At 59.5% G+C, this 115343-nt stretch carries 99 protein-coding genes and 1 pseudogene (2 of these 100 cut by a window edge); 49 read left to right on the top strand and 51 right to left on the bottom strand.

Annotated features, from left to right (window positions below):
- The 4 genes from VGO04_RS28360 to fcl form a co-directional block, all read right to left on the bottom strand.
- A protein-coding gene (locus VGO04_RS28360; protein WP_327499307.1) for a glycosyltransferase family 1 protein crosses the window boundary here: on the bottom strand, nt 1-890 show its start. The gene continues 1339 nt to the left of window position 1, outside the view; only the first 890 of its 2229 coding nucleotides appear in the window; its start codon is at nt 888-890; its stop codon lies beyond the left edge, outside the window.
- Nucleotides 883-1815, bottom strand: a complete 933-nt coding sequence (locus tag VGO04_RS28355) for a GDP-mannose 4,6-dehydratase (RefSeq protein WP_327499466.1) — start codon at nt 1813-1815, stop codon at nt 883-885. The genes VGO04_RS28360 and VGO04_RS28355 overlap by 8 nt, the downstream gene beginning before the upstream one ends.
- 56 nt (nt 1816-1871) lie before the next feature.
- The gene (gmd, locus tag VGO04_RS28350) at nt 1872-2849 is read right to left on the bottom strand and encodes a GDP-mannose 4,6-dehydratase (RefSeq protein WP_327499306.1); all 978 of its coding nucleotides are present in this window, start codon (nt 2847-2849) and stop codon (nt 1872-1874) included.
- A gap of 65 nt (nt 2850-2914) precedes the next feature.
- Nucleotides 2915-3853, bottom strand: a complete 939-nt coding sequence (gene fcl / locus VGO04_RS28345; protein ID WP_327499305.1) for a GDP-L-fucose synthase — start codon at nt 3851-3853, stop codon at nt 2915-2917.
- 344 nt (nt 3854-4197) lie between these two features.
- Here fcl and VGO04_RS28340 point away from each other — a divergent pair, with 344 nt between their 5' ends.
- Nucleotides 4198-7386 (top strand): glycosyltransferase family 4 protein, encoded by a 3189-nt coding sequence (locus tag VGO04_RS28340; RefSeq protein ID WP_327499304.1) that lies wholly within the window; start codon nt 4198-4200, stop codon nt 7384-7386.
- 816 nt (nt 7387-8202) lie between these two features.
- Here VGO04_RS28340 and VGO04_RS28335 read toward each other — a convergent pair.
- The 3 genes and pseudogenes from VGO04_RS28335 to VGO04_RS28325 all read right to left on the bottom strand — a co-directional run.
- Nucleotides 8203-10473, bottom strand: coding sequence for a glycosyltransferase (locus VGO04_RS28335; protein ID WP_327499303.1), 2271 nt, complete (start codon nt 10471-10473; stop codon nt 8203-8205).
- Nucleotides 10474-10536: 63 nt separating this feature from the next.
- A complete protein-coding gene (locus VGO04_RS28330; RefSeq protein WP_414650620.1) occupies nt 10537-11937 on the bottom strand; it encodes a mannose-1-phosphate guanylyltransferase/mannose-6-phosphate isomerase in 1401 nt (466 codons plus the stop codon).
- 111 nt (nt 11938-12048) lie between these two features.
- Nucleotides 12049-13455, bottom strand: a pseudogene (locus VGO04_RS28325) (phosphomannomutase); the annotation flags it as partial.
- Between the two features lie 311 nt (nt 13456-13766).
- Between VGO04_RS28325 and VGO04_RS28320 the strand changes: the two are divergent.
- Nucleotides 13767-14360, top strand: a complete 594-nt coding sequence (locus VGO04_RS28320) for an NUDIX domain-containing protein (RefSeq protein ID WP_327499302.1) — start codon at nt 13767-13769, stop codon at nt 14358-14360.
- 144 nt (nt 14361-14504) lie between these two features.
- Here VGO04_RS28320 and rfbA read toward each other — a convergent pair whose 3' ends face one another.
- The 11 genes from rfbA to VGO04_RS28265 form a co-directional block, all read right to left on the bottom strand.
- On the bottom strand, nt 14505-15374 hold the full coding sequence (gene rfbA / locus VGO04_RS28315) for a glucose-1-phosphate thymidylyltransferase RfbA (protein ID WP_327499301.1): 870 nt from the start codon (nt 15372-15374) through the stop codon (nt 14505-14507).
- A 24-nt stretch (nt 15375-15398) separates the two neighbouring features.
- Nucleotides 15399-16283: a dTDP-4-dehydrorhamnose reductase gene (gene rfbD, locus VGO04_RS28310; protein ID WP_327499300.1), complete on the bottom strand. Its 885-nt coding sequence runs from the start codon at nt 16281-16283 to the stop codon at nt 15399-15401.
- Nucleotides 16280-17335: a dTDP-glucose 4,6-dehydratase gene (gene rfbB, locus VGO04_RS28305; RefSeq protein WP_327499299.1), complete on the bottom strand. Its 1056-nt coding sequence runs from the start codon at nt 17333-17335 to the stop codon at nt 16280-16282. The genes rfbD and rfbB overlap by 4 nt, the downstream gene beginning before the upstream one ends.
- Nucleotides 17336-17353: 18 nt before the next feature.
- Nucleotides 17354-17926, bottom strand: coding sequence for a dTDP-4-dehydrorhamnose 3,5-epimerase (rfbC, locus tag VGO04_RS28300; protein WP_327499298.1), 573 nt, complete (start codon nt 17924-17926; stop codon nt 17354-17356).
- Nucleotides 17927-17990: 64 nt separating this feature from the next.
- Nucleotides 17991-18992 (bottom strand): hypothetical protein, encoded by a 1002-nt coding sequence (locus VGO04_RS28295; protein WP_327499297.1) that lies wholly within the window; start codon nt 18990-18992, stop codon nt 17991-17993.
- A 92-nt stretch (nt 18993-19084) separates the two neighbouring features.
- Nucleotides 19085-21019 (bottom strand): glycosyltransferase family 2 protein, encoded by a 1935-nt coding sequence (locus VGO04_RS28290; RefSeq protein ID WP_327499296.1) that lies wholly within the window; start codon nt 21017-21019, stop codon nt 19085-19087.
- 153 nt (nt 21020-21172) lie between these two features.
- Nucleotides 21173-21985, bottom strand: a complete 813-nt coding sequence (locus VGO04_RS28285; RefSeq protein ID WP_327499295.1) for a sterol desaturase family protein — start codon at nt 21983-21985, stop codon at nt 21173-21175.
- A gap of 82 nt (nt 21986-22067) precedes the next feature.
- Nucleotides 22068-22865 (bottom strand): 3-methyl-2-oxobutanoate hydroxymethyltransferase, encoded by a 798-nt coding sequence (locus VGO04_RS28280; RefSeq protein WP_327499294.1) that lies wholly within the window; start codon nt 22863-22865, stop codon nt 22068-22070.
- 52 nt (nt 22866-22917) lie between these two features.
- Nucleotides 22918-24144, bottom strand: coding sequence for an NAD(P)/FAD-dependent oxidoreductase (locus VGO04_RS28275; protein ID WP_327499293.1), 1227 nt, complete (start codon nt 24142-24144; stop codon nt 22918-22920).
- 48 nt (nt 24145-24192) lie between these two features.
- Nucleotides 24193-24510: a MocE family 2Fe-2S type ferredoxin gene (locus VGO04_RS28270; protein WP_327499292.1), complete on the bottom strand. Its 318-nt coding sequence runs from the start codon at nt 24508-24510 to the stop codon at nt 24193-24195.
- A 30-nt stretch (nt 24511-24540) separates the two neighbouring features.
- Nucleotides 24541-25632 (bottom strand): fatty acid desaturase family protein, encoded by a 1092-nt coding sequence (locus VGO04_RS28265; RefSeq protein ID WP_327499291.1) that lies wholly within the window; start codon nt 25630-25632, stop codon nt 24541-24543.
- A gap of 159 nt (nt 25633-25791) precedes the next feature.
- On the opposite strand from VGO04_RS28265, the gene VGO04_RS28260 reads away from it, so the two are divergent.
- The 6 genes from VGO04_RS28260 (at nt 25792) to VGO04_RS28235 (ending at nt 32064) form a co-directional block, all read left to right on the top strand.
- Nucleotides 25792-26823 carry a LacI family DNA-binding transcriptional regulator gene (locus VGO04_RS28260; protein WP_327499290.1) on the top strand — a complete coding sequence of 344 codons (1032 nt, stop codon included), beginning with the start codon at nt 25792-25794 and terminating at the stop codon, nt 26821-26823.
- Between the two features lie 173 nt (nt 26824-26996).
- On the top strand, nt 26997-27809 hold the full coding sequence (locus tag VGO04_RS28255) for a TIM barrel protein (RefSeq protein ID WP_327499289.1): 813 nt from the start codon (nt 26997-26999) through the stop codon (nt 27807-27809).
- 233 nt (nt 27810-28042) lie between these two features.
- Nucleotides 28043-28972, top strand: coding sequence for a sugar ABC transporter substrate-binding protein (locus tag VGO04_RS28250; protein WP_327499288.1), 930 nt, complete (start codon nt 28043-28045; stop codon nt 28970-28972).
- A 164-nt stretch (nt 28973-29136) separates the two neighbouring features.
- A complete protein-coding gene (locus VGO04_RS28245) occupies nt 29137-30678 on the top strand; it encodes a sugar ABC transporter ATP-binding protein (protein ID WP_327499287.1) in 1542 nt (513 codons plus the stop codon).
- A 34-nt stretch (nt 30679-30712) separates the two neighbouring features.
- Nucleotides 30713-31738, top strand: coding sequence for an ABC transporter permease (locus VGO04_RS28240; RefSeq protein WP_327499286.1), 1026 nt, complete (start codon nt 30713-30715; stop codon nt 31736-31738).
- 203 nt (nt 31739-31941) lie between these two features.
- Nucleotides 31942-32064, top strand: coding sequence for a hypothetical protein (locus VGO04_RS28235; RefSeq protein ID WP_327499285.1), 123 nt, complete (start codon nt 31942-31944; stop codon nt 32062-32064).
- A gap of 116 nt (nt 32065-32180) precedes the next feature.
- Here VGO04_RS28235 and VGO04_RS28230 read toward each other — a convergent pair whose 3' ends face one another.
- Both VGO04_RS28230 and VGO04_RS28225 read right to left on the bottom strand, forming a co-directional pair.
- A complete protein-coding gene (locus VGO04_RS28230) occupies nt 32181-33560 on the bottom strand; it encodes a sensor histidine kinase (protein ID WP_327499284.1) in 1380 nt (459 codons plus the stop codon).
- Entirely contained in the window at nt 33557-34234 is a 678-nt protein-coding gene (locus VGO04_RS28225) for a response regulator transcription factor (protein WP_327499283.1), read from the bottom strand. The genes VGO04_RS28230 and VGO04_RS28225 overlap by 4 nt, the downstream gene beginning before the upstream one ends.
- Before the next feature lie 77 nt (nt 34235-34311).
- Here VGO04_RS28225 and VGO04_RS28220 point away from each other — a divergent pair, with 77 nt between their 5' ends.
- Nucleotides 34312-35379, top strand: a complete 1068-nt coding sequence (locus VGO04_RS28220; protein WP_327499282.1) for an ABC transporter substrate-binding protein — start codon at nt 34312-34314, stop codon at nt 35377-35379.
- A gap of 18 nt (nt 35380-35397) precedes the next feature.
- Here VGO04_RS28220 and VGO04_RS28215 read toward each other — a convergent pair whose 3' ends face one another.
- Nucleotides 35398-35847: a DUF1801 domain-containing protein gene (locus VGO04_RS28215; protein ID WP_327499281.1), complete on the bottom strand. Its 450-nt coding sequence runs from the start codon at nt 35845-35847 to the stop codon at nt 35398-35400.
- Nucleotides 35848-35901: 54 nt separating this feature from the next.
- On the bottom strand, nt 35902-36381 hold the full coding sequence (locus VGO04_RS28210; protein ID WP_327499280.1) for a DUF1801 domain-containing protein: 480 nt from the start codon (nt 36379-36381) through the stop codon (nt 35902-35904).
- A gap of 460 nt (nt 36382-36841) precedes the next feature.
- Between VGO04_RS28210 and VGO04_RS28205 the strand changes: the two genes are divergently transcribed.
- The 5 genes from VGO04_RS28205 (at nt 36842) to VGO04_RS28185 (ending at nt 40569) form a co-directional block, all read left to right on the top strand.
- Complete coding sequence (locus VGO04_RS28205) at nt 36842-37786, top strand: tripartite tricarboxylate transporter substrate binding protein (protein WP_327499279.1); 945 nt, start codon at nt 36842-36844, stop codon at nt 37784-37786.
- Entirely contained in the window at nt 37783-38274 is a 492-nt protein-coding gene (locus VGO04_RS28200) for a tripartite tricarboxylate transporter TctB family protein (RefSeq protein ID WP_327499278.1), read from the top strand. Before VGO04_RS28205 ends, VGO04_RS28200 begins: the two co-directional genes overlap by 4 nt.
- A gap of 14 nt (nt 38275-38288) precedes the next feature.
- On the top strand, nt 38289-39806 hold the full coding sequence (locus tag VGO04_RS28195) for a tripartite tricarboxylate transporter permease (protein WP_327499277.1): 1518 nt from the start codon (nt 38289-38291) through the stop codon (nt 39804-39806).
- Between the two features lie 158 nt (nt 39807-39964).
- Complete coding sequence (locus VGO04_RS28190; RefSeq protein WP_327499276.1) at nt 39965-40132, top strand: hypothetical protein; 168 nt, start codon at nt 39965-39967, stop codon at nt 40130-40132.
- Between the two features lie 269 nt (nt 40133-40401).
- The gene (locus VGO04_RS28185) at nt 40402-40569 is read left to right on the top strand and encodes a hypothetical protein (protein WP_327499275.1); all 168 of its coding nucleotides are present in this window, start codon (nt 40402-40404) and stop codon (nt 40567-40569) included.
- A 100-nt stretch (nt 40570-40669) separates the two neighbouring features.
- Here the strand turns inward: VGO04_RS28185 and VGO04_RS28180 are convergent, their stop codons facing one another.
- From VGO04_RS28180 to VGO04_RS28170, 3 genes are all read right to left on the bottom strand, one after another.
- Entirely contained in the window at nt 40670-40945 is a 276-nt protein-coding gene (locus VGO04_RS28180) for a hypothetical protein (protein ID WP_327499274.1), read from the bottom strand.
- Between the two features lie 135 nt (nt 40946-41080).
- Complete coding sequence (locus VGO04_RS28175; RefSeq protein ID WP_327499273.1) at nt 41081-42163, bottom strand: DUF475 domain-containing protein; 1083 nt, start codon at nt 42161-42163, stop codon at nt 41081-41083.
- A gap of 366 nt (nt 42164-42529) precedes the next feature.
- Nucleotides 42530-42979: an Rrf2 family transcriptional regulator gene (locus VGO04_RS28170; RefSeq protein ID WP_327499272.1), complete on the bottom strand. Its 450-nt coding sequence runs from the start codon at nt 42977-42979 to the stop codon at nt 42530-42532.
- 124 nt (nt 42980-43103) lie between these two features.
- Between VGO04_RS28170 and hmpA the strand changes: the two genes are divergently transcribed.
- The 4 genes from hmpA (at nt 43104) to VGO04_RS28150 (ending at nt 46929) form a co-directional block, all read left to right on the top strand.
- Nucleotides 43104-44318, top strand: a complete 1215-nt coding sequence (gene hmpA / locus VGO04_RS28165; RefSeq protein ID WP_327499271.1) for an NO-inducible flavohemoprotein — start codon at nt 43104-43106, stop codon at nt 44316-44318.
- A 315-nt stretch (nt 44319-44633) separates the two neighbouring features.
- Nucleotides 44634-45542: a DMT family transporter gene (locus tag VGO04_RS28160; RefSeq protein WP_327499270.1), complete on the top strand. Its 909-nt coding sequence runs from the start codon at nt 44634-44636 to the stop codon at nt 45540-45542.
- Between the two features lie 85 nt (nt 45543-45627).
- Complete coding sequence (locus VGO04_RS28155; RefSeq protein WP_327499269.1) at nt 45628-46023, top strand: VOC family protein; 396 nt, start codon at nt 45628-45630, stop codon at nt 46021-46023.
- A gap of 129 nt (nt 46024-46152) precedes the next feature.
- Nucleotides 46153-46929, top strand: a complete 777-nt coding sequence (locus VGO04_RS28150; RefSeq protein WP_327499268.1) for an ABC transporter substrate-binding protein — start codon at nt 46153-46155, stop codon at nt 46927-46929.
- Between the two features lie 68 nt (nt 46930-46997).
- Here the strand turns inward: VGO04_RS28150 and VGO04_RS28145 are convergent, their stop codons facing one another.
- The gene (locus VGO04_RS28145; protein ID WP_327499267.1) at nt 46998-48056 is read right to left on the bottom strand and encodes a GNAT family N-acetyltransferase; all 1059 of its coding nucleotides are present in this window, start codon (nt 48054-48056) and stop codon (nt 46998-47000) included.
- A gap of 337 nt (nt 48057-48393) precedes the next feature.
- Here VGO04_RS28145 and VGO04_RS28140 point away from each other — a divergent pair, with 337 nt between their 5' ends.
- Nucleotides 48394-49143 carry an SDR family oxidoreductase gene (locus VGO04_RS28140; protein WP_327499464.1) on the top strand — a complete coding sequence of 250 codons (750 nt, stop codon included), beginning with the start codon at nt 48394-48396 and terminating at the stop codon, nt 49141-49143.
- Nucleotides 49144-49164: 21 nt separating this feature from the next.
- Here VGO04_RS28140 and VGO04_RS28135 read toward each other — a convergent pair whose 3' ends face one another.
- Complete coding sequence (locus tag VGO04_RS28135; protein WP_327499266.1) at nt 49165-50028, bottom strand: LysR substrate-binding domain-containing protein; 864 nt, start codon at nt 50026-50028, stop codon at nt 49165-49167.
- Between the two features lie 109 nt (nt 50029-50137).
- Here VGO04_RS28135 and VGO04_RS28130 point away from each other — a divergent pair, with 109 nt between their 5' ends.
- Nucleotides 50138-50548, top strand: coding sequence for a 4-oxalocrotonate tautomerase family protein (locus VGO04_RS28130; protein WP_327499265.1), 411 nt, complete (start codon nt 50138-50140; stop codon nt 50546-50548).
- Between the two features lie 238 nt (nt 50549-50786).
- Here the strand turns inward: VGO04_RS28130 and VGO04_RS28125 are convergent, their stop codons facing one another.
- From VGO04_RS28125 to VGO04_RS28095, 7 genes are all read right to left on the bottom strand, one after another.
- The gene (locus tag VGO04_RS28125; protein WP_327499264.1) at nt 50787-51698 is read right to left on the bottom strand and encodes an NAD-dependent epimerase/dehydratase family protein; all 912 of its coding nucleotides are present in this window, start codon (nt 51696-51698) and stop codon (nt 50787-50789) included.
- A gap of 278 nt (nt 51699-51976) precedes the next feature.
- Nucleotides 51977-52828 carry an ATP-binding protein gene (locus tag VGO04_RS28120; protein ID WP_327499263.1) on the bottom strand — a complete coding sequence of 284 codons (852 nt, stop codon included), beginning with the start codon at nt 52826-52828 and terminating at the stop codon, nt 51977-51979.
- Nucleotides 52829-53106: 278 nt separating this feature from the next.
- Nucleotides 53107-54225 (bottom strand): glycosyltransferase, encoded by a 1119-nt coding sequence (locus VGO04_RS28115; RefSeq protein WP_327499262.1) that lies wholly within the window; start codon nt 54223-54225, stop codon nt 53107-53109.
- A 209-nt stretch (nt 54226-54434) separates the two neighbouring features.
- Nucleotides 54435-55667 carry a glycosyltransferase family 4 protein gene (locus VGO04_RS28110; RefSeq protein WP_327499261.1) on the bottom strand — a complete coding sequence of 411 codons (1233 nt, stop codon included), beginning with the start codon at nt 55665-55667 and terminating at the stop codon, nt 54435-54437.
- A 38-nt stretch (nt 55668-55705) separates the two neighbouring features.
- Complete coding sequence (locus tag VGO04_RS28105) at nt 55706-57910, bottom strand: polysaccharide biosynthesis protein (protein ID WP_414650612.1); 2205 nt, start codon at nt 57908-57910, stop codon at nt 55706-55708.
- Nucleotides 57911-58519: 609 nt separating this feature from the next.
- On the bottom strand, nt 58520-59842 hold the full coding sequence (locus VGO04_RS28100) for an HlyD family type I secretion periplasmic adaptor subunit (protein ID WP_327499260.1): 1323 nt from the start codon (nt 59840-59842) through the stop codon (nt 58520-58522).
- Nucleotides 59839-61617 (bottom strand): type I secretion system permease/ATPase, encoded by a 1779-nt coding sequence (locus VGO04_RS28095; RefSeq protein WP_327499259.1) that lies wholly within the window; start codon nt 61615-61617, stop codon nt 59839-59841. Before VGO04_RS28095 ends, VGO04_RS28100 begins: the two co-directional genes overlap by 4 nt.
- 251 nt (nt 61618-61868) lie before the next feature.
- On the opposite strand from VGO04_RS28095, the gene VGO04_RS28090 reads away from it, so the two are divergent.
- The gene (locus VGO04_RS28090) at nt 61869-63059 is read left to right on the top strand and encodes a calcium-binding protein (protein WP_327499258.1); all 1191 of its coding nucleotides are present in this window, start codon (nt 61869-61871) and stop codon (nt 63057-63059) included.
- Nucleotides 63060-63149: 90 nt separating this feature from the next.
- On the opposite strand, the gene VGO04_RS28085 is transcribed toward VGO04_RS28090, so the two are convergent.
- From VGO04_RS28085 to VGO04_RS28075, 3 genes are all read right to left on the bottom strand, one after another.
- Nucleotides 63150-63854 carry an HAD family hydrolase gene (locus VGO04_RS28085; protein WP_327499257.1) on the bottom strand — a complete coding sequence of 235 codons (705 nt, stop codon included), beginning with the start codon at nt 63852-63854 and terminating at the stop codon, nt 63150-63152.
- A 5-nt stretch (nt 63855-63859) separates the two neighbouring features.
- On the bottom strand, nt 63860-64831 hold the full coding sequence (locus VGO04_RS28080; protein ID WP_327499256.1) for an ATP-grasp domain-containing protein: 972 nt from the start codon (nt 64829-64831) through the stop codon (nt 63860-63862).
- A 93-nt stretch (nt 64832-64924) separates the two neighbouring features.
- Nucleotides 64925-65830, bottom strand: a complete 906-nt coding sequence (locus tag VGO04_RS28075; RefSeq protein WP_327499463.1) for a formyltransferase family protein — start codon at nt 65828-65830, stop codon at nt 64925-64927.
- A gap of 413 nt (nt 65831-66243) precedes the next feature.
- On the opposite strand from VGO04_RS28075, the gene VGO04_RS28070 reads away from it, so the two are divergent.
- The 3 genes from VGO04_RS28070 (at nt 66244) to VGO04_RS28060 (ending at nt 69635) form a co-directional block, all read left to right on the top strand.
- Nucleotides 66244-67329 carry a glycosyltransferase gene (locus VGO04_RS28070; protein ID WP_327499255.1) on the top strand — a complete coding sequence of 362 codons (1086 nt, stop codon included), beginning with the start codon at nt 66244-66246 and terminating at the stop codon, nt 67327-67329.
- Nucleotides 67330-67627: 298 nt separating this feature from the next.
- Entirely contained in the window at nt 67628-68416 is a 789-nt protein-coding gene (locus VGO04_RS28065; RefSeq protein WP_327499254.1) for a response regulator transcription factor, read from the top strand.
- 106 nt (nt 68417-68522) lie between these two features.
- On the top strand, nt 68523-69635 hold the full coding sequence (locus VGO04_RS28060) for a glycosyltransferase family 4 protein (RefSeq protein WP_327499253.1): 1113 nt from the start codon (nt 68523-68525) through the stop codon (nt 69633-69635).
- A gap of 45 nt (nt 69636-69680) precedes the next feature.
- On the opposite strand, the gene VGO04_RS28055 is transcribed toward VGO04_RS28060, so the two are convergent.
- Entirely contained in the window at nt 69681-71339 is a 1659-nt protein-coding gene (locus VGO04_RS28055) for a glycosyltransferase family 39 protein (protein WP_327499252.1), read from the bottom strand.
- Between the two features lie 404 nt (nt 71340-71743).
- Here VGO04_RS28055 and rfbF point away from each other — a divergent pair, with 404 nt between their 5' ends.
- The 10 genes from rfbF to VGO04_RS28005 all read left to right on the top strand — a co-directional run bounded on the left by rfbF (nt 71744) and on the right by VGO04_RS28005 (nt 82722).
- On the top strand, nt 71744-72568 hold the full coding sequence (gene rfbF / locus VGO04_RS28050) for a glucose-1-phosphate cytidylyltransferase (protein WP_327499251.1): 825 nt from the start codon (nt 71744-71746) through the stop codon (nt 72566-72568).
- A gap of 3 nt (nt 72569-72571) precedes the next feature.
- Complete coding sequence (gene rfbG, locus VGO04_RS28045) at nt 72572-73729, top strand: CDP-glucose 4,6-dehydratase (protein ID WP_327499250.1); 1158 nt, start codon at nt 72572-72574, stop codon at nt 73727-73729.
- The gene (locus tag VGO04_RS28040) at nt 73719-74957 is read left to right on the top strand and encodes a DegT/DnrJ/EryC1/StrS family aminotransferase (protein WP_327499249.1); all 1239 of its coding nucleotides are present in this window, start codon (nt 73719-73721) and stop codon (nt 74955-74957) included. Before rfbG ends, VGO04_RS28040 begins: the two co-directional genes overlap by 11 nt.
- 94 nt (nt 74958-75051) lie before the next feature.
- Nucleotides 75052-76029 (top strand): NAD(P)-dependent oxidoreductase, encoded by a 978-nt coding sequence (locus tag VGO04_RS28035; RefSeq protein WP_327499248.1) that lies wholly within the window; start codon nt 75052-75054, stop codon nt 76027-76029.
- A gap of 15 nt (nt 76030-76044) precedes the next feature.
- A complete protein-coding gene (locus VGO04_RS28030) occupies nt 76045-77058 on the top strand; it encodes a glycosyltransferase family 2 protein (protein WP_327499247.1) in 1014 nt (337 codons plus the stop codon).
- Nucleotides 77030-77458: a GtrA family protein gene (locus tag VGO04_RS28025; RefSeq protein WP_327499246.1), complete on the top strand. Its 429-nt coding sequence runs from the start codon at nt 77030-77032 to the stop codon at nt 77456-77458. Before VGO04_RS28030 ends, VGO04_RS28025 begins: the two co-directional genes overlap by 29 nt.
- Before the next feature lie 147 nt (nt 77459-77605).
- Nucleotides 77606-78505, top strand: coding sequence for a sulfate adenylyltransferase subunit CysD (cysD, locus tag VGO04_RS28020; RefSeq protein WP_327499245.1), 900 nt, complete (start codon nt 77606-77608; stop codon nt 78503-78505).
- Nucleotides 78505-80397 carry a sulfate adenylyltransferase subunit CysN gene (gene cysN, locus VGO04_RS28015; protein ID WP_327499244.1) on the top strand — a complete coding sequence of 631 codons (1893 nt, stop codon included), beginning with the start codon at nt 78505-78507 and terminating at the stop codon, nt 80395-80397. Before cysD ends, cysN begins: the two co-directional genes overlap by 1 nt.
- Nucleotides 80398-80443: 46 nt before the next feature.
- The gene (gene cysQ, locus VGO04_RS28010) at nt 80444-81253 is read left to right on the top strand and encodes a 3'(2'),5'-bisphosphate nucleotidase CysQ (protein ID WP_327499243.1); all 810 of its coding nucleotides are present in this window, start codon (nt 80444-80446) and stop codon (nt 81251-81253) included.
- A gap of 104 nt (nt 81254-81357) precedes the next feature.
- Nucleotides 81358-82722: an O-antigen ligase family protein gene (locus VGO04_RS28005; RefSeq protein WP_327499242.1), complete on the top strand. Its 1365-nt coding sequence runs from the start codon at nt 81358-81360 to the stop codon at nt 82720-82722.
- Here VGO04_RS28005 and VGO04_RS28000 read toward each other — a convergent pair.
- The 4 genes from VGO04_RS28000 to VGO04_RS27985 all read right to left on the bottom strand — a co-directional run bounded on the left by VGO04_RS28000 (nt 82688) and on the right by VGO04_RS27985 (nt 86764).
- The gene (locus VGO04_RS28000) at nt 82688-83278 is read right to left on the bottom strand and encodes a sugar transferase (RefSeq protein ID WP_327499241.1); all 591 of its coding nucleotides are present in this window, start codon (nt 83276-83278) and stop codon (nt 82688-82690) included. The genes VGO04_RS28005 and VGO04_RS28000 overlap by 35 nt on opposite strands.
- 79 nt (nt 83279-83357) lie before the next feature.
- A complete protein-coding gene (locus tag VGO04_RS27995; RefSeq protein WP_327499239.1) occupies nt 83358-84566 on the bottom strand; it encodes a DegT/DnrJ/EryC1/StrS aminotransferase family protein in 1209 nt (402 codons plus the stop codon).
- A 37-nt stretch (nt 84567-84603) separates the two neighbouring features.
- Nucleotides 84604-85287, bottom strand: a complete 684-nt coding sequence (locus VGO04_RS27990; protein ID WP_327499238.1) for a PIG-L deacetylase family protein — start codon at nt 85285-85287, stop codon at nt 84604-84606.
- Nucleotides 85288-85444: 157 nt separating this feature from the next.
- Nucleotides 85445-86764, bottom strand: coding sequence for a polysaccharide biosynthesis/export family protein (locus tag VGO04_RS27985; RefSeq protein WP_327499237.1), 1320 nt, complete (start codon nt 86762-86764; stop codon nt 85445-85447).
- 300 nt (nt 86765-87064) lie between these two features.
- Here VGO04_RS27985 and VGO04_RS27980 point away from each other — a divergent pair, with 300 nt between their 5' ends.
- Complete coding sequence (locus VGO04_RS27980) at nt 87065-88414, top strand: lipopolysaccharide biosynthesis protein (RefSeq protein WP_327499236.1); 1350 nt, start codon at nt 87065-87067, stop codon at nt 88412-88414.
- A 382-nt stretch (nt 88415-88796) separates the two neighbouring features.
- On the opposite strand, the gene VGO04_RS27975 is transcribed toward VGO04_RS27980, so the two are convergent.
- Entirely contained in the window at nt 88797-90977 is a 2181-nt protein-coding gene (locus tag VGO04_RS27975; RefSeq protein WP_327499235.1) for a GumC family protein, read from the bottom strand.
- Nucleotides 90978-91209: 232 nt separating this feature from the next.
- On the bottom strand, nt 91210-92652 hold the full coding sequence (locus VGO04_RS27970; RefSeq protein ID WP_327499234.1) for a hypothetical protein: 1443 nt from the start codon (nt 92650-92652) through the stop codon (nt 91210-91212).
- A gap of 285 nt (nt 92653-92937) precedes the next feature.
- Here VGO04_RS27970 and VGO04_RS27965 point away from each other — a divergent pair, with 285 nt between their 5' ends.
- Together VGO04_RS27965 and VGO04_RS27960 are read left to right on the top strand one after the other, a co-directional pair.
- Nucleotides 92938-94137 (top strand): glycosyltransferase family 4 protein, encoded by a 1200-nt coding sequence (locus VGO04_RS27965; RefSeq protein WP_327499233.1) that lies wholly within the window; start codon nt 92938-92940, stop codon nt 94135-94137.
- A gap of 39 nt (nt 94138-94176) precedes the next feature.
- Nucleotides 94177-95025, top strand: coding sequence for a sulfotransferase (locus tag VGO04_RS27960; protein ID WP_327499232.1), 849 nt, complete (start codon nt 94177-94179; stop codon nt 95023-95025).
- A gap of 3 nt (nt 95026-95028) precedes the next feature.
- Here VGO04_RS27960 and VGO04_RS27955 read toward each other — a convergent pair whose 3' ends face one another.
- Nucleotides 95029-96240, bottom strand: coding sequence for a TCR/Tet family MFS transporter (locus VGO04_RS27955; RefSeq protein ID WP_327499231.1), 1212 nt, complete (start codon nt 96238-96240; stop codon nt 95029-95031).
- A gap of 378 nt (nt 96241-96618) precedes the next feature.
- Nucleotides 96619-97260: a TetR/AcrR family transcriptional regulator gene (locus VGO04_RS27950; RefSeq protein ID WP_327499230.1), complete on the bottom strand. Its 642-nt coding sequence runs from the start codon at nt 97258-97260 to the stop codon at nt 96619-96621.
- Nucleotides 97261-97532: 272 nt separating this feature from the next.
- Here VGO04_RS27950 and VGO04_RS27945 point away from each other — a divergent pair, with 272 nt between their 5' ends.
- The 5 genes from VGO04_RS27945 to VGO04_RS27925 all read left to right on the top strand — a co-directional run bounded on the left by VGO04_RS27945 (nt 97533) and on the right by VGO04_RS27925 (nt 103319).
- Entirely contained in the window at nt 97533-98096 is a 564-nt protein-coding gene (locus VGO04_RS27945) for a TRAP transporter small permease (RefSeq protein ID WP_327499229.1), read from the top strand.
- 10 nt (nt 98097-98106) lie between these two features.
- Nucleotides 98107-99387: a TRAP transporter large permease subunit gene (locus VGO04_RS27940; RefSeq protein ID WP_327499228.1), complete on the top strand. Its 1281-nt coding sequence runs from the start codon at nt 98107-98109 to the stop codon at nt 99385-99387.
- A 71-nt stretch (nt 99388-99458) separates the two neighbouring features.
- Complete coding sequence (locus VGO04_RS27935; protein WP_327499227.1) at nt 99459-100475, top strand: TRAP transporter substrate-binding protein; 1017 nt, start codon at nt 99459-99461, stop codon at nt 100473-100475.
- 64 nt (nt 100476-100539) lie between these two features.
- Complete coding sequence (locus tag VGO04_RS27930) at nt 100540-101400, top strand: shikimate dehydrogenase (protein ID WP_327499226.1); 861 nt, start codon at nt 100540-100542, stop codon at nt 101398-101400.
- Between the two features lie 29 nt (nt 101401-101429).
- Nucleotides 101430-103319, top strand: coding sequence for a bifunctional sugar phosphate isomerase/epimerase/4-hydroxyphenylpyruvate dioxygenase family protein (locus VGO04_RS27925; RefSeq protein WP_327499225.1), 1890 nt, complete (start codon nt 101430-101432; stop codon nt 103317-103319).
- 98 nt (nt 103320-103417) lie between these two features.
- On the opposite strand, the gene VGO04_RS27920 is transcribed toward VGO04_RS27925, so the two are convergent.
- Entirely contained in the window at nt 103418-104248 is an 831-nt protein-coding gene (locus VGO04_RS27920) for an alpha/beta hydrolase (RefSeq protein ID WP_327499224.1), read from the bottom strand.
- Nucleotides 104249-104559: 311 nt separating this feature from the next.
- Here VGO04_RS27920 and VGO04_RS27915 point away from each other — a divergent pair, with 311 nt between their 5' ends.
- The 7 genes from VGO04_RS27915 to VGO04_RS27885 all read left to right on the top strand — a co-directional run bounded on the left by VGO04_RS27915 (nt 104560) and on the right by VGO04_RS27885 (nt 111620).
- Complete coding sequence (locus VGO04_RS27915; protein WP_327499223.1) at nt 104560-106179, top strand: benzoate-CoA ligase family protein; 1620 nt, start codon at nt 104560-104562, stop codon at nt 106177-106179.
- 4 nt (nt 106180-106183) lie between these two features.
- Complete coding sequence (gene kynA, locus VGO04_RS27910; protein WP_327499222.1) at nt 106184-107020, top strand: tryptophan 2,3-dioxygenase; 837 nt, start codon at nt 106184-106186, stop codon at nt 107018-107020.
- 42 nt (nt 107021-107062) lie between these two features.
- A complete protein-coding gene (locus tag VGO04_RS27905) occupies nt 107063-108202 on the top strand; it encodes an ABC transporter substrate-binding protein (protein ID WP_327499221.1) in 1140 nt (379 codons plus the stop codon).
- A gap of 93 nt (nt 108203-108295) precedes the next feature.
- The gene (locus VGO04_RS27900) at nt 108296-109216 is read left to right on the top strand and encodes a branched-chain amino acid ABC transporter permease (RefSeq protein WP_327499220.1); all 921 of its coding nucleotides are present in this window, start codon (nt 108296-108298) and stop codon (nt 109214-109216) included.
- 7 nt (nt 109217-109223) lie between these two features.
- A complete protein-coding gene (locus VGO04_RS27895) occupies nt 109224-110195 on the top strand; it encodes a branched-chain amino acid ABC transporter permease (protein ID WP_327499219.1) in 972 nt (323 codons plus the stop codon).
- Nucleotides 110188-110937 (top strand): ABC transporter ATP-binding protein, encoded by a 750-nt coding sequence (locus VGO04_RS27890; protein ID WP_327499218.1) that lies wholly within the window; start codon nt 110188-110190, stop codon nt 110935-110937. Before VGO04_RS27895 ends, VGO04_RS27890 begins: the two co-directional genes overlap by 8 nt.
- A complete protein-coding gene (locus VGO04_RS27885) occupies nt 110934-111620 on the top strand; it encodes an ABC transporter ATP-binding protein (RefSeq protein ID WP_327499217.1) in 687 nt (228 codons plus the stop codon). The genes VGO04_RS27890 and VGO04_RS27885 overlap by 4 nt, the downstream gene beginning before the upstream one ends.
- 8 nt (nt 111621-111628) lie before the next feature.
- Here the strand turns inward: VGO04_RS27885 and VGO04_RS27880 are convergent, their stop codons facing one another.
- From VGO04_RS27880 to VGO04_RS27865, 4 genes are all read right to left on the bottom strand, one after another.
- A complete protein-coding gene (locus VGO04_RS27880; protein ID WP_327499216.1) occupies nt 111629-112597 on the bottom strand; it encodes a threonine ammonia-lyase in 969 nt (322 codons plus the stop codon).
- Between the two features lie 141 nt (nt 112598-112738).
- Nucleotides 112739-113986, bottom strand: coding sequence for a kynureninase (gene kynU / locus VGO04_RS27875; RefSeq protein ID WP_327499215.1), 1248 nt, complete (start codon nt 113984-113986; stop codon nt 112739-112741).
- Nucleotides 113987-114001: 15 nt separating this feature from the next.
- Entirely contained in the window at nt 114002-114925 is a 924-nt protein-coding gene (locus VGO04_RS27870; RefSeq protein WP_327499214.1) for an ABC transporter permease, read from the bottom strand.
- A gap of 5 nt (nt 114926-114930) precedes the next feature.
- A protein-coding gene (locus VGO04_RS27865; RefSeq protein ID WP_327499213.1) for an ABC transporter ATP-binding protein crosses the window boundary here: on the bottom strand, nt 114931-115343 show its 3' portion. 367 nt of this gene lie beyond the right edge of the window; the window shows 413 of its 780 coding nt (coding positions 368-780); its start codon lies beyond the right edge, outside the window — the gene reads right to left on this strand; it ends in the stop codon at nt 114931-114933.

Genomic DNA, 115343 nt, shown 5'->3' with positions numbered 1-115343 from the left:
TCAGCTCGGTCGACCGCATATCCATATTCACGCATTCGTGCCGCTAGCTCGCCGCTAGAGAAAAGCGTCGGCAGACGCATGTGTTGCAAGTCCAAGAGACAACTCAAAACAACGACGTGCCTCGGGATGTAAGTAGGTCGTAGCGCATTCAGAAAATCAAAATAGCAATCGCACCACTGAAAATGATCTTCAAGCTCGGAATAACTTTCGGTGCCTGCTACTACAAAGTCTACATCCGGAAATTCCGAAACTAAGCTTTGATTGTGGCTTGCCACGAGCACGCGTACATTTGAGAACTCCGGGAGATATCGTAAGAATGCCAGCGCCAGTCGCCCCGCACCGCCGGCCCCTTTATGCGCTGGCAGAAGCCGAAAGAGATTGACAAGCAATCTCAACTTGCCGTCGTTGCTCAACCTCAGCGCCCGCTCTGCGATCGGGCGGCTCATTGCTACGTGCCATGCACTCTCGCTCATTCGTTCAAGCAGAACGCCTTGGGCTGAGAATGTAATCCGCCCGTTTTCAGTTGGGTCAAACCGAAGGCTGCGTACATCTTGCTCTATTTTTATGTATGCGGCATATTCGCCGCCGGCTTCCTCTTTAAAAGGAACATTTATTCGGTCGCGCTCATTGAATCCACGACCACTATCAAAATAGAGAGAAGCGTTAGTCAGTCGGCCAATGTGGCGCCCGCCCACCACACTTAACCGGTAGTGACCAGCCGGGATCCTCAGTCCAAAACGAGATTTCAGTGTGAATTGCGGGTCATCATCCGTTACGGCCCAAATATTTTTCTGGCGATCGATCTCCCTCAGGCCCCTTCGCGGCTTAAGCCCGAGTAAAATTCGCCTACCTTTAATCTCAAATCTAGGAATACTTATAATCTTAGCCATATCTATTTCGCCAACTTGTAAGCAATTCTTGCAACAATGCAGCTTTGGAGATCTTCGGCGACCATCCGATCAAAGAACGAAGTAGAGAATTATCTCCACAAGAACATGAAACGTCAGAAGGCCTCATCTTCTCTTTGTCGACAATGATCTCTACGCGCGCACTTGAAAGCTTCGTCATCTCAGCAAGATAATAGCGCACGGGATGAGCTTCTCCGGAGCTTATATTTACCACCGTTGAGCGCGATAACCTCGGCGAAGCCCGTAGCAACCCAACGTAAGCAGAAACCACGTCATCTACATGAAGAAAATCTCGCTTCGCTTCCAGGTTCCCGACCTGAAGTTGGGGCTCCCGCAAGCCCAGCTCTGCCTCTACAATCTGCGCGGCGAAGCTCGGCAATACAAATCTACGATCTTGGCCCGCACCCGAGTGATTGAAGGGCCTTGCTACGATGAGCTTGTTGTCAGTCGTCAGTACATCGTAAAGAACGCGCTCCGCAGCAAATTTTGACCAGGAATAGGGGTTCTGCGGCAGCGGCTGAATCGCCTCTGTCGTAGGGGCTTCAGTCAAGTTCGCGCCATAAACTTCGCCCGAGGACACAAACAAAACAGTAGCACTCGGCGCAAAACGCGCCACTGCCGAGCCGATAGACATCGTCCCAATTACATTGGTGCGCCAAGTTTGCTCCGCGTAGTTCTGCGCATTCGCCACTGACGCCTGAGCAGCAAGGTGCAACACGATATCGGGCTTTATGCTCGCAACGAGCATTCCTACAGCATCAAAATCAGTGACATCAGCAACGGCTGTTTCCCAGCCGTTGCTCATACCTAGGCCATTCCGACACAGTAGCACGCGATGTGACAGCGGAAACGCCTCGGTAAGCTTTCCGCACAATACGCGCCCAACAAATCCCGCGCCTCCCGTCATGAGTATGGTGGGATTAGAGCTATTAGTCATGCTGCCCGGGTCCGCTAGTTTTGACTTCAGCGGCGCGCCAAGCGCGTCAGGTCAGCCTCGACCATTTCCGCAATCAGCTCTTCCAAGCCAATGACTGGCTCCCACCCAAGCTTTGCCTTCGCCTTCGCCGGGTTACCAAGGAGTACATCGACTTCGGCCGGCCTGTAGAGCGCCGGATCGATCCGCAAATGATCCTCCATCGGCAAGCCCACGTGCTTGAACGCGATAGCGCACATATCTCTAACTGTTGTCGTTCGACCCGTTGCTACGACATAGTCATCCGCAGCATCCTGTTGCAACATCAACCACATGGCTCGGACGTAGTCCTTCGCATGCCCCCAGTCACGCTTGGCGTCAATGTTGCCGAGCGCCAGTTCATTCGCAAGGCCAAGCTTTATTCTCGCAACACCGTCAGTAACTTTTCGAGTCACAAACTCAACGCCACGCAGCGGGCTCTCGTGATTGAAGAGAATTCCCGATGAAGCGTGCAGGTTGAAGCTTTCGCGGTAGTTAACGGTTGCCCAATGCCCAAACAACTTGGCCACGGCATATGGTGAGCGAGGATAGAAAGGCGTCTGTTCGCTCTGCGCCGGCTCCTGAATCAATCCATACATCTCCGAGGAAGATGCTTGATAGAAGCGGGCTTCTGGCGCCGCTGTTCTCACGGCCTCCAAGACGTTTAAAACACCCAAGGCGGTTACTTGACCAGTCAAACTCGGCTGCGCCCAGGAGGTGGCAACAAAGGATTGCGCGGCCAGATTATAGACCTCATCTGGCTTGACATCCATCATCAAGCGAATGAGGGCGGCCGCATCAAGAAGGTTGCAATCGACCAGTTGGACTTGATCCGCTACCCCGAGCCACCTCAGCCTGTGGTCTGCGACGCCAGCATGAGACGACCTTCTAACCATCCCGTACACTTCATAACCCTTCTCTAGAAGGAGAGCGCTCAGGTAGGCGCCGTCTTGGCCGGTGACGCCAGTGATCAATGCTTTCTTTGACATGTTTACTCCAGAAAGAGCCGAACTATACGGCATTTATTTGATGAGCGAAGCGCGGTGGATATCCCTTACCGCGCAGCATTGTCCGTAGCGTGCTCGGTATACCAGTTGTACGAATCAAGAAGTCCGGCGCGAAGATCAATTTCCGGTCTCCAACCCAGAGCAGTGATCTTTGACGAATCCATCAACTTTCTAGGAGTACCGTCAGGCTTGGTGACATCGAATGTAAGCTCGCCCTGGTATCCGACAACCTCTTTTACAAGCTCAGCAAGCTCTCGGATGCTGACTTCGGAACCCGCTCCGCAGTTGATGTGCTCATATGCGTCGTAGTGCTCGTGGCAATACACAACGCCCTTCGCCAAGTCATCAACGTGGAGGAACTCACGGAGCGGGCGCCCGCTCCCCCACACAACGACCTGCTCAGCACCCGAATTCTTTGCTTCGTGAAATTTCCTGATCAGCGCGGGGATAACATGGCTGGTCTGCAGATCATAGTTATCACGCGGGCCATAAAGGTTACACGGCATAACCGAAATATAACGGCGACTATATTGCTTACGATATGCTTGGCAGAGCTTTATACCCGCTATTTTTGCGATCGCATACCATTCATTCGTCGGCTCAAGAGGCCCCGTCAGCAGCGCGCTTTCCGGAATGGGCTGAGGTGCGAACTTTGGGTAGATACAAGACGAACCCAGAAAAACCAATCGCTCGACATCCGCCAGGTGAGCCGCGTGGATAATGTTGGTTTCGATCGCTAAGTTGTCATAAATGAAATCAGCCGGGTAGCGATCATTTGCATATATACCGCCCACCTTAGCGGCCGCGAATATAATAGATGTCGGCTTATTTGCTTTCAACCAAGTCGTAACGGCTCCCTGATCGCGCAGGTCCAACTGTGCTCTGCCTACGGTCAGTACTTCCTGGCCTTGCTGCTGAAGCAGCCGCCTAATTGCTGAGCCTACCATTCCGTTGTGACCGGCAATCCATATCCTGCTATCTGTCATCCGCTCAACTCAAATTTGTTTAACGAAGCGTTTCGAGGCCCGTGTTATGCAAAGTCTTTCAATTTTGCAAGCGCAGAGCGCTTATCCACGCGAGTGTTTTGGCCCCGGATGCGCAATCCTACAACCAGAGATATAACTGAAAGCATTCGAGCGAACGCACACTTCGTGAACGAATGGTGTCGGCAAACGGTTGCGTTTAAGCCGGAAGAACACACGCCCAAAACTCAGGATTGGCCGCGCATCAGAAAGTCTCTATTTAAGAAGAATCGGCGATAAAGCACAAGCTGATATGACCGGTTCGTTGTGGCTCTCTTCGCATGAGGTTTTTATGGTGAGGACCCTCGGTGGCTAATGTGGTAGATTTCCTAACGTCCGCTCGCGCATACGATTTTTATGATCGTCAAGCGCTCGTCATTGCTGACTTTTTACGCCCTCCACCGAATACGCGGCGGGCCCTTTCCGGCGTACAGAATTCAATTGCAAAGCAGCTCCATAGCTGGACCGCAGCAGGGCTTCAGCGAGTTTTGGGACGTGCAAGCACGCTGGGGGTTTGGAGCGAGAACGAGCAAGTCAGCCTACCAGTACGGCGCGTGTATGAAATGGAAGGCCTGGATCCGTCTACTGCTGGCTGGGGACGGCTTTATAATCGCCAACCATGTGCGGCTGTCGTGGACCTATTACGCCCTTTCTTCGACCGAAAGCTCGTTGTCGGATTTGAACTCTCACCGTATCAAAAGGATCTTTGCACCACCCTTGATGTTCCATACATCTCGTATGCAATACATCCGTTTCGTTTTATGAAGGACTACGCCTTCATGATCGAGAGCAATTTCGCATCCGTGGAGCGTCTTCGCCCATTTCAATTAAATCCTGACGATATTGCATTTGCTGCACAAATGAAGGCCGCCGAGCTGGCAAATTTGTCATCGCGCCCCGAGTTAAAGCGCGAATCCGCCGTACTTTTTGGCCAGGTCGACGGGGACGCCGCTCTTCTGCATCAGAATGGTGGTTTCATTGCACTGCAGGACCATCCAAATGAACTACGATCGCTGGTTTCAAGATTTGAAACTGTGTACTTTAAGCCCCATCCGTACCAAGACAAGAACGCAGCTCGCGAACAGGTGCGTTTCCTGCAGCAATTCTCTAACATCGCCTATCTAAATTGTAATGCATATATGTTACTGGCCGCGCCCGAGATTGTTCAAGTTTCCGCGTTGACCTCAAGCGTATTGTCGGAGGCTGACGTATTTCAGAAACCGGCTATCGCGTTGTCCACAACTTGGAACGACAATTCGCGCCAACCCGCCTACAACTTGGCTGCCCTGTCTCCGCATTTCTGGCGGCATATACTCTTCGATGATAAATCAATTGCAAGTTCCCCCGTTCACCTGCTAGGTGACACATCCCTCAAAAAACTCCTAAACATTTCATGGGAGACGTTTGGAAGCAGCGGCATCCACACCAATTGCTCAACGGTTCCGATGAACAAAACCATTGTGTGTGGAGCAGGTGACGAAGCAGATGTCGTTTCATTTGGACCGTCATGGACGTCCCCCGCGCCCGACCACCGTTGGATGTCAGGTACGAGTGGCTTGCTGTCGTTTAAGGTTTTTGCCGGCGTCGAGGCTAGCTACCGCGTAGAACTATCCTTGGCCGCCATGGCATCTTCCGAAGCCCCGCTACGCTGTACGATCTCAACTGGTTCAGTGATCCTTGCGACCCGTGTCTTTGTGCGGCGAGATTGCGAACCAATATCGTTGGCGATCGCTTCCGACATGTGCTCCTCGATCGGCGAAGTGGTCCTCGACATCCGGTGCGACTGCGCCAATTCGCCAAAAATCATAGCCGGGATCGAAGATACTCGCTCTCTGTCGGTTGCGCTTCATTCAATGAGAGTGATCCCGCTTGAAAGCGGCGAGGTGATTACGATCGGACAGGAAATCGATATCGCCTGTCTTCCGGAACACTCTCCACTATTCCCACACGGATGGCATCTTCCCGAGCCTAACGGGAGGTGGTCCGCCGGACGGAAATCACAGATTTCGATCAAACTAGCTGATTCACCTGATGAAAACCTCGAAATTGTACTGGTTGGCCTCGAGGCTTTTTTAACTGACCTGCTTCCACAAAACACGTTATTTGTTTCTGTAAACGGTGTCAGAAGCGTGATTCACAAGTTTGATCAGAACGCCCCAAGTCCATCCGACATCACAATCCCACTACCGAAGCGGCTACTCGCCGATGGCCAACTTTCAGTCCATTTGGATCTCGACCTACTGGCCAGCCACTCACCTGCGCTTGCCGGTAGTTCTGCTGATGACCGTGATTTGGGTTTTAGATTCAGACGTTTGCGCCTTGACTCGCGGATACGTGCGGTGGCCACACATCCTTCTACTCACATTGCGAACCTTATCGGCCCCTTTAGTAGTCCGGCGTGCGCCGGAGCGATGTCGCGAAATGTCTTTGACGCCGCTCAAGCGGCGTTCGATGAAATCCAGCCCAATGCGAAGCATCTGCCAGCAGCCGGATTTCAAGTGGTAGATTTCGGCGGCTCACCGCGGGCGGTATTGGACACGGCATTTGACCCTAAGCAAACTGGCGGGTCCAACGTAAATATCTTCGTCGACAAACCGACTATAATAGACAATTTGCTTTCCCGCCACGGGAATGATTTCGTGAACAATCGATATAATATTGTGTATGGGGCGTTTGAACTTGAAAAAATGCCTGCGCACCTTACCAATACGCGATACTTCGATGAATACTGGGCAGCGTCGTCATTTACCGAGAGTTCTGCCAGAGCGCAGCTGGATGTTCCAGTGCATGCAGTCGCTATGCCAGTCAACGTCTATTTTCCACCTACCGTGAATCCGCGAGGGCATTTTCGCATTCCGGAACACACTTTTGCTTTCCTGTTTTGTTTTGAGATTGATTCCTCAATGGCCCGCAAGAATCCAGAAGCGGTGCTTCAAGCTTTCGCAGTTGCATTTCCGCGCGGGTCTGAACCCGTCTCTCTTGTCATCAAGACCACACTTGGGCGAGCCTCTCCCACCGAAATGGCGAGTTTCGACATCTTTAGATCCATTGCACGCCGTGACTCCCGCGTGGTTTTGATTGAGGAGACATTAGGGCGCGACGAAAACGCATCTCTATACATTAATTGCGACGCATATGTTTCATTGCATCGCGCCGAGGGTTTTGGCCTTAGCATCGCAGAAGCAATGGGCTACGGCAAACCGACTATCGCGACCGGCTATTCCGGCAACCTCGACTTTATGAACGATTCGAATTCCTGTTTGGTTGGATTTCAACTCACCGACATAGGTACGTGCGGCTACCCAGAACAAAGCAAGTGGGCCGAACCCGACGTAGAAGACGCTGCCCGACATATGCAGCGTGTTTTCGAAGATGAGCCGTACCGAACCTCGATTGCAGGTGCGGGCCAAACAACTATCCACGACGCGTACTCGCCCATTGAAGTTGGTCGAAAGCTAGTTAAGCGCATTTTAGAAATTTATGATGAAAAACGGTGAGTGGGGTGTTTCGCTACGCGGTTTTCCGGCACTACTTAGCAAAGACCACGAAAAGTGGCTTGTGCGCGTGAATCGAATGATGAATCATGGTTAGTTGACGGCATCGGTGCATCAACTCATTCGACGCAAATGCACACCCGGCGGATTTAGGATAGAACTTGAAAGAGAGACGATGGTGAACTGAGCAATCCGCCAGTTACCACGCCAGCGAATCCTAATCCTAACGCTCCGCGGTGGCCGTGATTTTCCAATCCGATTTAAGCACCTTTAGCGGTTGCTGTCATGAAGATCCAAACTGCTCACAACGGATTCGAGCGACCGGCTCCCGGAGAGTCAAGATTAGAGCCTGTGTCATGTTCACGATGATACGTTGATGAGCATACAACTCTGATCTCCCCGCGGCCGTTTTCTGCTGACTATACGCTGTGCCTGCCGTCGACTTCTGGCACCTGAACATGACCCTCAACGCCATAGCTACCCCCGTCCATCGCCCGCACGCTGAGGTGTCGGCCGTCAGTACCTTGGGTGCCAGGAAATACGCCCTGCCTTACTCGCCGAGGGATGAGCCATTGCAAAACCCGAAGACACGACAAAGGGCCATCACTTCCTGGTCTCCTGGTATCGCCAGACTACCGAACGCTGACGGTTCTCAATCTCGCTAGGATGCGGGAACGAATGCCTACAACTGGTTTAAGCGCCTGCGCTGGCCCAAGACGGAGGGCGAGCCTTATTGCTCCAAGTGCGGAACGCTGCGATGCCACGCGATGAGCCGCTACCGCTTCAAGTGCCTTTCTCCCGGCAAATTCACATGCACACCTAGCTGCTTTTCGAACTGCTTATGAGTGCTAGCCGCTGCCTAATTCTTTGCGCAATAGCGTCTCGCGACCGCAAACGGTGAGCATCTGCAATACCAGCCCAACTCTTTTCGTGTCGTTCCTGGCGCCCATAGAACACACCCTTCATCGCCTGGACGGCAGAGTCACTTTTAGGGTTTGCCCATAGTTGATTGTCTTCTACGAAGACATATTCGTCAGCTCTGACAGGGATCAGATCATAGTCTACCAGCCAGGTATTGTTTGGTGCACAAAGGTCCATGTTGCCTGAATACGCAGTAGCAATGACTGGAATTCCACTTGCCAACGCATCGAGTATATCGATACCCAATCCCTCCGCTCGATGGAGAGAAACCAGACAATCGCTAGAGCTGATCAAATCACGCTGCTGAGAAGGGCTGTAAGTCTCGTTTATAACCTCAATCCGGTCGTCCTCACCGCACCGCGCTTTCAGAGCCTCCCATGCTCGTCTTTGGTGAATGCTATGAACGTCGTTAGCATTCTGCGTCTTTACAATTAGACGAACCGCAATGTCGCTACTAAAAGCGGCCAGGAAGGCTTCTACAACTCCAAGCGCATTCTTGCGCTGAGGCCACGAATACGCGTCGAATGTGGTGAGAAATGTAAATTTGTCCGATCGCGTGCCGGCATCTACGCACACGTCGCCTAGAATTGACGCCGGGATCCCAATCGTTGTTACTTGCAGAACTTTGCCTTGGACGACTGAATTGATAAAAGTGGATGCTGACCATACTTCATCGACCAGCCTCAGCCCAAGCAGGTGCAGACTAGAAATTTTGCTTAATTCCCAATATGGGAACACAATATTATACGAATTCTTAAGAATATCGCCATTCTTAAGAAAGAATTCAGGTATTTGCTCAAGATTCAAGTGGATTATATTTATCGCTGACTTGCGCAAATCATAATTATAATCCCCTTCCACTGATGCACTTTGAATGCCTTCGTTATAGCATACAAAAGAGCAGTTTTTATCTACAATGCGAATAGCTTCCATAAGTCGACGACTACTCTCGCCGAGGCCTAACAGTTTATCGAACGGACCGATGAACTGGAGGCTGACGTCTGACTTATTCGCCAACAGTGTCTGCGAACTGGAAACCAGAGGAGCGATGGATTTTTCAACCTCCTGGCGTTGGTTGCTAGCCGCACGGCAGTATGGGAACAACTTAGCTTCAAGTCGCGATCGAGCCTCAGAGGGACATGTTGCTAATACATGTTCGATGTGCCGCCGAATGTAGGAATTCTGGCACCCATAGTGGCAGCACCACTCGTAGACTTGCCGTCGACCGAAAGGAAAGAGCATCGCAATTGGGTTCACCAAACGGTTGCGGAACGCAAGAATCGCCATGAAGTATGTCAGTGGAAACGATCTTCCGACGCCGTACCGGATAAATTCCTGCAGCACTTGGCTTTCGTTCGGCCGCGGAACGGACAGGTCAAGGTTCAGTTGGCGACCGCCTTCCGCACTCCACCAGTAATGTTTGTAAGCTTCTCTGAGCCCCCGATAGGATTTCCAAAGAAGAAGCCTGAGGTACATTGAGAAGGCAGGGGAGTCGAACTCCGACCGGGTGCTTTCGATCAAAGCCTTGACAAACTTCCTCTCCTCTTCGGATAGTGGAATAAACCGCGGATCGAGTTTGTATATATAGTCGTTGACATACCAATTATAGAACTCGACATCGCTTCCACTCAGGCCCTTTAGCCTTCTCAGGAACTCTGCGAAATCGGACGACTGCAAGCCACTTCGGCGTTCATCGCGGTAGACGTCACATTGCGACAACACGCCGACAGCCCATGAGGCGTCTGGCCGATCAGCCAAACACGGCGTATCCCCCGCACTTCGTATCAACCTATCTCGAAATCGCTTAAGGCGTAGCGCGCGGGTAGCCCCCGCTCCCTTCAAAGGACGCAGTTGACCGTCACGGGCGGCGAACCACGCGCCCCCCGCGGCGGGCAGAAATAGTTCTAAACTATAGATGCTGTCCGCAGTAACTCTTCCTAAAGGCACCTTGAACCCGTGCACGCCGTTGCCAAGGTTTCCCGCCTTTAGGTCGGGCCGAAAATAGGCACATGTCCACTGCCCACGATAAGCGCCATTAACAAATAGCTCAAAAACTACGCTACATGTCGGGTGCTTAGCATCAAAAAGCCAACCAAACATGTACCCGTCGGAAATAGTATCGACGTGACCGCGAAATCTGGTGCGCTTTGGTACCAGTGATTTTGCCATTCGGATGAACATACAAAAATCGTGAACGCCCTGCTACGGGAGAAGGGGATCCAACGCCTAGCATCATCCCCGACCAAACTCATCAGCGATGCGAACAATATCATCCTCACCGAGATAAGAACCTGTCTGCACCTCAATCATCTCCAACATAATTTTGCCAGGGTTCGCGAGACGGTGAACTTCACCCTGCGGAATGTAAACCGACTCGTTCTCGGACACCATTTGCACCTTATCCCCTACTGTCACTTCCGCAGTTCCTTTCACACACACCCAGTGCTCCGAACGGTGGTGGTGTTTTTGTAGCGAAAGCTGTTTACCAGGACTTACAAAAAGCCGTTTCACCTGGAAACGATCTCCGTTGAGCACCGACGTATAGCCGCCCCAAGGGCGGTATGAAGTTGGATGCATTTCCGTTAATACTGCCGTCGTCTTCGCCGAAGCGAGGTGTTTGACGATCTTGCCGACGTGCTGGCTGTCGTCGAGGCGGCCAACGTACACGGCGTCTTCACTTGCGATAACGGCAACACCCTCAAGACCGAGTACTGCCAAATGACTGGTATTGGACATGACAAGCGAGTTCGCGGTATTCATCACCGTCGCATTACCCAAGACGACGTTCCCGGACTCATCGCGATCACCGAGCTTCCAGACGGCATCCCAACTACCCAAATCGCTCCACGCTATAGTGGAAACCACGACCGCCGCATTCGCGGTTTTCTCCATAATGGCATAATCTACGGAAATATCCGGGCTTGCAGCGAACGCCTCCGCGTCTAGGCGGATAAAGTCAAGATCACTCGTAGCTAAAGAAAGTGCAGTGCGAGCGGCGTTTTCGACGTCCGGCGCGAACTTTGCCATTTCGCTAAGCATCTGGTTGGCCTGAAACACGAAAATACCGGAATTCCAGACGAAGCCGCCTTCGTCGAGCATCGACTGTGCATCCTGTCGCGCCGGCTTCTCGACGAAGCGTTTAACCTTGCAAGCATTCGTTGCAAGCTGCTCGCCGATCTCGATATACCCGTATCCCGTCGCCGGCTCCGTAGGTTTGATTCCGAACGTGACGAGTTTCCCAGAAAGAGCAGTTTGATGCGCAACCTCAATGGAATCGAAATACCCTTGATCTGCAACGATATCGTGGTCGGAGGCCAAGACCTGTAGGACAGTATTTTCTCCGTAGCGGTCCGATACGAGGGCGGCGGCAACGGCAACAGCGGCGGCCGTGTTGCGCGCCATCGGTTCCAGGAGGATCCCCCCAAGCTTGATACCAAGTTCTCTGGCTTGTTCTGCAGCGAGGAATCGAAAATCCTCATTTGTGATCACGAGCGGTGGCCCATAGATTTCCTGATCGGCTACACGCGCAAGTGTCGCCTGAAATAGGGTCCGATCGCCGACGAACTGAATGAACTGCTTCGGCGCACTTGCGCGGGAAAGCGGCCAAAGGCGAGTACCTTTACCGCCCGCCATGATAACTGGAATAATTTTTCCGGCCGAACTCAATTCTCTGCTCTCCTTCGTGGGATTTACACCATGAACTAAACCAGAATTCTCCGGAGTATGACTGGCTTCCGTTCCACGAGCCCACTCACGGACGAGCGCTAGGCACTGATTAAGGAGCTTCGTAGCCGCGCGCTCGGAATTTGCTTCAACGTAGCAGCGCATTTCTGGCGCATTCCCAGACGGACGAAAATGTACGACTCGATCATCCCGCAATGTGACCCTAAGCCCATCGACATCACTAGTGCGAACGACATCACCTACCGACCTCAGAAACATGTTCAGGCTGTCGCTCGAAAGACGAAGCTGCGTCATCAGTGCTGCGCTCGCCTCAACCGGGAAGGCCTCAAGTCGCCCCGAAGCAGCAAATGGCAGTCCATAACCCTCAGCGATTTTTGATAGCGACACCTTCTTGTCAGCCGAAAGGAAGAGAATTGCGAGAACTGGCAGGAAACTGTCCCGCGTCGGGAGCGGGTCAATCACTCTCCCATCAAGCTCAAATTCGGAGCCGAGCAGCAAACCTCCATTTGCCTCAAAACCCATAACGCCGGCGTTGCCGCCATGCAAAGCGTCAAGCATTCCGGCGATAACAAAGGGCGAGCCAACCTTTGTCCGGATGACATCGTGGTCGCCAGCGGCCTCGACTCCAGAATTTGAAGTGACAGGAGTTACGATGGTCTTCGCACGGAGAAATTCCGCGGTGACGATTCCAAGCAAATCGCCCCGAACTGGTTCTCCGGTTTCTGTCGCGACGAGCGGGCGATCACCATCACCATCCGCGGAAACTATTGCGTTGAGGTTATGTTCCTTGGCCCATCTCTGAAGCAGGGCAACGGTTTCATCAGAAACGGCTTCGGTATCGACGGGTATGAAACGTGTGGAGCGACCAAGCGCGACAACCTCGGCACCGTAGTGTTTCAGGACCTCGACCAGAAGATCGCGTGCGACAGTCGAGTGCTGGTAGACGCCTATTTTGAGACCAGACAAGGAAGAGGCGGGCAATACGCGCTTGTTTCTTGCAAGAAACAACTTCTCAGCCTCAACCGATTTGTTCTGTCCGGTGCCCGGAGCCAAGTCTACGGGATATTGTTCGATATCAGCTGCAATTGCACTGATGCGCATTTCATCCCGCTTGTCGATCTCCCCGTCTGGTCGATAGAACTTTATTCCGTTGCGATCATCAGGGATGTGCGACCCGGTGACCATCAGCGATGCCGATCCCAGCTTCAGGCCATAGAGGGCCAGTGCCGGCGTTGGTATCGCGCCGCAGTCCACGGGATTCAAACCTGCGCGTTCTAGCGCACCCATTGCAGAGGCGGCAATCTCAGGGCTTGAGGCACGGAAATCGCGTCCCACAAGGACGGTGTCGCCAGGCCTAACAGCGCCTATGTCGAGAAGGTATCTAGCAAATGCTTGGGCGTAGACCGTGGTAGTTCGCCCTAAGAGGTCGGTGACTAGACCACGCAAACCACTAGTTCCAAATTTCATTCTTCGCCTCAATCAATTTTAGTTTGGCCATTAAATATCGAGCCGTTGCTTAGGAGAAATGGCGTCTCTTCGCAAGACTTTGCGTGGACGGTTAGTCGACGCCAATTCAACCTTGAAGCGTACCACTCCCTTGAATGCCTCCTAAGGACTTGACTCACCCAGGAATGCCCATCATTGCGGCATGCGCGACCAGATATGACCCAAAATCTCACTACGGAATGTGTGCATTATTTTGTCGGTGCGTCATCCGGGTCGTCATTTCAATTCGCTCACTTGAATAGTTCACAAGTTTTCCAGCAAGGGAGAGTTACATGCGCGCTACGAAAATATTGTCCTCCGAGGTGGTGGCGAAAGCTTGGGGGACATTGACTGAATATACATTCCAGTATTCGAAGCTCTCGGGCGAATTGACGGAAATAACGCGGGAAGTTTACGACCGCGGGCATGCTGCCGCTGTACTGCTACATGATCCCGAGAGAGATACGGTCATCCTCGTGCGGCAGTTTCGGCCACCAGCCATGATAAACGGTGGCGACCCCTTCCTCTTGGAGGTGTGTGCCGGTGTGCTAGATGGGGACGATGCAGCAACTTGCGCGCGGAAAGAGGCCCTAGAAGAAGCCGGTGTCGTGGTGAAAGATATTCGATTGATTACAACAGCGTACGGGCTACCAGCCGCAGTGACCGAAGTGCTTAGTCTGTTTATTGGGACTTACGACTCGAAGACGCAGCAAGGCGGCGGACTACCTGATGAAGGAGAAGATATCGAAGTGTTGGAACTGCCGTTTCAAGTGGCGTTTCAAATGATCTCTTCCGGTGAGATTGTAGATATGAAGTCAATAGTATTGCTGCAGCATCTTATGTTGGAACGCTTTGCCACCTCAAACAATCTATCACCGCCAGCCTGAGAGCGAGCGGCAGTTCAGTCCGGCGCGGAAGGTGCACTCGGTCCATCGTAGAACTTGAAATCATGTAGCCTGAACAGGCACCCCACGTATTTGGCTCGGTGATGTGCGGACGCAAGGCAACCAACGACGAGGCATTGGCCAACCTCACACCTCTCGTGCAATTCGTAATAGATATCGCCCATACGAGGTACTTGAGAACTGCTCGCCAAACTGGATCAGTTCTTCCTTGGAGATAAATCCGTTCAAATATGCAATCTCTTCAATGCAGGCGATGTTGGTGCCCTGCCGATGCTGAATAACTCGGACGAATTCGGAGGCCTCCAACAGGCTGTCGTGGGTCCCCGTGTCGAGCCACGCATAACCTCGCGCCATTTTCTCCACGAAGAGATTGCCTTGTTCCATATAGATCCGATTTAAATCGGTGATCTCATACTCTCCACGAGCGGATGGCCGCAGAGATTTGGCATGGGCGACGACCTCATTGTCGTAAAAATATAGCCCCGTTACCGCGAACCGAGACCTCGGCACAGCGGGCTTTTCCTCTAAACTGATCGCCTGCCCTTCCGCCCCGAGCTCAACAACCCCATACCGTTCCGGGTCCTCAACCTCGTAAGCAAACACAGTTGCGCCAGACGTTCTGTTTGCGGACTTGTCGAGCAGCTCAGCCAAGCCCGCCCCAAAGAAAATGTTGTCACCCAATACCAAGGCTACGTTATCTGCCCCGATGAACTCTTCCCCAATCGTGAATGCCTGGGCAAGACCCTCAGGCTTTGGTTGAACTGCGTAACTCATTCGCAATCCAAGACGCGCCCCGTCACCGAAAAGGCGCTCGTAACTACCTAAATGGTCAGACGATGAAATAATTAGTATATCTCTAATTCCAGCCTGCATTAAGACCGATAGTGGATAATATATCATCGGCTTGTCGTAAACGGGAATTAGCTGCTTGTTGATAGCGAGGGTCGCCGGATGCAGACGTGTTCCTGACCCACCTGCCAGAATAATTCCCTTCATGGAAAACGTACCTCTAATTTGGATTCAATCCTGCAAGAAGGCGAGCATTTCATGCAACGCCAGGCGCCAATGGCGAGGCTTCCAACCAAAATCCCGGCTCCACTTGTCCGTTGCAAGCAAGGAATTCTCTGGGCGCCGCGCGGGTGTTGGATATTCGCGCGTCTCGATCGCCTGCAGTGTCGGGATCTCATAGCGCGCGGCTTTCCGCCGCTCAAATATCTCGCGCGCCAACTCATACCAAGTTGCATCGCCAGCATTGACAAAATTGTAGGTTCCGACCGGTGAGCTCTTGTCCTCGATTAATCGGAGAGCGACTGTGGACAAAGCTTCCGCGATGTCGACAGCTGCGGTTGGGCAACCCCGCTGATCATCGACAATCCGAATTAGCGACCTTTCGTTGCCCAGTCGCAGCATCGTCTTAACGAAATTGGAACCGTGCGGACTAAAAACCCACGCCGTGCGAAGGATAATGTGACAGGGATTCGTTGTCCGAACCGCCTGCTCCCCCGCTTCCTTGGACGCACCGTAGACCCCGAGAGGGGCAACACGATCTTCTTCAGCGTAAGGTGCCCCCTTTGCTCCATCAAACACATAGTCGGTCGATACGTGAACGATGGGAATGCCGCACGCCTTAGTCGCAGCAGCGATTGCTGCAGGGGCCAAAGCGTTGATTTTCCAAGCGGCGAGTATCTCGTTTTCGGCTCGATCCACGGCAGTGTAGGCGCCTGAGTTAACGACGGCGGAAAAGTCTCCTTCCGAGATATATTGCTCAATTTCATCGCAATTACTCAGATCGAACTCACGCCGGCTTGGTGCGACGAGCTCAACATCGCTAGGCCATTGACGCTGGAGCAGTTCGGTCCCGACCTGCCCGGTGCCGCCTGTAATCAGAATGCGCCGCTGTTTCATACACCCAAACCTCGCCGTTGAGCAGCGTGGTTCCGCTCAACGATTTCCGACCACCAGTTTCGGTTGCTCAAGTACCACGCGACGGTCTTCTCAATACCGCTTTCGAAACTTTCGGCGGGCCTCCATCCGAGCTGGTTGCTTAACTTTGCCGCATCGATCGCATATCGTTGGTCGTGACCGGGGCGATCGGCAACGTAGGTAATCTGCCTCGCGTAAGTTTCGCCATCCGCACGCGGCTGCAGACGATCGAGAATCTGGCAGACGGTCTTCACCACGTCGATATTCCGTCGTTCGGAGTTTCCGCCAACATTATAAGTCTGACCAGCGATGCCATTCTCAAATACGCATTGGAGAGCACGCACATGGTCTTCCACATAAAGCCAATCACGAACATTCTTACCGTTGCCATAGACAGGAAGCGGCTCGCCTGCGACAGCCTTCACAATCATCAGCGGTATGAGTTTCTCAGGGAAATGATAGGGCCCATAGTTGTTCGAGCAATTGGTGATCAGGACCGGCAGGCCAAATGTGTGCCCCCAGGCGGAGACCAGGTGATCCGAGCCCGCCTTCGAAGCCGAATAGGGAGAACGGGGATCGTAGGGTGTCGTTTCAGTGAAGTAACCGATCTCGCCGAGCGAACCGAAAACCTCATCCGTCGAGATGTGATGGAAGCGGAAACTCAGCGCGCGATCTGCCGGAAGCTTGCGCCAGTAGTCTAAGGCCGCCGCCAACATTGTATAGGTGCCGACTACATTCGTATGTATGAAGGCGCTCGGGCCGTCGATCGACCTGTCAACATGCGATTCTGCCGCCAGGTGGGTAATCACATCGGGCTGAAAATCAGCGATAGCCGCGGCCACAGCGCCTTCGTCACAGACGTCGCCTTGCTTGAAACGGTATTTCGGTGAAGCGGCGATAGAAACCAGAGAAGTTAACGTCCCTGCATAAGTCAATTTGTCGAAGTTCAACACTTCATGGGCCGTGTTGTTGATAAGGTGCCGAACCAGCGCTGAGCCAATAAAACCGGCGCCACCGGTAACGAGAATTCGCATGGCTATTCCTTCCGAAATCTACACTTCGACCAGTTCGAGCGGCACCCCGTCGTAGACGAACGGGCTATCAAAATCACCGAGGAGCGGCTGACGCCCATCCTTGGGGCTCAAGATGGGCTCGGTCCCGCCTGGAAGAGGCCACTTGATCCCGATCTGCGGATCATTCCAGAGGATGCCGCCATCATTCTCTGGTGAGTAAAAATTGGACACCTTATAGGTCACTTCAGTCGAGGGTTCGAGCGTCACGAAGCCATGAGCAAAGCCGCTGGGGACATAAAGTTGGTGACCGTTCTCCGCCGATAATTCAGCGCCCACCCACTGCCCGAAACTCGGCGAACCATAGCGAATGTCGACAGCGACATCGAAGATCTTTCCACGAATACAGCGAACAAGCTTGGCTTGCTCGTAAGGCGCGGTCTGGAAATGCAACCCCCTCAACGTTCCCGCAGGAACAGAAAGCGAATGATTGTCCTGAACGAACCGGTCACTGATGCCGTATGCGGTGAAGGTTTTCTCATTGTAAACTTCCGAGAACCAACCACGGTCGTCCCCAAATCGTTTGGGTCGAAGCAACAATACCTGTGACGTCATTCCGAAAAGATCCGCTGTTCCATTGTTCGGAGCCACGCTCAACCCGGATGGTTGACGCGGTTTCTTATCGGGCCCTAAGAGCCTCAAATCCCGTACCGGCTGCCAGCGTCATTTGCAAGACCGCCATACGGGTTGCAATTGCAGCATTGTCACGCCCTTCCAGATCATCGACGAGTTGAAAGATAACTTGGCGCCAACTGGTTGGGTCATAGGCGGGCCGCAGTTCGGCACCACTGGAAGCGTGGCCATACGCTGCGCCCGCAGAAAAAACCCCCGCAGCCCGGTATCTAGCCACATCGATGCGTTTTGTCGGTGCACGACTGTCATTTACGTGAGACGGCGCCAACGGAACCAGCATGATGTCGACTCTCCCTGCGTTCGCGTCAGCTAAGTAATCCGTCCACGGCATCGGTTCCCGAATCTGCACACGCTCAAGGTCTTGCCAGATTGCTCTCGCACGTCGATCAGCGAACACCTCAAATCGAACTTGCGGGCGTTCACGCAAAACCTCCGCAATAATCGGCCGGAGGAATCTATGCTCTTCCAGATGAACGCCTGTAGCGTGATAGCCGATTAGAACGTCGTCGTTCATCCGACCACGCGCGTCAGCATTTTCCTGTCGGCTTGCCCAAAGCGCCTTCGGCGGAGCCGGCGGCAACACCACCGCCTTTGCCGCAGCTAACCGAGATGCAAGGTGCGCTGTCGAAGCCCAGACGATATCCAAATGCCGGCTTAGGCGGCGAAGTGGCCAAAGGGCGCGATACCAAAGGAACAGGCGATAGAAGAAATCTGCGTCCCTGCCCGTCACGACCGCGGGGATGTCGTCGTCTAGTAACATTCCCACGCCCGAGAGGTGCTCTGCATTGCTTTCGATCCAGCGCAAGACCGAGGGAGAAGCATAGCGGCACAGGATAACGAAGGCTCCATCCGCATCCACAGCCGGCCTTTCGCGGCCGCGAATATCGGCCACCTCATAAGGCGGCATATCGGGCGCCTCAAGGCGGGCTGCGAGGTAGTAGTCGAAGGTCGGATTCGGTATGCGACCGAAAACGACGATCCGCTTCACGGGTCGACGCGGAAGACCGTTGGCGCCCATCCGAAGCCGCGGCTGGGGTAACCGCCGTTCAATCCAACGAGCTACCCTTTCGCGCACGCTCGTCAAACGCTCGACCTCGGCGCCAGGCTTCTCGGGTGTGCCTCAAGAACGAATTCTTCAGCGATCAATGAAAGGTTCGGGTTGTAGTACGGATCGGCTTTCAAGATATCGCTCCAGCGCTGATGCATGGCTCGTTCTTCCCGCGCGAAGCGCTGAAGCTTCTCAGGTGTATCGTCGGCGCCACGCGATACGCTCTCTCTATGCAACATCGCCGCCTCCGGCGTCCAGACAATACGCAGGCCCGCTTCCCGCACTTTCAAGCAATAATCCACATCGTTGAAGGCGACAGTAAGTTCTCGCTCATCCATTCCGCCAAGGCGATGCCACAGCCCTTTGCGGGTCAGAAGGCACGCCGCGGTAACCGCCGACATATCTCGACGTTGACCGAGAAGTCCCCTGTCACCGCCGTCCTTCATGCCGAGAAAATGAAAACTGTGCCGCGCAACGGTCCCTGCCCCGAGCGTCACGCCGCCATGCTGTACGAAGCCATCGGGAAACAACAGCAAATTGCCGGCGGCGCCAACCGTCGGATCATCAAGCTCGCCCGCGAGAAACTCGAGCCAGTGACGGCCCATGGGCTCCACGTCATTGTTCAACAGGAGAACGAGTTCGTGCCGTGCTGCACTGACGCCGATGTTGCACGCCCGGGAAAAGTTGAAGGCTCCGGGAAGGGCTATCCGGCGAATGAGACCGGACTGCTCGTACCTTGAAAACAGGTCTAAAGTGGCAGGCTCAGTGCTTTCATTATCGATGACGATAACATCGAGGTCGGCCGGGGCCGAACGTTCAAACAACCCCTTAAGACAAGCTTCGAGCAGGTCGGCCCGGTCGCGCGTCGGGATGATGACGCTAACGGCGGGGTGCGTACGCCGTGGCTGAACAGTGCGAAGAATTGTATCCAGCCGGTGGCATCGTGGCGCGCGATGCAACAGGACTCTTGGCAGGTGCAATATCCCCGCCACACCGGCTTGCGCTACTGCAACGGCGATTTCCGCAGACGAGGTCGTCTCAACGGAAATGCCCTTCGGTATGGACTTCAAGCGAAACATCGCCCCGTCAAGTGGGAGCCATCCGGAGCGAACAAGCGGCTCATTCCAGGCTGGTTTGAAGAACGGGTCTGCCCGCCGGCCTCGTTCGTCGATGAGGTCTTCGTCGCAATAAACGATTGCCACATCCGCTGAAGTCGCAAAGGGCTTTGCCAACCATCCCAAAGCTTTCGGCGCGAGCCGCATCCCCGCCGGAACGCGGAGCCACAAGAGATCCTCGAGATCCTCGCCTCGCTCCAGCATTTGCGCCACGTCCGTTGCCGGCATCTCGCGAAACGCGCGCCAAGTCTGCGCTGCAAGCGACGTCCTGGTTTCTGCGAGCGCGGCCGGGTCGTTGCCTTCGATAGAAACAAGGATCCGTGGCCTTTGCGGCCACGCTAGAGCGTCGTCTTCGACCTCGCGCTTCTCCGCCAGCGCCTGGGCTTCGAGCCAGCCTCTGTAGTCCGGGGCGGAAAGCGCATCACATTGCCGAACGAAGCGAAATTCCGCGCCCTTTCTATTGCCCGCGAGGAACAGCCTTATGATCTGCAAAAAAGCCAGCGTCCGCCGGCATGCAATGAGCACTGCTGCTTCAAGAAGCGTCATGCGCCGCATCGTGATCTGAGGATCTACGTTTGCAGAGTTGTTCGCGGTGGCATCGTCGGCAATAAGCGAGATTGCGGTCAGTTGCACCGGCGTCCATCCGTAGAAACGCCCGCGGCCCCGCCCGTCGATGAGGAACGAGCGAAAGACGGTATCGGGAGTGCGGTCACGACGCTTAAGGACAAGCTGCGGCCGACGACCAAGGCGACGCTCCGGATCGTCCACCAATAGAGTGATCGGCCGGTCGGCATAATGCGCCGGGTCATGCTTCATCGCGACGCCGATTTCATCCTGAGGAAGATCGACCATCTGCTCCAATCCGCCAACCGTTGGTGGCCGGTTCATTGCTCAGCCGAACCATTGCTGTCGCAGGCGGCGAACGCAGACGATATGAACGGCAAATGGGCTAAGCCGCGCAGCAAGTGCCCTTGGAAACGCTTGGTCGAAAACAAGCTCGCCGCCTCAGTCGACCGTTGGGCTCTCGGCCACGCCGTTGACACCGGCCACCTTTCGCAGGTTCAGCGCCGGCGCCTCGCCCTCAAACGCTTCTACCCGCCGATCGTAATTCGGCGCGACGGTCCCCATCACCCGGTCCCAGAAGGAGAAATAGTTCGCGTAGTTGTACTTGAATTCGGCGTGGTGCTGGTCGTGATAGGTCGTGCAGAGCATCGGCGAAGGGTAGCGTGCGGTGCGTGAGGCAAAATACTCGAAGCCGGCGTGGCCGAAGGTGCCATTGATCTGGTCGAACAAACGGTGCGCCAGGAGAATGATCGGCGGGAACGGCACGAGGAAGGTGATGACGGCGTAGTAGCCCTGGCACATCGCCGTATCGACGAGGCCGATCGAATCGTTGCTCCAGGCCGTCGGCGCGACGCTGCGGTGGTGGAGTACGTGGTATTTGTAGAAAAGCTTGGTGTGCAGCAGGCGATGCGCGAAATAGAACCACGCGTCAAAGAGCACCATGCAGAAGACGAACAGCGGCACGGCCGTCCACCAGCTGAAGTCCCAAGGCGAGAACAAGGTCCAGCCCTTGTACTGGACAAAAAGGCCGATCGCGACCGACGTGCAGGTAACGAGGATCGACGCCATGCTCTGGCGGATCTCGATTGCCTTGCGCTTCTCGCCGCGCCTTCCCTTCTGGATGCGACGCTCAGGGTTGCGGTCGTTGAGCCAGGTGATGCCGTAACCCAGGATGAAATACAGCAATACGGTCGCGGCATAGATCGCGGCAAGCAGACCGAAAAAGGTGAGACTGTCCTGAACGAGGGCGCTCAAATCATAATCCGTCACGGAATGAGAAGCTGAATTGCCGCGTGGACTATATCAACCGCCCTCCCTCGCGCAAGTCATTCGATCCTCAAGCGCGCTCCAGTTCTGTCAGAAAAGCGCGAAGTTCCGCCTTATCGATGCCGACGAGATGCCCTTCTTCCGGATAGGCCCCAGATCGCACGTCCTCGGCAAATTCTGAAAACGCCGCGACCCGTTCGCGCTGGAGACGGTCCTGTTCGGCGGCAAAATTCCGATAGGTCTTGGCGTGGCGCGGCACGTGGCCGCGATTGCTGCCGAGCACATCGGAAGCGAAGAGGTATTGCGCATCACAGCCGGTGCCCGCCCCCATTGACAGCATCAACATCGACGTGCGGGCGCTGATCGCGCCGGCAACGTCGCCGGGCACGACCTCGATTTCGGCAGCAAAGGCGCCGGCTTCCTCGAGCGCCTTCACCTGTCGCCAGATTTCAAGCGCGCTTTGGGCCGTCTTGCCGACGGCCCTGAAGCCTCCGGTCCAGGTCGCCTTCGAGGGAATGAGGCCGACATGTCCGCAGACGGGAATGCCCTCCTCGCGCATGCGCCGGACCGTGGACAATCCGGCAGCGCAATAGACCGCATCGCCGCCTGATTTCAGCGCCTTGAAGGCGGCGCGCATGTATTCCTCCGCAGTCACGTAATCGCCGTATTCAAGACCGGGAAAGGCGAAACAGGTTGGCGCCACCTCGCGAAATTCCGGGCTCAGAAGAGCCGGCGGCACGGAAACGAGATCGATGCCGGCGGCCTCCGCCGCCTCGGCTTCCTCGAGCGTTTCGACGCGCAGCATGGTGAGCTGGCGTTTGCCTTTGATCGACAACAGGTCAGCAACGGTCGGGCGGCGGCTTTTCATGGGAGACCTCCGAGGTCATGGAACGAAGCAAGATGTGAGGTGCGGCGCGCCTTCAAGCGGCCAGCAAAGTCTTGAGTTTGGTTTCAGCTGAGCCGAGCGCCTGCGGATCCGGCCGCTTTCCGGCCGCGATCAACATCTCGGCGAGGCGTATGTCGCGTGCAACAGCGTTGCCGGAACCAATCCCGGAAGCCGAAAGCAGACGGCCGGTGTCGTCGAGGTGGAACAAAATGAAGGCCCCCTCGACGAGATCGCGCCGTACGGTCGTCGCAGCGCCGTCGGAGAGACCTGCAATCTGCAATGTCAGATCATACTGGTCGGACCAGAACCACGGCACACTCGCTATTGCCTCGCTGGCGCCGAGCAAATTACCCGCAACAAGCACTCCTTGATCCTGCGCGTTTCGCCACGCCTCAAGCCGTACCCGGCGGCCGTCATAGTGACTAAGCGGGAAGGAGCAGCAATCCCCGGCGGCGTAAATATCAGGGTCGCTCGTCCTGAGCGTGGCGTCGACGGCAATCCCATTTTCAATCGAAAGACCGGCAGATTCGGCAAGCCCGGTGTTCGGGACCGCACCGATGCCGACCACCACGAGATCGGCATCGATTGCCTCGCCGCCGGCGAGCAGAATGCGGGCGGCGCGGTCGTCCGCATCGATTCGCTCGATCTTGGTGCCGCAACGGATCTCGACCCCCTCAGCGCGGTGCCTCTCGGCCACGACGGCCGCAATATCCTCCGGCACGCCGCGCGACAGAATGCGGGGAAGGCCCTCGAGCAGGACCACACCTGCGCCGAGGCCGCGTGCCGTAGCCGCAAGCTCCAGACCAATGAAGCCGCCGCCGATAATCGCAAGCGTCCGGCCCGGCAAAAGTTCGCGTCGAATTTCCTCGGCATCGGCATGCGTTCTGAGTGTGCGGATGCGCCGCGACGCGTCGTCGGCTCCAGGGATCGTTCGCGCCCGCGCACCGGTCGTCAGCAGCAGTCGGTCGTAAGCGATGCGGCCGCCATCGAGGAGTTCTAAGAGCTTGGCGTCGCGATCGATCGCCATCACGGGAGAATCGATCAGCACCTCGATCCCGGCCGTCCTGTAGCGCTCGGCATCGGCGACATATTTCGGTGGCATCTCGTGTTTGAGGCCGTCTTTCGAGAGCGGCGGACGCTCATAGGGAAGATGAGGTTCCGCGCCGATCAAGGTGATCTTGCCGTCGTAACCTTTTTCCCTGAGCGCAAAGGCGGCTCTTGCGCCGCATTCGCCGGCGCCGACAATGACGATGCTCCCCATCTCAACCTCCCTGCCCGCTCGGCGGGCCAAAACACGATGATGACGTCGTCAGCTGAGCGAGATGAACACGCTTCCCGCCTCGACTTTCACCGGATAGGTCTTCAGGTTGACACAGACCGGTGCGCCCTTGGCCTGGCCTGTCTTGTAATTGAAGCGACCGTTGTGCTTCGGACATTCGATGATGTCGTCCATGACCAGCCCGTCGGCGAGATGGATGTGCTCGTGGGTGCAGAGCCCGTCGGTCGCGAAATATGCGTCGTCGGGGCTGCGATAGACCGCGAAAGTGCGCCCTTCGTGGTCGAAGCGGATGACGTCTTCCTCGTCGATATCGTCAGCCGCGCAGACTTCGATCCAATTTCCGCTCATGATTTCCTCCCGTTTGCTCCAGGTCTTTGTCTATTCGGCAGCGTGCACGATCGCGTCGCTGTGAAACTCTTCCCGATAAGGCTTGGCCGTCGCCGGCAAATCGCGCTTCAGGAAGTAGTCCTCGTTGCGCAACTGCCGCAGGAAGGCCGGGATCATCTCGCGATAACCGTGCAGCATCGACGGGCTCGGCGCCGGTAGGTCGTGCTTGATCATGGCGTGCAGCTTCGGCAGCGCGTGGTAGGGCACCATTGGGAACATGTGGTGCTCCACATGAAAATTCATGTTCCAGTAGACGAAGCGGCTCACCGGGTTCATGTAGACGGTGCGGCTGTTCAGCCGATGGTCGGTGACGTTGTCCGCCAATCCGCCGTGCTGAAGCAGGCCGGTCAGCACGTGATGCCAGGCGCCATAAAGCCGCGGCAGGCCGATCAGCATCAGCGGCAGGATAGAGCCCAGGTAGAAGCAGGCTGCAATCGTTGCGGCATAGATTGCAAACCAGATGCGTGCGACGAGGATTGCTTTCGGCTGCTCCATCTCAGGGATGAAGGTCGCTTCCTCGGCGCTGATGATGCCGAACGTGTTGCGCACCATGTCGACGATCGCGTGCCAGACGTCGAGGATGCCGAAGAAATTCAGAACCAGACGCAGAAGATCCGGTGGCCGCATGACGGCAATTTCCGGGTCGCGGCCGACGATGACCGTGTCGGTATGGTGGCGGGTGTGGCTCCAGCGCCAGGTGACGGGATTGCGCATGATCATGAAGCAGGCGATCTGATAGACCGCATCGTTCATCCACATCGTCTTGAACGCCGTCCCGTGACCGCATTCGTGCCAGCGACTGTCGGAGGCCGAGCCGTAGAGAACACCATAGGCAAGGAAGAAGGGAACCGCCCACCAGGTGCCCCAGAAGTAGATGCCGAGCCCGCCGAAAAGCACGAGACAGCCGAGCCAGATCGCAGTGTCACGGATCGCCGGCCCGTCCTCGCGCTTCATCAGCTCTTTCATCTGCTTGCGCGGAATGTCGGTGTGATACCACTCGGCGGCCGACAGCCCGTTGGCAACGGCTGCCTGCGCATCTCGGCCGAGCAGACTGTAGTCCCGCTTGGTCGGCATCGTCGTCATCTGCATCCCTCCCTGCAATCCGGTGTGACCGGCAGCATTTCGTGTCGTGCAATGACGATAGGTTGACTTTTGCAAGGGCTCAATGCAGCAATGATATAATCTCTCAAATGATGTCATATCTTGCATTTATACTCTGATGAAAAGCTATCAGGAGGCGCCATGAGCAACCGACCGACCATCGCTGATCTCGCCCAGGCCGCCGGCGTCAGCGTCGCGACGGTCGATCGCGTGCTGAATGGCCGCCACCCCGTGCGCGAGGAAACGGCGCGACGCGTCTATGAAGCCGCCAAGGCGATCGGCTATCACGCCGTTGGCCTCATCCGGCAGCGTGTGTTCGAGGACCTGCCGCAATACAGGCTCGGCTTCGTCCTACAGAAGCCGGAGCAATCCTTCTATCAGGCCGTTGCGCGGGAGATCGAGAGCGCCGCCGCGTCGCTCTCGCATGCGCGGGTCTCAGCCCAGATCGACTTTGTTGCCAGCTCGACACCTGGCGCCATCACCGAAAAGCTGCAGGCGGCCGCGGCCCGCAATCAGGCGATCGCGCTCGTCGCGCCCGACTTCCCCGCAGTGACAACGGCGATCGAGGACCTCAAGGCGCGCGGCATCCCCGTCTTCTCCTTGCTGTCCGATTTTGGAGCCGGCGTGCGCGAAGGTTACATCGGCCTTAACAATCACAGGGTTGGACGCACAGCCGCCTGGATGATCGCAAAGGCGGCGAAACGCCCTGGCAAAGTCGCAGCCTTTGTTGGCAGCCACCGTTTCCTCGGTCACGAATTGCGTGAGATCGGCTTCCGCTCCTACTTCCGCGAACATGCACCGGATTTCGAGGTGCTCGATACCATGGTCAATCTCGACACGGCCGAGATTACCCACGAGGCGACGTTGAACCTTCTGCAACGTCATCCGGACCTGATCGGCTTTTACGTCTGCGGCGGCGGCATGGAAGGCGCGATCTCGGCGATCCGCGAGGAGAAGCTCGCGGGAAAACTGATCGGTGTCGTCAACGAACTGACACCGGAATCGCGCGCCGCCCTCTCGGATAACATCGTTACGCTGGCCATCGCCACGCCGACGGCCGTGCTTGCACGGGAAACGATCAATCTGATGATCCAGGCGATCAGCAAGGGGCCCACCGGCGCGCCAGGACAAACCTTCCTGCCTTTTGATCTTTTCACACCCGAAAACATCTAGCTCTCTGCGAGATTTATTTCATCCACACGCGAACATCTTGCAGAAATGCAAGCCGTTTGAGCGTTGCACGCTTTGGCGGCCGTCCACCCGTTGGCGATTTGCTCAAGTCTCTATAAATGGAACGAACGTTCTATTTTGAACAAGAAGCCAATCCCACTGGAGGAGATGTTCCCGTGACCGCACTGCCCTTCGCTCTCAACCACATGACAACGCCTGCCCTTCCGCTTCCCGCCTTTTTCGCGCTTGCACGATCCCTCGGCATATCCTCCGTCGAGATCCGCAACGACCTTTCCGGAAATGCAATCCTCGATGGGACCCCGGCCAAGGATGTGGCCGCGCTCGCCGAGCGCCATGGCATCACAATCATCTCGATCAACGCCCTGCAGCGCTTCAACGAATGGAACGCGGCACGAAAGGCAGAAGCTGAGGACCTTATCGCCTATGCCCGTGACTGCGGCGCCAAGGCTCTGGTTCTCGTTCCCGTCAACGATGGCTCCGGCCAGGCGGATGGAGTGCGGCAGGCAAACCTTCGTGAGGCCCTTTCCGCGCTCAAGCCGATGCTCGAAGAGGCTGGAGTCATCGGGCTTGTCGAACCGTTGGGCTTCGAGATCTGCTCGCTTCGCTCTAAGAGCGAGGCCGTTGAGGCAATCGTCGCGGTCGGCGGCGAAAAGACCTTCCGCCTCGTGCACGATACGTTCCACCACCATCTCGCCGGCGAGCCCGCAACGTTTCCTGAGATGACCGGCCTCGTCCATATTTCGGGCGTCACCGATGAGCGCGTTTCAGTGCCGGATCTGCGCGACTCACACCGCGTCCTCGTCGATGCGGGCGATCTTCTCGACAATGTCGGCCAGATCAGTGTCCTGCGCCACAACGGCTATAACGGCCCCCTTTCCTTTGAACCTTTCGCCGCTGAAGTGCATGATTTTGCCGATCCGGCTGCAGCCGTGCGACAGAGCATGGACTACATCCAGTCGCATATCTGACGGCTGCCGGGCATCGCCCGGAAAGCGAAGACGTGCGCCGTAACGGCACTTGACGGCGCACGCATAAAATGGAATACATATTCCGTACTTAGAAATTACTGGTTCGTTTATTCCGTTTTAAATCGAAGGCGCAGCGGGAGTGCCGCCTTTGAGGTGAACGAGCGCAACCCGGCAAGGATTGCGCTTCCGGCAGGAGAAGGTGTCGCCGGGCACCAATGTGGAGGAGAAAGACAATGAAGAAATTCGTGCTGGGCACGGCGCTCGCCGTGATGATGTCGACGGCAGCGCACGCCGAAACGATCGGCGTATCCATGGCCCTTTTCGACGACAACTTCCTGACCGTCTTGCGCAACGGCATGTCCGACTACGCCAAGACGCTCGACGGTGTCGAACTGCAGATCGAAGACGCGCAAAACGACGTTTCCAAGCAGCAGAGCCAGATCCAGAACTTCATCGCTGCAGGCGTCACTGCAATCATCGTCAACCCGGTTGATACCGATGCGACGGCTGCCATGTCGAAGATCGCGGCCGACGCCGGCATTCCGCTCGTCTACGTCAACCGCGAGCCTGTTAACGTCGACACGCTGCCGGAAAAGCAGGCCTTCGTCGCCTCGAACGAACAGGAATCCGGCACGCTGCAGACGCAGGAAATCTGCAAGATGCTGGGCGGTAAGGGCAAGGCCGTCGTCATGATGGGCGAACTGTCCAACCAGGCCGCACGCATGCGCACCAAGGATATCCACGACGTGCTCGGAACCGAAGCCTGCAAGGGCATCGAGATCGTCGAAGAGCAGACGGCCAACTGGTCCCGCACGCAAGGTTCGGACCTTTTGACGAACTGGCTGTCGGCCGGCGTTGAATTCGACGCTGTCATTTCGAACAACGACGAAATGGCCATCGGCGCGATCCAGGCTCTCAAGGCGGCCGGCCGCTCGATGGACTCGGTCGTTATCGGCGGCATCGACGCGACGCAGGATGCGCTGGCCGCAATGGCCGCGGGCGATCTCGACGTAACCGTGTTCCAGAATGCCGCCGGCCAGGGCAAGGGCTCCGTCGATGCAGCGCTCAAGCTCGCCAAGGGCGAACCGGTCGACAAGAAGGTCTACATCCCCTTCGAGCTCGTGACCAAGGACAACCTCGACAAATATCAGGCTAAGAACTGATCGTCTCAGTCGAGAGCGCGGGACGTCCCGCGCTCTCGAACAAATGCAGGTCCGGCCGCAAATGCCTGCGTCCAAAGGATGCCGCTTGCGGTAAAATAGGCTGGTCACCCGCCAGCGATGAGGACTTTCCGCGACAGCCGGAAACGACGGGGGAGGCAAGGAACATGACGCTCAGTCCGACAACGATGGCAGCCGTGCGCGCCAGCGGCGCCGTACCCAAGGCCGAATATCTTCTTTCTGCGGAAGGCATCCGCAAGGAATTCCCAGGTGTCGTCGCGCTCGACGACGTCGAGTTCAAGCTGAAGCGCGGCACAGTGCATGCGCTGATGGGCGAAAACGGCGCCGGCAAGTCGACGCTGATGAAAATCCTCGCCGGCATCTATACGCCAGACAAGGGCGACGTGAAGCTGAAGGGCGTCGAGATCCGGCTGAAGTCGCCGCTCGATGCGCTCGAAAACGGCATCGCCATGATCCATCAGGAATTGAACCTGATGCCGTTCATGACGGTAGCCGAAAACATCTGGATTCGCCGCGAACCGAAGAACCGCTTCGGCTTCGTCGATCACGGCGAGATGAACCGCATCACCGCCCGCCTGTTTGATCGCCTGAAAATCAAGATCGACCCGGAGATCGAGGTTCGCCATCTCTCCGTCGCCAACCGCCAGATGGTCGAAATCGCCAAGGCTGTTTCCTACGAATCCGACGTGCTCATCATGGACGAGCCGACCTCGGCGCTGACGGAGCGTGAGGTCGCCCATCTGTTCGAGATTATCCGCGACCTGCGCGAACAGGGCATCGGCATCGTCTACATCACCCACAAGATGAACGAGCTGTTTGAGATCGCCGACGAATTCTCGGTCTTCCGTGACGGCAAGTTCATCGGCACGCATGCCTCGAGCGACGTCACCCGTGATGACATCATCCGCATGATGGTCGGTCGTGAGATCACCCAGATGTTCCCGAAAGAAGAGGTTCCGATCGGCGATGTCGTTCTTTCGGTCAAGAACCTGGCGCTTGACGGCGTCTTCCGCGACGTCTCTTTCGATGTGCGGGCCGGCGAAATCCTCGGTATTGCCGGTCTTGTCGGCTCAGGCCGCTCGAACGTCGCTGAAACGCTCTTTGGCGTAACGCCTGCAAGCTCCGGCACGATTTCGATCGACGGCAAGGCCCTTTCTGTCAACAGTCCGAACACAGCCATCAAGAACCGCATGGCGTTCTTGACGGAAGACCGCAAGGACACCGGCTGTCTCCTGATCCTCGACATCCTTGAGAACATGCAGATCGCCGTACTTCAGGATCGTTTCGTCAAGGGCGGCTTCGTCACAGAGAAACAGATCTCGGCTGCCTGCGAAGAGATGAGCCGTAAGCTGCGCGTCAAGACGCCGAACCTGCAGGAGCGCATCGAGAATCTGTCCGGTGGCAACCAGCAGAAGGTGCTGATCGGCCGCTGGCTTCTCACCAATCCGCGCATCCTGATCCTCGACGAACCGACACGCGGCATCGATGTCGGCGCCAAGGCGGAAATCCACCGCCTCGTCACCGAACTCGCGCGCAACGGCGTCGCGGTCATCATGATTTCTTCGGAAATGCCCGAAGTGCTCGGCATGAGCGATCGGATCATGGTCATGCATGAAGGCCGCGTCACCGGCTTCCTCGACAGAGCGGAAGCCACCCAGATCAAGGTCATGGAGCTCGCTGCGAGCTGAGCGGACAACGACCCTAAAAAGGGAGGAACGAAAAATGGATACCAATGTCGCCGCACAGGGCACGAGCACACCGCTTTCCGGCGCAAAACGACGCCTGCCCCCAGAGTTCAACATTTTCCTGGTGCTGATCGGTATTGCGCTGGTTTACGAAGTTCTCGGTTGGATCTTCGTCGGCCAAAGCTTCCTGATGAACCCTCAGCGCCTGACGATCATGATCCTGCAGGTTTCGGTGATCGGCATCATCGCCGTCGGCGTCACCCAGGTCATCATAACAGGCGGCATCGACCTCTCGTCGGGTTCGGTCGTCGGCATGACCGCGATGATCTCGGCAAGCGTCGCCCAGGCGTCCACCTGGCCCCGCGCGCTCTATCCGTCCTTGACCGACATGCCGGCGATCGTCCCGATCGGCCTTGGCATCGGCATCGGCCTGCTCGCAGGCTTCATCAACGGCCAGCTGATCGCCCGCACCAAGATCCCGCCCTTCATCGCCACGCTCGGCATGATGGTGTCGGCCCGCGGCATCTCCAAGTGGTACACCAAGGGACAGCCGGTCTCGGGCCTCACCGAGCAGTTCAATTTCATTGGCACCGGCATCTGGCCCGTCATCGTTTTCCTCGTCGTCGCGATCATCTTCCACATCGCGCTGCGCTACACCCGCTACGGCAAGTTCACCTATGCGATCGGTGCCAACGTCCAGGCCGCCCGCGTCTCCGGCATCAACGTCGAAGCGCATCTGATCAAGGTCTATGCCATCGCCGGTATGCTGGCGGGCCTCGCCGGCGTCGTCACGGCTGCCCGCGCTCAGACCGCACAGGCCGGCATGGGCGTGATGTACGAACTGGACGCGATTGCAGCGACCGTTATCGGCGGCACCTCGTTGACCGGCGGCGTCGGGCGGATCACCGGCACGGTCATCGGCACGATCATCCTCGGTGTCATGACCTCAGGCTTCACCTTCCTTCGGGTCGACGCCTACTACCAGGAAATCGTCAAGGGCCTGATCATCGTCGCCGCCGTCGTTATCGACGTCTATCGACAGAAAAACCGCAAGAAGGCTTGATCCTCAAAAGAATAACTCTCCTCCCAGTGAAGCCAACTGGCCGGGATGATGAAAATCATCCCGGCATTTTGTTTTTCTGGCGCACAGTCAAATTGCTCTTTCCACATATGCTTGACACGCAGGGCTGCCCCTGCGCCCGCGCTCTGGCTATATTCGCGGCGATGCACTATATGGCAGGCGTTCAAAACTATCGGAGACTTATCATGTTGTCGCAGCGCAAGCTCGCGAGCCAGTTTCAGCCGCGTTTCGTTCTTCAGCTTTGGAACGCGATGCTGCGGGTACAGACCCGCGAAGCAGCTTCTCTCTTCGGCCATCGCGGCCGCTAAACGCGAATTTCTACAAATACTTGGGCATCGGGGCGCATCGTAGGATTGCCTGCTGGTGGCTACTGCCTCATCCGGGCTCGACTTTGTGGCGCGTGAATTGGGATACCGTCCTTCATTCACGCCTGTGGGAAGCGGATGCTCACCTTGAGGCCGCGGCCATCGGCGCCTTCGCTTAGTTTGGTCGTTGCTCCGTAAAGCTCGGCGATCTCCTCAACGATCGGCAGGCCGAGCCCCGAGCCCGGCGCTTCGCTGCCGCCACGCTCGAAACGCCGAAGCACGGTCTTGCGCAGTTCCGGGCGAATACCAGGCCCATTGTCCTCGACCTCCAGCGATACCGCCCCCTCCCTTGCAAGGACACGCGTCGTGACCTCGGCGCCGCGCCCGGCGTAAAGCAAAGCGTTGCCGATCAGGTTCTTGAGCATTTCTCCGACGAGCAAGGGTTCGGCGCGAATAAAGGCTTCGCCTTCGCCATCAAAACCAAGGTCGATGTCTGCATCGCTTGCCGCAGGAACGTGCTCTCCGGTGATCTCCCGCACGAGTTCTATGAGATCGACGCGCTCCAGCATCCGCGCCTCGTCCTTGCCGGCGGCATCGATTTTCGCCATCAGCAGCAATTGCCCGAGGATGCGCTCAGCATCAGCGACCGCCTCGTCGGCTTTCTTCACCGCGCCCCGGGTTTCCTCGATCGATCCGGCGCGCTGAGCCAGGGCAAGTTGCGTGCGGACGATTGCAAGTGGCGTCCGCAGTTGGTGGCTGGCGTTGCCTGTGAAATTGCGCAGCGCCCCCAACGCCGATTCCAGACGACCCATGAAGGAATTGACCGTATCGACCAGTCCTTGCACCTCGTTCGGCACCCGTTCGCCGATCGGGTGAAGGTCGTCGGGATTGCGCTCGGAAATCGCATCCCCCAACCGATAGAGAGGACGCAAGGAAAACGTCACCGCGATCCAGACGATCACAGCTGCACCGGCAATCATCATTCCGAGGCGCAATGCGGACCGCACGAGAATGGTTTGCGCCAGTTGTCGGCGCGCGATCGTCGTTTCGGCAACGGTGACGACGAAGGGAACGGAATTGATGCCCGTCGATGCTGAGCGGCGAAGCGCTGCAATGCGGATCGGCTCGCCACGGAAGACCGAATCCGCAAAAGTGGTCGATGCTCCAGGCTCTTCCGCCAACGACGGCAGCGTCTGGTAGCCGGTGATGAACTGGCCCGGCGGTCCGTCCACGCGATAGAAAACCCGGTCCTGTGCCGCCGAGGTCAGCATTTCCAGTGCGACATAGGGAATATCGACTTCAAGCGAGCCGTCTTCGGCCACCACGACCCGCTCGGCGATCGCAAGTGCCGAGCCGGCGAGAACGCGGTCCGAGACGACGTTGGCAGTCTTCACGGCCTCATGGTAGGTGTCCGTGAGCGCAATGACACCGATGACGGCGGTCGAGATCAGCAACCAGCCGAGCAGGCGGCGGCGAAGGGAATAGACCGCCGACCTCATTCCGGTCCGGCCGATTTGTCGAGATAATAGCCGATGCCGCGCGCCGTGCGCACTGTCAGCCCGTGCGGCGCCAGGCGCTTGCGCAGCCGGCTGACATATTGCTCAATCGCGTTGGGGCTCAAATCGTCGTCAAAGCCGGTCAGCGATTGCATGATCGCATCCTTTGCGACCACCTTGCCCGCCCGCATGAACAGGAGCTCCAGCAGCCCGAGTTCACGCGCCGGGATCTCGATCGGAGCACCGCCCGACGAGAAGCTGCGGGTATTGAGATCCAGCGAGACGTTGCCGTAGCTTACGGACGATGCCCTGAGACCCGCCTGCCGGCGCAACAGGACGCGCACGCGCGCTTCGAGCTCGCCGACGTCGAAAGGTTTGATCATGTAGTCGTCAGCGCCGAGATCGAGCCCCTTGATCTTTTCCTCCGGCGCGCCTCTCGCGGTCAGGATCAGCACCGCCGCACGGTTCTGCCGTGCGCGCATGGCTCGGAGCACGTCAAGCCCGTCCATTTCTGGCAGATTGAGATCGAGAATGACCAGATCGAAGGTTTCGGTGGCGGCGACTGCATGCGCTGACGCACCGTCGCTGACGACATCGACGGCATAGCCGCTGCCGCGCAAGATCGCTGACAGACCTTCGGAAAGGTCCTGGTTGTCTTCAACAAGCAAGATACGCAATTATCGTCACTCCCTGCGCCACCTTATCCGCCGATGCCTTGCTTGTGAACGGTGCGCTCCTGAGGCATTGTGGATTCATGCGGTTCTTGATTTCTTTTCTTTTTTTCGCCCTTTCTCCCCAGCTGCTCTATGCGGCGCCGATCATCTTTCCGGCCCTTTCCGGCAAGGCCGACGCCCGCACTCTGATCGTCTATTCGTCCTTGGACGAGCCGCTTGCAAAACCGATGATCGTCGGTTTCCAGAGGGCCAATCCGGATGTCGCCGTGCGCTACGAGGACATGCTGACCGGCGAAATCTACGACCGCATCATCAAGGAGACCGACGCTGGGATGAAGACGGCGGATTTCGCCTTCTCGTCCGCCATGGACCTGCAAGTCAAGCTCAGCAACGACGGTTACGCCCAGCGCAGCGACCTGCCGATGAGCGACCGCTGGCCCGCCTGGGCCAACTGGCGCAACACCGCTTACGCACTGACCTTCGAACCGGCGGTCTTCGTCTATCACAAACCGAGTTTCACGACGGAAAAGCCGCCTTCCACCCGGGCTGAGTTCGTCGACTACCTCAAGCGCCAGGGCGCCAACGTCTTTGGACGCATCGGGACCTACGACATCGAACGGTCCGGCGTCGGCTTCCTGTTCATGTCGCGCGACCAGGAGCAGTTCGGCGATATCTGGGATGTGATCCAGGCCATGGGGGCTGCCGGCGTCAAGCTTTATTCCACCAGCGAAGCGATCCTCGAGCGTGTGGCAGATGGGCGCTTCGTGCTCGGCTACAACATCCTTGGCTCCTATGCAGCCGACTGGGCCGCCCGGCACCCGGATGTCGGCATCGTGCTGCCCAAGGACTACACCGTGGTGATGTCGCGTATCGGTCTCGTGCCGCAGGCTTCCGCATCGCCGGATCTCGGCCGTCGCTATCTCGAGTTCTTCATGTCGAAGGAGGGGCAGACGATCATGGCGCGCGAATTGCAGATACCGGCGGTCAGCCCCGAGGTCGCCGGCGAAAACACCGCCAACACGATGCAGGAAATGCTCGGCGGCCAGCTCCGCCCGGTTCCCGTCAGCCCCGGCCTGATGGTCTATCTCGATCAGGTGAAGCGGTCGCGGCTCATCGCCAAGTGGAACGAAGTGCTGCGACACCACTGACAAATAGCCGGGGATCCCCTAAGCCTTCGTCCTCGACCGCCCGCCACGCGCCGCCTGGGCCGAAAGGTTCAAATCCACGGCAGAGCGTATCAGCGCCGTCAGCGCCTCCTCATCGAGCGCGTCGCCTTCGTGAAGGTCAATTGCCCTTCGGGTATTGCCGTCGAGGCTTGAATTGAAGAGACCCACCGGATCGGAAAGCGAAGCGCCCTTGGCAAAGGTCAACTTCACGACAGCCTTGTAGGTCTCCCCAGTACAGATGATGCCGGCATGCTCCCATACCGGAACGCCTCTCCACTTCCATTCCTCGGTCACATCGGGGTCGGCCTTTTTGATGAGGCTCCTCACACGTGCCAACATCTGACCGCGCCAGTCGCCGAGCTCGCTTATTCTCGCGTCGATCAGATCAGACGGAGAAGCGCCGCCTTCAGTTGAACTGTTCGCCTTGGTCGCAGCCGTCGTTTTTGCCATTGTTTCCTTCTCCAGTCTTTTCTTCGCTATCGCCCGCACCGCGGGCCGCATCCATCACATGCGCTCGCCGGGCAAACGGCTCGCTTGTGTCACCCACTCCAGGAACTGGGCTTCGTCAATTTTATCGTGCTCGTGGATATGGAAATAGCGCACGTCCCCGCTTTTGGAGCTGACCGGCGGCAGAGGACTGAGCGATGCGCCACGGAAAAACGCGACCTTGATGTACTTCGCAAAACAATGCACGCCCAGAAACCAGCCGTCGCCTTCCATGCCGTAAAGCGGAGAGTTCCATTTCACTGCCTTTTGCACGCCGGGAACTGCACGCGCGATGATGGTGTCAAGGCGGTGTCCGACCTCGCTTTTCCAGCCCGGCATTGCCGCGATATAGGCGCGCACCGGCTCGTCGCCGTAGCCCATTTCGATCTGCGGATTGCCACCCGAAAGCAACGTCGGCTCGCCCGCGCTCTGCTTGGCGCCGTCGTCCAAGGAGGGCGGCTTACGCCCGCTTGCTTTTGCCGCAACTTGCTTGCGCATCGCACATCCTTTCGGAAGGTCCCAGAAATGATCGGCGCGAAGCTACCACAACTCGCTGTCGCGAAGGCACCGCTTCTAGCGGGTGTCGTGCAGTCGGCGACAGATCGCGCGAAAACAGGCGACGTGGACGATTCGGCTGCTTGCAGGCGGTCGAATCCATTCGAAGTGGTCTCCTCTCGGCCGAAAGCAGAAGCAATCTCCCTCCTCCAGGCGCAAGAACCTAAGATTTCGTAAATGGCATGCCTTGAAATTCGCATTCGGGACTTGATGTCAGCTAAATGTCAGCTTTCTATGATCGCTTAGGGTCACTGGCCCCCGTGGAGGCGGGCAGCCGGTTGCGTACTGGGAGGAAGCCACCAATCCGGTCAAGCGATAAGGGATAAAAGATCCCGTCGCCGTCTTCCCGTCCGCACATAGCAACAAAGTGCGCGGCGAAAACGCGCCTCACGGAGGACTGACCTTGAAACATTTTTTCCTCGCAACGATTCTGGCCGGCGCCATGTCGCTTCCGGCTTATGCCGCTGACTACACCATCATCGCGCCGGCAAATCCGGGCGGTGGCTGGGACCAGACGGCCCGCTCGCTTCAGACCGTCCTGCAGCAGGAAGGCATCTCCGGCAACGTTCAGGTTCAGAACGTTCCTGGCGCCGGCGGCACCATCGGCCTCGCCCAGTTCGCAAGCCAGCAGAAGGGCAATGCAAACGCCCTGATCGTCGGCGGCTACGTCATGGTCGGCGCGATCCTCACCAACAAGTCCCCGGTCACGCTCAAGGACGTAACCCCGATCGCGCGCCTCACCGGCGAATACGAAGCGATCGTCGTTCCGGCTTCGTCCGAAATCAAGACGATGGCTGACCTCGTCGCGGCCCTGAAGAAGGATCCGGGCGCCGTTTCCTGGGCTGGCGGCTCGGCCGGCGGTACCGACCACATCGCCGTTGGCCTGATCGCCAAGGCAGCCGGCGTCGATCCGACCAAGATCAACTACATCGCCTATTCGGGCGGCGGCGAAGCACTTGCCGCGATCCTCGGCAGCCAGGTGACGGCCGGCATTTCGGGCTACGGCGAATTCGAATCGCAGGTCAAGGCCGGCACGCTTCGCCTGCTCGCCGTATCCGGTCCGGAGCGCGTCGCTGGCGTCGACGCTCCGACGCTGAAGGAATCCGGTCTCGACGTGGTTGTCGAAAACTGGCGCATGGTCGCGGCTGCTCCGGGTCTGTCCGACGAGCAGAAGGCTGCCGTTTCGGCTGACATCGAAAAGCTTGCCAAGTCGGCCGGCTGGCAGGAAGTGCTGAAGACCAAGGGTTGGCAGGACAGCTATCTCGCCGGTGACGCCTTCAACACCCAGCTCGACAAGGATGTTGCGGCCACCGAAGGTGTTCTCAAGGACATTGGACTGGTGAAATGACCAAGGGGCATAACCCTTCAACTTCAACGCGTCGCCCGGATCGGGCGGCGCTCTTCATCGCGGCGGTACTCGCCGCTATCGCTGGCCTCATTTTCTGGGACGTGTCGCGCCTTGCAGGTGCTGCCGGCTACTCCCAGGTCGGACCGACGACGGTCCCCTATGCGATTGCCTGCTGTCTCGCAGCCCTCGCCGTCTGGACCATCTTCGCTGCATTCCGCAACGATTTTCCAGAGCGCGAGCGCCAGGAAATCGCGCCGGTCATCTGGATCGTGGCAGGCCTTGCAGCGCAGATGCTGCTCTTGAAGGTCGCAGGCTTCTCGATCGCCACCGGCATTTTGTTTGCGCTCACCGCGCGTGGCTTTGGCAAGCGCAAGCTCTGGTTCTCCCTGCCAGTCGGCATTGCGCTCTGTTTCGCCGTGTGGGTGATTTTCGCCAAGCTTCTGCAGTTGTCGCTGCCCGCGGGGCCGCTTGAACACCTGTTCTTCTAAGAGGGCCGTCGACCATGGCTACTTTTGACTTCCTGATTCAGGGATTGTGGGTTGCTGCCCAGCCGATGAACCTGCTCTACGCACTCATCGGCGTGACGCTCGGCACGGCTGTCGGCGTTCTTCCCGGCATCGGCCCGGCGCTGACCGTGGCACTTCTCTTGCCTGTCACCTACCAGCTCGATCCGGCCGGATCGCTGATCATGTTCGCCGGCATCTATTATGGCGGCATGTATGGCGGTTCGACCACTTCCATCCTGCTCAACACGCCAGGCGAAAGCGCCTCGATCGTCACCGCACTCGAAGGCAACAAGATGGCGCGCGCCGGACGCGGGGGTCCTGCCCTAGCCACCGCGGCCATCGGCTCGTTCGTCGCCGGCCTGATCGCGACGCTGGGCCTCGCCTTCATCGCCCCCTATATCGTCAAGCTGGCCCTGGTCTTCGGTCCGCGCGAATACTTCGCGCTGATGGTTCTTGCCTTCGTCACCGTATCTTCGGCATTCGGCGACAGCACCCTTCGCGGCCTGACGGCGCTCTTCGTCGGCCTCGCGCTTTCCGTTGTCGGCATCGATCAGCTGACCGGCCAGGCCCGTCTCTCCTTCGGCGTTCCCGAACTGCTCGATGGCATCGAAGTCACCACCCTTGCCGTTGCCATGTTCGCCATCGGCGAGACGCTGTTCATCGCCGCCCAGGGCGAAAAGGGTCCCGACAAGGTCGAGGCCGTGCGCGGTTCGGTCTGGATGAGCAAGCTCGACTGGGCACGCTCGTGGAAGCCCTGGCTTCGCGGCACGTTAATCGGCTTCCCGATCGGCGCGATGCCGGCCGGCGGTGCGGAGATTGGCACGTTCCTCTCCTATGCGGCGGAAAAGAAGCTGGCAAAGCACCCGGAAGAGTTCGGCCACGGAGCAATCGAAGGCGTTGCCGGTCCGGAGGCCGCCAACAACGCGTCGGCCGCCGGCACGCTCGTACCGCTTCTCACACTCGGCCTGCCGACGACGGCAACAGCCGCAATCATGCTCGCCGGCTTCCAGCAGTACGGCCTGCAGCCGGGCCCGCTGTTGTTCGCCACCAACCCGCAGCTCGTCTGGGGCCTGATCGCCAGTCTGCTCATCGCCAACTTCATGCTGCTGGTCCTGAACCTGCCGCTGATCGGGCTTTGGGTGAAGCTCCTGACGATCCCGAAGCCTTGGCTCTACGCTGGCATCCTGCTCTTCGCGACGCTCGGCACCATCGGCGCCAACCCGTCAGTCTACGAACTCGGCATGTTGCTCGCCTTCGGTCTGCTTGGCTACGCCATGCGCGTCTTCGGCTATCCGATCGCCCCCGTCGTCGTCGGCCTGATCCTTGGGCCGCTCGCCGAGCAACAGCTCCGTCGCGCTCTTGCCATCAGCCAGGGGGACATCTCGGTGCTGTTCACCTCGCCGATCGCCGCCGTGCTGCTCGTGATTGCGGCAGCCGCTCTGATCGTGCCTTTGATCCTTCGGGCACGTGGCCGCGGCGAGGTACTCTCGCAGTTGGCAGCCAACGAAGACTAATAGCGCCTCCTCTCAAGGCTATCCGCAGGCCCGGCCGGTTTGAAGACCTGCCGGGCCTGCTTCCTTTGCATGGCTGGGGTGCCCAATTGTGCATTGCAATATAGCCGTCGAACCCCCATCTTTTGCTCATCGAATAGAAAACGAAAGCGAGCAAGACGATGGCTACCACAACTTATCACAAGGGTTTCATCGGCCGTGCCTTCGCAGTTCTCGGCGCTGCTAGCGCTGCCGCCGCCGCTGTTGAAGGTCACCGCCGCCCGAAGGCAAGCGACCTGCGTACGCTGGGCATCGACCCGGCAATCTTCCCGGACACGCGCCGCGGCTAACATATTCCAGCGCGCCGTGAGGTGCGCCTTATCCTCCCAAGGATGAAACGGCTCGGGGTCGACTGACCACCGGGCCGTTGTTTATTTCCCGGACATGGCGTGGGAAGCGGCGCCTCCGCTTTTGCTGAAAGTACCCGTCGCAAACACCCCGGCATCACGGATAGGGCTTGCTTCCCTTGCATGGCTGGGCTGTTCGATTGTGCATTGCAATATCGCCTGCACGACCCCATCTTTTGCTCATCAAACAGAAAACGAAAGCGAGCAAGACGATGGCTACCACAACCTACCACAAGGGTTTCATCGGCCGTGCCTTCGCAGTTCTCGGCGCTGCTAGCGCTGCCGCCGCCGCTGTCGAAGGTCACCGCCGCCCGAAGGCAAGCGACCTGCGGACGCTGGGCATCGACCCGGCAGTCTTCCCGGACACGCGCCGCGGCTAACACATTCCAGCGCGCCTTGAAGGCGCGCTCTATCCTCCCAAGGATGATACGGCTCGGGGTCCTCAAGACCGCCGGGCCGTTGTGCATTTCAGGTCATGGCCTAGCCGCTACGGCCGAAGGAAAAGAGCGCGCGCAGCCTAAGGCGCAGGATGTAGGACCAGGGGACCTCGGCATCGATCGCGTCATATCCGGCCCGCGTCAGCGAGAATTCGACGCGCCCGGCATCTGTCTCTCTGCGTGTCATGTACTGCATGTTGAGTGCGCGGAAAACCGTCGCATGCAACTCCTCGGGCCAATAGATCTCTTCGGCCGGCACTCGAAAGGCACCTGCCCTGTAGAGCTCCTCGAGAACCTTTCTCAAATCATCTGCGAGCATCCGGCGTTTATCCGGTGGCCTGGGCCTTTTGGCAATCCAAGGACCACGACAGCCCAACAAAAAAACGGCCCGGCGTCTCCGCCGGGCCGTCGATGCTTCGCGAAATGCTTGGGCTTGCGCCTCAGGGCGACGCCTTTACTCGGCGTGCGCGCCCGAGAGCTCCTGCTCCCTTTCACGCTTGTTGTAGCGGATCGACGACCAGAGCGAGATGCCGATGAGGGCGGCGCCACCGAGACCGGTGATCACTTCCGGGATGTGGACGAGCGTCTGGAAGTACATGACGACCGAGAGGATCAGGATCGCGTAAAACGCACCGTGCTCCAGGTAGCGGTACTCGCTGAGTGTTCCCTTTTCCACCAGCATGATCGTCATCGAGCGCACATACATGGCGCCGATGCCCAGGCCAATCGCGATGATGAAGAGGTTCTGCGTCAGCGCGAAGGCGCCGATGACGCCGTCGAACGAGAAGCTGGCGTCGAGCACCTCGAGATAGAGGAAGGCGCCGAAGCCGCCCTTGGCCGCAGCACTCAAGGTTTCCTGCTGGGCGTCGAGCAGGCCGCCGACCACTTCGACCACCAGGAACGTCAACAGGCCATAGATGGCCGAATAGACGAAGGTGTGGACATCTGCCGGATCGAGCAGCGTGGAGAAGCCGAGGATCAGGGCGAGAACAAATGCAATCTCGATGCCCTTGATGGTCGCAAAGCGCGCCATCTTGGTCTCGACCCACTTGATCCAATGCACGTCCTTCTCATGGTCGAAGAAGTAGCTGAGACCGACCATCATCAGGAAGGTGCCGCCGAAGGCTGCGATCGGCAGATGCGCGTCGTTCATGATGCGCGCGTATTCCTCGGGCTTGCTTGCCGCCAGAACGATCGCCTCGATCGGACCGATCTTCGCCGCGATGACGACGATCAGAAGCGGGAAGACGATACGCATGCCGAAGACGGCGATGAGAATGCCCCAGGTCAGGAAGCGATGCTGCCACTCGGGCGTCATGTCCTTGAGCTTGTTGGCATTGACGATGGCGTTGTCGAATGACAACGAAATTTCGAGCACCGCAAGCACGGTGCAGATGAAGAAGACCGAGGCCATGCCACCGATGGTGCCGGTCGACTGCCAACCAAGCCAGGCGCCGAGCACAAGGCCGACCGCCGTGACAATGAAGGCCCAGGTGAAATAGCCGAGCGCGCTCGTGTGCGATAGAGGCTGGTTCATCGACGTGCCCCCTTCGCCCGAACAACACCGGATTCGGTGAAAAATTGTGGTTTCAAAACGGAAATGCGCACGGCCGAAGGGGCACATGCGTGAGGCATGAGATCAGTTGTCATGAGAGCTAATCCGCCGGCTAATTTGCTGGCGGTACCGACATCACGAGAGCGCCGTAAAAACTCTCGCCAGAGGGGCCCGGCACCAGTGTTCATCCCGCGGCCCGATGTCTGGGCGGCGGGAGCGATTTTCTAATTAGCAGCGTGGGGTCGAACGTCAAGGGGGCCGGCCGCGCTTTCGCGTGCGATCACCATACGATTGCGGTCGGCAGCGCGGTAGACTGCGCTGGCGCTACGTACCGATGATCAAGCCCGCTCACAAGGCGGAGCCATCCGCGCGGTCTTCCGCCTTGAAACCCAGGAGCGCAACCAGTGCCGATCGCCTGCCGATGAGATCAGCAAGCGTGTATTTGTCGAAGACCGAAACGAACGCCGCGGTTGCTTCCGAAAGCACAATAGGCAAGGTGCAGGCAGGCGCGATGAGACACCCCTCGCAATCGATCAGATCGGTCAGCTCTTCCGTATGGCGCAGCAGAACGCCGAGGCTGATTTCGCTCGCCGGCTGGGCAAGCCGGATGCCGCCATTGCGTCCGCGTACGGACTCAAGGAAACCGGCATTGGCGAGATCCTGCACAACCTTCATCATGTGATTTTGGGAGACAGAAAAGGCGTCCGATATCTCCCGGATCGAGCTCAAGCCTGACGGTCGTGACGCCAGGTAGATCATCAGCCGCATCGCATAGTCTGTGTACTTGGTCAGCCGCATCGCTCGCCTGCGTCAAAAAGCCCAGCCGTAAAACATGCATTTCATTAGCATCTTTAATGCAGGCGATATAGATGTATCTCAGATGCATGTTTAATGCGTGCACGTTGAACAGAAAGGAATGATCATGCCGAAACCGCTTCTCCCCGAGACCGTTAGCATCGTGAAAGCAAGCGCGCCGGCACTTGCGGCACATGGCGCCGAAATTACCAGGAGCATGTACGCGCGCCTGTTTCAGGACGATCATATTCGCGCCCTGTTCAACCATTCCAACCAGGGCGAAGGCGGCGCGCAGGTCAACGCCCTTGCGGGAGCGATCCTCGCCTACGCGCAGAACATTGACAATCTCGGCGTTCTCGCGCCCGTGGTCGAGCGCATTGCGCACAAGCACATCGGCTATCACATTTTGCCGGAGCACTATCCGTTCGTGGCAAAGGCGCTGCTTGCCGCCATCAAGGATGTGCTTGGTGACGCGGCGACCCCTCAACTTCTCAATGTCTGGGGCGAGGCCTATTGGTTCCTGGCCGATATCCTGCAGGAGCGCGAAGCCGAGATACGCGAAGAACTGCGTGGGCGCTCCGGCGGCTGGAACGGCTGGAGAGACTTTGTCGTTGCCTCGAAGGTGCGGGAAAGTGATGTCGTAACGTCTTTTGTGTTGAAGCCCGTCGATGGCGGCCGTGTCGCGCGACACAGACCGGGTCAGTACCTGACGCTCCGGTTCAAGTCGGCAAACGGCGCGGAGATGAAGCGTAACTATTCGATATCGAGCGGTCCGGACGACAGCTTCTACCGGATCTCGGTCAAACGGGAAGCCCAGGGACAAGGCGGATCACTCTACCTGCATGATGAGGCCGCGGTCAGCACGGTCTTGAGCATCACGCCGCCGGCGGGTGACTTCTATCTGCCGGAAATCCCGGCAGCACCGGTCGTGTTGCTGTCAGGTGGTGTCGGGCTGACGCCGATGGTCAGCATGCTGGAGACCATTGCTGCGGAACACCCCGATCTTGAGGCGCACTTCGTCCATGGCGCATTGAACAGCGCCACGCACGCCATGGACCGTCACGTGCGCAAGCTCGCGCGCGCTCACGGCAAGATCAAGGTCAGCAGCTTCTACAGCGAACCGACGAGCAACGATGCGGCCGGTCTGTCCCACGACTTCGACGGTTTCATCACCGCGGAATGGCTTCGAAAGCACACGCCAATAGACGCGGCCGAATTCTACCTCTGCGGACCGAAACTCTTCCTGCGCTCGCTCGTCCCGGCCTTGGCGCGAGAAGGCGTTTCCAGTTCACGGGTTCACTATGAATTCTTCGGACCGTCGGACGAGATGATTGCGGCTTGAGGGCTTTGGTCGGCTGACGAGTTGGATCGGCAGCGCGGATGGCCGCAACGATCGGTTGACGACAGTGCCGACGCCATCCGCACAATAGCCACTTCTTCCGAGGCAATACCGGTAGTCAGCCCCGACCGGGCATTACGAGCCTCAGACCGTCGATCAGCGCGTCGGCCTGAGGCCCGCGCGTCAAGGCGAGACGTTAAATTTCGGATAGCTACCGGAACAGATCATTCTCAAAACTTATGGATTCATCGCCAATGCGCGATGGATCGCCTTCTTGGAATATGGCATGGGCTGCGTAAATCGCTGAAAGTCCCGCACATGACCGTGATCTCCACGTCCGTAACCGCTCCGAACGCCGCCCGAACCGGCGTCCTCATCATGCTCTTGGGCATGCTGATGTTCTCGCTAAACGACGTCATGGGCAAATGGCTGGTGGCGACCTATTCCGTCAGCCAGCTGATGGTGATCCGTAGCGTTGCGGCACTCCTTTTCCTGTCGCCGTTCATTCTGAAGCGCGGTTTGCGCTCGATGTTTCAGGTCGAGCGCCCGGGCCTCCAGGCCCTTCGTTCGCTGCTCTTTGCCATTGACGCTTCGGCATTTTATTTCGCGGTCGCCTACATGCCGCTTGCCGATACGATGACCTATTGGCTGGCAGCGCCGATCTATGTTGCCGCAGCTTCACCGTTCCTGCTTGGCGAAAAGGTCGGTTGGCGGCGTTGGACGGCAATCCTTATCGGGTTTGCCGGCGTGCTGATTGCGCTGGAACCATCGAAGGAAAGCCTTGGCCTGCCGGCGCTGATCGCGCTTGCCGGCAGCACCGCCTTCGCGTTCGCGCTGATGCTCGGGCGCACGCTCCGATCGACGCCGGACACGACCCTTGTTTTCTGGCAGATCATCGGCGCGCTGATCTTCTCGCTCGTCGGCGTGGCGGCGAACCCCGCAGGCTGGGCACCGGTTGATGGCCAGGCGCTCCTCAAACTCGGCATGCTCGGTGTTGTCGCGATGCTGGCCCACATCCTGGTCAACCGGTCCCTCAAGCTCGCCGATGCTGCCACCGTCGTGCCCCTGCAGTACACCTTGCTTTTCTGGGCGGTGGTCTTCGGATGGTTCTTCTTTGGCGACACGCCCCGCCCGACAGTTATCATTGGCGCGGCCCTGATCGTTGCATCGGGCCTCTTCATCTTCTTCCGCGAACAGCAGTTGAAAAGACGGTCGGCGAAGGGCTGACCGACGACCGCCTTTTCAAGCAGGGTTCCATCGCCGGGCACTCTCTGCTACCTCCGCCGACGTTGCACGCTACAAGGAGGCGCAGGTGGCCAAGGCTATCCATTCGATGATCCGGGTTCTCGACGAAAAGAGGTCCGTCGAGTTCTATCGCGTGGCCCTGCAGCTTGACGTCGCCGAGCGCCTTGAATTCGATACGTTCACGTTGCTCTACCTCAGCAATCGCGAAAGCGATTTCGAGCTCGAACTCACCGTCAACAAGGATCGCACCGAAGCCTACGCACTCGGCGACGGCTATGGCCATCTGGCGCTTTCGGTCGACGACCTCGACGCCGAGCACCAACGACTGGGCGAAGCCGGGCTGAATCCGGGCAAGATCGTCGCGTTTAACCGCGACGGCGCGCTGTTGGCCCGCTTCTTCTTCCTGGTCGATCCTGACGGTTACAAGATCGAAGTTCTGCAGCGCCACGGGCGCTACAAGTGACAGTTCGCGAAGTGCCGACAATCAATCGAAGCAATACTGATTATCGCGTCTATCTATTTCGCTTATAGGCGGGTGCGACTTAATCTTCCCCGGAAGCATCAAGAATGATGCACAACAAGGGGAATGCGAATGAGAAAACAGATTGCAGCAGCCATGCTCGCCGCCTTGGCGGCAACCGCCTCGGCAAACGCCGCAGAGAAGATCAAGATCGGCACTGAGGGTGCCTACCCGCCATTCAATTTTATCGATCCGGCCGGCAAGATCGGTGGCTTTGACATCGACATCGGCCTTGCGCTTTGCGAGCGCATGAAGGTCGAGTGCGAGGTCGTAGCCCAGGACTGGGACGGCATCATTCCCGGTCTGCTTGCCAAGAAGTATGACCTGATCATCGCCTCCATGTTCATCACCGAAGAGCGCAAGAAGCAGGTAGCCTTCACCAACCCATACTACCTCGCCGCGATGACGCATGCCGCCCCCAAGGGCTCTGGCATCAAAGAGTTCACCAACGAGGCGCTCAAGGGCAAGGTGATCGGCGCGCAATCCGGCACGACCCAGGCCGACTATATCGCCGCCACCTACCCCGACGCAGAGATCAAGCTCTATCCAACCCAGGACGAGGCCAATCTCGACATGGTCAACGGCCGCCTTGACCTTCAGGTGGGCGATATGCTGCCGCTGCTCGACTGGGTGACGAAGAACGCCGATGGCAAAGGTTGCTGCGAACTAGTCGGCGAGCCGATCACCGACAAGAAATTCGTCGGCGACGGCGTCGGCATTGCCGTGCGCCAGGAGGATAATGATTTCCGCGAAAGGCTGAACAAGGCGCTCGACGAAATCCGCGCCGATGGGACCTACAAGAAAATCAACGACAAGTACTTCACCATCGACGTCTACACGATGAAGTGACGCGCCTTCGGCCACCGGCGCCGCCCACTGGAAAGCGGCCGCGCCCAAACGGGCGCGGCCGGTATCTCTTAATCGCCGCCGGCGGCGCGCTGCCGCGCTACGATCGCTTGGAATTTGGGGTCGTCGACGAGCGACTGTACGGCCCAGTAGCCTTCGAGCCATTCGGCCTCGCCTTCCCAGCCGCCCTCGACGAGCTGGCTGAGGTTGGTGAGCGCCCGTGAGCGTTCACCTGCAAGCGTCCATGCGCCCGCCGCATGAAACCGGTACCAGCCGATATGTTCGCTGGCCTTCTCCAGGTGCAGGCCCCAATCGCGGCAGGTCGCGAGATCGAGGTCGCCGACATTTTCCGCGGGCAGGTTTCCGCTGTAGGCAATGTGCCGGTCCAGTTCCGTCAGACCGCATGCCCTAGCAATCGCGATGGACCCCTTGTTCGAAGCATGCGTATGCCATTCGATCTTAGAAACGCCGCGCCTGACGCACTCCGCAACCGTCGCGGCTGCCGCAATCCTGGCCAAGCCTCGGCGGCGATAGGCGGGTTCGGTGCCGACACCGAGTTCGCATCGTTGGCCGCTGACGCTGTCAGTGGCGCAATGGCTGACGATGCATCCTTCGTGAAGCACGCAAAAGCCGACTGCTTTTTCCAGGAAGAGTTCAGGTGAGCTCCAACCGTCCATGAGATCGGTCAGCGTGTCGAGGTTGCCCGGATTAAGGGCGAGCAACGCGTGATCGATCGGCGCCAGGCGAAATCCATCCGGTAACGCATCGGACGCGCCGATCAGATGAGGTCTCCGCAACCCCAGCCTCACGCGCGGATGCGGCAGGGCGAAGGGATTGGACCAGACGTCCCGAAGACGATCCGCCCAGCGGTCCTCGACGAAGAGATAGGCCCATTGCGGGATCAGGTTGTTCAACGCCGCAAAACTGCCGGCAGCCTGGTCCGGCGAACCCGCGAGATAGTAGGCATCGCCATTTGACAGAAGCGCGACACGCGGTTCCTCGAAATGGTCGATCCATACGTCGCCGGCGATCGTGCCGTCGAGCACCGCCGACACAGCCACATGGACCTGCGACAGGTCCCTTAAGAGAGAGTGAGCGGCCGAGTAGCCCTCTTGCTCAAGTTGAAACATGAGTATGCAATCCTGTTGCGGCAGGTATTCTCGCCGCCAGAAGAAAGAGGAGAGACGAGCTGTTCGTCCCATTTCACACCGGTATCAGCCCACCGGCTCACGGCTTTGGAACCTGCCATCCTGTTACCTCTCTTCTTGCGCGCACGACGTCGGGCGCGATTGCGGCCACCTGATTAATCAACCGGACCGTGCGGTACAAGCACTTAACGGTAGCGGCAACATGGTGATCGGGCACCGGCGCATCCGCCATTGGCGAAGTCGGGTGAAGCCGCTATTGCTCCTTTATCAAGATTGGATGAGCCTCGACCTGGAAACGGTAAAGACATCGGAGACCGACATGTTCGACCTGACGGGGAAAACGGCATTGGTCACAGGCGGCGGGCGTGGACTCGGCCTCGAAATGGCCAAGGCCCTTGCCAAGGCCGGTGGCACTGTCGTGATCAACGGCCGCAATAGGGAGGCCCTCGAGGCAGTCCGCGTTTTGGTTGCCGGCGATGGTATCGCGCTCAACATCGCCGAAGGAGACGTCTCAACCGACGCTGAAGAGATTGTCGCCGCCGCTGTCAAAGGGACGGGCCAGCTCGACATCCTGCTTCACGCTGTCGGCGAACGCGATCGGCGCGGTACGGACGCCATGGATCCCGCGTCTTTCGCGGAGGTCCTCAACAAGGACCTGACCGCAGCCTATGCGATGGCTCGCGCGGCACTCCCCTATCTGCGGCGCTCTTCCGCCGGCAGGCTGATCTTCGTAACCTCTATCGCCGCGTCCGCCGCGCGCTCCGGCGACCCCGCCTATACCGCGGCGAAGGGCGGCCTTGACGCGCTAACCCGCTCGCTTGCGGTCGAACTCGGCTCCGACACACTGACTGTCAATGCGATCGCGCCTGGCTGGTTTGCAACGGAAACGAATGCCGCACTCGCCGCCGATCCGGGGCTACAGGCATTCGTCGATGTGCGTATCCCGTTGAAGCGCTGGGGGCGCCCGGAAGAGATCGCGCCGGCGGCTGTGTTCCTCGCCTCGCCTGCGGCAAGCTTCGTTAACGGCACGACGATAACCGTCGATGGTGGCATGACCGTGCAGATGTAGCCGTTGGCGGACTGAGGCTGCTCAGGTCCTCTCGCCCCGACCGGACAAGCCGTCGGCCAGAAGCAAGGCAAGGCTCGATGCCGCCTTGCCGGGCTTTGGCTTGAGACGCAGGCTGAACTCTGCGTTCGGCAACGCCGGAAGAGCGAGTGCCTTGGGCGCGAGCGTCACGCCCTCTCCCAAGAACCGCGCTGTGCGCACCGTAACTGCAATGCCGCTTCGGACCGCGGCGCGCAAGCCGGATAGGCTCGGGCTGGTCGCGGCGATGCGAAACGGGCGGCCGGCCTCCTCAAGCGCAACCGTTGCGGCCGAACGAAAGCCGCAGGGCGGATCAAGAACGGCAAGTGGCAGCTCGCCGTCAAACACTGCCGGATCGTCCGAGGCGGATAGCCAGACCATCGGCTCACGCAACACGGCCATCTCGTCGGACGCCGCAGCTTCCCTCATGACGATCAACACCTCGATCGCCCCTTGATCATAAGCCGCCGTCAGTTCGCGGGAGCGCCCCACCCTCAGATCCAGGCGCACCCGTGGATGAGTACGGCCGAAATGGCGCAAAAGTTCGGGAAGGTTGCTATCGGCGAAATCCTGGGTGCAGCCAAGCGAAAGGCGACCATCGGCGCTTGCGCCCTTCAGGCTTAGCCAAGCATCCCGATTTACGTCGAGGATACGACGAGCATGGACCACCAGCTCCTCTCCGGCTGGCGTCAGAATGCGCCCCCGGCCGGAGGGAGCCAGAAGCGGCTCGCCGATCATCGTTTCCAGGCGCTGCATCTGGACAGTCACCGCCGATGGCGTTCGCCCGACGTAGGAGGCTGCGTTCGCCAACGAGCCGCTTTCGGCGAAGGCGAGAAAAGTGCGCAGAAGTTCAGGGTCAAACGCTTGCATAACTTCATGATAATCGAATTATAAATTCAAAACAATTCGATTTTATATAACTAATTGAAGTGGCAGATTGAGCTCACACAACAACACGGAAAGCCCTAAGGAGCGCCCAATGCCCATCATCAACATCACCGTCAGCGGCAAGGCCGACCCAGCACTCTCTTCCCGTATCGCCGCCGCGGTCAGCGAATTGACGGCTACCCACCTGCGCAAGGACCCGAAGGTCACGGCAATCGTCGTCAGCTACGCGGACCCGGAACACTGGTTTGCAGGCGGAACCTCGCTTGCCGAGCAGAACGCCAACAGCTTCTGGCTGGACATCAAGGTCGTCGACGGAACCAACACCAAGCAGGAAATGTCCACCTACCTTGAAGCCATATTCGGCCGCTTCGATGAGTTGCTTGGCAGATTGCACCCAGAAAGCTACGTGCTCGTTCACGAGGTTTCGGCTGCCGCCTACGGCTATGGCGGCAAGACGCAGGAGTTCCGCTACATCAGCGGCAAGCTCAAAGCAGGCGTTTAAATTCAAGGCGCGCCCTAGCTCCCACAGAAGACAAAGCCGTGGCTGAGCTGGCAGCGAACTGGCTGGCGCGAAAAGCGCGCCGGCCTCCTCTTGAACGAAACCGGAGCCGGCCCGGCACCAAGCGCACCGAAACCACGAGGGCCGCTGATCGCCAGGCGGCGCCACCCTTGGAAGCCCACCGGTGCACCGAACTTCGCACCAGCCGGCTTTGATCCGTCGCCTCCCTGGTCGCGACTACCTACCGCAACAGGTGCGCCAGTCCGGTGCGAAGGTCCGTTCGGCACTGATAATCGAGTTTCTCGTTCAACGCCTGCACGTTCCCTTTCGAACGTCGGACTTCGCCAAGTAGGCCGTCGACGCGACGGATGGTGGATTGTGCGCCAGTCTCTTCGATCATGGTCTTTGCGAGATCGTTGATCGACGTTTCTTCGCCGCGGCAAACGTTGAGGATGCCAGCCCCGGCCTGCCAGCGGCCGATCGCCTGAACCAACGCCCCGACAACATCGTCGATGTAGACAAAATCGCGGGTCTGGCAACCATCCCCATGGATCGTGATGTCTTCACCACGCTTCAGGCGTTCGACAAATTTTGCGATCACACCCGCGTATGGTGAAGCGGGATCCTGGCCTGGTCCGTAAACGTTGAAAAAGCGCAGCCCCAAGGATGACATTCCGTAGACCTCGTAGGCCGCGCGTGCATGAAGTTCGCACGAAAGCTTGTCTGCACCGTAGGGCGACAAAGGCGTGCAATGGCCGCCTTCCAAAAGAGGCAGATCCTGGCTCGCCCCATAAACCGCGGCCGAGGATGCGTAGACGAGCGGCAAGGCGCTACGCGAGGACGCAAGTTCCTCGATGATCCGCAGGAAGCCGGTCAGGTTAATGGCGTGCGACGACGTCAACTGCCGCTTGCATTTCTCGACCGAAGAGACGGCCGCCAGATGGATGCAGGCGTCGGCATCGCTGAGCACTTCGCGAATAGCCACACTATCCAGGATTGAACCTTCGACGAAGCGAGCATCCACCGGGACATTCTCGTGCCTGCCCGAACTCAAGTCATCGAGAACAGTGACGGCATATCCAATTTGCAACAATCTGCGCGTCAGGTGCGCACCGATGAACCCGGCTCCACCGGTAACCAAAACCCTTTTCAAGACATTTTCCCTCACGACGCCTCATCGTGATGGGAGCGTCTGGATCGTTAGTTGTGGTGGGCGTCGGAGCCAGCGAGCCGTTCGCAGCCGAAATCGGAAAGACCAATCGTGTCCGCGACACGGATCTCGCTTCCGTCTCGATTGCAATCCTCCCTTGCGGCAGTTCTGCCGTCAAGGCTCCCGCGGCGCAGTTTACCGTTGCGCGCAATACGCGTACTTGTAAAAAGGAAAACAACAGGGTTGCAAAGAAGGATGACGCCGCGGCAGGCAGTGAGCCGTCAAGGCTCCTGAAGCCCAAGGATCAGATCCTCGACCTCCGATCCGCCACCGACACGCATCAGCGCGGCGAACGAACCATCCGCCATGACTTCAAAGAGGGTGCCGCTATTTTCGCCCTTTTCATTGGTCCTTGTGACGATCAGCAGGCTACCGCGACCCTTGAGATAGGCGCGGATGTTGGCCACGGCCAGACGAATCTGATCCGCGGAAAAGTAGCTCTTGTTGAGAATGTTTGCGGCCCTGACGAGATCGAAGCGGCCGGCAAGACCTGGAGACCGCTTCATGATGTCATCTTCCACGAACTCGATGGAATCGCCGCGCGACAAGGCGCGGGTAATCATCTGCACCGGCTCGCTCTTGCCGCTGCGGATCAGTGCGCGCAAGCGCGGCTGCAGCATGGCTTTGGCAAGTTGGCGAGGGATGAAGGCAAGCGACACATAGTCCAGCCGACGTATCCAGGGCCGGATCGCTAGACCGGCAACATCGTATTGCAGCGGCCAGCCCTCGGGGTCTGCAAGAACCCGAACGCCAGTCGCCACTTCGACGATGTGGGCGTCAATGAAAAGATCGGTGGCCGTGATCTTCGGCGTCGAACCGCAGGCTTCCAGGTAACGGAGCAACTCGACCGTGGTTACCCCGGTGGAAACGCCGACATCAAGCACATCGCGCAACTGAGCCGCCCGCTCCGCAAGCACCGGCCTGAAGGCGGTTTCGAGCTCGCGAAAGCGGGAAGGTTGCGTCAGCTTGAAGGTGCCGTTGCGCATCTTCAGCTTTGCAAAAAACTCGGACTCGCGGGTGTAGTCTGCCGCGCCGCCAGTTCCCGAATAATATTGCCGGGCACTCATCACCATCGTCAGATACCTTAGCAATTGCGTCTGCTGGCCCTAGCACCCACGCGTGCTGCCGATGCCTCATATATGCCCTCCTCGCGGAGGCAAGGCTCAGCGCTGTTACTACGATCTTGTGGTGATAATGGCCGTCATCGGCTTCCAAAACGTGAAAACAACAACAGATAATTTCATTATATTCGAAAACAATTGGATAATGATATCAACTCCTTTGGAGAATCCAAGTTCCTTTCGATCAATTTTCGCCGAATGGCCTTATCGAGCGACACGCCTCGACGGCCCTATAACGTGCGCGAGGGACTGCGGCACCGCCGGGCACCAGCACCCGTACCGGCGGCGATCTGCGCCCGCGGCTCCAGCTTGATCAGATCATAGAGATCCTCGTAGGCCGCGACGGTGCGGTCGATTGAGAAGCATTGCGCCCGGCGTCGGGCATAGGCCACTGCGTCGTCGTACTTTTCCTCGTTTTGCGCAAGCTCGCGAATGCGGTCGGCCAAGTGCGTTTCGTTCTTGGCCGGAAATCGATAGTCGTCATTGTCGACAACGACTGCAAGCCCGCCAACGTCACTGACCAGAATAGGCAGGCTCGCAGCCATCGCTTCGACCACGGCCACTCCGAAACCTTCCCAGTGGGAGGATTGAACGTAGAGATCGAGGCGGTCGAGGAAACCCGGGATATCGCGGACCAAGCCGGAAAAATGGACCCGATCGCAAACGCCCAAGGCCCTGGCCAGTTCCTCAACGACGGGGCGGCGGCTGCCAACGCCGGCAAAAACCGCGTGAACATTCTCTGGCAGACGGGGCAACACGCGTACGATCGTCTCCTGGTCCTTCTTGTCGGTGAAGCTTCCGACCATACCGATATAGAACCGACCATCCGCCCTTGGGCCACGGTTTCGCGCCGATGCAAAGCGCTCCAGGCAAACGCCATTTTCGATGATATGGATTTTCGCCGCCGTCGGCGTCAGCCACTCCGACAAATACTCGCGGACTGGTTCGCTGATCGCCGCGATGCAATCATAGCGGCCGTAGATCCACCGTTCGATACCGCGCAACCACCGCCTCGCCCTGCGGCGGTTCCACGTGTTGTGCTCGGTGTAGATCTTACGGAATGGCAGGAGCGCGCAGAAATAGAGCGATGGAAAAAGGTGGACGTGAACCAGATCCGCCGCCCGCATGGCGTTCCATGCTGCACGGATGGACCTCGGGCTCGACAGCTTCACCGCTATTATGGTCACCGCGGAAAATGCTGCGTCATCGAGCAGTTCGTTGTTGGCACCCTTCCAGACGATTACGGTTGCCGAAAAGCGGGTTTGCCGCTGAGCCATCTCCACAACCAAGCGCTCGGCGCCACCGTTTCCATTGAGGTCGTTGATGATATGAACGACGCTGCCCGCCATCGTAAGACAATCGCCCCAAATATTCTTCGAAGGAATTATGCATAGCTATGATCACTTCAACAACAACAAGTGATATATACGTTTAATATTGCGATTTGTTCGTTTCCTAACAAGATGTTCGCAGGCGGGACGGACGGAGACCATCGCATGCCGCAGCTCTTCACTAGCTCGCGCGCCATTACGATTGTCGGAACGTCAGGATCGAGCCCTCAGATCAATGCCATGCGGTCGAGAAGAAGCTTGTTGACTGCATGCACATCGAATTTTGACTGCGCCAGGTCGCGAGACCTGAGCCCCATTTCCGTGACAAGAGAGGGCGCCTTGAGGAAGCGGCACAATACGTCGGCCAGCTGCCTGGCATTGCGCGGCTCGACGAGATAACCGTTGGTGCCGTCCACGACCGTCTCGTCGCAGCCCGGCAGATCCGTGGTGACGATTGCCCGTCCCGTCGACATCGCCTCCAGAATGCTGCGCGGAATGCCCTCACGGTAGTAGGAAGGCAAGACGAACACGCTGCAGGCGGCAAGATGAGGGCGAACGTCGGTCGTTTCCCCGAGATAGGTCAAGCTCCCGTCCGTAACCCAGCTTGCCAGAGCTTCGGACGAAATCGCAGCCGGGCTGGGATCGAATTGCCCCAGAACGCGGAACTCCGCCTCCGGATATTGCTCGCGCACCAGGCGCGCGGCCTCGGCGTATTCGATAATCCCCTTGTCCTTCAGCAACCGGGCGATGAGCAGGAAGACCGGCCGCCCGGTCGGGGGGCGCGAAAAGGCATAATGGTCGAGATCAACCCCCGAGCCCGGCACCAACGTCAGATCCTTCAGATCGGAAATCAGCCCACAACTGGCGATGTCTTCCGAATCCGCGCGATTGTAGGCAAAGACCCCGGCCGCACCCTTGAGCGCCTGTCGATACAGCAGAATGCTGATCTGTTTGACACGGCGGCCGAGCCACCGCTTGCTCGCAGCTTCGGAATAGACGTGTCCAAGCCCTGTGACGAGAAAGTACCGCCTTTTGACGCCCGCCAGGCGCGCCGCGATGCCGCCGTAGACAATCGGCTTCATCGTATACGGAATTACGACATCGATCTTGCGCGCCCGAAGCAGCCGCCAATAGGACCACAGCGTTGCGAGATCGGTGAACGGGTTTAGCCCCGCTCGCGCCATAGGCGTGCATGCGAACTCGACCCCGATGGCTGCAAGCTGACTGACAACCTCCTCGTCCTCTTCGGGACCGAAGGCCACCACCGAATGCCCGGCTTCGACCAGGCGTCGCAGAAGCTCCAGGCGAAAATTGGTGAGGGAGCGACTGTAGCTGGAGAGCACGGCAATGCGCTGCTTCGGAGCGGTACCGGAAATATCCGTTGCGCCCCGTGCCGCCCCCACGCTCCACGACTGCGCAGGTGGCCTGGTCGCAGGATAGTCGCTCGCATCGATCAACATCCACTGCTCCATACAAGCGTTTGCAAGACCGGAAATGCTCACATCGGCATCGGTGTCGACGGTGGTCCCCGTCTCAGACTTGACAGTGCAGCTTGCAGCACGTCCTCGGAGAGATGGGCGCCCTCGGCATCAAGGGCCGTGTCTTCACCGTCGAACGGAGCCGTCGTGCCTTCCGTTGAATGCTTGTCAAAGCCCGGGATGAGGCTGTTCATAATGGCAAAGACCATCGCCTGGTCGCCAAGCTCAGCAAAGAGCTTCAGGCGAGCAAACATCTCCTTCAGCGTCGAAAGAGGCACGGCATTCGGGATTGCACCGAGCACACCGGGGATAGGCGACGTGATGCGCTGCTCGTTGCTGTCGAACAGCTCTTCATAGAGCTTTTCACCAGGCCGTAAGCCAATGATCTCAATATCGATATCCTTGCCCGGTGTCAGGCCTGCAAGCCGGATCATGCGCTTGGCTATATCGATGATCTTGATCGGTTCATTCATGTCCAGAACGAAAATCTCGCCCTTGCCGATATCGCCTTCCAACCCATAGGCCGAAGCTTGCAGCGTCAATTCGACTGCTTCGCGAATGGTCATGAAGAAACGCGTCATCCGCGGATCGGTGACCGTCAGCGGACCACCCTTGGCGATCTGCCGCTTGAACAGCGGAATGAGGGAGCCACTGGAACCGAGCACGTTGCCGAACCGGACGGTCATGAACCTCGGGCCCGAGCCCTTCTTGAGGCAGTGCAGGTCCAACGCCTGGCAATAGAGTTCAGCCAGCCGCTTGGTACCGCCCATCACGCTGGTGGGGTTGACCACCTTGTCGGTCGACACCTGCACCATCGCCTGCACCTTGAAGCGACGGGCAGCGTTTGCGACGTTCATGGTGCCGATGACATTGGTCAGCACGCCTTCGCACGGATTGAGCTCCACCATCGGCACATGCTTCAGGGCTGCGGCGTGGAAGACGAGTTCGGGCCGGTATCTCGCAAAGACGTCGTTGACGCGATTGGCCCGGCGCACGTTGCACAGATTGGCCGTCCGCTTGACGCCCGGATAGCGCTCGCCAAGCTCCATATCGATCGCATAGAGATTGTATTCACAGTTCTCGACCAGGATGAGTTCCGCCGGCTCACGCGCAGCCACCTGCAACGTGAGTTCGCTGCCGATCGAACCGCCCGCACCGGTAATCAAAACACGCCGACCGCGCACCAGGCGAAGAATGGCTTCGTTATCGAGTGCGGCCTGCGGGCGCTCAAGAAGGTCGGTCAATTCGATCGAACGAAGCTCGAAGCGGCTTTCCTGCTTGGCACTCTTGAGTTCCGTGATCTGGGTCAAGCGCGATACGGTCATGCCACGCGCTTCCGCACGCCGCATCACGTCCTCGGCGCCTTCTCCAAAGGTCGAAAGCGCTTCGGTGAAGACCAGATGACGCGGCGCCTGCCCACTCTCAGAAAGTTCACGGACCACGCGGTCAAAATCGGCAAGGGCGCCAAGAATTGGGATCCCGCGGAGCGTCATGTCCGTATGCTCGGGCGTCGCCTCCAGGCAGCCGACCGGTTTGTGATTGCAGTGCGGATCGCGGCGAAGTGCCCTTAGATAGAGATCCGCCGCGTGACCGCTGCCCACGAGCAGGGTCGGGATCAGGTCGCCGTTGTCTTCTGCAATCGGTTGCCGCCGTGTCGGCCGCAACGCCAGTTCGTCCAGCCGGAAACTCAGGCGCGATGCGGAAAGGAACGCGGTGAGGAGCAACGCTTCGAGCGGCACGACGCTTCGGGGCATGTCCTGGAGACGGTTCGCGAAGAACGACATCAACACGAGCGCCGCCGAACTGATCACCACGGCTTGCAGGATCGAACGCAGGTCCGACACCGAGCAGTAGCGCCAGTCCCGCCCGTACAATCCCGCAACAGGGAAGGCGAGCGCGCATGCGAGGATGTATTGGGGACCGGTCGTCGCCAAGGCCCAGATGAGCTCGGGCCTTGAGGACATGGCGTCGAAGCCATAGCGCAGGAAAAAGGCTGCCACGAGCGCCAGTGACGCCGAAGCGATATCCATGACATAGAGCCTGCGCGAGCGGCGAACCTGTTTGACCGACGATACCGCCGTCCGTGCCGCCAGGCGCGAAAGGGCGCGTCCGACGGCCGCAAACCAGGTGAGGATGTTGACGAACCGAGCCCAATATCTCGCCGGCAATGGCTGAGCTGGGGCAACGGCTTGAGTGGGCTGGGCAGCGACCTCGTTGCGATGCATGCGACACCCTTCGATCAATAGAACGTCGTCCGGCCGCCGCGCCGAGACCGGACGGACGAACGATGCACTGAGACAATCTCTGTCCCGATTGATTTGTTCGGAATAAACTTCGGATACCTATGAATTCATACTAAGTTACCTGAAATTTATTTCACTTATGTACTGATCTATGTATTCGTACTGGCAATAGGATAAGCGAATTTCCCCAAAACTGTGGCACGCCGAATACCGGGTGTAAATTATCTCTTTGTTTTATTCACGCAAAATTAACTAATTAACTTAGAACTGAATAGTATTACCAAGGATATATACCTAACCCAAACGGATTAATCATTGAAAGCGCACCGCCAATGGAGCCGCAATGTACAACGGACAAAAATAGCTTTATACATTCGTTTCAGAGCGCTTAAAAAGCAACAAGAGTCATAAATTCCATACTCTTATGATTTAATTAGATCATCCCCAGAATATACTTTGAAAATCCAACAATGAAATCGACAGACTTCGTCGCTATTGCAGGGGTGACCACGACGCTATTTTACCGTCGCTCAGAGAAGAGGAGGCGGCAGGCGTTCCTCGAGTCCCGCCTTTGCTGGCGGCTTATGCCGATCATTCTCCGGCGAAGGCACGCCGATATGAATCCGCGATCGGCTTGACCAGATACTCAAGGAATGTCCGGTCGCCGATCTCGATGAACGCGTCGATCGGCATACCCGGATGCAACTGGTCCATGCGCAAGCCCGCCGGCAAAGGCATGTCGAGGCGTAGCACCGCTCTGTAATAGGGTTCGCGGGTCGCCGGGTCGCTCAGCCGATCGGCCGAAACATGGGCAACCGTTGCCGAGACCTCAGGCGTGAGGCTGGCGTTCAAGGCGGAAAGACGCACCCTGGCCGGCTGACCGACGTGGACAACGTCGATATCCTGCGGATGGATACGCGCATCGACGACGAGATCGCCGGTCGGCAGGATTTCCATGATCTTCTCTCCCGGACCGACCACGCTGCCGACGGCGTTGTAGACCGAAGCGACGACGACGCCGTCCACCGGTGCCGTGACGGTCGTCCGCTCGAGTACCCGGCGTGCCGCCGATACCTGCTCCTCGATATCAGCGAGCCCGGTTTTCACCTCGTTCATGGCGGTCACTGCCTGCTCGACTCGCTGCGTCTTCAGCCGCTCGATCTGTTCTCGCGCCTCGGCAACCTGCGTTCGGCTCGACGACGCCTCAGCCTGCAGCATGCCGACCTGTCCAAGCAGATCCGCCTCGACCCTTAGAAGCTGGGTGTATTCGGTGCGGTTCGTCAGCCCCTTTTCGAGAAGGTTGAACTTCCGTTCCGCCTCGCTGCGCACAATCTGGGTTTGCTTCTCGACGGCAACCTTTTGCGCCGAAAGGCCCTCAAGCCCATCGTTCAGGCTCTCCACCCTTTGCTGGAGGATGACGGTTTCCGACGTGAAGCGGGCAAGCCGGCTCTCAAATTCCTTGACCTGCTCTTCGGTCAGGTCGCGGCTTGCAGCAGACATGGTTGCGGGTGCATTGCCGATGGCGATCGTTAGCTCCCGCCTTCCATCGCGCTCTGCGGCGAGGCGCGCCTCCCGCGCCTTCAGCGCAACCCATTGTTTTGCGAGCCGGTTGAGTTGGGTGCGTGCGACGGTGTCGTCGAGCACGACAAGTGTTTGCCCCCTCTTGACGGCATCGCCTTCGCGAACCGCAATCTCGCTGACGATGCCGCCTTCAAGGTGCTGGACAAGAACGTTCCGGCCGGTAGCCGTAATCGTGCCGGCGGCGACCGCCGCCCCTGATAGCGGGGCTGTCGCCGCCCAATAGCCGAACCCGGCAAGAATGAGGAAAAGCGCGCCATAGCCAAACCGCGCGACCGACCCGGTGTCGGTCACGATCGTCTCTCTCCACGAGCGCCGGGCGTTGACCACGCTCATGGACGATCACCGGTTCTGCCCGGCACGAAGGTCGAGATGTTGGCGACCGTAACGCCCTGCGGCCGATTGGCGGAGGCCCTGGCGATCCTCTCTGCGCGTTCGGATTGGGCGCGACGCGTCACCTCGTCCGTCGGGCCAAAGTCCTCAATCCGTCCGCCCTTCATCACCAGGATCCTGTCACAGGTGGTCGCAATCGACATCCGATGGGTGACAATGACGACTGTCACACCGCGTCTCTTGGCCTCCACCAACGCCCGTCCGAGTGCCGCCTCCCCTTCACTGTCGAGATTTGCATTCGGTTCATCGAGCACCAGAAGGCGCGGCGCTCCGTAGAAGGCGCGTGCAAGCCCGACACGCTGGCGCTCGCCGCCAGAGAGGTTGCTGGAGCCCGGTCCGATCACCGTCTGGTAGCCCTTGGGCTGCGACAGGATGAGGTCGTTGGCATGGGCGGAACGCGCGGCGGCGACGACCTTGTCATCGGCGGCGTCCGGCTCAAAGCGGGAGATGTTGGCAGCGATCGTTCCAGGCAGCAGTTGAACGTCCTGCGCGAGATAACCAACCAGTTGGCCCAGTTGCTCGGGATCCCAGGTTCTCAGATCCGCTCCGTCGATGCTGATAGACCCCGCCGTCGGCGCCACTGCGCCGGTCAGGAGGCGTGCGAGCGTGGACTTCCCCGCCCGGCTCGGCCCAACGACGGCAACGCTTTCGCCCGCGGCAATGGTGAAATTCAGCCGTTTCAGGATTGGCTCCGGATCGGTTCCGGCATCCGGTGACACGTAAAGGAGGTCGCGCACGGCAAGATGGCCAACCGGATCCGGGAGGCGAAGCTTGCGGCTGTCGACGTTCTCTGCCTCGATCACCTTTTCGAACCGTGACCAAGCAGCACGTGCCTCCATCGCCTGCTTCCAGATGCCCACCAGCTGATCAAGCGGCTGCAGCGCACGACCGGACATGATCGAGGATGCGAAGATCATGCCGGCGGTCATCTGCCCTTTGAGGACAAGGGTGGCCCCGACGGCCAGTATCGCCATCTGCAGGATCATCCTGACCGATCGCGACACGCCACCAAAGACGGCGTTGACGACAAGGTTGCCGTCAGACGCAGCCGTCGCCGCGGCAAACTGACGTCCCCAGACTTCGCCGACATTCGCCGTCATGCCCATGGCACGCACCGTCTCGGCGCTGCGACTGAACATCTGCGCCGTCAGATTGGCGCTGGTGATGCGCTCCTGGGCAAACTGCGCTGCCCGCTTGTTCATGTACTGATTGAGGAAGACCAACGAGATGATGGCGATCGCACCGATTGTGGTCATCACGAACAGGAGCGGATGCAGCAGGTAGAGGAGGGCCGCAAACAGGGGCGAGAAGGGCAAGTCGAAGAGAACCGGCGTGCCGCGCGACGCGACGAAGCCCCTGATGGTCGCAAGATCACGCAGCGGCTGTATGTCTCCGGGCTCCCGGCCGGATGCCTTGAGCACGCTCGAAAACGCGGCAGGTCCAAGCTCATAGTCGAGCTTGGCGGCCATTCGAACCGCATAAATCGCGCGAATCACATCAATCAATCCGAGAAACGCGAAGGCGAGGAAGGCGATGATCGTCAAATAAACGAGCGTCTCGAGGCTCGATGACGGCAAAACTCGATCATAAACTTGGATCAAAAACAGCGGCGACGTGAGCGCCAGAACGTTGACGACCGTCGAAAACAAGCCGAGGTCGATCATGCTGCGCCGAAACGCAGAACGTAGATTACCGTCTCTGATTCTCTTATCTGCCATGCTTTAACGACACCGGTTCTAAGATTTTGAGTGGGGCCGTATCGATGGAAGTCTTGCCTGATGTCAACGTGCCGGAGGTTGAGTAGATACTATACATCTGTTGTAGCGGTTGCTTATAGATGCTATTTTATGCCCCCACCATATAACGCGACAGGTCACAGTTTTCACACGCTCCGGTCGCTTGCTGTTCTTGCAAGGCGGTCGGTAAAAGCAACGGCGCGTATTCTGCCCCACTAATAAAGGATGGAAACATGATCGTTAAGGGAAGACCCGTAGCTGACACGCTTTATGGAACGAACGTAGCTGACACGATTTACGGATATGGCGGCGACGATAGCCTTTGGGGCTATGCCGGTGATGACTATCTCGACGGAGGAGATGGCAACGACCGGATGTACGGTGGCGACGGCAACGACTTCTTCAAGGCTGGCCCGGGTGACGACTATGCTGAAGGCGGCGCCGGCAACGATTCCTTCGACGGCGGACTCGGTAACGACCGCTTCATCGGCGGCCTTGGCAACGACATTTTCGACGGCGAGGACGGCGACGACACTCTCGAAGGCGGCGATGGTCACGACACCATGCTCGGCGGCGCCGGCAACGACACCTTCTATGGCGGCGCTGGCGAAGAGTACATCGATGGCGGAGCCGGCAATGACATCATCTACGCCGGCGACGGCGATGACGGTTTCGTCAACCGCATCAACCCGGCAACCGGCAAGGTGACGACACAGGCCGTTGGTGGCGGTGCCGGCGATGACTACATCTACGGCGAAGGCGGCAATGACGCCCTGAAGGGCCAGTCCGGCAACGACCACGTCTACGGCGGTATCGGCGATGACCGGGTCGATGGCGGCGACGGCGACAACTATCTCGACGGCGGTGACGGCAACGACATCCTCGATTCCGAGAGTGGCCGCGATGAAGCCCATGGCGGCGCAGGTGTCGACCGGATCAGCGTCGGCGCTGGCGACGATCTCGTCTATGGCGACGGCGGCAACGACAGCATCAGCGGCGAAGACGGCAACGACACGCTGAATGGCGGCGATGGCGATGATCTGTTCTACGGCGGCAACGGCAACGACACGATCCGCGGCGATGCCGGCAGGGACACGCTCATCGGCGAGAGTGGTTCCGATTTCCTCTGGGGTGGCGCCGACGCCGACCGCTTTGTGCTCAAGGGCGCAGGTGCGCTGGTCGGCCAGGACACGATCATGGACTTCCAGGATGGCCTCGATCGTATCGTTCTGGAGAAGCTCGGCATCACCCGCTATGCCAACACTGGTGGCCCCGGCACGGTGTTTGCGTATGACGACCCGAGCGGCGACGTGATCCTGAAGGCCCAGGATTCGGCTGGCCACGCCTTCAACATCGTCGTCGACGATCCGAACGGAACGCTGTCGGCAGCCAACTTCAGCGCCGCAGACTTCACTTTCGCATAAGATTGAGGCGGCCGCGGATTTACATGCGCGCTCCGCGGCCGCCCACCCCATCCGCTCCTGACATCCCTCAGCAGGCTGGCTTGCCAAACTTCATCGGGAGAATGCTTCGCCAAAGGCGAGCGCCCGCAATGCGTCCTCCAACGCGTCGAGATCGCTGATCCGCGTTTCCGCCTCGTGTGCGCCGTCTGGCGCTGTCACATGATGAATTCGCTCCTTGCGAGCGACCATCACGGTTCGCCATCCGCGACGGCGCGGCGTGACAAAATCCTTCATCGGGTTGTCGGCGATGTAGACGAGATGGTCAGGACTGACCGCCGCCCACGTCTCGACCGTTTCGTAAGCCCTCGTGTGCGGCTTCCAGAAGTCGCGTCCCCAAAGATCGGTGTAGATCACGAGGTCAGTAAGGGCTTCAAGCCCCAGTGCTCGCACCTTGGCCTGCTGTGTCGCGGCGGGCCCGTCGGTGATGATCGCACGTCGACCGATGCGCGGGCGGTCCAGGTAGCGACGTGCATCACCTGCAAGCGCAATGCCTGGCTCGTGCCCACGGTAAACGGCCACGAGTTGCGAGACCAACGCGTCGTCGGCATCAAGGCCCATGGCGGCCAGCGCCATGTCGAAGACGCGCCCACTGTGTCCAGTGGCGGCCGCGGCCTGGCAATATCCCTCGAATCCTTCGGCGCCGACATGGCTGGCCAGCCAGGCATCGACCGCCTTAAAACCGCTCGCGACAAAATCGCGCTCCAGATACAGCGTGTCGTCCAAGTCAAAGACAAGCACCCGCTCGTTTGCGGACATGTCCGCTACCCCCTGAAGACCGCGGCGTCGTAACGCAACATCAACACACCCTCGCGCCAGTTGTCGTGCGCCGTGCTCGGCAATCCCGCCACTTCCTCAAGCAGAAAGCGTGCAAACGTCGCTCCGGCGTGGTCCACCAGCGGATACCCCCCACCGAAGCGGGCATTGATTTCGATCACGCGCGGACCCGTCTTTCGATCATCGATCACCTGAAAACAGAATACCCCGCGCAAAGCCGGCAACGCCCGCACGATGCCCTCCGCCATGGCGCGATGGAGGGGATGGCGTTCGGTGACGCCTTTTTCAACCTCCCCTGCCCGTATACGCAGACGTCGATGCGAGATCACCGAGACGAGCTTGCCACCGGCATCGACGAAAGCATTGACCGTATGCTCCGGACCGTCGAGGTATTGCTGCAGGATCATTGGCTCAGAGGTACTGTCGGGCAAATCCGCTTGCGAGCGCACGACGCTGATCAACCGGCTGGCGCTTCCGGCATTAGGCTTCAGGAAGAGTGGCCAGTGCCAGTGCGCCAGTTCGTCGCGAACCTCTTCCAGCATTCCGGTTCGAGGGACGGGAACGGCCGCAGCCTCCAGGACGCGCATCGTCTGGAGCTTGTCGCGGACGACATCAATGACCGTTGGGGCGCTGACATGCACGTGACATCCGGCGTGGGCGAAGTCATCGACCGCGGCTGCGAGCGGCAACAGTTCCGGGTCGATCGTCGGAACGATGAGCCTGATGTCATGCTCGCGCGCAAATCCGGCAAGGCGCGATGCAAATTCCGGGTGATCGTAGGGCGGCGCGGTGAAGGCCCTGTCGGCGACGGCGCAAGCTGCACTCAAATCCGGATCGAGGTCGCAGGCAAAAACCTTGAGGTCGATCTCAAGCGCTCGCGCTGCCCCGCGAAAACACTCAATCAGGCCGACACGCCTGCCGGCGGAAGAGACGAGGATATTGAGCGACCTTTGTGCCATGCACGCATTCTCCTAAAAAACGAGGAGCCAAGATCTTCATTCGTGTGTACCAAACCAGGCGCGCGGCAATCCGAACATCCAGTTCCGGCTGTCTTACGTTCCCAATTTACTATGCACAGCGGGGCGTCGGCCGTCCGCCGTGCGCCAGGCGGTGACTTCAATGCATTCGCGGTCGCCGCACATGACGGTAAACCCGTCCGGCGTATGCGCCTGCACCTGCCCGGGAAGGCCTATATAGCGAAAGGAGTCGGCAAAGCTGCGCGCCGCGTCGATATGAACGAGCCTTCCGTCCTGGCGGCCGAAGGCGCCTGGATAGGGCTCCCCGACCGCACGGATCAGGCGCAGGTTTTCCGCCGCCGGACGCTGCCAATCAATCAGGCCATCCTCCATCACGCGCTTTGCGCAGTAGCTTGCCAGATTGTGATCCTGCTCGACCCGAGGCGCCTCTCCCGCCGTCGCCAGTGCGACGGCTTGCGGAACCATTTCCGCCAGATTGCGCACATGCTTCTCGTAAAGACTGGCGGCCGTCTCGTCCGGCGCAAGCGGGAAAAGCCTCTGCAGGATGATAGGGCCGGAATCCGTGCCTTCGTCGATCCAGAAGAGCGACGAACCCGTGGTTTTCTCGTCGAGGAGGATCGTCCAAGGAATAACCCCACGACCTCGCAGCCGCGGAAGCGCCGACGGATGAAAGCCGATAACCCCGAGACGGGGGATGGCGCGAAATGCGTGGCGGCAGATCTGGGACCAGCCGAGAACCAGGACGAGGTCCGGCGCGATCGCCCGCATCGCCTCCAGCGTTTCGTCCGCATTCACGTTGGTCGTGTGGAAGACCGCGCTCCCGGCCGCACGTGCCGGCGTCGTCAAATCGGCAAAATCCGAATGCCGGTCCGCAGCCTCAGGTGGCAATGTGATGACCAGTGAGGGCAACATCCCTTTCGACAGAAGGGCATCAAGAGCCACTCGGGAACCTTCTACGGCACCAACCAGAACAAAACGCATTATCTTTCTCAAATACAAAAGTGCGCCAGAGCACAACCAAGGGAAGAAATAACCCGTGCGGGCGATATTAAAGTATTTCAAGTATGATATGGAGGGATGCTATTTCAGACGTGGCCTATACTGCAAGAGAATAATTGCATGACAGTGTTAGTCGTTGTATCGTGAAACCACTGCTTTTCTAGGGTCCTGCCCTCGATAGCATATTTAGAGAACGAACACATTTTAGAAATGATAGCGTCCGATGTGCCTTCCAAGACAGAGGCAATGGAGAATTGATATCCTGGCGTGCAGACCGCGCGACGGGGCTTAATGCTCGTGGCAGGAGCAGTGAAACACACCGGGTGTGACGCTGCGGACCAGTCGAGAGAATGCGGAGGAAGGCCCAGGCTGCGGCGCAACTTCGGATCCATGGTATGATTTTGCACTTGATCACCAATTTCAGCGCAAGCGCCGGAGCTGAAACAATGCTTGCGCGCCTGCTCAAGGCTTCACCGGACGAACGCGTTCTGGTCGTGTCGCTGCTGGACGTGTCGGCGCGAAACCGGAATCTTGCGGACAATCCACGCGTCGAGTACGTGGCACTCGGCGCGCGCTCGTTGCCGGCGATCGTTCAAGGCACGATGAGGCTCTCCCAGATCATCCGCCAGGAAAAACCGAGCGCCATGCTGTGCTGGATGTACCATGCAATGGTGGTCGGAACGGTCGCAGCCAAGCTCGCGCGCTGTGCGACGCCGGTCATCTGGAACGTTCGCCAGTCACTGGATGACGTCGGTTCGCTGTCGAGAAGCTCTCACCTCGCGATTGCCGCTGCCAAAGTGTTGTCCGGTTCTGCATCCGGCATCATCTACAACTCGTCCCGAGCGCGCGAAATGCATCGCGCCTATGGCTACCGCGACCTGAATTCGGTGGTCATTCCCAACGGCTTCGAAATTCCAGCCGTTGCCGGCGGCCACGAGGCGCCGCCGCGCCGGATCGGTATCGTTGCGCGCTTCCACCCGCAGAAAGATCACGCCACCTTTTTTCGGGCCGCAGCCTCCGTCTTGCGGACGCACCCGGACACGCGTTTCCTTGCGGCCGGGCGGGGACTGGCCTGGGACAATCCGGAAGTCGTCCGGCTGATCTCGGATTCAGGTCTGCCGAATGAAGCCATCGAGCTCAGGGGCGAGGTGGCGGACATGGAGGATTTCTACCGCAACATTGACATCCTCGCGCTATCGTCGAGAACGGAAGGCTTCCCCAACGTCGTCGCCGAGGCGATGAGTTACGCGAAGATGGTGGTGGCCACTGACGTCGGGGACGCAGCTGAGGTCGCCGGCAACGCCGGATTTGTCGTGCCTGCCCGCGACCCGGAAGCCTTCGCCGACGCCATGCGAAAGGTGCTTGACCTTTCGCCAAAGGAATATGCCCGCTACGCCCACCTCGCCCGTGATCGTATCGAAAGCGAATACACATTGCACAAGATCGAAAGACGATACTCCAACTTTCTGAGGAATTTTTGACCCGGCGCCGCTTCGCAGAACGCGGGGAACGGGAATGCTGAGCGGAAAAGGTTATCGCGCGAATGGCAATGAAAGCGAGGCCCAATCCAATGCGCGCGACAGTTCAAAGTCCCTGATATCGGCGCGTTGACCAATGGCAAGCATGTGATAGCATTCAAACTTTCAGAGACATTCTTTCGATTTCGTAAAATATACAATCAAGAATTGCATTTCTCGACTTAAGACAATCCAATCACAAGCACTTCTTCCGCGGGCCTTTTGATATGCGTGGAACCCGAAGAATAGCAGATCACATCACTTGGCGATCAACGACACCGCATTTCCGGTGCACGACGGTCAGCGGCTGCGTTTCCGGCCAAGCTTCGCTTGCCGTAGGACGCCGCCTACTCGCCCCGGCAGGGACGCGTCCGGGCAGGTGTGCATCATGACGACGCCGATACGCACAGTCATCGTCGACGACCATCCGCTCGTCATCGTCGGCGCCCGCGCAACCATCGCAGCGACAAACGATATCGTCTGCGTCGGCGCTGCTGCAACAGGCGCAGATGCGCTCGCCCTGATCAGGGAAACGAGCCCGGACGTATCGGTCATCGACATTTCCCTTCCCGATATGAGCGGTCTGTCGCTGGCCGAGGAAATTCTCAAGCAGAAGCTTTCGACCTATGTCGTGGTCATGACGCTCTACCAGGAACGAACCTATGCGCAGCAGGCGCTTCAAATCGGCGTCAAAGGCTTTATCCAGAAATGCTCCGCACCGGAACATCTGCTGCTTGCCGTGCGTTCAGTCACGCTCGGCGGGTTGTATCTGGATCCGCCGACGGCCCAGGAGCTGACCCGCGCGGCTCCAGGCGTCGGATCACGTGCCATGCGGGCGGCGGGCGTGCCCGGACTTACACGCCGAGAGCAAGACGTCCTGCGCCTCGTCGCACTCGGTTACTCCAACAAAGAGATCGGGGCGCGCACAAATGTGAGCGTCAAGTCCATCGAAACGTACAAGGCCCGCGCGACGGAGAAGCTGCAGCTCCACACGCGGGCACAAATTGTCCATTTCGCCCTGACCCATGGCTGGATGAGCGCTGTCTCGTGAGCCGCGCGCACACGACACAGCGCTCCGGCACATTGACGACAGGCGGTTGGGCCAAGGCACGGGCAGCGAGATCGTGCGCTCGGCGCAATTGAGACAGGAGCCGCCCTTGCGGATTGTATTCGTGCTTTCGGGGCTTGAGGCAGGCGGCGCGGAAAAGGTCGTCAACATCCTCGCGCACCATCGCTGCGCGCGCGGCGACGAGGTTCATGTCCTTGCCGTCAATGCAACCAGCCCATCCAGCTACTTTGCCTATGAGAAGGCAATCAGCGTCGAAGCACTCGGCGGCGGCACGTCTTTGCGCGCGCTTAGAACCGCTGAGCGTGTCTTGCGGCTGCGCACGCGGCTGCGCGCATTGTCACCCGATCTGGTCATCTCGTTCCTGACGAAGGTCAACATCATGGTCGTCATGGCCACGCGCGGCCTCGGCCTCAGGGTGATCCTCTCCGAGCGAAACAACTTCAACACCCAGACCATGAACTGGGTGTGGCGGCTATCGCGTCCGCTGGCCGCCCGCATGGCGGATCGGCTGGTGATGCAGACGAAAGCCGCGGCCAAGTCGCTGCCACCGGAGCTGCAAGGCAAAGCGGTCATCATCCCGAACCCTGTCACGCTTCAACGCGGCGGCGTCCGCGCACAGAGCGGGGGCGTGCGGGTACTTGCCGTCGGGCGCCTGGATAAACAGAAAGGGTTTGACCTGCTGATCGACGCTTTTGCTGATGTCGCCAGGCGAAACCCGGCGACAACGCTCACCATCTTCGGCGAAGGCCCGGAACGGGGCGTGCTCGAAGAAAAGGTTCGCCACCTCGGCTTGCAGGATCGCATTCGCTTGCCCGGCACGACGAAATCACCGGTCGAATGGATCGATGCTGGCGATATCTTCGTTCTCAGTTCCCGCTTCGAGGGCTTTCCCAACGTGCTGCTCGAGGCAATGTCGGCAGGTCTCGCAAGCATCGCCTTCGATTGCCCCTGGGGGCCGTCGGACATCATCGATACGCCCGATGTCGGCATGCTGTTGCCCGCGGAGAATGTCGAGCAACTGGCCGAAGCCATGAACCTTCTGGCGAATGATGCGGCACTCCGGCAGAAGATCGGATCCGCGGGCGCACGCACGGTCGCCGCGCGCTATGCGCCGACCACCGTCCTCCAGCAATGGGACAACGTCATTGCGCCGCCAAGGACGGTTGCAGCCCTATCCCCGACGGCGCGCATGTCGACTTGATAAACGCTGGAGGCGTGGGGCCGCCTACAGGCGGCCACATGCGGGTCAGGGCGTGCCGGGCTTCAGATACAGGATCGGCGTTCCATACCGATCCTTGAAGCCGAGGTCAGCGGATTGCACATAGCCATGGCTCTCCGCATAGGCGCGCATCGGTTTTTCCAGTTCCTCTTCGAAGCCAAGCAAAAGTGCCGCCGGCGGATCCTTGTCGAACAGCGCTTCGATCGTCGTCGGCGATGTCATCTTGTAATACTTCGCCAAGTCGGGACTGGTCATGGCGGCGGTGCGATAGGCGAAGGGCCCCGTCGCAAGTTCGGGATAGACGTCAAGCCCGCCTTCCAGCGGATAGATGGGCGAAAGCGTCGCCACTTTGCCGCTGACGCCGGCTTCTTGCATCCGCTCCGCAATGGTCAGGCCCTGCCCGTGTACGCGCATGGCCGTCCATTGTTGCGGATGCGCCGCCTTGCCGATGTATTGGCCGAGGCGGGGGGCGTTGACGGCGAGCACCACAAGTGTCGCCGCCAGCAGGATGGGGCGCGCCATGGGCAGCGCCCCAGGCCCGAGTGCCTCGAGCAAGAGCCCCAAGGCCAGAGGGATGCAGACGAGTGGCGGCGCGAAATATTGCGGAAAGCCGGGTGTCGGCACAAAGCTCAGGGCGACGCTGCAAAGCAACACGCCCGCCAGCACCAGAATCTCGCCCATACGGACCCGCGGTTCGGCCACTTCATCTTCAGCATGCCCTGTTTCAGTGCGCCTTGTTTCAGTGCGTCGTGCGAAAACGATGAAGGCGACAGCCAGAAGCGCTGCAAGCGTGACGGCGACAGCCGGCGCAAACCATATCTCCTGGGCGAGTGCGAGCTTCTGGGCGAGTGACATTGCGCCCCCCTCCCCGTCACCACTCATCAGCCGCCAGTACTGCGGATGCGGACCTGTATGGTAGCGAACCACATGCGCGATGAAGAGCTCAGGGGCACGGACAAGATAAACGAGGATCGGCGCGCCCCCAACCAGGCCACCGATCAGCAGCGGCCCCGCGACCTGGACGATCCGATCTTTCAGATTCAGCGATCGCGGCAAAAGGAACGCAGCAACAGCGACGGCCGGAATAAACGCGACGGCGCTCAACTTGAAGCTCACGGCAAGTGCCAGGAAGAAGCCGGCGAGCGCCACAAGCGCTGCACGGTGCCTTTCGTTGCGCAACGCGAACAGGAAAAGACTGAGCCCGAGGAAGGCAAATGGCCAAGGCAGAAAGTTGTTGGTGGCGCTGACCCCCGTCTGCGTCAGGAAGAGCTCGTTCACCAGGGAAACGATCACCACGCAAACCGTCGCCCATGCCGAGCGTGTCAACGCGTGAACGACGCCGGCGACCACCGCAGCAAAAAGGATCCAGGCGAGGAACACGCCGACGCGGCCACTCAGGAGCAGATGGCTCGGCTCGACCAGCTTGCCGATGCCGTAGAAGTACCATGCCGAACCTGGCGGGTGGTTGTAGAAAAAGTCGCTGTAAAGCGCATGGTCGTTTAGCAACCGGATCGGAGGCACATAAAGCTGCTCGTCTCTTCGCATCTCGAAGTTCATGATGCGGAGGAACAGAAAGTAAAACACAAACAGAAATAACAGAGCGGTCGCGATATAGTAGAAAATGTCTACCGATCTTCCCCGAACCGCAATCTTTTCCTCTGTAGAAACGCTTGCTGAATATGTCATATAAAAACTCCGAACAAACAATCGACGAAGTATAAAATTCAGAAAGCGAGGAGAGCGATGTCGGTCGCACTCGGCTTCTGATCATCATGCGGGGTCGTGATGCGCCCCGGCGGCACCGTCAGGTGGGAAAATCCGGACAAGCGTGCAAGGATAAACCTGACACTTAAAAGAGCTTGCGGCCAAGCCTAATATAAGGTATTTCTTTTATATTGGTTACTTAACATAACGGAAACCCTGGGGCTAATCCAGATATATTCCGTGGCGCGCAGTTAAGCGCGAGCATTTATTGGCGTGCATTTTTATCAGTTATTGAAAACGACCTCATCGCGCATTGGATCGCGATTGCTCATGAATAAAACCTAAGACGTCAACAGTATCCCAAATACATATTCTTGGAGACCGCTATGAAAGTCGTTCTCTTTGCGGGAGGGCTTGGCTCACGCCTTGCCGAGGAAACCACGCGTATACCCAAGCCGATGGTCGAGATTGGTGGCAAGCCCATCATTCTCCACGTCATGGACATTTACAGCCACTGGGGCCATCGCGACTTCGTCGTGGCCGGCGGCTACAAGTGCATGTCCATCAAGAGCTTTTTCCATAACTTCCACCTATCGACGGCGGATTTCACCGTCGCGCTCGGAAGCGGCTCGATGGTTCTGCATCCCAACCACCCGCTCGACTGGAATGTCTCGGTGGTGGATACCGGCCTGTCGACGATGACCGGGGGCAGGCTCTTGCGCCTGCGCGAATGGCTCGACAACGAACCGTTCATGGTGACCTACTCGGACGGTGTCGGAAACATCGACATAGAGGCACTGCTCGCGTTCCATCGCTCGCACGGCCGTCTTGCGACAGTCACGGCTGTTCAGCCCCCGGCGCGCTTCGGCAACCTCGAGATCGAGGGCGACCAGGTCGTCGAATTCACCGAGAAGGTCCAGAAAAAGGAAACCTGGATCAACGGCGGCTTCTTCGTCTTCGAACCGGGCGTGCTCGACTACATTCCGAGTCTTTCCGAACCGCTTGAAATGTCGCCGCTGACCAATCTGGCCAGGGACGGTCAACTTTTCGCGTACAAACACCATGGCTTCTGGCATCCCATGGATACGGTGCGCGACCGTGACTACCTGAACGGCCTGTGCGAGAGCGAAGATCCGCCATGGCTGCACTTTGAACGCGACCACATCGCTGCAACGCCGGCTGCGCCCTCCACCCACCACGTACGGATGTAGGACATGGCTTGGATCACAAGCGAGGCGGACCTTGCCGAGGCGTTCCGTGGACAGAGAATTCTGATCACGGGACACACCGGCTTCAAGGGAGGGTGGCTTGCGCTCTGGCTGAGGCGGCTGGGCGCTTCGGTGGTCGGGTTATCCCTGCCGCCGTCCACCCCGTCTTTCTTCCTGGCGACGGCACTTGGCGATATCATCGACGGCCATAATGGTGACATCAGGATCGCCGCAGACGTTGCGCAGGCAATCGAAGGCCAGAATTTCGATCTCGTCATCCATATGGCTGCGCAAGCGGTCGTTCGCGCATCGTTCGAGAACCCCGTCGACACCTACGCCACCAATGTGGTCGGCACCGCGATCGTGCTCGACGCGGCGCGGCGGATGAAGTCGCTGAAGGGCGTCGTCGTCGTCACCAGCGACAAGTGCTACGAAAACCGCGAATGGGTCTGGGGCTATCGCGAGAACGACCCGATGGGCGGGCGCGACCCCTACAGCTCGTCGAAGGGATGCACAGAGCTGGTTGCCGCAGCCTATCGTTCCTCGTTCTTCGACGATCCGAACGGGCCACAGCTGGTCAGCGTGCGCGCTGGCAACGTTATCGGTGGTGGCGACTGGGGCGCCGACCGGCTTGTTCCCGACCTTGTGCGTTCGGTCGAAAGCGGTACCCCCGCGCGCTTGCGCAATCCGGCAAGCATCCGGCCGTGGCAGCACGTCTTCGAGCCGCTTCGCGGTTACATGATGCTCGCGGCGCACCTGCTGAAAGGCAGGACGCGCTTTGCGGGCGGTTGGAACTTCGGCCCGGACCAGGAAGCGACCGTGAATGTCGGGACGCTTGCCGACATGGTCGTCAGCCATTGGGGCGAGGCGCCACCGCAATACATTGTCGAACCGCAGGTGAACGCACCGCAGGAGTCGACCATCCTGCGGCTCGACAGCACCAAGGCGCGCACCGAACTTGGCTGGAAGCCGGTGTTTCATGTGCAGGACGCCGTGGCCGCGACGGTCGCCTGGTACAGGGCCTTCCGCAAGGACCCCAAGAACATCCGGTCTTTTTCAGAGCTTCAACTGGAGCAGTACGCCGCCGCCTGGAAACAGGCAGCAGAACCCGACGCAAGACCAATGCCATTGCGCACCATCGGAGATTGGAAAGATGCGAGTTAATTACGGGCAGTCCGTTTACGGCCAGGAAGAGATCGATGCCGTCATGGCAGTCTTGCGGTCATCGACACAGATGGGCAAAGCCGTCAGGGCGATGCAGGAACGTGTTGCCGAGCTCTTTGCGAAACGGCACGGCATCATGGTGAACTCCGGCTCGTCGGCGAACCATCTCGCCATCGAGATCGCCGACCTTCCCAAGGGCTCGGAAGTCATCACCCCCGCATTGACCTTTGCAACGACGGTGGCGCCGATCGTGCGTGCCGGACTTTTGCCCGCCTTCGTCGATGTCGTTGAGGGCACCTACAACATCGATAGTGACGCCATCGAGCGCATGATCACCAAGAAGACGAAGGCTGTGATGATCCCGTCCCTGATCGGCAACCTGCCGGACTGGGATCGCATTCGCGCGATCGCCGACGCCCATAAGCTGCTGGTGATCGAAGACAGTGCCGATACGCTGGGGGCTACCATCCGCGACAAGAGCACGGGCACGCGTTCCGACATCAGCACGACCAGCTTCTACGGCTCGCATGTCATCACCGCCGCTGGAAATGGCGGCATGGTCTGCGTCAACGACGATGAGCTGGCGCGCCAGGCGATGCTTTATCGCTCCTGGGGTCGCACGTCCTCGCTTTTCGTTGAATCGGAAACCATCGAAAACCGCTTCAACATCGATCTCGATGGCTTCGACTACGACGCGAAATTCGTTTTCGAAGTTCTGGGGTTCAACATTGAACCGTCCGAGATGGGCGCAGCGTTCGGGCTCGTGCAGTTGGATCGGCTGCAACAGAACATCGATGCGCGCGAGCGCAACTTCGCCAAGCAGATGGCCTTCTTCCAGGAATACGACGACTGGTTTGTGCTGCCGCGGCAGCTGCCCTTCTCGCGTACCGGATGGCTCGCGTTCCCTCTGACCGTGCGCGCCGACGCTCCCTTCACCCGGCGCGAGATGCAGATTTTCCTGGAGCAACGCGATATCCAGACCCGCCCGGTATTTACCGGCAATATCCTGCGCCAGCCGGCCATGAATGGCGTCGCTTGCAAGGTCGATCCGCGCGGCTACCCGATCGCCGACGACGTGATGCGGGGCGGCATTCTGCTTGCTTGCCACCACGGCCTGACACCGGCACACCTGGATCATATCCATCAGTCGTTCCGAGATTTTGCACTTCGGTTTGCAAAATCAGGCGCCGGCAAGCGGCATGAACAGCAACCGGCCTCCTTCTTCTAAGGACGGCCAACGCGTCTCCCCGATCGCCCGAGCCGGGGAGCGCACCGACATACGGGGTGGATCCAAACGGTCAAGCGGAAATGAGAACAGGCGCATGTCGAGAATATTGATAACCGGTGCCGCTGGCTTCATTGGTTCGCATATGACACGTGCCGGCGTTGACGCCGGGCACGAAGTCCATGTCGTGGTGCGGCCCGGCACCGAAGACAGCCGGCTCGACGCCGATGATGGTGCGTTCATCCGACACAACTTCGACCTCCAATCCGAAGACGCCATGAGGCGCTGCCTCGCAGACGTGTCGCCGGAGATCGTTTTTCATCTCGCCGCCAGGCCAAGGCGACGGGAGGAAGCGGAACTGAACGATGCGAAGGCCGGCATCAGAGAACATCTGAACGCGCTGCTCGGTTTGCTCGGCGCAGCAAGTGCTGCACGCCACCCGCCGCGAAAGATCATCAGAACCGGTTCCCTTGCCGAGTACGGCGTGGCGCAGGCGCCCTACGAGGAAGACAGTCGCGAAATACCGGTCAATGCGTATGGCGCCGAACTCACAGCCGCGACGCATGTCATCGGTGGCTTGCAATCCCGACTGCCCTTCCCCGTGATCACGGCGCGGCTGGCGCTCGTCTTCGGCCCAAGGCAATCGACGCAATTCATGATCCCGAACTTGATCGAGCGCTGCCTTGCCGGCCAGCGCTGCATGATCCACCATCCAAGCGACCGCCGCGATCTGCTTTACGTCGACGACGTGGTGGAGGCGCTGTTTCGGGTCGCCGATGCTCCAACCACAACACGGCTCGTCAACATCGCGACCGGCATCGCCCCGTCGATGCGGGAGGTCGCCAAACTGATTGTCGAGCATACCGGAGCCGATCCTGAGCTTATCGAATTTGGAGCAGCGACCTCGACCGGAGGCATCCCGGATTTCCGCGCTTCGCCGGCACGCGTCAAGGATTTGTTCGGCTGGAGCGCGCGCGTGCCGCTGACCGAGGGGCTTGCCCGCACCATAGCATGGCACCGGGCGGTCCTTCCGCCTGCCTCAAGCGACGGTCGCGCGTCGGGCAAAACCGTCTGAGAGTGGGAAGACGAGATGAAGAAAAGACCGAAAATCTCGATCCTGGTCCCGGCCTACAACGAAGAGGCCAATGTTCGGCGGACGCATGAGGCCGTCGTGGACATGTTCCGGAGCCTTCCCGGGTACGACCGTGAAATCATCTTCACGGACAATCACTCGACGGACAAGACCTTCGATATTCTGACTGAGATCGCCCGCGAAGACCCAACCGTTCGGGTCATCCGCTTCAGCCGCAACATCGGCTATCAGCGCTCGCTGCTCGTCGCCTACAAGACTGCAACGGGCGACTGCTCCGTTCAGATCGACTGCGACCTGCAGGACCCTCCCCATCTCATTCCCGGCATGGTCGACCTCTGGCTTCAGGGCCACCAGGTTGTCTACGGCATTCGACGCACGCTCAAGGATGGGTGGGTGACGACACGCATCCGGCGCGCTTTCTATTGGTGTATCAACGCGCTCAGCGAAGACGACCTGCCGCTCAATGCCGGCGAGTTCCGGCTCGTCGACCGGTGCATTCTCGACGAGTTGCGCAAGGTCGACGATACCTCGCCCTACCTGCGCGGGCTGATAAGCGCCATGGGGTTCTCGCAGGTCGGGTTCGAATACGACCGCCAGGCGCGGGTCGCCGGCGAAAGCAAGTTTCCTTTCCGGGCGATGTTGTCGCTCGCCGTGGATGGTATTCTCAACCATTCCTTGACCCCGCTGCGGCTCGCTTCGATGGCGAGCCTTGTGATGGGAACGGCCACGCTCCTGCTTCTTCTCGGCTACCTCGTCGGCAAGCTTCTGTTCGGGCAGGACTGGCCGGCCGGTTTTGCGACGACGACGATGCTGCTCCTGCTTTCCATCACGCTGAATGCGATCTTTCTCGGTATCATGGGCGAATATGTGGGCCGAATTTTCATGCAGTCAAAGCGACGTCCCGCACCCATCATCGAAGCATCGCTCAACGACGACCGACACCGGCGACCGGCGGCCACGATGCCGGAGTGGAGGCGGGACGATGTCGCGGCCGACAACAAAAGATATTAGCGCCCGGTCGCGCGCCGGCGAAACGCTTGCCCGTTTCGCAGCCGTCGGGGCCCTGACGACATTGCTCGACATGTCACTGTTCAACACGCTCTACTATGTCGGGCTACCGCCGCTGCCGTCGAACCTGGTGTCCTACTCCTGCGGGATTGCGGTGAGCTACATGCTCAATCGCGCCTGGACCTTCCGCGCCGCCCACAGCCATGTCCAAGCCGTCAAATTCGTCGTCGCGACGGTTACCGGCCTGCTGATATCGACCATCATCGTCGCGACCCTTGCATTGCTGATACCGGCGCCGGTCGCCAAGCTTGTCAGCGTCCCGATCGTATTCGTCTGGAACTATCTGACTTCGCGGCTCTGGGTGTTTCGCCAAACAGCGGAAGCAGATGCGATGCTTAAATAGACACAAAATATATTACAGCCCCACAATACACCTCTTATTAATGCATGATAAAAATTGAATTATACGCTATAAATACTCGATACACATATTGATAATACTTCTAGCATATTAATATATACTAATTTCTTCGACCTGGAGTATTTTCCCATGTCTTTAACGCACTTGCAGAGACTGGAAGCCGAAGCGATCCACATATTCCGAGAAGTTGCCGCGACGTTTTCGAAGCCGGTCATGCTCTATTCGATCGGCAAGGACTCCTCGGTCATGCTGCATCTGGCAAGGAAAGCGTTTTATCCGGGAAAGCCGCCCTTCCCGTTCCTGCATGTCGACACGACGTGGAAGTTCCGCGAGATGATCGAATTTCGCGACCGCACCGCTGCCGACCTTGGCATCGACCTGATCGTTCACATCAACCACGACGGCGTCGAGCAGAAGATCAATCCGTTCACGCATGGCTCAAACGTGCACACGCACGTCATGAAGACGGTGGCGCTGCGCCAGGCGCTCGACAAGTACGGCTTCGATGCCGCTTTTGGCGGTGCGCGCAGGGATGAGGAAAAGAGCAGGGCGAAGGAACGTATTTTTTCCTTTCGCAACAGCCAGCACGCTTGGGACCCAAAGAACCAGCGACCGGAGATGTGGAAGAGCTACAACACCCGTGTCGGCCCTTCGGAGACCATTCGCGTCTTTCCCCTGTCGAACTGGACCGAGCTCGACATCTGGCAATACATCCTCAAGGAGAACATTCCGATTGTGCCTCTCTATTTTGCGGCACGCCGGCCGGTCGTCGAACGGGACGGCATGCTGATCATGGTCGATGACGACCGCATGCCGCTCCATGATGACGAGAAGGTGGAAGAGCGCATGGTGCGGTTTCGCACCCTCGGTTGCTATCCGCTCACCGCGGCGGTCGAATCGAGCGCGACCACACTCCAGGACATTGTTCGCGAAATGCTGACCGCACGCACATCGGAGCGGCACGGCCGCCTGATCGACGCCGACGAAGCCGCGTCGATGGAGAGGAAAAAGCGGGAGGGGTACTTCTGATGACGGCCTTCAACACACCCGCGACTACCAGCTCGGTGCTGGACTACCTCGCCAAGCAGGAAAAGAAATCACTCCTGCGTTTCATGACCTGCGGCTCTGTCGACGACGGCAAATCAACCCTTATCGGCCGCTTGCTTTATGACAGCAAGCTTCTGTTCGATGACCAGCTTGCCGCGATCAAGCGCGATACCAAGCGACGCAATGCAAGCCAGAACGACATCGACTTCGCCCTTTTGATCGACGGCCTCGAGGCCGAAAGGGAACAGGGCATTACCATCGACGTCGCCTATCGCTTCTTCGCCACGTCGCGACGCAAGTTCATCGTTGCGGACGCGCCGGGACATGAGGAATACACGCGAAACATGGTCACCGCCGCATCGACAGCGGCGCTCGCGGTCGTGCTTGTCGATAGCCGCAAGGGTATCCTTCGCCAGACGCGCCGCCACTCCTTCATTGCGTCGCTGCTCGGGGTGCGCCACGTCCTTCTCGCCGTCAACAAGATTGATCTCGTCGGCTTTGATCGGCGCGTTTTCGATACCATCGTTGCCGACTACAAGGAATTCGCCAGGAATCTCGGCTTCCAGACCATCACCCCCATTCCGATCTCGGCGCGCTTCGGCGACAACATGACGAACCGTTCGACCAATATGCCCTGGTACACCGGGCCAACGTTGCTCGAGCACCTTGAAACGATTGCGATCGAAGACGAGACTGCCGACGCGCCGTTTCGCTTTCCGGTTCAACTCGTCCTGCGCCCGAACCTCGACTTTCGCGGCTTCGCCGGCCAGGTGGCATCGGGCAGCATAGCCGTCGGCGATCCGGTCGCGGTGGCAAAATCCGGCCAGGTTTCCAAGATCAAGGAAATCGTCACCTACGATGGCAACCTTCCGCGTGCGATCGAGGGACAGTCCGTCACGCTCGTGCTGGAGGACGAACTGGAGGTTTCGCGGGGGAACATGCTCGTCCCGCCCGAGGACCGGCCGCATGTCGCCGACCAGTTCATGGCCCACGTGATCTGGCTTCATCCGGACCCCATGCTCCCCGGGCGCAGCTACATTCTGCGCACCGAAGTCGATAGCGTCAGCGCGACGATCACGAGCCTCAAGCACCAGATCGACGTCAACACCTTCGCCGAGGAAGCGGCAAAGTCGCTTCGCATGAACGAGATCGGCGTTTGCAACCTCTCCACTCAGGCGCCCATAGCCTTCGACAGCTACAGGACCAACCGGGCCACGGGCAATTTCGTGCTGATCGATCGCTTCACCAACGCCACGGTCGGCGCCGGCATGATCGACTTTCCGCTTCGCCGTGCGCTCAACGTTCACTGGCAGGCGCTCGACATCAACAAGAACGCGCGCGCGGCCCTCAACCACCAAACACCGCGTGTCCTGTGGTTCACCGGCTTTTCCGGCTCGGGCAAATCGACGATCGCCAACATCGTCGAGAAGATGCTGCATTCAAAGGGTAAACACACGTTCCTGCTCGACGGCGACAACGTCCGCCACGGCCTCAACCGCGATCTCGGCTTCACCGAGGAAGACCGCGTGGAGAACATCCGGCGGGTGGCCGAAGTCGCCAAGCTGATGACCGAGGCGGGCCTGATCGTGCTCGTCTCGTTCATCTCGCCGTTCCGCTCGGAGCGCCGCATGGCGCGGGAAATGTTTGCATCCGGCGAGTTCATCGAGATCTTCGTCGACACCCCGATCGAGGAATGCGCGCGCCGGGATCCCAAGGGCCTTTACAAGAAGGCGCTTGCCGGCGAGATCCGCAACTTCACCGGCATCAGTTCGCCCTACGAGCGCCCGGAGACACCGGAAATCCACCTCCATACGGTGGGCCAGGAGGTCACGACACTCGCAAGCGAGATCGAGGACTACCTTGGCGAACAATAGAGCCGCCTCGGCGACCAGGGGCGAAAGGTGCAATCGGAGGGAAGCGATGATAGACACGCTCACGGCAGCCGCGATAGAGGCTGGCAAGGCCATTCTCGACGTTTACACGCGTGACATCCACGTTGCCGAAAAGGCGGACTGCTCGCCCGTCACCGAGGCGGACCGATGCGCTGAGGAGATTATCCTCGCCATTCTGGCTCGAACGTTTCCCGAAATCCCAGTGATTGCCGAAGAGGCCGTCGCCGCCGGCATCGTGCCCGAAATCGAAGGGCAGCTTTTCTTTCTCGTCGATCCGCTCGACGGCACCAAGGAATTCATCAACAGGCGAAGCGATTTCACGGTCAACATTGCCTTGATCCGAGATGGCGAACCGGTGGCTGGCGTGGTCTTTGCCCCGGCCCGACAGGTCGGCTACGTTGCCGAAGGCGGCAAGGCCACCAAGTTTCATGTGGCCGCCGATTTTGCCGTTACCGAGATGACGGAAATACGCTGCCGGCCGCGGCCGACAAACTTGACAGCGGTTGCCAGCCGGTCGCACAGCGACGCCGAAACAGCCGATTTTCTCCAAAGGAACGCGATCAGCGAGTGCACGTCGATCGGGTCCTCGCTCAAGTTTTGCCTGCTGGCCGAGGGGCTGGCCGATGTCTACCCGCGCTTCGGGCGCACGATGGAATGGGATACGGCCGCCGGTGACGCCGTGTTGCGCGCGGCCGGCGGCCGCGTAACGACGCTGGACGGACAGCCTTTCCGCTATGGAAAACGCCGACAGGCAAACGACTGCGACTTCGCCAATCCCGGTTTCATCGGATGGGGGCGCGATTGCGGGCCAGTTGCCACCGAGACGGAAGCGGATTGAGGCAAAATCTGATTTAATAGAGCATGGACTGAGGGAATGTTGATGTCGAGGCAGAAGCGGAAAATTGCAATCTGCATCGTGCCGATGAAGGGCGGCGGCATAGGATGAATACGTTCAGCCACCCCCTCCCGGCCGGGTTGTCCCCCAATCGCCACGCCATGCGTCGCGACGCGCCGGGCCATGTGCTCAGCAGACGAATCGAGTTCATCCTTCTGGTTGGCGCCGTCTTCTTCTGCTCGATGAACTATTTCCGATATGGCGACACAAATTTCACGGTCGCCGACTTCCTTGCTCTTCTTTGTTTTTGCTTTGCGCTTCTCAACCGCAACATCGACCTGCAACTGTTCGGGCGCGTCAGCAGCGGTTTATGGTGGCTGGGGCTGACGCTTCTGGTCTCGGGCCTGCTGGCAAGCAGCATTGCCGGCCCCGACCCCATGCGCGGCATCGTCGTCGTCACCCAATATCTCTACGCCTATCTCTTCGTAGTGCTGTTGTTCAGCGGCCGCACGCTTGACCAGCTCGTTCTGCTCGCCAAAACCTATGTGTTCTCGATCCTCGTGCTTTGTTTCCAAGGTATCTATCTCATCCATATCGACGGCCGCACGAACACAAATTTCGTCAGCGGAAACGGGCGCTTCAGCGGATTGATGGAGCGTGAGAACGAGTGTGCGGCGGTCATCGCGCTCGCGGTGCCGATCCTGCTTTTGCTCATCACGACGAAACGGATCAACCGCATCTATGGTTTTATCGCGCTGCCCTTGCTCATCTACGGCATCCTGCTCACGGGCTCGAATACGGGCCTGATTGCACTCGTCTTCGGTGTCAGCGTGTTTGCCGTTATCGGCGTCAATTGGAAGCGGCTGTTCATCAACATCGCTCTCCTCGCAGGCACCATTCTTGCCGTTGGCAGCTCGGCACGTGACTACCTGCCGGCAGCATTTCAGAAGCGGGTGCTCGGTGCGCTGGAAAGCGGGGATATCGGCCAGGCCGGCACGTTCGACCATCGTGTCGAGCTGATCTATGAAGCGATGAACATGACCGATAGCACTCTGTTCTTCGGGGTCGGAGCGGACCAATACCGGATCGCCAGCGCCATCCACCAGCCTGTCCACAACCTCTACTTGCTTTTGTGGACCGAAGGCGGACTGATTTCTGCAATCGGTCTTCTCGTCATGCTGCTCTCGGCCTTCGGACCCGCGCTGGCTGTGGCACGGCTTCAGGGAGGCCGGCCGTTTGCGGGATGTATTGCAGCAAACGTCTCGATGCTGCTGCTCGTCGCCAATGCGGTCCCGCATGCCTATAGCCGGTTCTGGCCATTTCCGCTTGTGTTGCCGGTGGCACTCGCCTGCGCCTATGTCGCGTTCAGCCGTTCGACGAAATCGGCACCCGATGCACTTCCAGAACCGGTAGACCCGTCGCAGCCGGAACAGGCCTTCACGGCTCTGTCGGCCCCTGCCGCGCGGCGTTGAGCCGCCGTTCGCTGATGCGGTCGCCGAAAAGCATGACCAACACGGTCGCAGCGACGATCTTGAAATCGATCCAGGCAGACCGGTTGGCGATGTACCAGAGATCGAGATCGAGCTTTTCGTCGTTCGACAGGATAGCGTTGCCGCTGATCTGAGCCCAACCGGTGAGACCCGGCCGCACGCTGCAACGTAGCGCTCCACGCTCGCCGAGTGCGGCAATCGTCTCCGGCAGGATCGGCCGCGGGCCGATAAGGCTCATATCGCCGACCAGGATGTTCCAGAACTCGGGCAACTCGTCCAGCCGTGTGCGGCGGAGCAAAAGGCCAAACCGACCCGTCCGCTGAGCATCGCTCAAAAGCTTCCCGTCAGCATCACGGGCATCCGACATCGATCTGAACTTCATCATGCGGAACGGGCGCCGGTCGAGCCCCGCCCGGGTCTGGTGAAACAGCACTGGCCGCCCCAGCCAGAACGCAACAGTGACGGCCACCACCAGCATGATCGGCAGGCTCAACAGGCCCGCAAACAATGCAAAGACGACGTCAAAGCACCGCTTCATATCCAACTCCACGCGTCCGTCGCCGTGCGGCCGGGTAACCGCATGTCATGCGCTCGCCCCTACCCCGAAAGCACAAGGCCTAAGCCCGTGCCTCCATTATTCCCATCATCGCATGTTGCTCTGGAGGCGACAAAGACGCCTCGCTGACGATCTCGTGCAAGACGCCGGCGGCCCGTGTCATCGCCTCTTCGCTCTGGGCCGGATCGACCAGAAGCGCGATACTGGTCTCACCCAACCGGCGGGCAGCAGGAAGTCTTTCGGCAGGCGACAACCCAAGATCCGAAAAGCACTTCTCAAGGTAAACTTCCGAGCAGCTGCCCGTGAAGCAGGGCACGCCTGCAGCATTCATTGCCGCAACGATCGCGTCACGATGATGTCCCGGCTTCAATGCTTCCGGCCGAACGAAGGCGTAGTATCGATAATACGCATGGCGGAATCCATCCGGCAGAACAGGTGCACGCAGCGCCGGAAGTCGACCGACCACCTCGTCGAGGATCGCAGCATTGCGCGTCCTTGCGGCACGCCATCCGCCCAACCGCTCCAGCTGCCTCAGGCCCAAAACGGCAGAAAGCGACGTCATCCGCCAGTTTGTTCCGATCGTTTCATGCAACCAGCGAAAACCGGGCGGGTGCTGTCGCAGGAAGGCGGCGTCGTAGGACTTGCCGTGGTCCTTCCGGCTCCAGGCCTTCTTCCACAACGCCTCATCGTCCAGAGCGATCAACCCGCCCTCGCCGCCAGTCGTGATGATCTTGTCCTGACAGAAGGAAAACGCGGCAATGTCACCGAAACTTCCAACCGGCCGGCCATCAATCTCGGCGCCATGCGCCTGCGCGCAATCTTCGATAACCCACAGGCCTGAATGCCGCGCAAGCGCCATGATTGCCGGCATGTCGCAGGGAAATCCAGCAAGGTGGACCGCGATGATGCCTTTCGTCCGGCTGGTAATTTTCGGCGCGATCGTTTCTGCGCTGATGTTCTGGCTGTTCTCGTCAACGTCCGCAAAGACGGGAACGCCTCCGCAGAACGAAACGCAGGACGCGGAAGCGACAAAACTTCGCGGCGTGACGATGACTTCATCCCCGGCTTCGAGGCCGAGTGCGAAAAGCGCCAACTCCAGCGCTAGCGTACCGTTTGCCAAGGCGATGGCATGGGCTCGCCCAAGCGCGCGGGCATAAGTCTCCTCAAATGCGCCCACGTGGGGTCCCGTCCAGGCATTCACCTTGCCGGACCGCAAGACTGCCACGACATCCGCAATTTGTTCCTCGTCATATACCGGCCACGTCGTCACGGCTTGCTCCCTCGATCGACCGAAAATTGAGAAAATATCAGATCACGTGCCGCACCATCACAAAGGCCTCGGCGGCCGACTTGAGGACGGTGGCACCGCGTAAAATGGCAAGGGCGTTCAAGGTCTCGATGCTGCGCTCATGCGGCGCTGCGCGAACCTGGGACTTGAAGGCCCGCATGGCTGCAAGTTTGCGATCGATATGGTCGGTGATGTCGACAAAAACGTTCGGAACGAAACCCGGTGTCACATAGGGAGCGTTCCAGTTCGTCTCCGACAGCGTCTCGTAGGCGAGAATCGTTGGGGGGTATCCGGGCTGGTGCGGCCGCGCGGCGACCAGCGACGACAGGAAGATCAATTGATGATCGACATGCATGTCGCCGAGAAATGGGATGAGCAGCGTTTGCGGCGCGATCGAACGCACAAGCTCGAAAAGTGCTGCGTTGAGCGCCGAATGCGGCGTTTCGGACAGGGCAGCTGCAGGAAAGCCCATCCAGCGCGTTTCCCTGACACCAAGAATTCGGTGCGCCTCGTGCGCCTCGGCCTGGACCGCAGCCACTGAGGCGCGATCATAAACCGGCGGCTTGCCCTCCGTGACCACCGCCACGAACACGTCGTTTCCCTGCGCCGCCAGCCGGGCCATCGTGCCGCCGGCGCCCAGCACTTCGTCGTCAGGATGCGGGGCGATGACAAGCGTCCTTCCGAAGGTTTCCGTAAGGCTCATCGTGCTGTCCCCGCCATCACGTCAAACGGCCAAAATGTCCCGACGGCCAACCGGAAAAGACGATCGATTTCGACGACTGCCGCCGACATCGACACACATGCGAACTCGTCCCTCACGCACTTCTCCATTTGTGCACGGCAAAAACTTCAGCGCCTGCCTAGAGGCCGGCGATCGAAACAAAGACGACGTCACCGGGCAAAACCTCGGTCAGACTGGTGGCCTGGATGCTCTTTCGTCCCTTGGCCTCGCCGCGACCGGCCTCACGATCGATTTTGTAAAGGAACGAGATCTCATCCGGCTTGCGCGCTTCGTTGTCGGCTGCGGCCATGAGCATCATCTGCTCTTCCGTCGTCTCGCGCACCGTTTCCAGCTTCTTCAGCGTGGCTTCGCGCTCCTGCAGCAGGGTCAGGATCTCCTTTTCCCGATTGGCCTGCAGGGTTGCCAGCTGAAGTTTCAGGTTGGCGAGCTCGCGGCTCGAGCGCCCGATCTCCGCGTAGAGTTCCAGCAGCCGCGACTTCTCGCTGGATGTCGCCATCTTCACGCGCGAAAGCTCGGACTCGGTATTCAGCTCTCGCTTTCTCAGCGCCAGCGTGCGCTCCACATCCTGTTCGTTAAGAGCGACGACCTCCTCCTGCTGCGCCTTCAGCTTGTCGAGGATGACAAGGCTCGCCTCCGTCTGGACTATGCTCTGGTTCAGGATCTCGATCTGGTTCCGTGTCGACAGCAAATCCGTCTTCAGGATCTTTTCCTCGATCGCGACGACGGAATCGACGGACGTCTCGTCCACGTATTTTTTCGCGCTTTGCGGTATGTCCTTGAGATCGACCTTTTCGGAGCCGCGCAGCTGCGCGTAAAGACGCGCGGTATAGACCGCTTCGCGCACAATCTCGACATCCGTTTCCTCGATCGTGCCGCGCAGCTTTGCGCGCGCGATGATGCGGTCGGCGGGATTGCTCAGGGCCGACAACGGCCCGCCTGCAAGGCCGACAGCCTGCTCGACCGTCAAGCCGGGATAGTAGGGAAACGACCCTGGGGTCCGCACTTCGCCGAGGATCAGAACGGGACGCACCGTGACAATGCTGAGCGAGAGCTTCGGGTCGGTCAGAAGTTGACGGGACAAGTACTCGCCACGCAACGCTCCAACGGCCTCTGGTATGGTCTGCCCCTCGACCTTCACGGCGCCGATCAGGGGGAAGGCCGCAGCTCCGTCCGTGCCAATCGTCAGTGAGACCGGCAGGTCGGCGTCATCCAGGATATCGAACGAGAGGACATCGCCGACGGAGATCCGGTAAGCGGCCGGTGCCGGTTGAGTGACCGGCTGGGCTGCTGGCTGAGCGACGGCCTGAGGTGTCGCCTGGGGCGTTGCCTGAGGTGTTGTGCCGGCGGCGTGAACGGTTGCAGCCAGCAACAGCGTCGCCATGGCGGCGAGAACGACATTGCCGATTGCGCGAAAGATAGGTTGAGCTGGAAACTTCATGCTTCCCTCTAATGAATATAATCCGCACTTCACGAGAGATTGACCGCATCAATAGAAGCGGAATTTAAACTCGAACAACGGCGGAATTTATTTTAAGAAACCTCTGTAAATTCTTTCGACCACTATGTTATGCTTCGGAAAGCGGAAATCGATATACAATTTTCAATTGCACTCGTTAGTCAATTAAATTTCTTCAGAAACTGAAAGCAACCCTCGCTTACGAGCGAGAACTTTAGAAACATATCAGACATTCTTCCATGAAACAGATGTGATTGCAACCTCGAAGCAGGATGTAATTTTGTGATATTATTGGAATCACTACTGAAAAAGACAAGAAAGTATCGCTCCGCCTGGCACGCCGAAACGGACCTCCACGGGCGGCTCAAGAATATAGCCCACCTACTGACCGGCAACTTCGCAAGCGCCTTCATCGGCCTGGCTGGCTTTGCCCTGACGGCGCGTGCGCTCGGTCCGGCCGACTACGGCCTCCTGGCACTGTCCTTTGCCTACACGCGCGGAATAGAGCGTTTCGTCAGTTTCCGCTCCTGGCAGCCACTCATCAAATACGGAGCGAAGGCCTTAAGCGCCGGTGATACGGATGACCTCAAGGCGCTGTTCAAGTTCGGCCTGTTGATCGACCTCACCACCGCGTTCGCCGGATGGGGGCTGGCGGTCGCGATCGTGCTTCTCGCCGGACCGCTTTTCGGCATTTCGCAAGAGATGAGCCGCTTTGTGCTCATCTACTGTGCGGTCCTGCCGTTCCAGGTGACCGGCATGCCGACGGCCGTCATGCGCCTTTATGGACGTTTCAAGATCGTCGCCTACGGCCAGGTGGCTGCGAGCATTCTGAGGGCACTTCTATGCCTCGCCGGCGTCTATCTTGGCTGGGGGCTGTTCGAGTTCATGCTGCTCTGGATGGCCTCGCAAATCTGCAGCAGCTTGAACAGAACAATCTGGGCTTTTCGAGAGATGCGCAAGCAAGGGTTGCGCGGTGTCATGTGGGCGCCGCTCGGCGACATACGCTCCCGCTTTCCCGGCTTCTGGAGCTTTTCCCTTTCGACCAACCTGGCCCTGATCATTCAGGCCTGCGCATTCGAATTCGACACACTCCTTGTCGGTTACCTCGCCGATCCGGGTTCAGCGGGCCTCTACCATATCGCCAAACGCGTGGCCAAGATCGCGCAGCAGGCCGGCGAGCAGGTTCAGGCGGTGCTCTATCCGGATCTGTCTCGCGTCTGGGCAACACAGGACACGTCGGAATTCAGAAAAACGGTCAGCCAGACCGGGTGGCTGTTGTTTGTCTTCGGGATCTGCGCCTTGATCACAGCGCACCTGACGATCGAATGGGTGCTGCGCGTGACGGCAGGCCCCGGCTTCGAAGCCGCCGCCCCGTTGGTGATGGTACAATTCGTCGCCGTCATCATGTTCCTGTGCGGCCGGACCCTCTATTCGGCACTGCTCGCCATGGGCCACGAAAAGATCCTGCTGCAAAGCGCGTTCTTTGGCGGCATTCTTTTCTGCGTCACCGCAGTCCTTCTTATCCCACGCGTTGGCGCTGTGGGTGCAAATGTGGCGCATATCGTGATGTCGGGCGTCTGGTACGTCCAGATGGCGGTGGCCTATCGCCGGAAACTGGCCGACAAACAATGAAGGCGGGCAACGGCTAACTTCAGCTACCGCGAACAGCGTCCGTGTCGCCGTCGTCTCGTTCGCCGCGCTTAAGGCAACGCTTGTTGTGAAGCCAACAGTGCAGGCAAACAAACAAGAATTCATCCAATGCGCAACCGCTTTTTCGGTCCCATCGAAGCCGGCGGCAGTGCGACTGGCTCGCGGCGTTTCGGGTGTGCAGGCGTCCGCATTTGCACCGTCTTGATGCGTTGATCCCGTCATTATTTCGGTGAAACAATGACGGGATCAAACAGACACCAGATAGCGGGGATCCAGATAGCCGGAACAAGTGGCGCAACAGGCTTGCGATTCAAGGTTGCCTGCGCCGCGATCCGGCGCAAGATCGCCGCAAAATCCGCGACGTCTACTCCGACCTGTCGCAATAGTTCATGACACTGCCGAGGATGACGGCGTGGTTCAAGGACAGTCGTTGCTGGACATTGGCGAGTTGGCGGTCGGTCGTGCCGCCGGAGCTGCATACCAGAATGACGGAATCGACGTGCGAAGCCAGCCAGATCACGCCCTCGTTCTCTTCAACCGCAGGCGCATCGACAATGATAAGGTCGTAGCTATCACGCAGTTCGGCGCAAAGAACGTCGAGGTTCATCAATCCAGGCCGCACCGAAATAAACTCGAGGAAGGGATAGGCCGGCGACGCGCAGATCCGGCTCTTGATATCGATCTTGCCTTCGAGCGGCGCGGTAATCGCACTGTCCTTGGTGTTGGCGCCGGCGATGTTCGGCGCACTTTGCGCGGACATGTCGAGGTCGATCACGATCGGACGCAATCCGTCAATTTTCGCCATCGTGGCCATCCCAAGCGCGACCGTCGTCTTGCCGTCACCAAGCGCTGGCGAACACAGCATCACCACCTTGCCGCCCGCCTCGTGGTCGATCGTCAGCCAGGCCATGCAGAGCGTCCGCATGGCCGTGGCCGCCGGCGATTCCGGATTGTTGAGCATGTAGTGATAAAATGCCGACGAGTTCCGCAAACGCTTGCGCATATCGGGAACGCTGGCAAGGTTTGGACGATTGAGCAGGTGCTCGGCATCACGCGGCAGATACAGCCTGCTTTCCAGCGCGTCCGAGATGATGACGCCGACCACCGCCAGAAGGACCGCCCCGATGCTGCCGGCCACAATCACCAGCGTGTTGTTGGGGAATGTTGGCTTCGTCGGCACTTCCGCATAGGACGCGATCCTTGCCGTCGGCTTATACTCACCGCGCTCAGGATTGAGAGCGCCAAGCCGCAGCACGATCTGATCGTAGACCGCCTGCTCCGACTGCAGGTCGCGCGCAAGTTCCCGCCGGCGAATTTCGGCAAGATTCCGGCCCTGGACCTTGTCCTGCAGCGCGCTCAGTTCGCTTTGGAATTTCTCGGCCCGCACCGTCGCAACCTTGGCGTTGTTGGCCAGTTCCTGCACAAGGCGCTGCGCCTCGTTTCCGATCATGGCGCGCACGGAGACCAGTTCCGTGGTCGCATCGAGGACAAGCGGATGGTTCTTGCCGAACTTGGCGCCGAGTTGCGCACGCGTGCGCTCAAGGCGCGCCTCTTCGGCACGCAACTGATCAAGCTGCGTCGAAGTCAGAGCACTGCCGGCGATCTCCTTGCCATCGGACGACACCAGTGTCTTGGCCTCGTTGTATTTTGCAACAGCCCCTGCCTCCTCGACACGCAAGCCCACATACTGTTCGTTCAGCTGCAGCATCCGTGCCCGCAGCACGTCATCCTGCGGATCGAAGGTAAGGTCGCTGTCGCGGGCAAAGGCGGCGATATCCCGTTCCATGCCGGCGATCCTGGTGGCGCTGCTTGCCATTTCACCGCGCAGGTAGGCGACCGTATTGTTCGTCGCCTCTTCGGTCGTCTTCGCCGTCCAGGCAAGATATTGCTCTGCGATAGCGTCGGAAATCGTGGCCGCCTTCAGCGGATTTGATTGTTCGACACGGATCGTCAAGGCCAAGCTCTCGCCGGTGCGGGTGACCGTGTAGGAACTCAAGAGCATCGATATGGCGCGGTTGCGCTGGACGTTTTCCGAAATGAGCCGTTCCTTCTGGACGCGGGTGTCCGGTCCACCGAAAACGAACTCGTAAATGTTGGCAAAAAACGCCTGCAGGAACGTCTCGTGCTCGCTGCGAACCTTGGGAAGATAGGTGTTGAAATCCGGATCATTGACAAGGTTGAGGGCATCGACGACGACGCCGACGAAGACACGGGACCGGATAACGTCCAGTTCCGTTTCCATCACCGACCGATCGCGCTCGAGCTTGCGCAACTCAACCTGCGCCTCGTAAGGCCGAACGTCGTTGCGGTCGAAGACGATTGCGGAGGCCGCGGTGTAAACGCGCGGCAGGAGCGCAGCTGCCAGAAGGGTGGCCAGCAGCGCCACTCCGAGCAATGAGAAGAAGGTCAGTCGATACCGTCGGAAGAGCTCCAACAGGTCGCGGACGCCATATCCGCGCGGCGTCACTCGCGCCTCTCGATACTGAACCGCAGCTGCCTGCCCGCGCCCGGCGGGCGTTTCGACTTTGCGATCAATGGTCAGCATGAGACCCCTAACGTATATTTTTGATAGAAAAACTTGACTTCAAAGAATTACAAGACACAAACGAACACGCGCACTGCGAAGCGACAGGCAGCGCTGCGCGGATAAAAGGTTCACAAGGAAATAACATTCAAATTTAGAAAACTATATTATACGAAGCCTGCAAGAGCAATAGAGCCTTTTCACCTGCCGCCACCTCAACACAGCGAACCGCCGACGGATGTCGTATCGCCATCTAGTTCGGGTAACGACCGGCGACCCGTTCCTGCGACAGCCACTCCATGAATTGGTCGAACCTCGTGCCACCGCCCACTGATGCGGGTTCCCAGGCATCATTCAAACCGACGACGCCACCAAACTTTTCTTCCACGCTGTCGGCCATGCCGTCACCGTCTTCGTCGATATAGGCACTGGCTCCCTGGATGCGAGGGATCTCGCCGGGCGCTATCACCATTCGTCCTGCTCCACGCTCGCCCTGCTCACCCATGTCCTTTATCCAGCGGACATCGAGCTCGTCGCGCGGAAATGCACCGGACTGACTACGCACCTGGTCATAGGCGTCACCGGCGGCGATGACCGTATCGACCGCAAGCGGGCACGGCGGACGCGTCACGACGAACTGCGCCGTACCGGGCGACAACAGCTGCAGCGACTTTGGCGGAGGCGCCCACAACTCGTTGCCGCTTTCATAGATTTGCGGCTCGCCGGCACTTTTGACGTTCTGCCATTTGATCGCATAGGTCTTCTCGACCGTGCTCGGTCCCGCCTTGAAATAATTGCCGACATAAGAAATCGGCGTACCTCCCGGATATTGTGAAAACACCTCTCCCCATTCGGATCGCGCGTTGAAGAACACGTTGTTTATGATCTCGATGCAGGACCGACCGTAGTGGTTGTTGTCGGGGTTCCGGTCGTTGTTGGAGATGCAGGCGTTTCGCCAGAAGGTGATGTTTTGCGGAAGCCTGGGGTCAGCACCGAGCAACGTGCATTTGCTGTGCTTGTTGAGGCCCTCGGCAAAAATCGAGTTCGCGATGGTGATGTCGGTGGTGTTCGAATAGGTGCTGACATTCTCATCCGTCGCCCACGACATGGACGTGTGATCGAAATAGACCCGCTTGCTGTTCTCAATCACCGCAGCATGGACGTTCTTGATCGAGTTGGGCAGCCGCGGTCGAATGCGCAGATGCCGGACAATGACATCATAGGTCTGCTTGGCGACCAGCGGCGTATGCCGCAACTCGTCGTTCTTCTCGTCGATGGTCAGCAATATCCCGCCGCCCGGCGCCGTTTGCCCCAGGATCGAAACCGAGTGATTTTCCTCACCGATGATAAGCGAGGACTTGAGGCGGATCACCCCCGACACCCGGAACACGCAGTTTCTGGGGCCGGTCGCCTCGATGCACTCGCGCAACGTGCCGGGACCTGCATCGTCGAGACTTGTCACCGGGATAATGCGACCGCCGCGGCCGCCTTGAGCCATCTTTCCGTGGCCCTCGGCACCGGGAAACGCGACTGTCTCCTCTTCCGCCGCCAAAGGCACAGCGCCACAAAAGGCTGCAAGTAAGGCAAGCACGCACGCCGCCTGAAATGAAGCGTTTCTGCGTCTTGCAGATCGAGAGAAACACCGATTGCCCGCAGGCTCGGCTGCCTGCGTTATGCGCTGCCCAATGCGCAGCATAAAACTCTTTACACGCATACGTCACTCCCAAAGCCTTTTGGCGAGGCCTCGCTCCAGAAGCTTGCAATATTCGCGCGGGATCATTCACGCGCGCCAGATCAGTCAATAAAAGAATATCTTTTTTCTCAATTCGGCCGAAGCTTTCCACTTTTGTTATAATCCGTCAATTCGATTTGTTTCCATCACCCGAAATAGGTATATTTCTTGAGCTTGAGGCCTCTCGAAGTAACGAAAAGACGGTGCTATAGTTTTGCCATATTTAGTTTACTTTCGGGACCTCCCTTCGTGTCTCAAAAAAAAATAACGGTTGGGTTTCCATTTTCGGGCGATGATATCGGGGGGAGCCACATATCGGCGCTCAACCTCGTTTCGTCGTTTGACAGGGACCGCATCAATCCCATTGTCTTCGTGCATCACCCCCGCAAGGCCCTCTCCAAATATCTCGACGAACACAAGATCGAGTACGTTGCGATCGAGGACATCGACATTCTGTCGCCGCAGCGCGATCTTGGAAAACAATCCTTTTCGGCGCTGCGATATCCGCTCTCGATGCTGAAGATCATCAGGCTTCTGCGACGTCATCGCATCGATATCGTGCACACCAATGACGGCGCCATCCACACAACGTGGGCATTACCCACCTATCTGGCCGGCGCGAAACTCCTGTGGCACCACCGCGGGGACCCAAGGGCGAGGGCCGTCAACATGCTCGCCCCGCTTCTGGCCAAGCACGTGGTCACGGTCTCCCGATTTGCGCAACCGGCAAAGCCTCTGCTTCCGCTCGACGGGCGCCTGTCCGTGCTGCACAGCCCGTTCAAGCACCCGGACCAATTACCGGACCGTGAGGCGTGCAGACTGGCGCTGGCGCGCGAACTCGGCTTGTCCGAGGAGACACGCTTCGTCGGCTACTTCGGTCTTCTCAACGAGCGAAAGAGGCCGCTGCGGTTCGTCGAGGCGGTCGACGCCTTTCATCGCAGCAATCCCGACTTCCCGATCGCCGGCCTGCTTTTCGGGACGCCCGAACAATCAGGACCGAGGCTCGACCTCGAAACGGCCGAACACGCACGTGCGCTCGGGATCGCCGACAAGATCCATCTGATGGGATTCCGCCATCCGGTCGCGCCCTATATGTGCGGGGTCGACATTCTTCTCGTTCCGGCGATGAGCGAGCCGTTCGGAAGGACGCTGATCGAAGCGATGATGTACGGCACCCCGGTGATCGCGACGAACCATGGCGGCAACCCGGAGGCGATCGAAAACAACGTCACCGGATTTCTCGTCGAACCCGAAAAGCCCCAGGCCTTCGTCGCGCCGATGGAACTGCTGCTTAAGGACCGGAACGAGTGGCATCGCATCAGCGAGCGGGCGCGCGTCTCCACACTTGCCGCATACGGCATCAAACCGCATGTCGACGGCATCGTCAGCATCTACCAGCGCATCCTTGGACAAAAGCCGGCCGACACCGCGGCGCAGCACGCGCACTGACGTGTCACTCCTGCCCACAGTGGAAAGAAAGAGAAGGACATGCAGCTCTCGGATATCGACTTCCTGATCATCGGCGCCGCCAAGAGTGCGACCACGTGGCTGCAGCAATCGCTGCAACAGAACCCTTCCGTCTACATGCCTGACCCGGAACTCCATTTCTTCAGCCGGAACTACGAAAAAGGTGACAGCTGGTATCTTTCGCAGTTTACCCCCACGCCAGAGCAATCCATCGTCGGCGAGAAGTCAAACTCCTACCTTGACGAGCCGGAGGCTGCGGCACGGATCAAGCAGGCGTTGCCACGCGCGCGGTTGATCGCGCAGCTTAGAAACCCGGTCGATCGCGCCTATTCCGACTATTGCATGCTCTATCGCCGGGGCGAAGTTGGGAGAGACATCACCCGATACCTCGATCCACGGCAGGCGGGTGGCGGCCGTTTTCTCCTGGGCGGCCTCTATTGCCGCCAGCTTGAAACCTATCTCGACCTCTTTCCTGCCGAGAACCTGCAGGTCCTCCTCTATGAGCACATTCGCCAGGATCCCCAGTCGCATCTCGATGCGGTGAGCGACTTCCTCAAGCTACCCTCTGGCCTGAAACCCGTTGTCAACAAGGTCAAGGACAAGACCGTGCCCGTCGTGCCGCCGACGTTGCGCAGGCTGTTCGGCCCTTTGAAACCCATCGTGGCGCCGTTCCGCAACAACCCCGTGGCAAAGGGGCTGCGCTCCATGATCGCCAAAGAACTGGACTACGTGCCGCTTCCGAGCGACCTTCGCAACCGCCTGATCGAGTTTTACGGACCGGAGACGGAACGGCTGGGCGCACTGATGAAGCAGGACCTTTCAGGCTGGCTGCACGCGGCATCCGGCGGCGGGGTTCGTCCGGCGGCCTAACGCTCAAGCCCCGGCGCTTGCGGGGCCGCTCGCAAATCGCAGGCCAATGACAAGCGGCACGGCGAGCAGATAGACCGCGACGACCGACAACCAGATCGCACCCGGCCATTCCTGTCTCACGACAAAATAGAAGCTCGAAAACGCTAGCGGGCTGACGATCGACGCCAGGCTTACCGCCGACGCCAGAACACCTTGAAACTGGCCTTGCCGGCTTTCATCCACCTGTCGGGTTGCTAGCGATTGCAAGGCCGGAGCACCGATGCCGCCGAGGGCGAATATCGGCATGATCGCAAAGACCATCCAGCCGTCGGTCGCAAACGCCATGACGGTCAACCCGACGCAAGCGCAGGCGACACCGGCAAGCACGGCCCAGCGCTCGCCGAGCCATTTTACCGCGGGACCGGGGAGAAATGCCTGGGAGAGGGTCTGGCAGACGCCAAACGCGCCGAGCGAAAGACCGATCCACAAGCCGCTCCAATGAAACGTGTCGCTGCCCCAGAGCGCCCAGCACGTACCATAGGCTTCGCCGGTCGCGCTGAAGGTGATGAAAAGCATGATGATCGGCAACAGGCTCTTAGACGAAAACGCCCACTTCAAAGGCTGCAAAGGGTTGAGCACCGCCAGATCGAGTTTTGCGCGGCTGGGTTTGCGCGCTTCCGGCAGGACAAAGAACGCCAGCAGAAGATTACCGGCGTTGAGTACAGCCGCTGCGATGAAGGGCAGCCGCAGCCAAGTGTCGCCAAGGGTGCCGCCGAGAACTGGGCCAATGATGAAGCCGATACCGAACATGGCATTGAAGAGACCGAAGCGGCGGGCAAGTTTGTCCGCGGGCGATATGTCGGTGATATAGGCTGTCGCCACGGAGATGTTGGCACTCGTCAAGCCGGCGATCGCGCGACCGACGAACAACATCCAGAGATTTGAGGCGAAGGCCAGGAACAGGTAGTTGATCGCGGCGCCACCGAGCGAAATGAGCAGGACCGGTCGGCGGCCCAGGCGATCGCTGAGGGCGCCGAGCACCGGTGCGAATATGAACTGCATGAGGGCATAGAGCGCCGTCATCGTGCCGATCAAAGGCGCGACATCCTGCGTGTGACTCACCTCCTTGAGAAGCGAGGGCAGGATGGGAAAGATCAGGCCGATGCCGACGGCATCAAGGACGATTGCCGCGAAAATAACGATAAGTGGTTTGTTGGACGTCAGGGATGTGGTCATAGCACGCTCCGGTGGACGCAAGCGCATGGGGCGCCGCCGGGCGCCAAAAATGGCTCGCGATCGAGGGCTGTCGGATGATCAGCCGATTAATTTGCATTCGTTCTGGGAGACGCTGGCCGATCCGCGCGCGAATGGGCTCGGATGGCATGTGCTCGACCGCCTGGACGCCAATTCGTCCACCTGTTTACTCCGCCACTGAGCGGATCAAGGGAAGCGGTCGCTTTTCGCGACGACAATTCCATACGCCAGACCGCGGCGCGCTGCAAGGGGCGCCGTGCCAGGGGCGAGACGGCTGAGCGACCTGGAGTTCCGGGCGCGGTGATGGACGCCATTCAAGCGAAGCGATGCCGGTGGGGCAGGTTTATCTCGTCGCCAGGGTCAGGGTGCGATCAAATAGCGTATGACGGCGTCGGCGATCATGCCCTTGTGACGCGCCATCGTCTCGGCATCCGAGAGATCGCGGCGGAAGATCGTGCCGAAGGTATAGCGGTTGGATACCCTGAAAAAGCAGAAGGCGCTGATCATCATGTGGATGTCGATGGGGTCGGCCTGCCGACGGAACACGCCTTGCGCGACACCACGATCAAGAATGCCGGCAATCGTTTCGATCACCGAGACATTGAGGTCCCGGATCGCTTCCGAACGCATCATGTGCGCGGCATGGTGGATGTTTTCGATACTGACCAGGCGGACAAAATCCGGATTGGCTTCGTCGTGTTCGAAGGTCGTCGCGATCAACTGCCGAAGAGCTTCCTCCGGCGGCAGATTGCTCAAGTGCAGGTCCTCTTCGAGCGTGCGGATCTTGCGATAGGACCGTTCGAGCACGGCAAGGTAGAGGCCTTCCTTGCTGCCGAAGTAGTAGTAGATCATCCGCTTCGAGGTGCGCGTCCGCTCAGCGATCGCGTCAACGCGCGCGCCGGCGAGACCATGGGTGGAGAATTCTTCGGTTGCGACGATCAGGATGTCTTCCTGCGTTCGCTGCGGATCATTCTTCCTGCCATTTTCCGGGCGAGCTGCCATTTCCCGCGGAGACCCCTCTACTCCATTGTTTGTCAACGAGAACCTTGTTCCGAATCAACTTTCGGACGGTCGTTCCTTCTTCTCCCCCCACTCAGTCTTATTGGGCTTGACCGGTTCTTTCAAGACAGCGGCGCTTGACATTCGAACTAGTTAGTACATTTTGGAAATGCGTCCCGGAGGCTTGGAGGAGCTGCCGCGGCGCGCGTCTTTCGCAAGCCTCGTGCGCCGTCCTGATGGTAGCACTGCAGCACGCGGAAGACCGGGAGGATAAAATGATCAGGGCAGTCGATTTCTGTTTTCTCATCTTGAAGGTGGCGATGGCGCTGCTGCTCGCCGGCATGGTCGTGCTGGTCTTCGGCAACGTCGTCCTTCGCTACGCCTTCAACACCGGCATCACCGTTTCGGAGGAGCTGTCGCGCCTCTTTTTCGTGTGGCTGACCTTTCTCGGCGCGGTCGTCGCAATGCGCGAGCATGGTCATCTGGGCATGGATTCGCTTCTGCGCAGGCTGCCACCCCGGAGCGCCAGGTTCGCCGCGCTTTTAGGCCATCTGCTGATGCTGTGGGCCACCTGGCTGATGATCAGCGGCAGCTGGACCCAAACGATGATCAACCTCAACGTCTCGGCCCCTGCGACCGGAATTTCTATGGGGTTCTTCTATGGCGCCGGCCTTGCCTTCGGCATCCCTGCCCTGCTGATCATCCTCTACGATATGTTCTCAATCGCAACCGGTCGCGTCGATATCAGAACTGCCGGCTTCGTGCGTGACAGTGAAGAACTGGCCGTTCTCGACGACCATGCCGAGCCGCAGCTTGTCGCTCCGGCGACGAAGCGCTGAGGAGGACGCCATGACGGTTACCATCTTCCTCGGCGCCCTTCTCGGCCCCATGGCGCTCGGCGTCCCGATCGCCTTTGCTCTCATCATCAGCGGCGTCGCGCTCATGATGTATCTCGGTTTGTTCGACGCCCAGATCGTGGCACAGAACGTGCTCAACGGCGCCGATAGCTTTCCGCTGATGGCCGTTCCCTTCTTCATGCTCGCAGGCGAAGTGATGAACACGGGCGGCCTTTCGCGCCGTATCGTCAACCTCGCCATGGTCATGGTCGGCCATATCCGCGGCGGTCTCGGCTTCGTCGCGATCTTTGCGGCCTGCGTCCTGGCGAGCCTCTCCGGATCTGCAGTCGCAGACGCCGCTGCACTGGGGGCGTTGTTGCTGCCGATGATGCTGAAATCGGGGCATGACCCGGCCCGCGCCGGCGGTCTTTTGGCATCGGCCTCGATCATCGGCCCGATCATCCCACCCTCGATCGGCTTCATCCTCTTCGGTGTCGCCGGCGGCGTCTCGATCACCAAGCTATTTCTGGCGGGCATTTTTCCAGGCCTGATGATCGCCGCGGCACTCTGCGTCACCTGGCTGATCGTCTCGCGCAAGGAACAGTTTGCGCTGCCGCCGCGGCAAGGTCGCGCCGAGCGGCTGAAGGCGCTGGTGGACAGTGTCTGGGCCCTGCTGCTGCCGCTCATCATCGTCGTCGGCCTCAAGTTCGGCGTCTTCACGCCAACGGAAGCCGGTGTCGTCGCCGCCGGCTATTCGCTGTTCGTTTCAATGGTGGTCTATCGCGAACTACCGCCGTCGAAACTCTTCGACGTCTTCGTTTCCGCCTCCAAGATTACTGCGATCGTCATGTTCCTCGTCGCCTGCGCCGCCGTGTCTGCCTGGCTGATTACCGTGGCCGATGTGCCGGGCGACCTCGTGCGGATGCTCGAGCCGCTGATGGACAACCAGACGCTGCTGCTGCTCGCGATCATGGTGCTGGTGGTCGTCATCGGCACGGCAATGGACATGACGCCGACCATCCTGATCATGACCCCTGTCCTGATGCCGATCGTCAAGCAGGCGGGCATCGATCCGGTCTATTTCGGCGTGCTCTTCATCATCAACAACTCCATCGGCCTGATCACGCCGCCGGTCGGCACGGTGCTGAACGTCATCTGCGGTGTGTCGAAATTGAAGATGGAAGACCTGATGAAGGGCGTCATGCCTTTCCTGATCGCAGAACTGATCGTGCTGCTGCTTCTCGTCCTGTTCCCTGAGCTTGTCATGACGCCGGCTTCCTGGTTCAGCCGCTAGGCGCGCTGCATTTGAACGCAAAGAAAATTCAACCGGCCGGAGGGAGACCCGGCCCAAAACGGGAGGAAAACATGTTGAACAGACTGACGAAAATGGCCCTCGGCATCGCCCTACCGCTGGCGCTGCTGGCGGGCGGTCCGGCGGCCGCCGAGATCCGCGAGCATCAGCTGAAGTTCGCATCCGCCAACAACAAGGGTCATCCTCAGGTGACCGGGATGGAGAAGTTTGCCGAACTGGTGAAGGACAAGAGCGGCGGCAAGATCGAGATCAAGCTCTTTCCGGGCGGCGTGCTGGGCGGCGACGTCCAGACGGTCTCGGCTCTCCAGGGCGGCGTCATCGAGATGACGGTGCTGAACGCCGGCATCCTTGCCGGCAACGTCAAACAGTTCGGCGCGGTCGACCTGCCGTTTCTCTTCAACAGCGGCGAAGAGGCCGACAAGGTGATGGACGGCGCCTTCGGCACCGGCCTGATGGGGCTATTGCCGGATACCGGGCTCGTCGGCCTTGCCTATTGGGAACTCGGCTTCCGCAACCTGACCAACAACCGCCACGCGGTCACGTCGCTCGATGCCATCAAGGGCCTGAAGATCCGCACGATCCAGTCGCCGATCCCGATCGAGCTCTTCAATTCGCTCGGCGCCAACGCCGTTCCGTTGCCCTATACCGAGCTCTACACGGCGTTGGAAACCGGCACCGTCGATGGCCAGGAAAACCCGGCTGCCAACATCCTCAACGCAAAATTCTACGAAGTGCAGAAGTACATGACCGTGACCCGGCACCAGTACAATCCGCAGATCGTGCTGATCAGCAAGAAGTTCTGGGACGGCCTGAACGACGAGGAAAAGGCCGTGCTGCAGGCGGCCGCGACCGAGGCACGCGACTACCAGCGCCAGGTGTCGCGCGAGCTCGACAAGAAGGCGATCGACGAAATCAAGGCGACCGGCATGCAGGTTGACGAGCTTTCGGCCGAGGAGACCCAGAAGTTCCGCGAGGCCGTCAAGCCGATGATCGAGAAGTTCACCGCCGAGATCGGATCCGACACCGTCAATTCCCTTTTCAAGGAATTGAATGCCGTCCGCGGCAACTGACGAGCGCTGCCGCCCGCCAAAAACGCGCGGGCGGCTTTCTCACGCATCGACAAGGGCTGAGACCATGACCGAGACATTGCTCAAACCGGTAAGGGCCGGCCTGATCGGCGCCGGGATCAAGGCCTCGCTCACGCCGGCAATGCACATGCGCGAAGGTGCCGCGCAAGGGCTTTCCTACGACTACGAACTGATCGACCTCAACGAAATCGGCAAGACCAGCGCCGATCTGCCTGACCTGCTAGCCGACGCCGAAGCCCGTGGGCTTTGCGGCCTCAACATCACCCACCCCTGCAAGCAGGACATCCTGCCCTATCTTGACGCGCTCTCGCCCGAAGCGCGCGCACTTGGCGCGGTCAACACCGTTGTCCTGCGCAACGGCCAGCGTCTCGGCCACAACACCGACTGGTGGGGCTTTGCCGAAAGCTTCCAGCGCGGGTTGCCGGGAGCCGATCTCGGCTGCGCTGTTCAACTCGGCGCCGGTGGCGCGGGTGTGGCGACCGCCTATGCGATCCTGTCGCTTGGCCTTCAAACCTTAACCGTCTTCGACAGGGAACAAGAGCGGGCCGACGGGCTCGCCGCATCCCTGTCTGCCCTCTTCCCGAAGGCCGACATTCGCGCCGGCGTTGACCTTGAGGCCGCGATGCGTGACGCCGTCGGACTGATCCACGCGACACCGACAGGCATGGCGAAATATCCAGGGCTGCCCCTGCCGATCAACCTGCTGCAAGCCCGCCACTGGGTGGCCGAGATCGTCTATTTCCCGCTCGAAACCGAGCTCTTGAAGACAGCGCGTGCGCGCGGCTGTCGGACGCTCGACGGGGGTGGCATGGCCGTGTTCCAGGCCGTGGGCGCCTTCCAGCTTTTCACCGGCCGCGAACCGGATGTCGACCGCATGCTTGCCCATTTCCAGGCGCTGACCGCCTGAGCCTTCAACGCAAACGGAAGGGACGAAACATGAAGACCTCGATCGCCACCGTTTCCTTGAGCGGCGACCTGCGCGACAAGCTGGACGCGATCGCCAAAGCCGGCTTCGACGGCGTCGAGATCTTCGAAAACGATTTTCTCGTCTTCGACGAGAGCCCGCGACAGGTCGGCCGCATGGTGCGCGACCACGGGCTGGAAATCACGCTGTTTCAGCCGTTTCGTGATTTCGAGGGGATGCCCGAGCCGTTGCGCAGCCGCACCTTCGACCGCGCCGAGCGGAAGTTCGACCTCATGCAGGAGCTGGGCACCGACCTGGTTCTCGTCTGCTCAAACGTTTCGAGCGCCGCTCTCGGGGGCATCGACCGGGCGGCGGCCGACTTTCACGAGCTCGGCGAACGGGCCGCCCGCCGCGCATTGCGCGTCGGCTACGAGGCGCTGGCCTGGGGACGCCACATCCACGACCACCGCGACGCCTGGGAAATCGTGCGCCGGGCCGATCATCCGAACGTCGGGCTCATCCTCGACAGCTTTCACACGCTGTCGCGCCGGATCGACGTCAACTCGATCCGCTCCATCCCGAAGGAGAAGATCTTCATCATACAGCTCGCGGACGCGCCGCTGATCGACATGGATCTGCTCTACTGGAGCCGCCACTTCCGCAACATGCCCGGCGAAGGCGACCTGCCCGTGTTCGATTTTATGGCGGCGGTCGCGGCGACCGGCTATGACGGCTATCTGTCATTGGAAATTTTCAACGACCAGTTTCGCGGCGGTTCCCCCTCCGCAATCGCTGTCGACGGGCGGCGCTCGCTTATCTATCTCGGCGATCAGGTGAAGCGCGCGCTGCCCGAGAGCGCTATCGGCGTGCCCGAAATGCCGCAGCGCAGCGCCGTCGAAGGCGTTGCCTTTATCGAGTTCGCGGTCGATGCGAGCGAGGCGACAGGCCTTGTAGCGCTCGTTGAAACCCTCGGCTTCCGAAAAACCGCGAAGCATAAGACAAAGGAGGTCGCCGTGTTCAAACAAGGCGACGTTCGGCTCGTCGTCAACACCGACGAACGGGGTTTTGCCGGATCCTCCTATCTCGTCCACGGCACGTCTGCCTATGCCATGGGCCTCAAGGTTGACGACGCGCAGGCGGCGTTGGCTCGCGCGGTCGCGCTCGGCGCGGAACCCTTCCAACAGCCGCTCGACCCGGGCGAGATCGAGATGCCGGCCGTTCGCGGCGTCGGCGGCGGCATCGTCTATTTTCTCGATGACAGGAGCGCGCTTGCGGATATCTGGGCGGTCGAGTTCGATCCCGTCGACAGCGCTGAGGCGCAGCGCCCCGCCGGTCTCGTCGCCGTCGATCATCTGGCGCAAACGATGAACTATGACGAGTTGCTGACCTGGCTGCTGTTCTACACCTCGATCTTTGAGGCGGAGAAGACGCCGGTGGTCGACATCATCGATCCCTCGGGCGTCGTGCGCAGCCAGGTTGTGGAGAACGGGCAAGGCACGCTGCGCATCACGATGAACGGTGCGGAGAACCGCAACACGCTCGCCGGTCGCTTCATCGCCGAGACCTTCGGCTCCGGCATCCAGCACATCGCCTTTCGAACCGACGACATTTTCGCCACCGCCGAGGCCCTGAAGAGAAACGGTTTTGTCTCGCTCGCGATCTCGCCCAACTACTACGACGACCTCGAGGCCCGTTTCGGCCTTGACGCTACACTGTGCGAACGACTGAGGCGCAACAACATCCTCTACGACCGCGACGAGGCCGGCGAATACTTCCAGCTCTACAGCCCGACCTACGGCGAAGGCTTCTTCTTCGAGATCGTCGAACGGCGCGGCTACAAGGGCTATGGCGCAGCCAACGCCATCTTCCGCATCGCCGCGCTCAGAAAGCACCTTCGTCCGCAAGGAATGCCGGCGATCTAGATCATTTCATTGTTTCGTCGAAACAGTGAAATGATCTAACTCTCTAATATTACGCAATTCCGGACGGAAAACCGTTCTACACTTGTCCTGGAATTGCTCTAAGAGGACAGCAGGCTTTGTGTCAGCGGATGACCCGCATGCGCAAGGCCATCGATCACGTCGAAATGGTGCCTATCCGGTTCGACGACCGCCGCTGTCGTTGCCCCCAACCCCGTCCAGATGTTGGCCAGCAGCGCATTCTGGCGCAGGAATTCGGCCCGCTCCCCGCCTCCGGCCCAGCAGGTGATGCGGGCGTTTCGCATCGGCCGCAACAACGCCGGGCTTTCCGAAAGTGCCTCGGCATCGTCGATGGCCAGCTTTTCGTTCATGGCCGTCGACATGATCGGCCGCAGGTCATGCACGCCGGAAATCGAGACGACGTTGCGGATCCGCTCTTGAACATGCGACGCAAGCGGTGCCGTCTCCGTGATCATCCGGCTGACAAGGTGGCCGCCGGCCGAATGGCCAGTCAGCATCAGCGGACCCTCGACCATCTTTGCCGCCTCGCTGATGGCCGCGGCAATCTCCGCGACGATCCCAGCAATACGGATCTCCGGGCAGAGCGTGTAGGACGGCATGGCTACGGCATAACCATTTTCGACGGCGCCGGCGGCCAGATGCGACCAGAAGCTCTTGTCGAGCTGCAGCCAGTATCCACCGTGCACGAACACGACCAGACCCTTGGTAGGCCCTTCGGGCAGAAACAGGTCCATGCGGTTTCTTGGCCGTTCGCCATAGGCCCGATCGAGCTTCGCACGCCCGGACGACGAGAGGGCCTCTCGGAACGCTTCGGCCGGCTTGACCCACGCCTCGGGCCAGCGGTCGCTGCGCGCGATATTCGCGCCGTTGGCATAGGCGTCGTCCCAGTCGGAAATACGGCGTTCCAGCATCGGTGCAATCCTCCCTCGATGTCTCCTCTTCAATAGCAATCGCCCGCCCCATCCGGAAACGCAATGGCGCTGCCGAGAAAAAACTTTAGGCTTGAAATAATTTTGGACTGGTGCAATGCTTTCCCATGTTCAGCCGAGAAGTGGAGGTCTCGCTGTGCCTATCACCATCATTCATGTCGTCACAGCAACGGCGAGCGCCACCGGAAACGGTGCGGCGATGCTTGCCGCATGCCAGTGCGACCGCAAGACATTCAGCCGGCTTTGAAATGCCTGAGCAACAGGCAGGAACGAAACAAGGGAACAGCCGCCACATGCTTGGACCGACTTCGCACGTCGATACATTCACACGCGACCATCTGCCGCCAGCGGAAGAATGGCCCGAATTCCTGCTTGAGGGTTTCGACTATCCCGACCATCTCAATGCGGCCGTCGAACTGACGGATGCCATGGTCGCAAAAGGGTTTGGCGACCACACCGCGCTGATCGGCAATGGCCGCAGGCGAACCTATAAGGAACTGTCCGACTGGACGAACCGACTGGCGCATGCGCTGGTCGAAAACTACGGCGTGAAGCCCGGCCATCGCGTGCTGATCCGTTCGGCCAACAATCCGGCAATGGTCGCCTGTTGGCTCGCAGCGACGAAAGCCGGCGCCGTCGTCGTCAATACCATGCCGATGCTGCGCGCAGGCGAACTGGCCAAGATCGTCGACAAGGCGGAGATCAGCCTGGCGCTCTGCGATACACGGCTGATGGAAGAGATGATCGCCTGCGCCAAGGATAGCCGCTACCTGAAGCAGGTCGTGAGTTTCGACGGAACCGCGAACCATGACGCCGAACTCGACCGTATCGCGCTCGACAAATCGGTGGTCTTCGAAGCCGTGAAAACCGGCCGTGACGACGTGGCGCTTCTCGGCTTTACCTCGGGCACGACGGGGATCCCGAAGGCAACCATGCATTTCCACCGCGATCTGCTTGTCATTGCCGACGGCTATGCGCGCGAAGTGCTCGGTGTGACGCCCGACGATGTCTTTGTCGGGTCGCCGCCGCTCGCCTTCACCTTTGGCCTCGGCGGCCTTGCGATCTTTCCCTTGCGCTTCGGGGCGGCGGCAACGCTGCTGGAGCACGCGACGCCCGCCAACATGGTGGAGATCATCGAGAAGTACAAAGCGACGATCTCCTTTACCGCCCCCACCGCCTATCGGGCGATGATGAAGGCGATGGACAACGGCGCCGATCTTTCGTCGCTGCGGGTCGCGATCTCGGCGGGCGAAACGCTGCCTGGTCCGGTCTTCGAGGAATGGACGGCCAAGACCGGCAAACCGATCCTTGACGGCATCGGCGCCACCGAGATGCTGCACATCTTCATTTCCAACCGCTTCGAGGACCGAAAGGCTGCCTCGACCGGCAAGCCCGTCCGTGGCTACGAAGCACGTATCGTCGACAGCGAGATGCAGGAGGTTCCACGCGGCACGATCGGCAGGCTTGCGGTGCGCGGTCCGACCGGCTGCCGTTATATGTCAGACGCCCGCCAGCGCGACTATGTGCGCGATGGCTGGAACCTGACGGGTGACGCCTTCTATCAGGACGAGGACGGCTTTTTCCATTTCGCCGCCCGTTCCGACGACATGATCATCACCGCCGGCTACAACATCGCCGGCCCGGAGGTCGAGGCCGCCTTGATCTCGCATCCGGAAGTGGCCGAGTGCGCCGTGGTCGGTGCGCCGGATGCCGAGCGCGGCCAGATTGTCGAAGCCTATGTCGTTCTGATATCTGGCGTGTTGTCGGACGACGCGACGATCAAGCGTCTGCAGGATCACGTAAAGGCGACGATCGCGCCCTACAAATATCCGCGATCGGTCAAGTTCCTGGAAAGCCTGCCCAAGACAGCCACGGGCAAGATCCAGCGGTTCCGATTGCGGTCGGAGAACTGAAAACATGAGCAAATCATACGACCCTTCGAAAGAAGGCGCCCAGATGTCGTTCAAGGGACGCATGTCCTACAGCGACTACCTGATGCTGGAAAAGGTGCTGGACGCGCAGGAGCCGCTTTCCAAGGCCCATGACGAGATGCTGTTCATCATCCAGCATCAGACGTCCGAACTCTGGATGAAGCTCGCGCTGCACGAGATCAACGCCGCGGTGCGCTCGATCCGCGACGACCGGCTGGAACCCGCGTTCAAGATGCTGACGCGCGTCGCCCGCATCTTCGAACAGTTGAACAGCGCCTGGGACGTGCTGCGCACGATGACGCCCAGCGAATACACCACGTTCCGCGAATCGCTCGGCCAGTCCTCCGGCTTTCAGTCCTGGCAGTACCGGGCGATCGAGTTTCTTGCCGGCAACCGCAACGTCGCGATGCTCGGACCGCATGCGCACCGCGCCGACATCATGGAAAAACTCGAAGCGATCCTGTCCGCTCCGTCGCTCTATGACGAAGCGATCCGCCTTCTTTCGCGCAACGGCTTCGATGTCGGCGAAGAGGCCCACCGCACCGACTGGCGCGAAACCCGTGTGGAAAGCGACAAGGTCTTTGCCGCTTGGCAGGTCGTCTATCGCGATCCCGAGCGCTACTGGATGCTTTATGAACTTGCCGAGAAGCTGGTCGATTTCGAGGATTACTTCCGCCGCTGGCGCTTCAACCACGTCACGACCGTCGAGCGCATCATCGGCATGAAACGCGGAACCGGGGGTACATCCGGCGCGTCCTATCTGAAGAAGATGCTCGAAGTGGAACTTTTCCCCGAGCTCTGGCACGTGCGCACGGGTCTCTGATAGAACACAACTCATAAGGGAATTCATAAAGAGGAGAACAGCATGAACCGCATTCTGGCAGCGAGCCTTCTTGGCCTCTCGCTTGCAACGTCAAGCCTTGCCCATGCCGAGCCCGTAAAGATCGGCGTCATCACCACGCTCTCGGGCGGTGGCGCTGGCCTAGGCATCGACATGCGCGACGCCTTCACGCTCGCGATCAAGCAGTCGGGCAACAAGGACGTCGAACTGGTCATCGAGGACGATGCCCAGAAGCCGGAACTTGCGGTTCAGATCGCCGAGAAGATGATCCAGGGCGACAAGGTCGACCTGATGACCGGGATCATATGGTCGAACCTTGCCATGGCGGTCGTGCCGAACACGGTGGCGCAGGACGTGATCTACCTCTCGCCCAACGCCGGCCCGTCGGCGCTTGCCGGTGCGAACTGCAACCCGAACTATTTCAACGTCGCCTACCAGAACGACAATTTCCATGAGGCGATGGGGCAATACGCCAACAAGGACTACAAGAACGCCTTCATCCTGGCGCCGAACTACCCGGCCGGCAAGGACGCGCTGACCGGCTTCAAGCGGTACTACAAGGGGGCGCTCTCCGGCGAGATCTACACCCAGGTCGGCCAGACCGACTATGCGGCCGAAATCGCCCAGATCCGTGCCTCTGGCGCCGACAGTGTCTATTTCTTCCTGCCCGGCGGCATGGGCATCGCCTTCATGAAGCAATATGCCCAGTCGGGCGTAAACATCCCGGTCATGGGCCCGGGCTTCTCCTTCAGCCAGGACGTCCTGCCGGCGATCGGCGATGCCGCCCTCGGCGTCAAGAACTCCGCGACCTGGTCCAAGGATCTCGACAACGAAGCCAACAAGCAGTTCGTCGAAGCTTTCAAGGCCGAGTACAAGCGCCTGCCCTCGATCTATGCGGCCCAGAGCTGGGATACGGCAAACCTGATCCTGGCTGCTCTGTCGAAGGCAAGCGTCAAGGACAAGGACGCCTTCCGCACAGCCCTCAAGGCAGCGGATTTCAAGTCCGTGCGCGGTGAGTTCGCCTTCAACAACAACAACCACCCGATCCAGAACATCTATGTTCGCGAAGTGGTGAAGGAAGCCGACGGCGTCTTGACCAACAAGATCATCGCCACCGCCTTCGAAGACCACAAGGACGCCTACGCCGAGAAGTGCTCGATGTAGCTCTCGCGCCTGTTGTCTGCCGGGTGCTGGCTTTCAAAGCCGGTACCCGGCCGAAGAAACGCGTCATACTGACATCAAGCTTGGACCGTCCTCTTGTTCACCGCACTCCTGATCGAACAACTGCTCAACGGGCTCCAGCTCGGCTTGATGCTGTTTCTGATGGCCGCGGGCCTGACGCTGATCTTCGGCGTCATGGGCCTGATCAACCTTGCTCACGGCTCGCTCTACATGATCGGCGCCTTCGCCTGCGCCACGGTCGCTGCCGCAACCGGTTCCTTCTGGATCGGGTTGATCGCCAGCCTCACGGCCGCCGCCGGCGTCGGGGCCATCATCGAGGTTGCCGTCATTCGCAGGCTCTACGATCGCGACCATCTCGATCAGGTGCTTGCCACCTTCGCATTGATCCTGATCCTGTCGGAAGGATCACGCTGGCTCTTCGGCTCCTTCCCACTCTATCTCGACATACCGCCCGTGCTGCAGGGTGCGGTTCCGCTTCCGGGCGGTGGCCAGTACCAGCTCTATCGCCTCGCAATCATCGGCGTCGGCATCGCGGTTGCTGCTGGTCTCTACATGCTGATCTCAAAAACCCGGCTCGGCATGCGCATCCGCGCCGGCGAATCCGACCGCGAAATGATAGGTGCGCTCGGCGTCGATATCGGCACGCTCTACACGGTCGTCTTCGCGCTCGGAGCCGCGCTTGCGGGTCTTGCCGGGGCTCTCGTCGGCGCGCTGCAATCGGTGCAGGTCGGCATGGGCGAACCGGTCCTCATCCTCGCCTTCGTCGTCATCGTCATCGGTGGTATCGGCTCGATCAAGGGCGCGCTGGTCGGCGCCGTTATCGTCGGCGTCGTCGATACTATGGGCCGCTTCCTGCTTCCCTCACTGCTTGCCCTCACCATGCCCGCGTCGCAGGCCACCACCATCGGTGCCGCACTCGCGTCGATGCTGATCTACGTCGTCATGGCTCTCATCCTTGCGTTCAGGCCGAGCGGCCTGTTTGCCGCACAGTCGTGAGGTCGAGATGAACCGGGAAACCACCATTAATCTGCTTCTTGCCGCGCTCCTTCTCGGCGCGCCGCTTCTGGCCACCGCGATTGGCGAACCCTTCTATGTGACGCTCGCGACCCGCGTCGCCGTCCTCGCGCTCGCCGCCGTCGGCCTCAATTTCGCGCTCGGGCTCGGCGGACTACTGTCTTTCGGCCACGCCGCCTTCTTCGGCCTCGGCGGTTACGTTGCGGGCATCATCGCGACCCACGCCTTCAACGCCGAACCGCTGTTTGCCGGCATTCCGGCAACGACGTCGATGCCGCTGATCTGGGTGACGGCCATCGTCGTCGCCGGGATCGCCGCGTTGCCGATTGGCGCCATCAGCCTGCGGACAACGGGCGTCTATTTCATCATGATCACGCTCGCGTTTGCGCAGATGATCTACTATTTCGCAATCTCCTGGCCGGCCTATGGCGGCGAAGACGGCCTGTCGATGTCGATGCGCAACGCCTTTCCCGGCGTCAACACCGCCAAGCCCCTGCCCTATTTCCTGATCTGCTATGCCGCGCTGATAGCGACGCTCCTGTTCTTTCGTGTGGTCGAAGGGTCGCGCTTTGGCAGCGCATTGCAGGCCGCGAGACAGAATGGAACGCGCCTTGCCGCCGTCGGCATCGCGCCCTTCAACATCCGGCTCGTCGCTTTCGTCGTCTCCGCGATGATCACCGGGTTCGCGGGCGCGCTCTATGCCGATCTCAACCGTTTCGTCGGGCCTTCGATGCTCTCCTGGCACATGTCCGGCGAACTGATGGTGCTCATCATCCTCGGCGGCAAGGGCCGACTGTTCGGGCCGGTTGCCGGCGCGATGATCTTCGTGTTCCTCGAATATGTGCTCGGTGGCATTACCGAGCGCTGGCAGTTCTTCCTCGGCCTCATCCTTCTCGGCATCGTGCTCTTTGCACGCGGCGGATTGCTGGGCCTGCTGTCCGGAAAGCCGCGCCATGTCTGAGCCCATTCTCGAAATCCGCGATCTCAGAAAATCCTTCGGCGCACTCAAGGCGACAGACGGCGTGAGCCTCGATCTTCGTCCGGGGCAAATTCACGCCCTGATCGGCCCGAACGGCGCCGGCAAGAGTACGCTGATCCACCAGATCGCCGGATCGCTCAGGGCCGACAGCGGCACGATCCGCTTTCTCGGCCAAGATGTCGGCGGGCTCGACATAGCAGCCCGCGCCCGGCTGGGCCTTGCCCGAAGTTTCCAGATCTCCTCGCTGGCACAGGAGTTTTCGGCGCTTCGCAACGTCATGCTGGCGGTACAGTCGCAGCAAGGCAGCAGCTTTCGCTTTTTCCGCCAGGTGAGCGACGACAAGGACCTGACCGAACCGGCGATGGCGATGCTGGAGCGCGTCGACCTTGCTGCACGTGCTCATGTGCCGGCCGCCGAACTGTCGCATGGCGAGCGCCGGCAACTCGAAGTCGCCATCGCGCTGGCGCTTTCGCCGAAAGCTTTTCTCTTCGATGAACCGATGGCCGGCATGGGCCCGGAGGGCTCCAAACGGTTGACGTCGCTCCTCGACGGATTGCGCCACGAAGCGCCGATGCTGCTCGTAGAACATGACATGGATGCGGTATTTGCGCTGGCGGACCGCATTTCCGTACTCGTCTACGGGCGCATCATTGCAAGCGGCACCGTCGACGAAATCCGCAGCGACCCGGAAGTGCGCCGGGCTTATCTCGGAGAAGCCGCATGAGCCTGCTCGCGATTAGAGGCCTCGAAACCTTCTATGGCGCCTCCCAGGCGCTCTTCGGCGTCGATCTCGACGTGCGCGAGGGCGAAGTGGTGGCGCTCATGGGCCGCAACGGCATGGGCAAGACGACGACGATCAACTCGATCCTCGGCCTCGTGATACCGCGCGCCGGCGCGATCAGCTTTGCGGGAAAGGTGATTTCCGGCATGCGGCCGCACCGGATCGCCCGGCTCGGCCTTGGCCTCGTGCCCGAGGGGCGGCGCTGTTTTCCCAATCTCACCGTCATGGAAAACCTCGTTGCCACCGCCCGTGGCAGTGCCTGGACCTTAGAGAAGGTGGTGGCGCTGTTTCCGCGCCTCGGCGAGCGACGCGATCAGTACGCCAACACGCTTTCGGGCGGTGAACAGCAAATGCTCGCCATCGGCCGGGCTCTGATGACCAATCCCAGCCTGCTCATTCTCGACGAGGCAACCGAGGGGCTGGCCCCGGTCATTCGCCAGGACATCTGGTCGGCGATCCGCACGCTGAAAGCGGCCGGTCAATCGATCCTCGTCGTCGACAAGACGCTTTCGGAATTGCTGCCCGTCGCCGACCGCTGCTTCGTGCTGGAAAAGGGCACGACTGTTTTCGAGGGAGCGCCGACAACGCTGACACCTGAGCTCCAGGATCGTTACCTCGGCGTCTGACCCGGTGCTCAAGCCGGCGGAATGCCGCCGGCGAGCACTGTGGAATAGGCAGATTCGTCTATGTTGCCGCCCGAGATCACGCAGACGATATTTCCCTTGAGGTCAGGGCGCGCGATCGCGGCGGCAAGTGAAGCGGCCCCAGCACCTTCGGCGACGACCTTGGCCTTCTTGAAGAGAAGCCGCATCGCTTCGGTCACCTCTGCCGGGCTGACGGCAATCGCTCCATCGATCAGTTCACGCGCGACCGGCCAGAGTTGCGGCACCAGCGATGGTGCCCCGATGCTCTTGATGAATGACGGACGGGTTTCGATCGTCACGATCCGCCCAGCGGCAAGCGTCGCCGAGATTGGGGCGGCGCTATCGTCCTCGACAGCAAAGACACGGCAACGGCCGGAAGCGGATTTGACCGCGCTCGCGACGCCGGTCGTCATGCTGCCGCCGCCAAAGGGCGTAAGCACCACATCCACATCAGGCAGGTCCTCGACGATTTCCATGCCGATCGAGCCGTTACCGGCAAGCACGGCTTGGTCGGTCACCGGATTGATCAGCAATTCCCGCCCATCCGGGCGGTCCGCGTCGGTGATGTATTCCCACCAGGTTTCAACGCTGATGAAGCGCACCTCGCCACCGAGCGCGCGCACGCCGTCGATCTTGGTTTGCGGCGCGCCGCGATACATATAGGCAACCATCGGCACGCCGATGAGGCGCGCGGCCCAGGCCATGCCATAGGCCATGTTGCCGGAACTGGTGACTGCGACGCCATTCGCAAGAACGGCTGGATCCCGCGACAGCACAGCGTTCAAGGCGGGGCGGAGCTTGAATGCTCCGATGGGAGAGAGCATCTCCAGCTTCAGAAAAATCTGGCGGTCCGGAAACCCATGGTCGAGCCGGACCAGCGGCGTGCGCGCGAAATGTGGCGCGATGCGTTTACGGGCATCGGTGATTTCGTCGGGGGTCGGGCGGTATGGCGCGGTCATTGCTGAAATCCCCCGTTAGCCGTCCTCTCGCCTTCGGGCACAGTGGCTCTCAAAGAACCCGCTGGGCGCGGCGGCCTCAGTATGCGCCTGAACGAGCAGGAACGGGCAAAACGCCGCCCGCCGCACTTCGGTACCATTCAATCAGGTCACGGCCGCACGGACGGCAAAGCGTGCGTCCTGCCAGGCGCCCGTGCGCAGGATCTCGTCTAGGATTTCGACCGCCCGCCAGACATCTGCATAGCTCACATAAAGCGGCGTGAAGCCGAAGCGCATGGTGGTCGGTGCACGGAAATCGCCGATGACGCCGCGGGCAATCAACGCCTGCATGATCTCATAGGCGTGCGGATGGCTGAAAGAGATCTGGCTTCCGCGTTTCGCCCCCTCACGCGGGCTCTCGAGCTTCAGACCATGAGCGCCGCATTTCGCCTCGACGAGCGCAATGAAGAGATCCGTGAGGCGAATGCTCTTCTCGCGAAGTTGCACCATGTCGACCGCGTCCCAGATGTCGAGCGCGCCCTTCAGCGCCCGCAGCGACAGGATCGGCTGCGTGCCGCAGAGGAAGCGCCGGATGCCCTCGCCGGCCGCATAGTGTTTCTCGAAGGCGAAGGGGCGGGCATGGCCCCACCAGCCGGTAAGCGGCTGGCGGATATCGTGATGGTGACGGGTCGCGGCGTAGATGAAGGCCGGCGCGCCCGGGCCGCCGTTCAGGTACTTGTAGGTGCAGCCAACGGCGAAATCGACATTGGCGCGGTCGAGATCGACGGGCAGGGCGCCGGCCGTATGGCAGAGGTCCCAGATGACCAGCGCTCCGTGTTCATGTGCCTTGCGGGTCAGCGCGGCCATGTCGCGCAGTTCGCCCGACTTGTAGTTGACGTGGTTCACCAGAACCACGGCAACGCTGTCGTCGATCAGGTCCTCGATCTCGGGCGCATCGACACCTTCGAGACGCAGGGAAGCGCCGGGACGCGTCGAAACCACGCCTTCGGCCATATAGAGATCGGTCGGGAAACTACCGCCCTCGCTGACGATCACCGACCGATCGGGTCGGAGCGCCATAGCCGCATGCAGGGCCTTGTATATGTTGATCGACGTGGTGTCACAGACGACCGTCTGGCCGGGTGCCGCACCAATCAGCCGCCCGACACGGTCGCCGAGCGCAAGCGGCATTTCGAACCAGCCGGCCGTGTTCCAGCTGCGGATGAGATCCTGCCCCCATTCCTCGGTCGCCGCCTTTCGAAGTTCGTCGAAGGCAGCGGTCGAGGCAACGCCGAGCGAGTTGCCGTCGAGATAGATAAGGCCCTCCGGCAGGATGAAGCGCTCGCGCATCGGACGCAGCACATCGGACGCATCCATGGCTTCGATGGCGACAAAATCAGGAACTGCAGTCATGAAGATGGTCCTTGTCTATTCGCGAACGGTTTCGCGGGCGGGGGCTGGCCCGCGGCTTCGCTTGAGGCTCGGCAGAGCCAGCATGGCGAGCACGAACAGGCCAGTCGCAAGTTTCAGATCTGGCGGCGGCATGCCGGCGGCCAGGCAGAAGGAAACGAGCTGGTAGTAGACGACCGCGCCGACGAAGGGGGCGGCGAGCTGACGAAGCACGCTCTGCTTGCCGACGATCGCCTCGCCGATCATCAGGGCCGCAAGGCCATTGATCAGGATGCCGAGACCCATATTGACGTCGGCAAAGCCCTGCGACTGGACCATCAGCGCGCCGCCTGCCGCCGAGAAAGCACCGGCAAGGCCGACGCCGCCGATGGTCGCGAGCCAGACATTGATGCCTTGCGCCTCGGCCATATCAGGATTGGCGCCAACGGCGCGCACCGCCGTGCCCTTCTCCGTCCGGAAGAAGTGATAGAGCAGAAAGAAGACGATAAGGGCGATCAGTCCGGCGACCACGATCTTGCTCGCCGGAAAGCCCGGCTGCAGCCCTGGCGCCCAGTCGAACACCGTCGGCGCGCCGAAGACCGAGAGGTTCGACCGGCCCATGATCCTGAGGTTGATCGAATAGAGCATCGTCATCATCAGGATGCCGGCAAGCAGCGTGTGAATGCGGAACCTCAGATGGATGAACGCAGTGCAGCATCCCGCAAGGAAACCTGCGACGACAGCAATGGCGATCGCCGCGAGCGGCGACATGCCGGCAGCCATCAGCACGCCGCAGACGCAACCGCCAAGCGGGAACGCGCCTTCGCTGGTCAGGTCCGGAAAGCTCAGCATGCGGAACGGAATCATGATGCCGAGCACGACGAAAGCGAGGATCAGGCTCTGCGCCAGCGTGACCGGAACGAGAGAAACGAAGCTCGAAATGGTGTTTTGAATGATATCCATGATCGTCAGCTCGCCAGGAACATACGGTCGGTTTTGACGGCGAAATGACCGATCAGGTCTGGCACCGTCGCTTGGGCCTTCTCCTTGCCGTCGATCTCGAGGCGGACCCGCCCGGCATCGAGCATGATGACCTTGTGGCCGAAGTCGACCGCGTGCTGCATGTTGTGCGTCACCATCAGCGTCGTCAGCTTCAGGGCTTCGACCGCGCGGATCGTCGCCTGCATGACGATGTCGGCCGTGCGCGGGTCGAGCGCGGCAGTATGCTCGTCAAGCAGCAGAAGTTCCGGCTCGCCGCCGACCGCCATGATCAGCGACAGCGATTGTCGCTGACCGCCAGAGAGCAGTTCCACGCGGGTGTCCAGGCGATTTTCGAGACCAAGTCCCAGCAGCGACAGTCGGTCCTTGTAGGTGGCAAGCC

Source organism: Ensifer sp., from assembly GCF_035999185.1.
Taxonomy (GTDB): Bacteria; Pseudomonadota; Alphaproteobacteria; order Rhizobiales; family Rhizobiaceae; genus Ensifer.
Note: the sequence above shows the minus strand (reverse complement) of the source record. Positions and strands in the feature narration are given on the sequence as shown.

Coding starts and splice junctions, on each gene's coding strand:
- kynA (WP_327499222.1), top strand. CDS start 106,184: ATGAGCAAATCATACGACCCTTCGAAAGAAGGCGCCCAGATGTCGTTC.
- VGO04_RS28085 (WP_327499257.1), bottom strand. CDS start 63,854: ATGTCCGCAAACGAGCGGGTGCTTGTCTTTGACTTGGACGACACGCTG.
- VGO04_RS28235 (WP_327499285.1), top strand. CDS start 31,942: ATGTTGTCGCAGCGCAAGCTCGCGAGCCAGTTTCAGCCGCGTTTCGTT.
- VGO04_RS27990 (WP_327499238.1), bottom strand. CDS start 85,287: ATGAGCCTTACGGAAACCTTCGGAAGGACGCTTGTCATCGCCCCGCAT.
- VGO04_RS28230 (WP_327499284.1), bottom strand. CDS start 33,560: ATGAGGTCGGCGGTCTATTCCCTTCGCCGCCGCCTGCTCGGCTGGTTG.
- VGO04_RS27915 (WP_327499223.1), top strand. CDS start 104,560: ATGCTTGGACCGACTTCGCACGTCGATACATTCACACGCGACCATCTG.
- VGO04_RS27985 (WP_327499237.1), bottom strand. CDS start 86,764: ATGAAGTTTCCAGCTCAACCTATCTTTCGCGCAATCGGCAATGTCGTT.
- VGO04_RS28290 (WP_327499296.1), bottom strand. CDS start 21,019: ATGGTCGATCTTCCTCAGGATGAAATCGGCGTCGCGATGAAGCATGAC.
- rfbF (WP_327499251.1), top strand. CDS start 71,744: ATGAAAGTCGTTCTCTTTGCGGGAGGGCTTGGCTCACGCCTTGCCGAG.
- VGO04_RS27950 (WP_327499230.1), bottom strand. CDS start 97,260: ATGGCAGCTCGCCCGGAAAATGGCAGGAAGAATGATCCGCAGCGAACG.
- VGO04_RS28160 (WP_327499270.1), top strand. CDS start 44,634: ATGACCGTGATCTCCACGTCCGTAACCGCTCCGAACGCCGCCCGAACC.
- cysD (WP_327499245.1), top strand. CDS start 77,606: ATGTCTTTAACGCACTTGCAGAGACTGGAAGCCGAAGCGATCCACATA.
- VGO04_RS28245 (WP_327499287.1), top strand. CDS start 29,137: ATGACGCTCAGTCCGACAACGATGGCAGCCGTGCGCGCCAGCGGCGCC.
- rfbA (WP_327499301.1), bottom strand. CDS start 15,374: ATGAAGGGAATTATTCTGGCAGGTGGGTCAGGAACACGTCTGCATCCG.
- VGO04_RS28355 (WP_327499466.1), bottom strand. CDS start 1,815: ATGACGGGAGGCGCGGGATTTGTTGGGCGCGTATTGTGCGGAAAGCTT.
- VGO04_RS27935 (WP_327499227.1), top strand. CDS start 99,459: ATGTTGAACAGACTGACGAAAATGGCCCTCGGCATCGCCCTACCGCTG.
- rfbG (WP_327499250.1), top strand. CDS start 72,572: ATGGCTTGGATCACAAGCGAGGCGGACCTTGCCGAGGCGTTCCGTGGA.
- VGO04_RS28095 (WP_327499259.1), bottom strand. CDS start 61,617: ATGGCAGATAAGAGAATCAGAGACGGTAATCTACGTTCTGCGTTTCGG.
- VGO04_RS27940 (WP_327499228.1), top strand. CDS start 98,107: ATGACGGTTACCATCTTCCTCGGCGCCCTTCTCGGCCCCATGGCGCTC.
- VGO04_RS28175 (WP_327499273.1), bottom strand. CDS start 42,163: ATGAACCAGCCTCTATCGCACACGAGCGCGCTCGGCTATTTCACCTGG.
- VGO04_RS28280 (WP_327499294.1), bottom strand. CDS start 22,865: ATGAAAAGCCGCCGCCCGACCGTTGCTGACCTGTTGTCGATCAAAGGC.
- VGO04_RS28190 (WP_327499276.1), top strand. CDS start 39,965: ATGGCTACCACAACTTATCACAAGGGTTTCATCGGCCGTGCCTTCGCA.
- VGO04_RS28140 (WP_327499464.1), top strand. CDS start 48,394: ATGTTCGACCTGACGGGGAAAACGGCATTGGTCACAGGCGGCGGGCGT.
- cysN (WP_327499244.1), top strand. CDS start 78,505: ATGACGGCCTTCAACACACCCGCGACTACCAGCTCGGTGCTGGACTAC.
- VGO04_RS28250 (WP_327499288.1), top strand. CDS start 28,043: ATGAAGAAATTCGTGCTGGGCACGGCGCTCGCCGTGATGATGTCGACG.
- VGO04_RS28115 (WP_327499262.1), bottom strand. CDS start 54,225: ATGGCGGGCAGCGTCGTTCATATCATCAACGACCTCAATGGAAACGGT.
- VGO04_RS28195 (WP_327499277.1), top strand. CDS start 38,289: ATGGCTACTTTTGACTTCCTGATTCAGGGATTGTGGGTTGCTGCCCAG.
- VGO04_RS28320 (WP_327499302.1), top strand. CDS start 13,767: ATGCGCGCTACGAAAATATTGTCCTCCGAGGTGGTGGCGAAAGCTTGG.
- VGO04_RS28040 (WP_327499249.1), top strand. CDS start 73,719: ATGCGAGTTAATTACGGGCAGTCCGTTTACGGCCAGGAAGAGATCGAT.
- VGO04_RS28035 (WP_327499248.1), top strand. CDS start 75,052: ATGTCGAGAATATTGATAACCGGTGCCGCTGGCTTCATTGGTTCGCAT.
- VGO04_RS27890 (WP_327499218.1), top strand. CDS start 110,188: ATGTCTGAGCCCATTCTCGAAATCCGCGATCTCAGAAAATCCTTCGGC.
- VGO04_RS28120 (WP_327499263.1), bottom strand. CDS start 52,828: ATGGTGATGAGTGCCCGGCAATATTATTCGGGAACTGGCGGCGCGGCA.
- rfbB (WP_327499299.1), bottom strand. CDS start 17,335: ATGCGAATTCTCGTTACCGGTGGCGCCGGTTTTATTGGCTCAGCGCTG.
- VGO04_RS28030 (WP_327499247.1), top strand. CDS start 76,045: ATGAAGAAAAGACCGAAAATCTCGATCCTGGTCCCGGCCTACAACGAA.
- VGO04_RS28025 (WP_327499246.1), top strand. CDS start 77,030: ATGTCGCGGCCGACAACAAAAGATATTAGCGCCCGGTCGCGCGCCGGC.
- VGO04_RS27895 (WP_327499219.1), top strand. CDS start 109,224: ATGAACCGGGAAACCACCATTAATCTGCTTCTTGCCGCGCTCCTTCTC.
- VGO04_RS28110 (WP_327499261.1), bottom strand. CDS start 55,667: ATGTTGATCGATGCGAGCGACTATCCTGCGACCAGGCCACCTGCGCAG.
- VGO04_RS28135 (WP_327499266.1), bottom strand. CDS start 50,028: ATGCAAGCGTTTGACCCTGAACTTCTGCGCACTTTTCTCGCCTTCGCC.
- rfbD (WP_327499300.1), bottom strand. CDS start 16,283: ATGAAACAGCGGCGCATTCTGATTACAGGCGGCACCGGGCAGGTCGGG.
- VGO04_RS28145 (WP_327499267.1), bottom strand. CDS start 48,056: ATGTTTCAACTTGAGCAAGAGGGCTACTCGGCCGCTCACTCTCTCTTA.
- hmpA (WP_327499271.1), top strand. CDS start 43,104: ATGCCGAAACCGCTTCTCCCCGAGACCGTTAGCATCGTGAAAGCAAGC.
- gmd (WP_327499306.1), bottom strand. CDS start 2,849: ATGTCAAAGAAAGCATTGATCACTGGCGTCACCGGCCAAGACGGCGCC.
- VGO04_RS27870 (WP_327499214.1), bottom strand. CDS start 114,925: ATGGATATCATTCAAAACACCATTTCGAGCTTCGTTTCTCTCGTTCCG.
- cysQ (WP_327499243.1), top strand. CDS start 80,444: ATGATAGACACGCTCACGGCAGCCGCGATAGAGGCTGGCAAGGCCATT.
- VGO04_RS27930 (WP_327499226.1), top strand. CDS start 100,540: ATGACCGAGACATTGCTCAAACCGGTAAGGGCCGGCCTGATCGGCGCC.
- VGO04_RS28090 (WP_327499258.1), top strand. CDS start 61,869: ATGATCGTTAAGGGAAGACCCGTAGCTGACACGCTTTATGGAACGAAC.
- VGO04_RS28150 (WP_327499268.1), top strand. CDS start 46,153: ATGAGAAAACAGATTGCAGCAGCCATGCTCGCCGCCTTGGCGGCAACC.
- VGO04_RS28270 (WP_327499292.1), bottom strand. CDS start 24,510: ATGAGCGGAAATTGGATCGAAGTCTGCGCGGCTGACGATATCGACGAG.
- VGO04_RS28215 (WP_327499281.1), bottom strand. CDS start 35,847: ATGGCAAAAACGACGGCTGCGACCAAGGCGAACAGTTCAACTGAAGGC.
- VGO04_RS28260 (WP_327499290.1), top strand. CDS start 25,792: ATGAGCAACCGACCGACCATCGCTGATCTCGCCCAGGCCGCCGGCGTC.
- VGO04_RS28075 (WP_327499463.1), bottom strand. CDS start 65,830: ATGCGTTTTGTTCTGGTTGGTGCCGTAGAAGGTTCCCGAGTGGCTCTT.
- VGO04_RS28105 (WP_414650612.1), bottom strand. CDS start 57,910: ATGCATCGCAACGAGGTCGCTGCCCAGCCCACTCAAGCCGTTGCCCCA.
- VGO04_RS27970 (WP_327499234.1), bottom strand. CDS start 92,652: ATGCTGCGCATTGGGCAGCGCATAACGCAGGCAGCCGAGCCTGCGGGC.
- VGO04_RS28220 (WP_327499282.1), top strand. CDS start 34,312: ATGCGGTTCTTGATTTCTTTTCTTTTTTTCGCCCTTTCTCCCCAGCTG.
- VGO04_RS27920 (WP_327499224.1), bottom strand. CDS start 104,248: ATGCTGGAACGCCGTATTTCCGACTGGGACGACGCCTATGCCAACGGC.
- VGO04_RS28240 (WP_327499286.1), top strand. CDS start 30,713: ATGGATACCAATGTCGCCGCACAGGGCACGAGCACACCGCTTTCCGGC.
- VGO04_RS28185 (WP_327499275.1), top strand. CDS start 40,402: ATGGCTACCACAACCTACCACAAGGGTTTCATCGGCCGTGCCTTCGCA.
- VGO04_RS27880 (WP_327499216.1), bottom strand. CDS start 112,597: ATGACCGCGCCATACCGCCCGACCCCCGACGAAATCACCGATGCCCGT.
- VGO04_RS28170 (WP_327499272.1), bottom strand. CDS start 42,979: ATGCGGCTGACCAAGTACACAGACTATGCGATGCGGCTGATGATCTAC.
- VGO04_RS28200 (WP_327499278.1), top strand. CDS start 37,783: ATGACCAAGGGGCATAACCCTTCAACTTCAACGCGTCGCCCGGATCGG.
- VGO04_RS28130 (WP_327499265.1), top strand. CDS start 50,138: ATGCCCATCATCAACATCACCGTCAGCGGCAAGGCCGACCCAGCACTC.
- VGO04_RS28275 (WP_327499293.1), bottom strand. CDS start 24,144: ATGGGGAGCATCGTCATTGTCGGCGCCGGCGAATGCGGCGCAAGAGCC.
- VGO04_RS28335 (WP_327499303.1), bottom strand. CDS start 10,473: ATGGCAAAATCACTGGTACCAAAGCGCACCAGATTTCGCGGTCACGTC.
- VGO04_RS27905 (WP_327499221.1), top strand. CDS start 107,063: ATGAACCGCATTCTGGCAGCGAGCCTTCTTGGCCTCTCGCTTGCAACG.
- VGO04_RS27945 (WP_327499229.1), top strand. CDS start 97,533: ATGATCAGGGCAGTCGATTTCTGTTTTCTCATCTTGAAGGTGGCGATG.
- VGO04_RS28080 (WP_327499256.1), bottom strand. CDS start 64,831: ATGGCACAAAGGTCGCTCAATATCCTCGTCTCTTCCGCCGGCAGGCGT.
- VGO04_RS27925 (WP_327499225.1), top strand. CDS start 101,430: ATGAAGACCTCGATCGCCACCGTTTCCTTGAGCGGCGACCTGCGCGAC.
- kynU (WP_327499215.1), bottom strand. CDS start 113,986: ATGACTGCAGTTCCTGATTTTGTCGCCATCGAAGCCATGGATGCGTCC.
- VGO04_RS28180 (WP_327499274.1), bottom strand. CDS start 40,945: ATGCTCGCAGATGATTTGAGAAAGGTTCTCGAGGAGCTCTACAGGGCA.
- VGO04_RS27960 (WP_327499232.1), top strand. CDS start 94,177: ATGCAGCTCTCGGATATCGACTTCCTGATCATCGGCGCCGCCAAGAGT.
- VGO04_RS27955 (WP_327499231.1), bottom strand. CDS start 96,240: ATGACCACATCCCTGACGTCCAACAAACCACTTATCGTTATTTTCGCG.
- VGO04_RS28330 (WP_414650620.1), bottom strand. CDS start 11,937: ATGGCGGGCGGTAAAGGTACTCGCCTTTGGCCGCTTTCCCGCGCAAGT.
- fcl (WP_327499305.1), bottom strand. CDS start 3,853: ATGACAGATAGCAGGATATGGATTGCCGGTCACAACGGAATGGTAGGC.
- VGO04_RS27975 (WP_327499235.1), bottom strand. CDS start 90,977: ATGCTGACCATTGATCGCAAAGTCGAAACGCCCGCCGGGCGCGGGCAG.
- VGO04_RS28000 (WP_327499241.1), bottom strand. CDS start 83,278: ATGAAGCGGTGCTTTGACGTCGTCTTTGCATTGTTTGCGGGCCTGTTG.
- VGO04_RS28100 (WP_327499260.1), bottom strand. CDS start 59,842: ATGAGCGTGGTCAACGCCCGGCGCTCGTGGAGAGAGACGATCGTGACC.
- VGO04_RS27885 (WP_327499217.1), top strand. CDS start 110,934: ATGAGCCTGCTCGCGATTAGAGGCCTCGAAACCTTCTATGGCGCCTCC.
- VGO04_RS28055 (WP_327499252.1), bottom strand. CDS start 71,339: ATGACATATTCAGCAAGCGTTTCTACAGAGGAAAAGATTGCGGTTCGG.
- VGO04_RS28070 (WP_327499255.1), top strand. CDS start 66,244: ATGATTTTGCACTTGATCACCAATTTCAGCGCAAGCGCCGGAGCTGAA.
- rfbC (WP_327499298.1), bottom strand. CDS start 17,926: ATGACGTCACAGGTATTGTTGCTTCGACCCAAACGATTTGGGGACGAC.
- VGO04_RS28265 (WP_327499291.1), bottom strand. CDS start 25,632: ATGACGACGATGCCGACCAAGCGGGACTACAGTCTGCTCGGCCGAGAT.
- VGO04_RS28210 (WP_327499280.1), bottom strand. CDS start 36,381: ATGCGCAAGCAAGTTGCGGCAAAAGCAAGCGGGCGTAAGCCGCCCTCC.
- VGO04_RS28005 (WP_327499242.1), top strand. CDS start 81,358: ATGAATACGTTCAGCCACCCCCTCCCGGCCGGGTTGTCCCCCAATCGC.